Consider the following 112,522-nt stretch of genomic DNA (forward strand, 5'->3'; position numbering starts at 1 on the left):
ATCGGGTCGGTGCGGAAACCCTTGCGGATGTCACGGCGTTCGCGCATGACGCGCAGGACGGCCTCGCGTTCGGCGTCGTCGTAGGCGGGAGCGGCCTCGCCCGCGGCGGGCTCGGCCGGGACGGCGGCGACGGGCTCGGGCTGCGGCTCCGCCTCGGCGGCGACCGGCTCGGTCTCGGCCGGTACGGACTCCGGCGCCGGCTCCGGCTCCGGCTGCTGCTCCGGCTGCTGCTCCGGCTGCTGCTCCGGCTGCTGCTCCGGCTGCTGCTCCGGCTGCTGTACCTGCTCCGCCTGAACGGGCTCGGCGGCGGCCGGCTCGGGCGCGGGCTCGGCGGGAACGGGTCCGGCGGGTACGGGCTCGGCCTCGACGACCGGCTCGACCGCTGCGGGAGCGGCCTGCTCGGGTACGGGCTGCGGCTCGGGCTCCACGACGGGCTCCGGCTGCGGCTGGGCCTCCACGACGGGCTCGGGCTCCGGCGCCTGGGCCACCGTTTCGGCGGGGGCGGGCACAGCCTCCGGCTGCGGCTGCGGCTCGGGCTGGGGCTGCGGCTCGGGCTGGGGCTGGGGCTCCGCAGCGATGGCCTCGACCGCCACGGGGGCCGGTACGGGCTCCGGCTCGGCGGCGGCCTCGACGGCGACCGGCTCCGGCTGCGGCTCGGGGGCGGCCTCGGCGACCGGCTCCGGGGCGGGCACGGGCTCGGGCGCGGCCTCGGGAGCCGCAGCTGCCGGGGCGGCCTCCGCCACCGGCTCGGGGGCGAACACCGGTGCCGGGGCGGGCTCCGGCGTCCACGGCACGCCGGCCTGCGGGGGGATCTCGCCGAGCTGCGGCGCGGGGGCGGCGACGGCCTCCGTGCGCGGGACGTCAAGGTACTCGGGGCCCGTGGTCGGCGGCCCCGCCTGGTGGACCGGAACGGCCGCCGCGACGGGAGCGGCCGGAGCGGGCGCCGCTGCCGGACCGCGGTCCGCGAGGGACCGTACGACTCCGCCGTTGGCCTCGGGCATCGGCGGGCCCATGTGCAGCGGGCGCCGGACCGGCGCGGCCTGGGCGACGGCCGGGGCGGGGGCCGCGGGCTGGGGGAACCCCCGGACGGAGTCCGACGGAGGCACGACGAGTCCACCGAGGTCGAGCGCGCCGGAATCACGGCCGCCCGTCTCGTGGGCGTCGGCGCCGTAGGAGGGGTACTCGGGGTACGCGGCGGGCTCCGCGTACGCAACCGGCGCCTCGGGGTACGAAGGCTCGGCGCCGTACGGCGCGTCGGCGTACGGTGCGGGCTCGGCCGACGGGTTCTCGACCGGGAAGGCGGGGACCTGCGGGACGACCTGCGGGTCGCTCCACGCACCCTGGCCGCTCGGCATGAGCAGCAGTTCCTCGTCCTCGGGCTCGGCCGGGTCGTCCACGAGGTCCTGGAAGGCGTAGCCCGGGGGAAGCGGCGGCGGGAGCTGGACCGGAGCGGGAATGCCCTGCTGATCCACCATGCCCGCATTGTCCGGGTGACCCTCGCCCGGGACCTGGCCGGTGTCAGTCATGCGTACCCCTCGCCCATCGGTGTTGCCTCTTCGATCGCCCGGTCGCCCACAAGGCCGCCGCGCGGAGTTGCCGTGCGGGGTCGCCGTGCGGCACCAGCGCCTCACGTGCACCTGCGCGACAACCACTAAGCATTGTCGCGCCCGTTAGCCACCGCGGCGGCCATAACCGCCACGGTCCACTGTGGACTGCGCCACGTCGCGCGTCATCCAGTGCCGTGATGCCCGAATCGTCCTGGGCAGTACGACGATCGGCCAGCCTACCCCGGCTCTCGCCTCAGCGGGTCACGGGGCGTTCCGCTGCCAGGAGGAACACGACGGAACGCTCCTGTTCAGCCCAGGTGCGGGTGTCCAGGCCGACGGACTGGAGCAGCGCGCACTCCACCTCGTAACCGTGTTCGGTGAGTGTGCGGCCGATGGCCTCCGCCTCGTCGCGCGTGGAGGCGTGGCTGACGATCCGTTCGGGGCGGCGGTCGGCGACGGCCGCGACGACCTGGGCTCCCCCGCCGCCGACGCGTACGACGTCGGGTTCGGGCAGGTTCTCCAGTACGTGGGGGGCGCGCCCGGCGACGACCTGGAGCTGAACGCCCCGCTTGCGGGCGGCGGCAGTTACGCGTTCGCAGGCGCCCGGGTCGGCGTCCACGGCGATGACGGCGGCGCCGAGCGCGGCGGCGTCCACGGCGACGCCGCCGGAGCCGGCGCCGATGTCCCAGACGAGGTCGCCGGTACGGGGGCCGAGCCGGGCGAGCTGGGCGGCGCGCAGCTGGGCGGACTCCCCTTCTCCCGTGTCGGCCTGGGGCCTGGCCCAGCCGCGCCCGGCGGACTGGAACTGGGCCGGGCTCTGGCCGAGCAGCCAGGCCGGTTCGGCGGCCAGGGCCTGTCCGCCGCCGCCGATGACGATGACGACGTTCGGGTCGCGCCAGGTGTGGTCCGCGGCCCGGTCGGAGGTGAGGACGCTCACCTGCTCCTTGTCGGTACCGAGTTCCTCGCAGATGACGAAGGTGCGGTGGACTCCGTCGAGGAGCAGCGCGAGTTCGGCGGGGCCGGCGCCGGGCGAGGTGAGGACGGCGACCTTGCCGTGGGCGCGGATGACGTTGACGGCGCGGCGCAGGGTGCGGGGGTGGGCGACGACGACCTGGGCGTCGTCCCAGGGCATGCCGGCCCGGGCGAAGGCGGCGGCGACGGAGGAGACGGCCGGGACGACCTCGACCTCCAGGCCGTGCTCGGGAGCGCGCAGGGTGCGTACGACGCCGAAGAAGCCGGGGTCTCCGTCGGCGAAGACGACCGCGGTGCCGCGGTGGCCCGCGATGCGGCGGGCGGCGAGTCCGAGGCTGCCCAGGCGGATGCGTTCGGCCGCGGGCGGGACCTCGGGGAGGGCGAGGTGGTGGGCCGCGCCGGCCACGAGGGTGGCGGCGGAGAGCGCGGACCGGGCGGCCGCGGTCAGGGGCGAGCCGTCCCAGCCGATCACCGTGACCCGGTCGGCCATCGTCGTCAGTCTCCTGGAGTGGGGGAAGGCGCAGTTTTGTCGGGTTCGGGCACGGTGAGACTACCTGGTCATCGGTTCATTTCCAGTCGGCGCCGACGCGGTGGCCGGTCGCGTCGGCCTGCTGTCCGTAGGCGGTGTCCGCGGTGTAGGCGTCGTATCCCTCGCGGTAGTCACCGTAGTCGGCGTAGTCGCCGTACCCCTCCGCGTCGTCGAGGTCCTCGGGGACCAGGCTCCAGACGATGAGGTCGGTGCGGCTGTCGGTCCAGTCGCCGTCGGCCGTCTGCGTGCGCACTATCCACGCGTTGCGCAGGACGCCCTCGCTGATGCAGCCGATCTTCTGGGCCACCTGCTGGGAGGCGGTGTTGTCGGCGGGGGTGCGCAGTTCTAGGCGTTCGAAGCCCTGCTCGCGGAAGAGCCATTGGGCGACGGCGAGTACGGACTCGCTGGCGTAGCCCTCGCCGCGGGCCCAGGGGGCGGTGACGTAGCCGACCTCGGTGGAGCGGGTGCGCCAGTTGGTGCTCTGGAGGTGGATGACGCCGACGAGGCGGTGGGTGAGGAACTCGGTGACGGCGAGGACGAGGCCGCGGCCCTCGGTGCGTTCGGCGTGGGACTGCCGGGTGGCCCAGCCGTGCGCGTCGGCCTGGGTGTAGGGGTGCGGGACGGTCGTCCAGGCGGTGACGTTCTCGTCGTTCATCATTTCGGTGAGTGCGGTGACGTCCTCTTCCTCGAAGGGGCGCAGCACCAGCCGGTCCGTGCTGATGGTGACGTCCGGGAAGGTGGTAGTCATGCGCAGCTCCATGCCTGAGACCGTGGTGCGGGACCGTTTGTGCGGGTCGTAGGCCACAGCATGCAGCATCGACCGGGGGATGTGCAGGGCCGGGTTGCCCGTGAGCGGGCAGCGTTCGGCCCCGCGCGCCGACAGGGGCGTGCGGGGCCGAGATGCCTGACCGGAAGGTGTGGCCGGATCCGGCCGGTGGCTCAGGAGGCCGGGGCGCCGAAGGCCGCGACGACCGAGCCCTGGTACTTCTCCTCGATGAACTTCTTGACCTCGTCGGAGTTCAGGAGCTTGGCGAGCTTCTGGATCCGCGGGTCGTTCTGGTTGCCGTCCTTGACCGCGAGGAAGTTGGCGTACGGGTTGCCCTCGGCCTTCTCCAGGATCAGCGCGTCCTTGGCGGGCGACAGGTTGGCCTCGAGCGCGTAGTTGCCGTTGATGACGGCGGCGTCCACGTCGTTCAGGGCGCGCGGGACCGTGGCGGCCTCCAGCTCCTTGAACTCCAGGCCCTTCTTGTCGGTGATGTCGGACAGCTTGGCGCTGGTGCCGACACCCTCCTTGAGGGTGATCAGGTTGTTCGCGGCGAGCAGCTGGAGCGCGCGGCCCTCGTTGGTGGTGTCGTTGGGGACGGCGACGGTCTGGCCGGCCTTGATGTCGCCGATGGCCTTGGCCTTCTTGGAGTAGAGGCCGAGGGGCTCCAGGTGAACGTTGACGACGGGCACGATGGTCGTCTTGTTCTTCTTGTTGAAGTCGTCGAGGTACGGCTTGTGCTGGAAGTAGTTGCCGTCGACCTGGCCCTGCTGGGTGGCGGTGTTCGGCAGGACGTAGTCCGTGAACTCCTTGACCTCCAGCTTGAGGCCTTCCTTGGCGGCGAGGTTGTCCTTGACGAAGTTCAGGATGTCGGCGTGCGGGCTCGGGGAGGCCGCTATGACCAGGGGCTTGTTCTCGTCGGTCTTGCCGCCGTCGGCCTTGGTGGAGGACGGGTCCGAGGAGCTGCCGCAGGCGGTGAGGCCGAGGGCGAGCGCGGTGGCGGTGGCGGCGAGGGCGGTGAGCTTGACGTTCTTACGCACGAAGAGTGCCTTTCTTGCATTTACCGGGTGGTGGCCCAAGCACGACAAGTGCGGGCTTTCTTGAGGGGGGGGAGGTCTGGTGGGCCCGAGGGCTGTTCAGGCTGTCCTGCCGCGGCGGGCCAGGAGGCGGACCGCACCGTCGCCGAGGAGCTGGATCACCGTGACGATGGCGACCAGGACGACGACGGTGGCGACCATGAAGCCGGTCTCGAAGCGCTGGAAGCCGTAGGTGATGGCCTTGGATCCGAGGCCTTCGCCGCCGACCGCGCCGGCCATGGCGGAGTAGCCGACCAGGGTGATGACGGTGGTGGTGACTCCGGCGACGAGGGACGGCAGGGCCTGCGGGAGGAGCACCTTGCCGACGAGGGTGGGGATGCCGCCGCCCATGGACTCGACGGCCTCGATCAGGCCGTGGTCCACCTCGCGGACGGCGGTCTCGACGAGCCGGGCGAAGAAGGGGACGGCGCCGATGGCGAGCGGGACGATCATGGCGGTGGGGCCGATGAAGGTGCCCACGACCGCGGTGGTGACCGGGATCAGGAAGATGAGCAGGATGATGAACGGCAGCGAGCGGCCTATGTTCACGATCACGCCCAGGACCTTGTTGAGCGGCCGGTTCTGGAGGAGGCCGCCCTTGTCGGTGAGGACCAGCAGGATGCCGATGGGCAGTCCGCCCAGGACGGTCACCAGGGTCGACCACAGCACCATGTAGAGGGTGTCGTACGTGCCCTGGGTGAGCAGGGGCTGCATCTCGGACCAGGTCACTTGGCACCATCCTTGACCAGTGCGGCCAGTTCGTTCTCGATCGTGTCGGCGGCGTCCTCTTCCTCGACGACGTCCACCTGGAGGCCCTGCTCGCGCAGGAAGCCGACGGGCACGACGTTGTCCTCGTAGCGGCCCGGCAGTTCGATGCGCATGCGGCCGATCTGGCGGCCCGCGACGGTGTCCATCGCGGCGCCGAGGATCGAGATGTCGATGTTGTACGTGCGCGAGAGCTGCGAGATGACCGGCTGGGCGGCGGCGTCACCGTGGAAGGTGACGTCGACGACGGTGCGGTCGGGGCCGGTGGCGGCGCCGGTGACGGGGAAGAGTTCACCGGCGAGCTCGGAGCCGGGGGTGGCGAGCAGTTGGGCGACGGTGCCGGACTCGACGATCCGGCCTCGCTTCATCAGGGCGGCCGAGTCGCAGACGGACTTGACCACGTCCATCTCGTGCGTGATGAGCAGAACGGTGAGGCCGAGCTGCTGGTTGAGGTCGCGCAGCAGCTGGAGGATGGAGCGGGTGGTCTCGGGGTCCAGCGCGCTGGTGGCCTCGTCGGAGAGCAGCACCTTGGGGTCGCCGGCCAGGGCGCGGGCGATGCCGACGCGCTGCTTCTGACCGCCGGAGAGCTGGGTGGGGTAGGCCTTGGCCTTGTCGGCGAGGCCGACCAGGTCGAGGAGTTCCAGGGCCTTGCGGGAGCGCTCGCGGCCGGAGACGCCGAGGATCTCCAGGGGCAGCTCGATGTTGCCCTGGACGGTGCGCGAGGACAGCAGGTTGAAATGCTGGAAGACCATGCCGATACGGCTGCGGGCCTCGCGGAGCTCCTTGCCGGCGCGGCGGCCGCGGCCCGCCAGCGCGGTGAGGTCGACCCCGTCGACGCTCACGGTGCCGGTGGTGGGGCGCTCCAGCAGGTTCACGCAGCGGATCAGGGAGGACTTGCCGGCGCCGCTCTGGCCGATGACTCCGTAGACCTCGCCCTCGCGGACGTGGAGGTCCACGCCGTCCAGGGCGGTGACCTCGCGGCCACGGGACTGGTAGACCTTCGTGAGGCCCGATGTGGTGATCACAGGAATTCCGTCGCTGTCGAGTGCACGGCAAAGCGGTGCCGGGCACGGGGCAAAGATCTGGGGACGCGATACGGGTCGAAACCGGATGATTCAGCGGTCTCGGCGCGGCGCGGGGCAGGAGCGGTCCAAGGCGGTTGGACAGGCTCGGCCGGTCTCGCTTCGGGGCGCGAGGCGTGCGGAAGGGGCCCTCAGAAGGCGCGCATTCGACACATACAACGAGCACCGGGCGTCATCGTCGCCTCGGTCGCAAGGGTGCGGCAGCTCGTCGTGGTCATGGGCCCAAGTAAAGCAGACATGTCGCTTCACCGATCAACGCTGTCCGGATAGCGGACGGAATTCGCCCGCATACCGGACGGCAGCGGTCGGCCCGGCCGCCCCTCCCGAGGGCCGGATCACCGTGCCGACCTGCACGGACGCGTCCGGCAGCTCCCGTAGGGTCACGTCCGCGCCGAGTGCGGCGCAGGTGTGCACTGTGGTCAAGACCACGACGGTCGCGTACGGCCGTCGCGGCGAGCGGGGAGGGTGCGCGCATCGGGTCTTTCGGCCCGTAATACCCTCGCTGCATGCTCGACGCCCTGACGGTCGCCATAGGCGTGGCCGCACTCGCCCTCGCCGCCTGGTGCGGCCACGCCGCATGGCGGGACCAGCCGACCAAGGACTGGCACTTCATCGGCATGGCCGTGGTGACCGTGCTGGTCCTGGCCCAGCTGGTGATCGGCCTGGTCATGCTGGCCCGGGGCGAGAAGCCCGACGAGGGCACGGTGATCTTCGTGGCCTACCTGGTGGGCGCCTTCGCGGCGGTACCGGCCGCCGGGATGCTCTCGCTGACCGAGCGGACCAAGTGGGGCTCGGTGACGGTGGCCGCGGGCGCGGTCGTCCTCGCCGTCCTCGAAGTACGGCTCTACGACATCTGGGGAACCGCCGGTGCCTGACACGACGACCGCCATGCCCGCCGGACGCAAGCGGCTCGTCTCCGGGCCGGGGCTGCTCCTGGTGTGGCTGTACGGGGTGATGGTGGTGGGCGCGGTCTCGCGATCGGCCTACCAGATCTCCACCGAGTTCGACCGGGCGCCGCTGGCGTACTCGCTGTCCGCCGTGGCGGCGCTGGTCTACGCGTTCATCACGTACTCGCTGGTGCGCGGCGGGGAGGCGGCCCGCAGGGCGGCGCTCTGGTGCTGCGCCGCCGAGCTGGCCGGCGTCCTGACGGTGGGCACCTGGACCCTGGTGCGCCCCGATGCCTTCCCCGACGCGACCGTGTGGTCGGACTTCGGGATGGGCTACCTGTTCATCCCGGTGATCCTGCCGATCACCGGGATGCTCTGGCTGCGCAAGAAGGGCTGAAGGCCGAGGAGGGTCAGGCGCTGACCGCGAAGTCGGTGTCCTTGGCTTCCTTCTCCAGGATCACCAGCCGCACGCCGTCGGAGGCCGTGCGGCCGCCGACCTGGGTGTAGCCGGCCTTGCGGTAGAGCCGCAGGTTGGACTCGCTCTTGTGCCCGGTGTGCAGGCGGAAGCGGGTGGTGGCGGTGTCGCCCGCGAGTGCCTCCTCGACCGCGCGCAGCAGGCGCGCGCCGAGACCGTGGCCCTGCAGCCGGGGGTGCACGCACAGCTTGGCGATCTTCCCGGTGCCGTCCTCGTCGACGCTGCCGCGCACGGTGCCGACGACCTCGTCGCCGAGCCGGGCCACCAGCACGGTGTCCGTCGCCAGTTCACCCTTGAGGGAGTCCAGGGACTGGGTGAGCGGCTGGATGAGGTAGTTGCCGTAGAGCTCGGCCTCCCGCTGGAAGGCCAGGTACTGCAGCTTGAAGATCTGCTCAGCGTCCTCGGCAGCCGCCGCCGAAATGGTCACGCTCATGCCCATGTGCGCATGCCTCCCGCTCACCTGGTTGCCCGTTGGTCTACCGCTCCCTTCCCCAAAGGCCAGGAGCCGCAACCTCTGCAGCCAGCATTCTGCGCAGACATCCCAGGCAACGGGAACGGACGGGCCCCAAACTTCCTTGTGAGATACCCAACTCTCCTGCGATTTCACGGTAAGTGAGGTCCCTGGGCGAAAGAAGTGCCTTCATCAGCTCCGGGCAGCGTCCGGGCAATCGGGCGACCGCCGACCGGAGGGCCCGGTTCGCCTCACCGTGCAGGAGCGCGTCCTCCGGTTCGCCGGCCCCGTCCGCGGGGGTCGCGCCGTACGGGATCTCGCGCCGGGCGCGCCGCCGGGCGAGCCGGGCCTCGGCGCGCACCGCCCGGCGCAGCCAGCGCGCGCGGCCGTCGGGGTCCGGGTCGCGGGGGCCGCTCTCCAGCAGCCTGACCCAGACGGCTTGTTCCAGGTCGGCCGCGTCTTCTCCGGTGCCCGGGGCCTCCGCGGCGGCCTCCGCGGAGAGCAGCGGGCCGAGCTTCTCAAAGAGGTCAGCCTTCAGCAGGTCCATGCCGGGCGGGACGAGTGGGCCGGGCCCGGCGGTTTCCCCGCCGGGCCCGGCCCACTCGTTCGGGAAGGTCCGTTCAGCGGTTGACGGGGCGTCGGCCCGGGCGGAAGGCTTCCGCCGCGAGCAGCCCGGTGTCCGGGTTGTCCGTGAAGATGCCGTCGATGCCCTGTTCGAAGTACGTCCGGAAGGCGCCGAAGGCGTCCCCGTACGCGGCCGGATCCGTGCCCTTGCGGAAGTCGGCCGGCAGGAAGCTGTTCTCGTTGCGCGCGGTGTAGGGGTGCAGCACGAGCCCGTGGGCGTGGGCGTCCTTGACCAGGGTGGTCGGGGCACCGAGCTTGCCGGCCGCGTCGCGCGGGAGGATCAGGTCCATGGTCGGGCCGATGCCCTGGGCGAAGCCCGCGATCCAGCGCAGCCCCTCGGGCTTGACCAGGTCCGCGACCGTACGCGGGTCCTTGGCCTGTTCGAAGTCCCAGGGGCGGGTGCCCGCGGCGGAGAGCAGGACCACGCGGGGCGCCGAGACCAGCCGGGAGAGCCGCTGGATGCTGGAGGGCTCGAAGGACTGGAGGAACACGGCCGAATCGCGGCGGTCGCGGCCGTAGCGGCGCAGCAGTGTGGCGAGGGGCTCCTCCAGGCCGAGGCCCAGTGCCCGGAAGTAGCTGGGGTGCTTGGTCTCCACGTGCAGCCAGACCTGCCGGTCGCGCCGGCGGCTCTCCCGGTTGGCCCAGCGCAGGACCTCCTCGAAGGTGGGCACCGCCCACTGGCCGTCGTAGAGCGTGTTGCGCTGGCGGACGGCGGGGATACGTTCCTTCGCGCGCAGGGTCTTGAGCTCGGCGAGGGTGAAGTCCTCGGTGAACCAGCCGGTGACGGAAACGCCGTCCACGGACTTGGTGGTGCGCCGGGAGGCGAACTCGGGGTGGTCGGCGACGTCGGTGGTGCCGCCGATCTCGTTCTCGTGGCGGCACACCAGGTGCCCGTCCCGGGTCGGGACCAGGTCCTGCTCGATGACATCGGCGCCCAGGTCGAGGGCGAGCTGGTAGGAGCCGAGCGTGTGCTCCGGCCGGTAGCCGCTGGCCCCGCGGTGGCCGATCACCGTGGGGTAGGGGAGGTCCCGGTAGCCCCCGTCGCCGTGGCCGGCCTCCGAGGCCGCGGCGGTGCCCGCCGCCAGCCCGGTGATCCCGGTTCCGGCCGCCAGGACCGCGGCCCCCAGGACCGTGCGCCGCGCTGCCCCACCCTGTGTCATGACTGCCACTCCCCGTTACGAAAAGGCCCGGATCTGCGTGGCGATCGTAGGCAAAAGGGGATGTCGGCAGGGCCAGCGCGCAGGGAACATGGCGCAAACACAGGTCAACACTGCGTATCCATCTCGTGAACCCGATGTGCGATCAGAGCTGACCCGCGAGTATCGTCCTCACCTGCACTACCGCTCTGTGGTGGGTGCGAGAACCGCTTTTCGATGCCGGAGGGCCCACGTTGTTCCGTACGCGCCTCATCAAAGCCACTGTCGGACCGGTCATGCGCCTGATGTTCCGCACCCGTGTGGAGGGCATCGAGAACATTCCGGGCACCGGACCGGTGATTTTGGCGGGCAACCACCTCACCTTCATCGACTCCATGATCCTTCCGCTGGTGTGCGACCGCACGGTCCACTTCATCGGCAAGGACGAGTACGTGACGGGGAAGGGCATCAAGGGCCGCGCGATGGCCTGGTTCTTCACGGGCTCCGGCATGATCCCCGTCGACCGCGACGGGGCCAACGGCGGGGTCGCGGCCCTGATGACCGGGCGCCGGATCCTCGAAGAGGGCAAGATCTTCGGCATCTACCCGGAGGGCACCCGCTCCCCCGACGGCCGCCTCTACCGCGGCCGCACCGGCATCGCCCGGCTGACCCTGATGACCGGCGCCCCCGTGGTCCCGTTCGCGGTGATCGGCACCGACAAGCTCCAGCCCGGCGGCGCCGGGATGCCGCGCCCGGGCCGGGTCACCGTCCGCTTCGGCGAGCCGATGGAGTTCTCCCGCTACGAGGGCATGGACCGCGACCGGTACGTGCTGCGCGCGGTCACCGACTCGGTGATGGCCGAGGTCATGCGCCTCTCGGGCCAGGAGTACGTGGACATGTACGCCACCAAGGCCAAGGCTGCCTGAAGCCGTTTCACTGGCGCTGGAGTGACCGGCTGACGCCCGCCGCCGTCGTGGTGGCGAGGACCCAGCCGGTCACGATCAGCAGGTACGACAGCCACTGGTACCAGCCACTCGGCGCGAAGGCCGACTCCTGCCCGAAGCCGATGATCGGCAGCATCAGGTCGATCGTGTAGAAGACGGCGTTGAAGTCGGGCGCCTCCCCCGCCTTCAGCGGCCGGGGCGCGTGCAGCCCGTAGGCGATCGAGCCGACGAGCACGAGCGCCAGCAGCCAGCCGGCCGCGCGCAGCGGCCGGAAGCCGTAGCCGACCGTGACGTCCTGGAGCAGCCCCCAGACCCTGGCGTGCCGGGGCAGGGTGCGGCGGTGCCGGCGCAGCTTGGCGAGCTGCACGGTCCGGGCGGCCGCCTCGTCGCCGGCCGTACGGTAGGCCGCCGCGAGCTGCTCGTAGGCGTACCCGAGGTAGCCCGACTCCTCGCGCTCCAGGACGGGCAGCCGCTGCTCGGCGGGCAGGTGCGGGGCCAGGGTGCGGTAGCTGAGGCCGTCGATGCGGATCTGCGCGGGCCAGGTGTCGGGCGCTATGTGCAGCAGGTCGAACTGCGAGCGGCGCAGGCTCACGACGCCCTGGATGGTGTCGCAGGAGCTCAGCCACACCTCGCCGATCGCGCAGCTGGACGCGCGCAGGGCGACCCCGTCGGGGTTGGTGAACGCGGCGCGCCCGAGGTAGAGCTGGCCCGGAATGCGGGATCCCGTCAGGTTGAACGTGCCACGGGCCTCCAGCCGGTGACCCCGCACGTCGGTGCCGACGGTCAGGTTCTCGGCGTGCAGTGCGATGCCGCCGGGGGCCAGCAGGCGGGCGTCGTTGAGGTTGATCTGGCCGCCGACCGTGGTGCCGTTGATGCGGGTCTGGCCATGGACGGTGAGCTCCATGGCGATGACGTCGGTGCCGATGTCGGCGTGGCTGACCTGGAGCGGGGGCTCCTGGTCCGCCTCGCCGGTGCCGGAGCTCCCGATGACGGCCCTTCGGAGGAAGAGGCCTCCGGCTATCCGGGCTCCCGCGAGCCGGACCGGTCCGGTGATCCGGCAGCAGGACAGCCGCAGCGCGACGTCGACGCGGACGGTCGCGCCGCTCAGTCCGGGCAGCGTCGAGTCGTTCAGGGTCAGGGCGCGCAGCTGGGCCCCGTAGACGTTGGGTTTGCGCTCGAACCAGCACGCGCGCAGCCGGATCGGGTGCTCGACGACGGCGTACATGAGGTCGAGCTTGCCGGTGATCCTGGCGCCCCGGACGTTGAGTCCGGCGACCTGCCCCTCGGCCCGGTGCCGGCCCAGCAGCAGGGCGGTGAGCACCTCGGCGCGTACGGTCCGCTCGGGCCCCCATCCGGCACCGGCGGCGCCGTTCTCCTCCGGGTCGTCCCGGAAATCGACGCGCTCACCGCGCGGGAAGGCGTCCCATACGCGGCGTTCGGCCGGGGTCAGATCGTTGATCTCCATCGCCGGGATGGTGTCCCGGGGTCCGACGGACTGTCAACTCCGTTCGGGACAGCACCCCCTGGCGGGACGTCAGTGCTCGACGCCGCCCTGGAGCTTCTGGCCCCTGAGTAGGAACCAGGCAGCCGCGGCGGTGGCCAGCAGCACGGCCGCGCCGACGCCGGAGGCGAGCCGCAGCCCGTCCACGAAAGCGTCCTGGGCGGCGCCGACCATCACCTCGGCGGCGTGCGGATCCAGTGACGTGGCCGCGTCGACGGCCCCGCCGAGGGATTCGTGGGCGGCGTCGGCGACGGGTGCGGCGACGGAGTCCGGGGCGGTGAAGCCCTGGTAGACGCCGGTCACGATGGAGCCGAGCAGGGCGATGCCGAGGGCGGCGCCGAGTTCGTACGCCGTCTCGGAGACGGCGGAGGCCGAACCGGCCTGTTCCTTGGGCACGCTGGAGAGGATGACGTCGGCCGTGACGGTGAAGGAGAAGCCGGCGCCGAGGCCGACGACGAGCAGGGCCGCGCCGAGCAGCGGGTAGCCGGTCTCCTTGTGGATCACGGTGAGCACGCCGAGGGCCAGGCCGATGGCGGCGAGGCCGCCGGCGACGACGGACCGTACGGAGTGCCGGCGGGCGTACCGCCCGGCGACCAGACCGGTGACCACCGCACCGATGGCGGCGGGCAGTTCGGCCAGGCCCGCCTCCAGCGGGTCGCGGCCCTGTACGAGCTGGAGGAACTGGGAGAGGAAGAAGACCAGCCCGGAGAGGCCGAAGACGGTGAGCAGGTCGGCCAGGACCGCGCCGGAGAAGCCGCGGTGCTTGAAGAGCCGCATGTCGAGGAGCGGGGACGGCAGGGTGAACTGGCGGCGCACGAAGGCGTACAGGCACCCGGCGCCGATGACGGCGGCGGCCCAGACGCCCCAGGTCGCGCCGTGGGTGGCGACTTCCTTGACGGCGTACACGACGCCGATGACGCCTATGAGCGACAGGCCGACGCTGACCAGGTCCCAGGGTCCGGCGACCGGGTTCTTCGACTCGGGCAGCAGCTTGATGCCGACGAGGACCAGGACGATCATCACGGGCAGGTTGATGAGGAAGACCGAGCCCCACCAGAAGTGCTGGAGCAGGGCCCCGCCGACGACCGGGCCCACGGCGGCGCCGGCGGAGGCGGTGGCGCCCCAGATGCCGATGGCGAGGCTGCGCTCCTTGGGGTCGTGGAAGATGTTGCGGATCAGCGCGAGGGTGGACGGCATCAGGGTCGCGCCGGCCACGCCGAGCAGGGCCCGGGCGACGATCATCATCTCGGGGCTGGTCGCGTAGGCGCTCAGGACGGAGACGGCGCCGAAGGCCGTGGCACCGGCCAGCAGCAGCTTCTTGCGGCCGATGCGGTCGCCGAGGGAGCCCATGGAGACGAGCAGTCCGGCGATGACGAAGGAGTAGATGTCGCCGATCCACAGGAGCTGGGTGCCGGAGGGCTCCAGGTCCTCGGAGAGGGACGGGGTGGCGAGACCGAGTACGGTGGCGTCCACCGCGACCAGCAGCACGGCCAGCACGAGCACGGAGAGCGCCAGCCAGCGCCCGGGGCTCCTCCCCTCCACCCCCGTCTGCGCCTTGAGCTGTTCGGTACTGCTCATCACTCCACACTCCGTCGCGCGCCACCGAGCAGCAGCTCGATGATCATGTACTGAAAGTCCTTGGCCGCGACCCGGCCGTCCATGACGGCCCAGGCGCAGGTGCCGATGAGGCCGTAGAGGGCCTCGGTGAGCCAGGCGGGGCTCAGGTCGATCCGGACGTCACCCTCGGCCTGGCCGCGCCGGAAGAGCGCGCCGACGCGGGCGTCGAGGCGGGCCCATCCCTCGTTGACCTGGTCGCCTTCGAACAGCTGGTTCTCGGTGACGAGGAAGGCCAGCAGCTCGGCATTGGGCTCGGCCTCCGCCACGAGCCGGCGCAGCGCGTCGACCGCGCTCCCCTCGTCCAGGCGGGCGTTGTCGAAGGCGACCTCGAACTCCCGGATGCCGAGTTCTTCGAGGGCCCGTACGAGGGCGTCGCGCCCGGCGAAGTGCCGGTGGAGGGTCGCGCGCCCGATTCCGGCGGCGCGGGCGACCTCGTCCATCGTGGCGGTCGACTTGCGGGAAAGCAGGGCGGCCGCGTCGCGGAGCACCTGGTCACGATCCATGGCCATGAGACAAACATACCCCGAATGAGACGCCAGTGTCTCATTCTCGCGAAAAATAGGCTGCTTCATGGGCAGCCGGAAGGGAATCTGAGCCGATGAAGCCACTGCTGCTGATCGATGTCGACGGACCACTGAACCCCTACGCGGCCAAGCCCCAGCGCCGCCCCGAGGGGTACACCACCCACCGCATGCGACCGACGGGCTGGAGGGAGGCGGAGAGTGCGAAGCCGTTGCGGGTCTGGCTGAATCCCGCCCACGGCGCGGAGCTGCTCGCGCTGGCGGACGCGTACGAGCTGGTCTGGGCCACCACCTGGAAGGACGAGGCGAACGACTGGATAGGGCCCCACCTGGGCCTGCCGCGGCTCCCCTTCATCGACTGGCCGTCGATGCACGGCCGGGCGCCGCGCGGCACGTTCTGGAAGACGCAGTACGTCCTGGAGTACGCGGGCTCCCGGCCCTTCGCCTGGATCGACGACGACATCACGGCCATGGACCACGAGTACGTCGACCAGCTGCACCCGGCGCGGGCGCTGCTCATGCGGATCGACGAGCGGATCGGGCTGACCCGGGCGGACTTCGACAGGCTGGCGGACTGGGCGGCTTGAGCAACCGAGCGTGATTCGATCATGACTACCCGTGATCGAGGTGTTGATGCCTGCGCGTCAACGAGGCGGGTGAGGAAATAGCCCATCGAACGAATGCGCCTCGCGCGCGGCGCTCTGATCAATTGGGGTGACAGCCCCCGGAAGATCTTCCTCGGCGTCGCGGCGAGGAGGAACCTCATCAGCAGTGAGCCCTTTCCCGGGATGGGTTCACCCGTACCGAATCCGTCTTCGGCAGGGAGAGAACCATGAACGGGTCAAGGAAGCTGGCCGTAGGGATCACCGCGCTCGCACTCACCGTCGGGGGTGCGGTCGCCGTCTCGTCGGCCTCGGCCGAGCCGAGGGAGGCGGCGCGCGCCGCCGCGACCACCACCGCCTGGGCCAAGGTCGCCGCGAACGGACAAGTGCTGGGCGGGCAGGGCATCACCGGGATCAACAAGTTCGGCATCGGCCGCTACAACATCACGACTTCGTCCGGCCTCAACGGGTGCGCGCTCCTGGGCACGATCAACACCAACGGCGGGAACGACCCCGGGCCGGGCAGCTCGTCCATTCTGGTCGGCCAGGTGAACGGGAACACCCTCTTCATCCGCACCGCGACGCCGTCCGCGGGCGGCACCGCGGCCGTCGACAGCGACCGGCCGTTCTCGATCACCGTCGTCTGCTGATCCCCGCACACGCCGCAGGGTCGGTACGGGCCGTGCGGGCCCGTACCGCCCCTGCGGGCGCGTCGGCTACTGCTTGTGGATCGCCCAGGCGTGCTGGATGACCAGGTCCGCCTTCAGCTCGGTCAGCTGGACGGCGACCGCCGACGGGGCGGTGCCGCCGCGGCCGCTCCGCGACGCCAGCGCGCCCTTGACGTTCAGGACGGTCCGGACCTCGGGGGTCAGGTGCTCCGAGATCTTGGCGAACTGCTCGTCCGTCAGCTCGTCCAGCTCGATCCCGAGCACCTCGCACACCTTGACGCACTCGCCGGCCACCTCGTGCGCCACCCGGAACGGCACACCCTGCTTGACCAGCCACTCCGCGATGTCGGTGGCGAGCGAGAAGCCCGCCGGAGCCAGCTCTTCCATCCGCTCGCGGTTGACCGTCAGGGTGGCCATCATCCCGGTGAAGGCCGGCAGCAGGACCTCAAGGGTGTCGCAGGAGTCGAAGACGGGCTCCTTGTCCTCCTGGAGGTCCCGGTTGTACGCCAGCGGCAGCGCCTTGAGGGTGGCGAGCAGGCCGGTCAGGTTGCCGATGAGGCGTCCCGACTTGCCGCGCGCCAGCTCCGCGATGTCCGGGTTCTTCTTCTGCGGCATGATCGACGACCCGGTGGAGAAGGCGTCGTGCAGGGTCACGAAGGAGAACTCCTTCGTGTTCCAGATGATGATCTCCTCCGCGATCCGGGACAGGTTGATCCCGATCATCGCGGTGACGAAGGCGAACTCGGCGACGAAGTCGCGCGAGGCCGTGCCGTCGATCGAATTGCCGACCGACCCCCGCTCGAAGCCCAGGTCGGCGGCGACCGCCTCCGGGTCCAGGCCCAGCGAGGAGCCGGCAAGGGCCCCCGAACCGTACGGGGAGACCGCCGTGCGGGTGTCCCACTGCCGCAGCCGCTCCGCGTCCCGGGACAGGGACTGCACGTGGGCCAGTACGTGGTGCGCGAAGAGCACCGGCTGCGCGTGCTGGAGGTGGGTCCGGCCGGGCATCGCCACGTCCGCGTGGCTCTCGGCGAGGCCGACCAGCGCGTCCTGGAGGTCGGCGACCAGCCCGCCGATGATCCGGGCGTGGTCGCGCAGGTACATCCGGAAGAGGGTGGCCACCTGGTCGTTGCGGGACCGGCCGGCCCGCAGCTTGCCGCCGAGGTCGGGGCCGAGCCGCTCCAGCAGGCCGCGTTCCAGCGCGGTGTGCACGTCCTCGTCGGCCATGGTCCCGGTGAAGGACCCGCTCGCCACATCGGCTTCGAGCTGGTCGAGGCCGGCGATCATGCGTTCGAGCTCGTCGTGGGTGAGCAGGCCGGCCTTGTGCAGCACTCGGGCGTGCGCGCGGGAGCCCGCGATGTCGTACGGCGCGAGGCGCCAGTCGAAGTGGACCGACGCGGACAGCTTCGCGAGGGCCTCGGCCGGGCCGTCGGCAAAGCGGCCGCCCCAGAGCCGGACGTCACCGTTGTTGCTGCTCACAGCTACTGCTCCTCAAGACTGCATGGCTTCGGGTGTGCAACGGCCTCCCCGCCGCGGAGGTAACGGGGAGGCCGCATTCGCACTACGTGCTCGGCGCCGGTGACGACGGCGGGCCGCCGCACAGGGTCGCAGGCATAACTATGCAGTACTCCGTATGTTTCGTCAATCGAAGTCGCCACCGCACTCCTGACCAGCTCGTATATCGAGGGCGCCGCCCGTGGCGGCCGCCTACGATCAGCGGCAGACATCCGGGGAGGGCACATGTGGGACTTGCGACGGGACGCGGAGCGGGGGCGGGCCGCGGTGGCGATCCTGCTGAGAAGGGACCCCGATGTCGCCGTCCGCATGCTCTTCCGGAGCGGGCCGGAGGCCTGGACCGCCTTCGACAAGGACGTACGGCGTGACCGCTCCCGGCTCGGCGGGGCCCTGCCGAGCAATCGGATCGAGGCCCGCCTGTGCGACCCCGACGGACGGATCCGCGAGTCCGCGCTGAGCGCGTGGCGGCGCCCGCCGGCGCACCTCGTCGTGATCCGGTGCGCCGACTGGGTCCCGGCCGTGCGCAACCGCGCCCGGCGCGTGCTCGGCAGGATCGTGGCCCGCGACCCCGTCAGCACACTGGTCACGCTCGCCCCGCTGATCCTCCGCCTCGGCCGGCGCGAGCACGGCGCCTGGGCGGTGGAGCAGCTGGAGGCCGCCGTGAGCGGCCGGTACTCCTTGCTCGCCGCGTGGTGGCGCCCCGGGCGGGCATCGACGACGTGGAGCCTGAATTCGCTGACCAGCGAGCAGCGTGACTCCATCCTGAACCTCCTGTGCCTGCGGGCCGACCTGCCGGCCCGGCGGTTCGCCGCCCGGCTGACGTCGGAGGCCGGCCGGACCGGCGTACGGGAGCTCGCCGCGCGGGCCCGCGACGAGCGGGACCCGGTGACGAGCCGGATCTGGGTGGACGCCGCCCTGGCGGCCATGGCCGCCGACGGGCCGGACGGCGCGGCGATCGACGACCTCCTCGCCGGGCACTTTCCGCTGGTCCGGGCCGGCGGGGTCACCGCCCTGCGCCGGGCTGGCCGGGCGGCGGAGGCCGTGGACCACCTCGCCGACCGGTCCGGCACGGTCCGGGCGTGCGCCCGCTGGCTGGTCCGGCAGGGCGGCGACGACCCGTACGCCGTCACCCGCGCGCTGCTGGAGGACCCGGCCCGGGTGACCCCGAACGCCGTGACCGGCTTCGCCGAGTGCGCCGGGCCCGCGGACGCGCCGCTGCTGCGCGCGCTGCTGGAGCACCCCGCCGGTGCGGTGCGAGCCGCCGCAGTGGGCGGGCTGCGGCTGATGGACGCCACCGACCACGAGCTGCTGCGGCCGCTGTTGGACGACCCGTCGCCCGCCGTGGCCCGCGAGGTCTCCCTGAGCCTGCGCTCCGAGGCCGGGCGGCTGCCCGCCGACTGGCTGCTGGCCCGCACCGCTCCCGAGCAGCCGCTCCACACCCGCCGGGCCGCGTACCGGCTGCTGTACGCGCAGGGTGGTGTGGCGTGGCTGCGGGCCGCCGTGGAGCTGCAGGCGGTCACGGACCCGGGACTGCGGCACCTCGCCGCGCAGCACATACAAGGCCTGTGGCCCACGTACGGGCCGATGCGCCTGTCGGCCGGTGACCCGGAGGTCGGCGCCCTGCTGGACCGTTGCACGGGGCTGGCCAGCGGCTACGCCATCCGATGGATGCGCTCGCAGCTCGCAATTCCCCGTGCGGAATGCGGCATGAGCGGATACTGATCTTCATGGGAAAGCAATACGAACGCATAGACGGCCGGCTGCGCGCCTTCATCGAGGAGCAGCCGGTCTTCTTCACCGCGACCGCCCCGCTCGCGGGTGACGGGCACGTCAACCTGTCACCCAAGGGCCGCGCCGGCACCCTCGTCGTCATCGACGAGCAGACCCTCGCCTACCTGGACTTCGGCGGCAGCGGCGCCGAGACCATCGCGCACGTCCGCGAGAACGGCCGGATCACCCTGATGTGGTGCGCGTTCTCCGGCCCGCCCAACATCGTGCGCATACACGGCGAGGGCGAGGCGGTCTTCCGCGACGACCCCCGCTGGGGCGAACTGATCGCCCTGTTCGGCGAGGCCGACGGGCCGTCCGCCCGCGCGGTCATCGTCGTCCACGCCCGCCGGATCGCCGATGTGTGCGGGTACGCCGTCCCCTTGATGGAGTACCAGGGCGAGCGCACCCTCCACGCGGAGTACTTCGGCCGCAAGACGGACGAGGAGTTCGCCGAGTACTGCGAGAAGAAGGACTTCATCGGGACGAGCCTCGACGGCCTGCCTGCGCTGCCTCTGCCCCTTCCGCCCCGTACCGTCTGATATGTGCTGCGTACCGCTCTCGTCACCGGCGTAACGATCGTCACCGCCCTGCTCCCGCAGGGCATTGAGAACCATCCCCCGCTGCCCGCCCGTCTCGCCGACACCGGCGGCGGAAGCCAGCTGATCACGGCCGTCGCACCCGCTCCCGGCTCCACTACCGGTCGGCTGACCTGGTGGGACCGGCGGGCGGGGCGGTGGTACGAGGCCGGGAGCGCGGACGCCCGCTTCGGGGCGAACGGACTGACCGAGGGCGCGACCCGGACCCAGGGCACGAACACCACGCCGACGGGCCTGTACGAGCTCCCGTACGCCTTCGGGATCCGGCGCGCACCGGCCGGAACGGAGTACCGCTACCGGCGGGTGACGGACCGTTCGTGGTGGTGCCAGGACAACGCGTCCGCCAGCTACAACCGCTGGGTGGAGACGCTGCCCGCGGACTGCGCGCCGGGCGAGGCCGAGCACCTGGTGACGTACGAGAAGCAGTACGCGCACGCGCTGCTCATCGCCTTCAACTACGCCGAGCCCGTACGCGGCCGGGGCGCGGGAATCTTCCTGCACGTCAACGGCAAGGGCGCGACGGCCGGTTGCGTATCCGTACCGGAGAGGGCGATGCGGGAGATCCTGCGCTGGGCGAACCCGCGCCGCCACCCCCACATCGCGATCGGCACCTGGTCCGGGGCCCTGGACGTGACCCGGTACTAGCCGGGACGCGGGTCAGCCTTCCTTCTGGGCCAGGCGCAGGAGGTGGTCGGCCAGGGCCTGGCCGCCCGCCGGGTCACGGCTGATCAGCATCAGGGTGTCGTCGCCCGCGATCGTGCCGAGGATCTCCCGGAGTTCGGCCTGGTCGATCGCGGAGGCGAGGAACTGCGCCGCACCCGGCGGGGTGCGCAGGACCACGAGGTTCGCCGAAGCCTCCGCCGAGATCAGCAGCTCCCCGGAGAGGCGCCGCATGCGCTCCTCCTTCGCGGACTCGCCGAGCGGGGCCTGCGGGGTGCGGAAACCGCCCTCGCTGGGCACCGCGTAGATCAGCTCGCCGCCGGTGTTGCGGATCTTCACCGCGCCCAGCTCGTCGAGGTCGCGGGAGAGCGTCGCCTGGGTGACGCTCAGCCCGTCGTCGGCGAGCAGCTTGGCCAGCTGGCTCTGGGAGCGGACCGGCTGCCGGTTGAGGATGTCCACGATCCGGCGGTGGCGGGCGGTGCGGGTCTGCGGGACGGCCTGCCCGCCGTACTCGTTGTCCTGCGCCTGACTCATCGTCGTCTCATTCTCCGGATCCGTCCCCGTTGGCTGCGTCGAGGATGCCGGGCAGGTCCCGGAGGAACGCGTCCGCCTCGGCCTCGGAGAGTACGTACGGAGGCATGAGCCGTACGACGTCGGGGGCGGGCGCGTTGACCAGGTAGCCGGCGTCCTGAGCCGCCTGTTGCACCCGGGGTGCGAGGGGCTCGGTCAGCACGATACCCAGGAGAAGGCCCGCGCCGCGGACGTGGGAGACCAGCGGATGGGCGGAAGACTCGATTCCGGAGCGCAGCCGCTCGCCGCGCGCCTTGACCTGGTCGAGCAGGCCTTCGGTCGCGATGGTGTCGATGACGGCGAGGCCCGCGGCGCAGGCCACCGGGTTCCCGCCGAAGGTGGTGCCGTGCTGGCCGGGCCGGAGCAGGTCCGCGGCCGGGCCGAAGGCGACGACGGCGCCGATGGGCAGACCGCCGCCCAGCCCCTTGGCGAGGGTGACCAGGTCGGGCTCGACGCCCTCGTGGGCCTGGTGCTCGAACCACTGGCCGCACCGGCCGATGCCGGTCTGCACCTCGTCGAGGACGAGGAGGGTGCCGGTGGCGCGGGTGATCTCGCGGGCGGCCGTCAGGTAGCCGGCGGGGGGCACGACGACACCGTTCTCGCCCTGGACGGGCTCGATGACGACGAGCGCGGTCTGCTCGGTGACGGCGGCGCGCAGGGCCTCCACGTCGCCGTAGGGGACGTGCGTGACGTCACCGGGCAGCGGCAGGAAGGGGTCCTGCTTCGTCGGCTGGCCGGTGAGGGCGAGGGCGCCCATGGTCCGGCCGTGGAATCCGCCGGAGGTGGCGACCATGTGGGTCCGCCCGGTCAGCCTGCCGATCTTGAAGGCGGCTTCGACCGCCTCCGCGCCGGAGTTGCAGAAGAAGACCTTGCCGGGGCGGCCGAAGAGCTGGAGCAGCCGCTCGCCGAGCGCGATGACCGGCTCGGAGGCGTAGAGGTTGGAGACGTGGCCCAGCGTCGAGATCTGGCCGGTCACGGCCGCGACGATCGCCGGGTGGGCGTGGCCGAGGGCGTTGACCGCGATGCCGCCGACGAAGTCGGTGTACTGCTTGCCGTCCGCGTCCCAGACCTGGGCGCCCTCACCGCGTACGAGGGCCAGCGCCGGGGTGCCGTAGTTGTTGGTCAGCGCGCCCTGCCAACGGGCGCTGTACCGCTGGTTGCCGGTCTCCTGATGGCCGGTCTCCTGATCGCCGGTCACTGCGCTCCCCCTTGCTGCTCGTCGGGCACGACCATCGTGCCGATTCCCTCGTCCGTGAAGATTTCCAGCAGGATCGAGTGCTGGACCCGTCCGTCGATCACGCGGGCGGTGCTGACGCCGCCCCGGACGGCGTGCAGGCAGCCCTGCATCTTGGGCACCATGCCGCTGGACAGCTCGGGCAGCAGCTTCTCCAGCTCGCTGACGGTGAGCCTGCTGATGACCTCGTCGCTGTTGGGCCAGTCCGCGTAGAGGCCCTCGACGTCGGTGAGGACCATCAGCGTTTCGGCGCCGAGCGCGGCGGCCAGCGCCGCGGCGGCCGTGTCGGCGTTCACGTTGTACACGTGGTGGTCGTCGGCGCTGCGCGCGATGGAGGAGATGACCGGGATCCGGCCGTCCGCCAGCAGTGCCTCGATCGCGCCGGTGTCGATGGCGGTGATCTCGCCGACCCGCCCGATGTCGACGACCTCGCCGTCGATCTCCGGGCTGTGCTTGGTGGCGGTGATGGTGTGGGCGTCCTCGCCGGTCAGGCCTACGGCGAGCGGCCCGTGCTGGTTGAGCAGGCCGACCAGCTCGCGCTGGACCTGGCCCGCCAGGACCATCCGTACGACGTCCATGGCCTCGGGGGTCGTGACGCGCAGGCCCGCCTTGAATTCGCTGACCAGGCCCTGCTTGTCGAGCTGGGCGTTGATCTGGGGGCCGCCGCCGTGCACCACGACGGGCTTCAGGCCCGCCTGGCGCAGGAAGACCACGTCCTGGGCGAAGGCGGCCTTGAGGTCCTGGTCGATCATGGCGTTGCCGCCGAACTTGATGACGACGACCTTGCCGTTGTGCCGGGTGAGCCAGGGCAGGGCTTCGATGAGGATCTCCGCCTTGGGGAGAGCGGTGTGCTTCCTGGCGGTGCTCATGAGCTGTAGGCGCTGTTCTCGTGGACGTACTCGGCGGTCAGGTCGTTGGCCCAGATGACGGCGGATGCGCCGCCGGTGGACAGGTCGGCGGTGATGCGGACCTCCCGGTCCTTCATGCTGACCAGGTCGCGGTCCTCGCCGACCGAGCCGTTCTTGCAGACCCAGACGCCGTTGATCGCGACGTTCAGCCGGTCCGGGTCGAAGGCCGCCTTGGTGGTGCCGATGGCGGAGAGCACCCGGCCCCAGTTCGGGTCCTCGCCGTGGATGGCGCACTTGAGCAGGTTGTTCCGGGCGATGGACCGGCCGACCTCGACCGCGTCGTCCTCGTCGGCCGCGCCGATCACCTCGATGCGGATGTCCTTGCTGGCGCCTTCGGCGTCGCCGATCAGCTGGCGGGCGAGGTCGTCGCAGACGGTGCGTACGGCCTCGGCGAACTCCTCGTACGCGGGCACCTGGCCGGAGGCGCCGGAGGCGAGCAGCAGCACCGTGTCGTTGGTGGACATGCAGCCGTCGGAGTCGACCCGGTCGAAGGTGGTGCGGGTGGCGGAGCGCAGCGCCCGGTCGAGGGCGGGGCTGTCCACGTCGGCGTCGGTGGTGAGGACGACGAGCATGGTGGCCAGGCCCGGGGCGAGCATGCCCGCGCCCTTGGCCATGCCGCCGACGGTCCAGCCTCCCTGGGAGACGGTGGCCGTCTTGTGCACGGTGTCGGTGGTCTTGATGGCGATGGCCGCGGCCTCGCCGCCGTCCGCCGACAGGGCGGCCGCGGCGGTCTCGATGCCCGGGAGCAGCTTGTCCATGGGGAGCAGGACACCGATCAGGCCGGTGGACGCGACCGCGACCTCGCCGGCGTTGAAGTCCGCTCCGAGCGTCTCGGCGACCTTCTCGGCGGTGGCGTGGGTGTCCTGGAAGCCCTTGGGGCCGGTGCAGGCGTTGGCGCCGCCGGAGTTCAGGACGACCGCGCTCACCGTGGCGCCGCGCAGGACCTGCTCGGACCAGTGCACGGGCGCGGCCTTGACGCGGTTGGAGGTGAAGACGCCCGCGGCGGAGAGCCGCGGCCCGTGGTTGACCACGAGGGCGAGGTCCGGGTTGCCGTTCTCCTTGATCCCGGCGGCGATGCCGGCCGCGGTGAATCCCTGTGCTGCCGTGACGCTCACGGTGCCACTCCGATCGTGGAAAGCCCCAGGCTCTCGTGAAGCCCGAGGGCGATGTTCATGCTCTGTACCGCGCCGCCGGCGGTGCCCTTGGTCAGGTTGTCGATGGCGCTGATGGCGATGATGCGCTGCGCGGACTCGTCGTGGGCGACCTGCAGGTGAACGGCGTTGGATCCGTGGACGGACTTGGTGGACGGCCACTGGCCCTCGGGCAGCAGCCGTACGAAGGGCTCGTCGGCGTACGCCTTCTCGTAGGCGGCGCGCAGCGATTCGGCGGTGGTGCCGGGAAGGGCCTTGGCGGAGCAGGTGGCGAGGATGCCGCGGGCCATCGGCACGAGGGTCGGCGTGAACGACACGCTGACCTCGGTGCCCGCGAGCGGGGACAGGTTCTGCACCATCTCGGGGGTGTGCCGGTGGCCGCCGCCCACTCCGTACGGGGTGACGCTGCCCATGACCTCGGCGCCGAGCAGGTGGGTCTTGAGCGCCTTGCCCGCGCCCGAGGTGCCGGTGGCGGCGACGACGACGGCCTCCGGCCCGGCGAGCCGCGCCTGGTACGCGGGGAACAGCGCGAGGGAGACGGCGGTGGGGAAGCAGCCGGGGACGGCGATCCGCTTGGCGCCCTGTAGCGCGGCGCGCCCGCCGGGCAGCTCGGGGAGCCCGTAGGGCCAGGTCCCGGCGTGCGGGGCGCCGTAGAACCGGTCCCAGTCGGCCGAGCTCTTGAGCCGGTGGTCGGCGCCCATGTCGACGACGAGGACGTCCTCGCCGAGCTGGGCGGCGACGGCGGCGGACTGGCCGTGCGGGAGCGCGAGGAACACGACGTCGTGGCCCGCGAGGACCTCGGCGTCGGTCGCCTCCAGGGTCCGCCCCGCGAGCGGCACGAGGTGCGGCTGCAGGGAGCCGAGGAGCTGTCCGGCGTTGGAGTTGCCGGTCAGCGCGCCGATCTCCACCTCGGGGTGAGAGAGGAGCAGGCGCAGGAGTTCACCGCCCGCGTATCCACTCGCTCCGGCCACCGCTACACGTACCACCATCGGACCTCCTCATCGATGGCATGACTATACGTACCGACGCACTTTTATGCAAAGCTCGGATCACCCGGCCGGCCCGGGAAATGCGGTCACGGTTCCGGGAGGCCGTGGCGGCTTCCCCGAGGCAGGCTGTTCCCATGGGGTCACATCCTCGCGCGCGCGTTCGGCAAGGGGCGTCCTCTCGAACAGGAGCGGGCCGTCACGGCTCGGTCCTGTTCACACTGGCGAAGTGCGCGCCTTTCGCGATCGCGCTGGGCGTGCTGAGCGTCGAACTCTCGCCCGCACACGAACTGGTCACCGGCCCCATGCTCACCACGACGCCGGCGCTCGCCGCGCTGACGATGGGCCCGCTGGGCACGCTGTCCGCGGCAGCCCTCGCCGCGAGTGTGAACGCGACCTCCGCGACCTACAACCACTCGTGGGGAACCCAGACCCAGCTGATCATCGGCAACTTCCTGGCGATCATCTTGGTGTCCGTGGCCAGTGTCATGCTGAGCAAAGCGGTGCGCACCCGCAGGCAGAGCGAGCTCGAGCAGGTCCGCCGGATCGCGGTGGCGGCTCAGGAGGTCGTCCTGCGGCCCGTCCCCGAGCTCCTGGGCCCGGTACGGGCGGCCAGCCTGTGCCTCGCGGCCGGGACGGGGGCGCAGATAGGCGGCGATCTGTACGAGGCCGTGCAGACGCGCTACGGCGTCCGCCTGATCGTGGGGGACGTCCGGGGGAAGGGGCTGTCGGCCATCCGCGCGGTCGCGGTGGCATTGGGCGCGTTCCGGGAGGCCGTCCACTACGAGGACGAACTGCAGGAGGTCATGAACCATTGCTCGGCCGCGCTGCGGCGGGAGGCCGCCGTACCGGGTACCTACTCCCAGGCAGAACTTCCCGAAGTCCTCATGGAGGGATTCACCACCGCGCTCATCGCCCAGGTGCCGGAAGAGCCGGTGGTGCACCTGGTCAACCGCGGCCATCCGCCCGCCCTGGTGCTGCACCAGGGCAGGGTCCGGGCCCTGACGCCCGCCTCGCCACTGCCGCCGCTCGGTCTCGAAGACCTCGTCAGCGGTCCTCCGGCCAGGCCCGAGAGCTACCCGTTCCTGCCCGGTGACCGGCTGCTGCTCTACACCGACGGCGTGATCGAGGCCCGCGATCGTGACAACGGCTTCCTCCCCCTGCCGCAGACCATGGAGCAGATACCCGCCGGCACCTCCCCACAGGAGTTCCTGGACGAACTGCACGAGGCACTGGTCCGCCACACCGAGGGCCGCCTGACGGACGACGTGGCGATGATCCTCGTCGACCGGCTCGCGTGAAGTCCCCCCGCCCCCGTTCGTCAGCCGAGCGGGTGGCGGACCCAGACGTTCGGCTCCACGTAGACCGCGTAGCCCTGTTCCGGTTCGCAGCGGACCGGGGCGAGGGCGCCCGGGACGTGGACCGGGCCGGGCGTGTCGAAGGGCAGTCCCGTCCAGTCGCGCCACTGCGCGAGCGAGCCGGTGATCGTCATCGAGAGCGGGGCCACCGAGTCGATGACGCCGCCCGCGCGGACGTGGACGCGCAGCCAGGGGTCGTGGGGGAGCCCGTCTTCGCGGGTCCGGTACGCGTACTCGTGGATCGAGGTGTCCGGCTCGGCCGGTTTTCCGCTGGGGCGGACGGGGGCCACCGCCTCCGCGAAGCCTCGGGCACGCGCGTTCTCCCGCATCGCGGCCAGCATCATGCCGGACAGCCCCTCGCCCTGCCGGCCGGTGGCGATGCTGATCTCGATCGCGCTCACGGTGTCGGGTTCGACGCCACGTCGGCGGTCGGAGAAGGCCCACATCAGGATCCGGTCCCAGCCCTGCGCGGGCAGCACCCCGTCGCGGCCCGGTGCGTGCTGCGCGAAGGGCAGGCTGAAGCCGCGGGCGACCACCGCGTCGCCGTCCGTGGCTATCAGGACGTACTCCGGGAACTCGGCCACCATCCGCGGGTACAGCAGCCAGGCCAGTGAGTCGTGCTGGGCGAACTCGGGCCAGGAGTCCTTCATGTCCCAGAGCCGTGCCGCCAGTTCGGGCCGCTCCGCGATGGTGCTGATCATGATTCCGGTCATCGTCGCAGGTTAGGGAGGTGCCGTGGGGGGGTGCAATCGATTTACACGGGCGCCTGGAGGGAGAGGTGCCAGCGCCCCGACCAGCCCGTCAGGGTCATCGTGGACAGCGGCCGCACGTCCACGTTCCAGTAGGTCAGCGGTGGCGCCTTCAGCGCGTAGACGAGGGCCGCCCGGACCACGGAGGGCTCCGCCACCGCCACGATCCGGCCCCCGTCATCGGCCGGCCTGGTGTCCAGCCAGCCGCCGATCCGGGCGATGAAGGCGAGCAGCGACTCCCCGCCGTGCGGGGCGGCCCGCGGGTCGGTCAGCCAGAGGTCCACCGCCCCCGGTTCGTGCGCGGTCACTTCGGCGAGGGTCAGCCCCCGCCAGCGGCCCATGTCGCACTCGCGGAGCGCGGGCTGCGCGAGGGGCGCGAACCCCAGGGCCTCGCCGGTGGCCCGGCTGCGCGGGGTCGGCGAGCAGTAGCGCAGCTCGGCCGCGCCCAGCGGCACGAGCCCGTGGGCGGCGTACTCCAGCGACCGGCGGCCCGGGCCGTCCAGCGGCCGGTCGTCGTCGAAGCGCTCGGCGAGCAGCGAGGAACTGCGGGCTGCCGCGACGAGCGAAACCCGAACGTGCATGCGGTGATGGTGAGCCGCGCGGCGCACGGGGTCAAGCGTCTGAGCCGAGGCCTTGCGCCGGTCCGTGCGTCGACCCGTCCGCCGGCCTGCCCTTCAGCCGCCGGACCGCCTCCACCAGTTCGCCGGGGCCGGAGACCCCGGCGAAGCTGAGCCGTACGTACGGACCCGGCGGTTCCGCGCAGAAGTACGGGCGGCCGGGCGCGACCGCGACCCCGGCGCGCAGGGCCGCCGCCGTGAAGCCGGCGTCGTCCTCCCCGCCGGCCGGGCGTACCCACAACTGGTAGCCGCCCGAAGGCAGGTGCGGCAGTTCCAGCCCGGGCAGCTCCCGCCGCAGGGCCCCCGCGAGCACGTCCCGCCGGTGGCGCAGCTCGGCGGCCACGGTCCGCAGGTGGCGCGGCCAGGCGGGTGCGCCGACCAGCTCCAGGGCGGCTTCCTGAAGCGGCCGGGGTACGAAGAAGCTGTCCACGACCTGGATGGCGCGCAGCCGGTCCACGACCGGCCCCCGGGCCGCGAGGGCGCCCACCCGCAGGCTGGGCGAGGTGGCCTTGGTCAGGGACCGGACGTGCACCACCACCCCGTCCGCGTCCTCGGCGGCCAGTGTCGCGGGCAGCGGCCCGGCGTCCTCGTGGGCCAGGGCGCGCGCGTAGTCGTCCTCGACGACGAAGGCCCCGGCGGCCCGGGCGATCCGCAGCACCTCGCCCCGCCGCCCGGAGGCCAGCACCGTCCCGGTCGGGTTCTGGAACAGCGGCTGGCATACGAAGACCCGCGCCCCGGTCGCTTCGAAGGCGGCGGCGAGCAGCTCGGGCCGGACCCCGTCGGTGTCGACCGGAACCGGCACGGGCCGGCATCCGGAGGCGCGGGCGATGGCCAGCAGCCCGGGGTAGGTCGGGGACTCCACCAGGATCGGCGCCCCGGGCGGGGCGAGCGCCCGCAGGGCGGTGGACAGCGCGCTCTGCCCGCCCGCGGTGACCAGCACGTCGGCGGCGACGACCGATCCGCCGATCTCCCGGGCGAACCAGTCGCGCAGCTCGGGCAGCCCCTCGACGGGCGGCCGCCCCCACGCCCCGGGCCGCCGCCCGGCCCGGGCCAGCGCGGCCGCCATGGCCCGCTCGGGCTGGAGGGAGGGGTGCAGGTAGCCGCTGTTGAGCTCGATCACCCCGGGCGGCGGCGCGGCCAGCGTGGTCAGCACCCCGCTGGCGTCCACGGAACGCGGGACGACCTCCCCGGCCCCTTCCACGCTGAGGGCGACCTCCTGCCACGAGGTGTCCCCGGGCGCGGGGGCGGACGTACGCGGCCGGGCGCGGAAGACCCCGGCGCCGGGCCGGGTGACGACCAGGCCCTCGGCGGCGAGCTGGGCGAGGGCCCGGGAGACGGTGACGGGACTGACCCGGTAGTGCTCGACCAGGGCACGGCTCGACGGGAGCTTTCCACCTACTGAGTAGCGGTTGAGCTCGGACCGCAGAGAATCGGCCAGTTCCGCCACACTGCTACGCTCGTACATGACAGCACAGAATAGCGCTACCGCTCCGGTGACGATAGCGGTCGAGAGTGCCGAGGCCCATCAGCGTGAGAGCCACGCGCCCGGAGGCCGCGCGTCCGGCCGGCGCGGCACCGTCCTCGCCCTGCTCGGCGTGATCGCCTTCTCCCTGACCTTCCCCTCCACCGCCTGGGGCCTGGAGAGCTTCGGACCCTGGTCGCTGGTCGCCCTGCGCAGCGCCCTCGCGGCCGTCATCGCCGGAGCCTTCCTGCTGGCATGCCGGGTCCCGGTGCCCGCGCGCGAGCACTGGGCGGGGCTGGCCGTCGTCGCGGCCGGGGTGGTCGTCGGCTTCCCCCTGCTCACCACCCTCGCGCTGACGACCTCCACGACCTCGCACGCCGCCGTGGTGGTCGGACTGCTGCCGCTGACCACGGCCGCCCTGTCCGCGCTGCGCACCGGCGCCCGGCCCTCGCGCCGGTTCTGGGCCGCCGCCCTGGCCGGGGCCGCCGTGGTCATCGGCTTCACCGTGGCGCAGAGCGGCGGTTCGCTCTCGGCCGGCGACGCCTACCTGTTCGCCGCGCTGCTGGTGTGCGCCGCCGGGTACACCGAGGGCGGGCGCCTCGCCCGTACGCTGCCCGGCTGGCAGGTGGTCGGCTGGGCGCTGGTGCTGTGCCTGCCCCTCAGCCTCGCCGGCTCCGCGCTGGGGCTCGCGTACGAGCCGGTGCACCTGACCGGCCACGGGGTGGCCGGCCTGGTGTGGGCGGCGGCCGGCTCCACCTTCCTCGGCCTGTACGTCTGGTACCGGGGCATGGCCGAGATCGGCGCGCCGCGGGCCAGCCAGCTCCAGCTCGCCCAGCCGCTGCTGACCCTGGTCTGGTCGGTGGCGCTCCTCGGCGAGCGGCTGTCGCCCGCCGCTCCGGTGGCCGCCTGCGCGGTCCTCGTCTGCATCGCCGTGACCCAACGGGTCAAATAGGGCAGGAACGACCTAAACTGCTAGCACCGGATCGGACCGCCACCGAGGAGGTCAGTTATGCGCGCGACCGAGGGCGACCAGCTGGTGCAGCACGGCAGGATCGTCGGACAGCACGACAAGGTGGGCGAGATCACCCAGGTCCTGGGCGAAAACGGAACTCCCCCGTACCGGGTCCGCTTCCAGGACGGTCATGAGGCCCTGATGGCTCCCGGACCCGACTGCACGGTCCGCCACCCAGCAGAGTCCGAACACTGAATCAGCGCGGGGGCACCGCCGAACCGTAGTGGTCGGCGACCACCCGGGCCATGGCTCCGTTGGGGTCCGCGGCCACCTGCTTCGCCGAGAAGTAGGCGTGGCCGCGGACCTCCGGGTATCCGCGGGCGAACCGGACGTGCTTCGACAGCTCCGCCGGGTCGCGCCAGGCCACGGTGGGGCTGTCCGCGTCGCAGCGGTACAGCGCCTCCCCCACGTACAGCTGCACCTTCGTGCCCGCGACGGTCCGCGCCCACCAGGGGACGATGTCGGCGTAGTCGGCGGTCGGGTGCCCGATCTGCCAGTAGGCCTGCGGCACGACGTAGTCGATCCAGCCCTCGGTGACCCACTTGCGGGTGTCCGCGTACAGGTCGTCGTAGGTGCCGAGGCCCGCCCGCGTGGCCGAACCGCGCGGGTCGCGGTCGGAGTTGCGCCATACCGCGAAGGGGCTGGCGCCGAACCGGACCGCGGGCCGCAGCGCCCGCAGCCGCGCGGACATCTCGCTGACCAGGGTGTCGGTGTTGTGGCGGCGCCAGTCGGCGCGGGAGGGGAAGGCCGCCCCGTGTTCCTCGTAGGCCTCGTCGTCGTCGAAGTCCTCGCCCTCGACCGGGTAGGGGTAGAAGTAGTCGTCCCAGTGCACCCCGTCCACCGGGTAGCGGGTGACGGCGTCGAGCATGGCCTCCTGGACGAAGTGCCGCACCTCGGGCATGCCGGGGTTGTAGAAGAGCTTCCCGCCGTACTCGACGGTCCAGTCGGGATTGAGCCTGGCCGGGTGCTCGGGTGCCAGCAGGTCGAGGTCGGTGTGGTTGGCCACCCGGTACGGGTTGAACCAGGCGTGCAGCTCCAGTCCGCGGGCGTGCGCCTCGGTGACGGCCGTGCCCAGCGGGTCCCAGCCCGGATCCACCCCCTGCTCGCCCGTCAGCCACTGCGACCACGGCTCCAGCCGGGAGGGCCACAGCGCGTCGGCCGCCGGCCGGACCTGGAGGATCACCGCGTTCAGCCGGCGCTTCACGGCCGTGTCCAGGAGGCCGAGCAGCTCCGCCCGCTGCTCCCGGGCCGTGAGCCCGCTCTCGGAGGGCCAGTCCACGTTCGCCACGGAGGCGATCCACATCCCCCGGAACTCCGCGGCCGCCGCCGTGCGGGCCCGCGCGGGCGCCGCCGCCGTCGCGAGCCCCGCCCCGCCCGATACCGCCGAGGCCAGCGCCCCTGCGGCCCCCGCCAGCAGCCCCCGCCGCCCGATGTACGTCATGTGACGACTCCGTTCCGTTCCGTGACATCGCTCCGTGTCCGCCCAGCATGCCCGCCCCGGCCCGCCACCGCGGGCAAGGTCGGGGGTAACGTCGGGGGGCGTGGCGGGCGCCGGAACGCAGTTACCACTGCCAGGCCCGGGGGACCCGCGATGGATGAGCAGCGAAAGGCACGAAGTGACGGACCTCTCTACCCTCCCGACCGACATCACACGGGTCGGCGTAGTGGGCTGCGGCCAGATGGGCGCGGGCATCGCGGAGGTGTGCGCCCGCAGCGGTCTTGAGGTAAAGGTCGCCGAGACCACCGGCGAGGCCCTGGAGATCGGGCGCACCCGGCTGCACAGCTCCCTGACGAAGGCCGCCGAACGCGGCAAGATCAGCGAGGAGGAGCGGGACGCCACCCTGGCCCGCCTCACCTTCACCACCGACCTCGGCGAGTTCGCCGACCGCGACCTCGTCATCGAGGCCGTCGTCGAGAACGAGCAGGTCAAGACGGAGATCTTCCAGGTCCTCGACCAGGTGATCACCCGCCCGGACGCGATCCTCGCCTCCAACACCTCCTCGATCCCGCTGGTCAAGCTGGCCGTCGCGACCTCGCGGCCCGACCAGGTCATCGGCATCCACTTCTTCAACCCGGCCCCGGTCCAGAAGCTCGTCGAGCTGATCCCGGCGCTGACGACGGGCGAGGAGACCGTCAAGCGGGCCGAGGCCCTGGTGCGGGACGTGCTGGGCAAGCACGCGGTCCGCGCCCAGGACCGTTCCGGCTTCGTCGTCAACGCGCTCCTCGTCCCGTACCTGCTGTCCGCGATCCGGATGTTCGAGTCCGGCATCGCGAGCCGCGAGGACATCGACAACGGCATGGAACTGGGCTGCGCCCACCCGATGGGCCCGCTCAAGCTGTCCGACCTGATCGGCCTGGACACCATCGCCTCGATCGCCGACTCGATGTACGCGGAGTACAAGGAGCCTCTGTACGCCGCTCCCCCGCTGCTCCAGCGGATGGTCGACGCGGGCCGCCTGGGCCGCAAGTCGGGCGCGGGCTTCTACCCGTACGGCTGAGTACTACGGCCTGCCCAGCCTGAGGTGGTGCAGGAGCAGCAGCCCGGCCGCCATGTTGGCGGCCGGGATCTCCCCGCGCGCGATCATGTCCGGCACCAGTTTCAGCGGGACCCATTCGCGGCGTGAGGACTCGAAGTCGTCCTCGGGATGACCGGTGTACGTGGCCCCGTCCGCCCAGTAGAGGTGGTGGCGGGCGTCGGTCAGCCCGTTGGACGGCTCGACGGTCATCAGGTGGTGGAGCGGGCCGGGACGCCAGCCCGACTCCTCCTCCATCTCCCGCGCGGCCGCGGTCAGCGCGGACTCCCCGTCCTCGACCACCCCGGCGGGCAGCTCCCACCCCCAGCTGTCGGTGATGAAGCGGTGCCGCCACAGCAGCAGCACCTCGTTGGCCTCGTTGACGGCCGTGGCGACGGCGACCGGGCGCAGCCGGATCACGAAGTGGTCCAGGTGCCGGCCGTCGGGGAGTTCCACATCGGCGAGATTCACGTCGAACCAGCGGTTCTTGTACACAGTCTGCTCACTCAGGTTCGTCCACTGCACGGCTGTGCCACCTTCCGTTCGAATTGGTGGCAACATGGCAGCAGTTCGCGCCGTCACAGGGGAACGCGCAGCGCCCCGTCGATGAGCTGTGCCGTCTCCTCCGCGCCCGAACAACCGCTGGTCAGCAGCTGTTCGCGGACCGCCCGCAACCGGTCGCGCAGTCGCAGCGACTCCATCCCCTTGGCCCGCTCGGCCATTTCGGCCGCGGCCGCCACCGCCCGGTCCGCCTCTCCCTGGCGCAGCTGGATCTCGCACAGCATCGCCAGCCGGTGCACCCGGCCGCGGTCGTGCGCCGGGGTTCCGACGGCGGCGGTCGCCTGCTCGTGCGCGGCGGCGAGGTCCCCCAGCCCGAGCAGCGCCTCGGCGACCTGGACGTTGACGAGCCCCGGCTGTACGTAGCCGGTCTCGTCCGGTTCGGTGCCCGGCCTGATCCGCTCGGCCGCCGCCTCCGCATTCCGGATGCAGGCCAACGCGGCCCGGGTGTCGCCGAGTTGGGCGTACGCCTTGGCCTGCATGGCGTACAGGTCGGCAGCCAGCGCCGGGGTGGTGTGCCGACCGGCGGCACGCAGCGCGGCCTCGGCGAAGGCCACGGCCTGACGGTACTCGCGCAGGTGCAGGGACTGGTTGACGATCAGCGCGATGACGTACGCCCCGAGGCCGCGGTCCCCGCTCGCCTTGGCCAGGCGCAGGGCCTGGTGGAAGTAGCGCTGGGCGAGCCCGTGGGCGTCCGAGTCGTACGCGCAGATCCCCGCCACCGCCACGAGGGACCCGGTGGCCCGGTGCAGCCGCCGGCCGAGCGCATCGGGGTAGCTGCCGCGCAGCATGGGCGCGGTCTCGCTGCCGAGGAAGCGGACGATGCGGTCCCGGGTGGCCACCCCGCCGGCCCGCCGGTACATCAGCTCGTAGTGCGCGCGGGCGGCCCGCAGGATCTCGATGTGCTCGGGCCCGATCCGGTCCGGGCCCTCGCGGGAGACGTCGGCGTCCTCGGGCGGGTTCTCCCATTCCCAGACGGGTATGACGGCGGGCGTTCCGGTGACCGCCTCGGCGGTGAGCAGCTGGGGCCGGGCCTGCCCGTCGGAACGCCACAGGGCCGCCGCCCGGTCGACGAAGCCGCTGAGCGGGGAGGCGGTCGCGGAGGCGGCCTGACCGGGCACGCCGAGCCCGATGTCGTCCAGCCCGACGGGCCGCCTCAGCCGGCCGCCGAGCACCTCGCAGATCAGGTCGGGGACCTGGCCTCGGGGCCGCTGGCCCTTCAACCACCGGGCGACGGCGGTGTGTTCGTAGCGCAGGGCGAGTCCGCGGCTGCGGCCTGCCTGGTTCACGTACGCGGCGAGTCCGGCGTGGGACATTCCCGCCTCGGCGAGGAGGGCATCGAGCAGGACATTGGGCTGCATGGGCCGCTCCAAGGGCTCGTCGTTCTCAGGCTAGTGGGTGCGCGGTTCACACGGGGTGTGAACCGTGTACGCGCATAAATGCGATACGCACCCTGCCGCAGACGGGCCGTTCGGCGGTTCACTTAAGGGCCTCGCCAAGAGGCAGCTCGGGTCGTCGGCTCCCCCTCGTACAGTGCGACGACCCGTCACCGCGCCGCCCGTCCTGCTGTCTGCCCGACACTCCACGGCAGGCGGGCGGCGTCCCGGTTCCGCCGGCGCCCGGTTGGTCGCCGGGCCCCGGCGGAACCGGCACCACCCCACCGGCGCTCGAGGTCGGTCACCCGAACGGATGAGGGGCGCATCCGGTGGTCCGGATGCGCCCCTCGACAGGCCTCGCAGTGGGCGCTACGCGCCCCGGAGCACCGCCCCGGTCCGCTCGCCGGCCAGGGCCACGGCCGCGTCACGGGCCGCCGTGGACTCCTCCGCCGTCAGCGTGCGGTCCGCCGCACGGAAGCGCAGCGCGTACGCCAGGGACTTCTTGCCCTCACCGACCTGCTCACCGGTGAACACGTCGAACAGCCGCAGAGATTCGAGGAGTTCACCCGCGCCCTTGCGCAGGGCGGCCTCGACGGAAGCCGCCGGAACCGACGCGTCCACGATCAGCGCGACGTCCTGGGTCGCCACCGGGAAGGAGGAGATCCGGGGCGCCTGGAGGGCGTCGCCACCGGCCGCGGCGAGGCGGTCCAGGTCGAGTTCCATCGCGCTGGTGCGGGCCGGCAGGCCCATCGCCTTGACGACGCGCGGGTGCAGCTCACCGGCGTGGCCGATGACCGTCTCCACCCCGTTCAGGGTGACGACCAGCTCGGCGCAGCGGCCCGGGTGCCAGGGACCGTACTGGCCCTGGCGGACGACGAGCTCGGCGCCGGCCAGGCCGGCCAGCGAGCGCGCGGCCTGGACCGCGTCCGCCCAGTCGGCCGGGCGGCCCTTGCCCCACCAGCCGGCCTGCTCGCGCGCGCCGGCCAGCACGACCGCGGCGTACCGCGGCTGCGCGGGCAGGGCCGCGTTCAGGGTGGCGATCTCCTCGTCCGTGGGACGCCGGTCGACGGGCAGCCGTACGGCGACACCCGGCTGCGCGGCGGCCCGGAAGACCGAACCGGTCTCGAAGAGCGCGAGGTCGTGGCTGCCCCGGCTGTCGTTGCGGCGCAGCGCGCCCAGCAGACCCGGCAGCAGCGTGGTGCGCAGCGCCGGCTCCTCGTCGGAGATCGGGTTGACCAGCTTGACGACCTGGCGGGCGGCGTCGTGCGCCGGCAGCTGGAGCTGGTCGAAGACGCCCTCACCGATGAACGGGTAGCTCAGCGCCTCGACGTAGCCCGCGCCGGCCAGCGCGCGGCCGACCTGGCGGTGCAGCTGCTGCCGCGCGGTCAGACCGCGGCCGGAGGGCACCTGCGGAAGGGTCGACGGGAGGTTCCCGTAGCCCTCCAGCCGGATGACCTCTTCGGCGAGGTCGTTGGGCTCGGCGAGGTCGGGCCGCCACGAGGGGACGGTGATGACGAGCTCGTCCTGGCCGTAGACGTCGCAGCCGATCTCCTGGAGACGGCGTACGACGGTCTCGCGGCCGTAGTCCATGCCCGCGACCCGGTCCGGGTGGTCCGCGCTCATCGCGATGGTGCGCGGGGCGCCCGGGGCGAGGAACTCGGTCACGCCGGCCTCGGCGGTGCCGCCCGCGAGGAGCACGAGCAGGTCGACGGTCCGCTGCGCGGCCGCAGCGGCGGCGAGCGGGTCGACGCCCCGCTCGAAGCGCTTGGAGGCCTCCGAGGAGAGCTTCAGACGGCGGGCGGTGCGCGAGATCGACACGGAGTCGAAGTGCGCGGCCTCGATGACGACGTCCGTGGTCCCGGTGACGGCGCCCGTCTCGGGGTCGGTCACGGAGTCGGCGATCTCGGTGTTGGCGCCGCCCATGACACCGGCGAGGCCGATCGGCCCGCTGTTGTCGGTGATCACCAGGTCCTCGGCGTCGAGCGTGCGCTTGACCCCGTCGAGGGTGGTGAACTTCTCGCCCTGCTCGGCACGGCGGACACCGATGGTGCCCTCGATGCTGGAGCGGTCGTAGGCGTGCAGCGGCTGGCCGAGCTCCAGCATCACGTAGTTGGTGATGTCCACGGCGAGCGAGATCGGGCGCATGCCGGCCTTCTGGAGGCGGCGGGTGAGCCAGATCGGGGAGCGCGCGTCGGGGTCGAGGCCGGTCACCGTGCGGGCGGTGAAGCGGTCGCAGCCGGCCGGGTCGTCGACCTTGACCGGGTAGCCGTACGAGTTCGGCGCGGGCACGTCGAGCAGCGCCGGGTCGCGCAGCGGCAGGCCGTACGCGGTCGCCGCCTCGCGGGCGACACCGCGCATGGACATGCAGTAGCCGCGGTCCGGGGTGATGTCGATGTCGAGGACCTCGTCGACGAGCTGGAGCAGCTCGATCGCGTCGGTGCCGACCTCGTGCTCGGGCGGCAGCACGATGATGCCGTGCGTGCCGTCGTCGCCCATGCCCAGCTCGTCGCCGGAGCAGATCATGCCGTGCGAGGTGCGGCCGTACGTCTTGCGCGAGGCGATCGCGAAGTCGCCGGGCAGGACCGCGCCGGGCAGGACCACGACGACCTTGTCGCCGACGGAGAAGTTCCGGGCGCCGCAGACGATCTCCTGCGGCTCGCCGGTGCCGTTGGCCTGGCCGACGTCGACCGTGCAGAAGCGGATCGGCTTGCGGAAGCCCTCCAGCTCCTCGATGGTCAGCACCTGACCGACGACGAGCGGGCCCTTCAGGCCGCCGCCGAGCTGCTCGACGGTCTCGACCTCGAGGCCGGCGTCGACGAGCTTGTGGGCCACGTCACGGCCGGTCTCACCCGCGGGGAGGTCGACGTACTCCCGCAGCCAGGAAAGCGGGACGCGCATCAGATCTCACTCCCGAACGGCCGGGTGAAGCGAACGTCACCCTCGACCATGTCTCGCATGTCTTCTACGTTGTGACGGAACATCAGCATCCGCTCGATGCCGAACCCGAAGGCGAACCCGCTGTACTTCTCCGGGTCCACACCGCAGGCGATGAGCACCTTGGGGTTGACCATGCCGCAGCCGCCGAGCTCGATCCAGCCCTCGCTGGAGCAGGTACGGCACGGGCGGTCGGGGTTGCCCACCGACTCGCCGCGGCACACGTAGCACTGCATGTCCATCTCGGCGGACGGCTCGGTGAAGGGGAAGAAGTGCGGGCGCAGGCGCGTGGTGGTGCCCTCGCCGAACAGCTCCTGGACCATGTGGTCCATGGTGCCCTTGAGGTCGGCCATGGTCAGGCCCTCGTCCACGGCGAGCAGCTCGACCTGGTGGAAGACCGGGGTGTGCGTCGCGTCGAGCTCGTCGGTGCGGTACACCCGGCCCGGGCACACGATGTAGACGGGGGGCTTGCGCTCCAGCAGCGAGCGCGCCTGCACCGGGGAGGTGTGGGTGCGCAGCACGACGCCGGACTCGTCGCCCTCGGTGCCTTCCGGCCCCTGGACGAAGAAGGTGTCCTGCATCTGGCGCGCCGGGTGGTCGGGCGTGAAGTTGAGGGCGTCGAAGTTGAACCACTCCGCCTCGACCTCGGGCCCCTCGGCGACCTCGTACCCCATGGCCACGAAGATGTCCGCGATGCGGTCCATCAGCGTGGTCAGGGGGTGCCGGGCGCCGGCGGGAACGCGGTCGTAGGGCAGCGTGACGTCCACGGCCTCCTCGACCAGCACCCGCTCGTCGCGCTCGGCTTCGAGCTCGACCGTGCGGGCCCCGAAGGCCTTGTTCACGGCCCCGCGGGCCTGGCCCACGCGCTTGCCCGCCTCGGCCTTGGCCTGGGGGGGCAGGGCGCCGATCTCGCGGTTGGCGAGCGCCAGGGGCGAGCGGTCGCCCATGTGCGCGGTCTTCGCCTCACGCAGCGCGTCGAGGTCGCCGGCGGACGCGAAGGCGGCGAGCGCCTCGTCCCGCATGCGCTCGATCTCTTCCGGTTTCAGTGCCTCGACCTCGACAGGGTCGTACGACTTGTTCGGTGCCGACATCTCTTCCCGTACTTCCGATGGCTGGCTGGTGGATCCCCGCGCGGTGCGCTCGACCGACACGCTCGCCACGAGGACACAAAGGTGCCAAAGGACGAGTCTAAAGGCCGCTGGGGGTGAAGGAGGCCCGTGGGCCGCCTGGCGAGACGCTCCGCAGTGCTACTGCGTGAGGTACGCCGGGGCGCTCACGGGCAGGATAAATCGGAATTCGGCGCCGCCACCGGGGCCGCGGCCGACCGTGATGGTGCCGCCGTGCGCCTCCACGATGCCCTTGACGATGTAAAGGCCCAGGCCGGTGCCGCCGCGCTTGCTCCCCCGCCAGAAGCGGGTGAAGACGCGGCCCATCGACTCCTCGGGGATCCCGGGGCCTTCGTCGGTCACGGTGACGGCGGTTCCCTTCTCATGCGGCGACAGGTCGATGGTGACCGTTCCCTCGCCGTGGCGCACCGCATTTTCGAGGAGGTTGCCGAGGATCTGGTCGATCTTGTCCGGATCGGCCCACAGGTCGGGGAGCGGGCGGCTCACCCGTACGAGGAACCGCTCGGGGGCCTGGCCGTTCGCGGTGAGCGCCTGGACGTGGCGGCCGACGGCGGTGGCGATGTCGACCGGCTGGCGGCGCACCTCCAGGCGGCCGGAGTCGATGCGGGAGATGTCGAGGAGCTCGGCGATGAGGCGGGTGACGCGGTTGGCGTCGGCGTCGACGGTCTCCAGCATCAGCCGCTTCTGGTCGTCGGTGAACCGCTCCCACTTGGCGAGCAGGGTCGCGGTGAACCCCTTGACGGAGGTGAGCGGGGAGCGCAGCTCGTGGGCGACGGTGGCGATCAGCTCGGCGTGGCTGCGCTCGGTGCGGCGGCGGGCCTCGGTGCCGCGCAGGGTGACGACGAGGCGGCGCAGCGGGCCCGTGGGGTGGGTGCGGACGTACCGGGCGGAGACCAGCACCTCGCGCCCGCCGGGGAGCAGGAGGTTGCGCTCGGGCTGGCCGCGGCGGGTGGCGAGGCCGCCGTACGGATCGGTCAGCGCCCACCAGCGGCGGCCTTCGAGGTCCTCCAGCGGCAGCGCCCGGCCGATGGGCGCGCCGAGGGCCTGCCGGGGGTCGGTGGCGGTCATCCGGGCGGCGGCCCGGTTGAAGCAGATGACCCGCCCGGTGGCGTCGGCGACGACGAGCCCGTCGGGCAGCTCGTCGGGATCGATCCCGAACCCCTCGCCCGCGTACGCCGGGGCGGCCGTGGCGCCTTCGGACTGCGGGAACACACCGGTGCGGACCTTGGGGGCGTGGCCCCGCCCGCCCGACACCGCCTGCGGCGGTACCGCGGGCAGTCCGTCGCGCGCGTCCGCGTGGGGCGGGGCGGCGGGCTGCGTGGCCGCGGAGCCCTGCCCGTGCGCCCGGGCCTGCGGGAACCACGCCTCGGCCGCGTCAGCGGCCCCCGCGGCGCCGGGTGAGCTGTTCGTACCGACGGTCATGTCCCCGTACCCCACATCTCCGAGTAGCGCAGTGGGCCCCCCGGGCCGCCACATTACTAGCTGGGGGTCACGGAGCGGCACCCTCCGGGCGCCCGCTGTGCACGCGCGGAGGCATAGAGGCACACGGCGGCCGCCGTCGCGAGGTTCAGGCTCTCGGCCTTGCCGTGGATCGGGACCCGTACGACGGCGTCCGCGAGGGCCCGGGTCTCCTCCGGCAGACCCCACGCCTCGTTGCCGAAGACCCAGGCCGAGGGGGTTCCCATGGTGCCCGCGTCCAGCTCGGCGTCGAGGTCGTCCTCGCCCGCCCCGTCGGCCGCGAGGATCCGTACGCCCGCCGCCCGCAGGCCCTCGACGGCCTTCTCCACGGGGACGCCGACCGCCACGGGGAGGTGGAAGAGGGAGCCGACGGAGGCGCGTACGGACTTGGGGTTGTAGGGGTCCACGGAGGCGTCGGTCAGTACCACCGCGTCTGCGCCGGCGGCGTCCGCGCAGCGCAGCACCGTGCCGGCGTTGCCCGGGTCACGGACGTGCGCGAGGACGGCGACGAGCTTCGGCCGGGCCGCCAGGATGTCCTCGAAGGGCGAGTCCAGGAAGTGGCAGACGCCGACGAGGCCCTGCGGGGTGACGGTCTGCGACACCTCGGCGAGCACCTCGTCGGAGGCGTAGTGCACGCGGGCGCCCGCGCTCAGGGCCGCGTCGACGATCTCGGAGTGGCGCTCGGCGGCCTCGACGGTCGCGAACAGCTCGATCAGGGTCGACGCACCCTCCGGGCCGCGGTGCAGGGCGGCCTCGCGGACCGCCTGCGGGCCCTCGGCGATGAACCGGCGCTCCTTGGTGCGGAAGTTCCGCCGCGCCAGTCGCCTGGCGGCGGCCACCCGCGGGGATCGGGGGGAGATCAGCTCGGCGGGGGTGCGCATCGTCTCAGGGTTCTCTCTCGCGCGGGGCGCGGGGTCGCGGGGGGGGTGTGCCCCTCCGGTGCGGGGCGAACGCACACGGACCCGCAGGCAATCGCCTGCGGGTCCGTGGGTGCCGACTGCTTCACGCGGCCGGCAAAGCCTTACGCAGCAGCCTTGGGGGCGTTGACGTCGGCCGGGAGGGCCTTCTGCGCGACCTCGACCAGCGCGGCGAACGCGTTGGCGTCGTTGACGGCCAGCTCGGCGAGGATCTTGCGGTCCACCTCGATGTTGGCGGCCTTCAGACCCTGGATGAGGCGGTTGTACGTCATGCCGTTCTGGCGGGCAGCGGCGTTGATGCGCTGGATCCACAGCTGACGGAAGTCGCCCTTGCGCTTCTTGCGGTCGTTGAAGTTGTAGACCAGCGAGTGGGTGACCTGCTCCTTGGCCTTGCGGTACAGGCGCGAACGCTGACCGCGGTAGCCGGAGGCCGCCTCGAGGATTGCCCGGCGCTTCTTGTGGGCGTTTACTGCCCGCTTGACGCGTGCCACTTTTTAACTCCTTGTAGCGGGGCCGTGGGTGTCTTCACACGGCCCGAATTCGATGGGGTCCCGGTCTTGACGTCACCGCTCCCGGCAGGGGAGCGGAGGACGTCACTTGCCGAGAAGCTTCTTGATCTTCGCGGCGTCGCCGGGGGCCATCTCCGCGGTGCCGGTCAGGCGGCGGGTGACACGGGACGACTTGTGCTCGAGCAGGTGGCGCTTGCCGGCGCGCTCACGGAGCACCTTGCCGGAGCCGGTGATCTTGAAGCGCTTCTTGGAACCGCTGTGCGTCTTGTTCTTCGGCATAGCGCCGTTATCTCCTCGTCGGTGGCGCTCCCACCGGTCCGGTACCGGACCGGTTCGTGGGAGCGTCATGTTGTATCGGTGATCCGAGACGGGCTGCCCCGGAATCAGGCCTCGGTGTTCGGCTCCTGGGCGGGCGCCTCGTCGGCGACAGCCTCGGTGGCCTCGACCTCGGTGACTGCATCCTCGGCGGTCTCCTCGGAAGGAGCCTCGTCGGAAGGAGCCTCGTCGCCGGTGAGGGCGACACCCTGGCGCTCGGCCTTGCGGGCGGCCTGCGCCTCGCGGGCTTCGGCCATCGCCTCGGTCTTCTTCTTGTGCGGACCGAGGACCATGATCATGTTTCGGCCGTCCTGCTTCGGGTTCGACTCGATGAACCCGAGGTCCTCGACGTCCGAAGCGAGACGCTGCAGCAGTCGGTAGCCGAGTTCCGGCCGGGACTGCTCGCGACCACGGAACATGATCGTGATCTTGACCTTGTCGCCCTGCTTGAGGAACCGAACGACGTGACCCTTCTTGGTGTCATAGTCGTGCGGGTCGATCTTCGGCCGGAGCTTCATTTCCTTGATGACCGTGTGCGCCTGGTTCTTGCGCGCCTCACGGGCCTTCATGGCCGACTCGTACTTGAACTTGCCGTAGTCCATGAGCTTGCAGACCGGCGGGCGTGCGGACGCCGCGACCTCGACCAGGTCGAGGTCGTACTCCTGCGCGAGCTCAAGCGCCTTGGCAAGCGGCACGATGCCGACCTGCTCGCCGCTGGGACCGACAAGCCGTACCTCGGGAACGCGAATCCGGTCGTTGATGCGGGGCTCGGTGCTGATGGATCCTCCTCGGTAGCACCAGACGGCTGCCTGGCAGACAGCCGCTGACGTGTATTTCCGTCAGACCGACCGCAGCGGGGAGAATGAAAAAAGCCCCGCCGGGCACAGGCAGGGGCTCCAAAACGACCGGAGCACCGCCACGTGCGAACCGTGGGGCGCAGACTCGGGCAGCTTTCCATCGTCCGTACGGAACGATGGATGCCGCCTGACCGGTGACCCGCCTCCCGTGAGGGTGGTCGGGTGGGAGATCGGAGCCTCCACTTGTGGGCCGGGGACATACGTCTCCGGCCGGTCGTGACCCAATATAGCATTCCGCGCCAGGGCCGCTCACCCGGCGCTCCGGTCGGGGGCACCCGCCGACCGGCTTATCGTGTGAAGCATGACTGACGCGACCCTCCCCGCCGACCCCGCTGCCGACGCCGCCCCCGATTACGACGCCATGACCCGCGACATCGCGGACGTCCCCGCGGTCGAGGTGATCACCACGGTGGCCGTGCACCTGCTGAGCGCCGCGGCGGTCAACCTGGGCCTGGACAAGCCCGATTCCGAGCACAAGGACCTCGACGAGGCCCGCAAGCTGATCACGGCCCTGGCCGGCCTGGTCACCGCGAGCGCCACCGAGATCAGCTCCTTCCACGCCGCCCCGCTGCGCGACGGCCTGAAGTCGCTCCAGCTCGCCTTCCGCGAGGCCTCGATCGTCCCGGACGAGCCGGGCCAGGGGCCGGGCGAGAAGTACACCGGCCCGGTCTTCGGCTGATCGCGCCCCACCCCCGGCACCACGACGGCCGGTGCGCCCCCGCGAAGGGGCGCACCGGCCCTCTCACGTGCGGGCCTCGTCCGCGGATCCGGCCGTGGTCAGCGGCTGAACAACGCCTCGCCGGGCGGGGCCGGGGCGTCCGCGGGCAGCAGCGCCAGGTCCAGCCCGCGCACCAGCCGGCCCCGCAGCGTCGCGTCCGCCGCCAGGGCCTCGGCGACCCGGCGGGCCGCCGAAGCCGCCGCGGCCTGGCCGTCCGCGGCCGGCACGATCGCGAGGGTGCCGTCGGAGTCCGCGGAGCCCGGGCCCAGGTAGGCGCGCAGGACGGTCGGCTCCGCCGCCACGACGGCCCGTACGGCCTCGCGTACGGCCGGATCGGCGAGCGGGTCCGCGTCCGTGCGGCCCTCGGCCAGCGCGAGCAGCGCGGAGCCGGTCAGCTGGTAGGTGACCGGGCCGGCCAGGTCCAGCACCACGGTGTCGGCCTTCTCGTGCGCGGCGGCCGCCAGGGCCTGGTGCAGCGGGACCGCCACCGGCCGGGCAGCCGGGTCCCAGAGCGCGAGCGAGGCGATGGAGGTGAAGGCGGGCAGCGCCCGCCGGTCGCCCGCCCGCAGCGTCGGGACGGCCATGTCGCTGGTCTTCTCGCGCTTCAGGCCCGTCTCGGGGTCCGTCTCCACCTCGCCGAGGACGGCGACGACCGGGACCAGCAGGCGGGCGTCCTTCAGGGCCGCCAGCACCTGCGGTTCGTTCGACCGGTCCGCGGCCCACGCGGCCAGGGCCGCGCTCAGCCGGGGGTCGGCCGAGCCGTCGTCGTCGGAGAAGCCCGGGTCGGGAATGTTCTTGTTCGCCATGTTCGCCACAGTTACCCGACCCTACTGTGCCGTGAGCGGTGGACGGCCACGGGTGCCCCGCCGCGGGCGCCTGGCCAGTACGGCGGCCAGCGCGAGCAGCACCGCCCCGGCGGCCGCGGCCTCGGGGGCGCCCAGCCGGGCGTCCCGCTCGCGCGGGCGGGCCGGGTCGGGGCCGGGGCCGAAGTACGGGCGCCCGGCCGCGGCGGGCGCGGGGACCGGCGCCTGCGGCCTCATCGCCTCCGCGATCTGGAGGGCGGCGACGGGGTCCGCCATCCCGTGGCCGCGGGCGTCGTCGCGGCCGCCGGCCGGGCTGTCGGAGGCGGTGTCCTCCAGCAGCTTCTTGACCTGGGCCGGAGACAGGTCCGGGTGGGCGGCCTTGACGAGGGCCGCGGCGCCGGAGACGAAGGCGGCCGCGGCGCTGGTGCCCCAGCCCTCGTAGTACGAGCGGTCGGGGTCGGCGATGACGACGTCGACGCCGGGGGCGCTGACGGTGGCGTACCAGTTGCGGGTGGAGAACTTGGCCTTCCTGCCGCGGCGGTCGACGGCCGTGACGGCTATCACCCCCGGGTAGGCGGCCGGGTAGGAGACGCGGTCGCCGCTCTCGCCGCCGTTGCCCGCGGAGGCGACGACGATCACGCCCTTGGCGAGCGCGTACTGGACGGCCTCGTCCTCCCCCGCCTCGTGGTGGGCGGAGTCGCTGTCGTCGCCGAGGGACAGGTTGATCACGTCGGCGCCGTTGTCGGCGGCCCAGCGGATGCCGTCGGCGAGGGCGCCGCCCTTGCTGTCGCGGGCCTGGGCGCGGCCCGGGTCGCCCTCCTCCAGGATCACCCGGACCGGCAGGATCTTGGCCTGCGGGGCGATGCCGAGGACGCCTTGGCCGTGACCGGGGCCGTGACCGTGCCCGGCGATGATGCTCGCCATGGCGGTGCCGTGCCGGGCCCAGGACCGGTCGCCGCGGCCGGCGCCCATGCCGATGAGGTCGGTGCCGCCGAGGACCTGGCCTGCGAGGTCGGGGTGGGAGTCGTCCACGCCGGTGTCGAGGACGGCGACGGTGACGCCGTCGCCGCGGGTGGTGCCCCAGGCCTCTTCGGCGCGCAGGGCCAGGAGGCCCCACTGGCGGTCGCGGATGTTGTCGGCGGCGGCCGGGGAGGCGGTGGCCGCCGTGAGGACGGCGGCGAAGGCCAGGGTGGCGGCGGCGCGGGTGACGGCGGCCCGGACCCGTCGGGGCGTCATCGGGCCTCCGGGGCGGGGGTGGCGGGCGGGGCGGCGAGGAGGGCCAGCCCGTCTCCGATGCGGTCGGCGACGGCCTTGGCCTCGTGGCCGAGGCCTGACTGGGCGACGGCTCCCGTGGCGTCCTTCCTCATCACGTCCTCCGCCGGGCGGGGCGCGTCCAGGAGCCGGCCGTCGGCGAAGGCGGAGACCGTGTAGACGACGGCGGGGACCTGGCCCTGTACGGACGCGGTCCAGGCGGCGCGCTGGGTGTCGGCGAATCCGTACGCGGGCGGAGCGGTGAACCGGCCGGTCAGGGCCTTCATCGCGGGGGCGTCGGCGGGTGTGAAGACCACGCCGACGGTGACGAGGAAGCTGCGGGTGGCATCCGTGTAGGTGGCGCGCAGTACGCGGGTGCAGCCGGTGGCGGCCAGCAGGCGCTGCCAGTCGGGTGCGAGCGCGGCGGGGCAGTCGGCGTCCGGGGCGAGCGCGATGCGGGTCCAGGTGCGGTTCGAGCCGCCGGGACCGGCGGTGGGGCCGGAGAGGACGGGCGGGAAGAGGGCGTCCACGGGAGCGGACCGCCACAGGGACTCGGCCTTGCGGTAGGCGGCGCCGGCGGGCAAGGGGCGGTGCGCGGCGCGGTGTTCGAGCCAGGTGTCGGCTCCGGCGCCGCCGAGGAGGCCGATGCCGAGCAGGGCGCAGAGCGCGGCGGCCAGGACCCGTCCGGGGCGGCGGGTCGGTGCGGGCGAGGGCGGCTCGGCGGGGGTCGGGGGCGGATCGGGCTCGCCCAGGACCGCGGTCCGCGGTGTCGACGTGGTCATCCGGCGGCTCCGCCCCCCGTTCCGTACGGCTGCCTGCCCGTACTCTACGGGGTCGCCGGGCAGGGACCCGGCGGTCCCCCGCGGGGGCTCGGCGGGATACGGGGCCAAGGGGAGCCCCCGTGCCCTACCCATCGGTAGAGACGTCTGGCAAGCTCCCGCCATGAACTCCGCCGCCGCCGATCGCGCCCGGTACGACCGGGCGACCGCGCACCTGGACGCGCCGCTGGCCATCGTGGATCTCGACGCGTTCGACGCCAATGCCGACGACCTCGTGCGCAGGGCGGGCGGGAAGCCGGTGCGCGTCGCCAGCAAGTCCGTCCGCTGCCGTGCGCTCCTCGAACGGGTCCTGGCCCGGCCCGGGTTCGCCGGGATCATGTCGTACACGCTCGCCGAGTCGCTGTGGCTGGCCCGGTCCGGGTTCGAGGACGTGCTGCTCGCCTATCCGTCCGCCGACCGGGCCGCGTTCGCCGAGCTGGCCGCCGATCCCAAGCTGGCCGCCGCGGTCACCGTCATGGTGGACGATCTCGCGCAGCTCGACCTCATCGAGCGGTCGCGGGACGGTGGCGCCGAGGAGGTCCGGGTCTGTCTGGAGCTGGACACCGCCCTGCACCTGCTGGGCGGGAGGGTGCGGGTCGGGGCGCGGAGGTCACCTCTGCGGGAGCCCGGTGAGCTGGCCGAGCTGGCCCGTGCGGTCTCCGCCCGGCGCGGGTTCCGGGTGGTCGGGCTGATGGCGTACGAGGGGCACGTCGCCGGGGTCGGGGACGCGTTGGCGGGCCGACCGCTGCGGTCCCGCGCCATCCGGTTCATGCAGAGCGCGGCGCGCAGGGAGCTGGCGGCACGTCGGGCCGAGGTGGTGCGGGCCGTGCGCGCGGTGGTGCCCGGCCTGGAGTTCGTCAACGGGGGCGGGACCGGCAGCGTGCAGCAGACGGCCTCGGAGGACGCGGTGACGGAGATCGCCGCCGGTTCGGGGCTGTACGTGCCCCGGCTGTTCGACAACTACACCTCGTTCAGCGGGCGTCCGGCCGCGCTCTTCGCGCAGCCGGTCGTGCGCAGGCCCGGTGTGGGTGTGGTGACCGTGCTGGGCGGCGGGTATCCCGCCTCCGGTGCGCCCGGCGCGGACCGGCTGCCGGTCCCGTACCTGCCGGAGGGCCTGCGCTACGACCCGCAGGAGGGCGCGGGCGAGGTGCAGACCCCGCTGCTCGGCAGCCCGGCCGACGATCTGCTGATCGGCGACCGGGTGTGGTTCCGGCATGCGAAGGCGGGCGAACTGTGCGAGCGGTTCGACACCTTGCACCTGGTGGAGGGCGACCGGGTGACGGCCACCGCCCCGACGTACCGGGGCGAGGGCCGCACGTTCCTCTAGTAGACCGAGTCCGTCTGGTCCGGGATGACGCTCGTGTCACCCCGCAGGACCGGGCCCTTGGTGCCGTCGCGGTCGACGTACCCCGTCGTGGCGCACGGGTAGGGTCCGGTCTTCTGCTTCTTGGGCTCGATGAACATCGGGTTCACGATCCACCGGCCGTCGCTGTTGTCGTACGCCCGGCACATCAGCTCGTTCTTGTTGCGGTTCACGACGAGGCGCAGGGCGGTCGCGTCGCGCAGGAACGAGACGTCGGTGTCGGAGTCGCCCGCGGCGAACACCTGGCGGCGGGCGGCCGGCTGGACCTTCTCGGCCGCCGCGCCGCGCACGCCGAAGATCTCCTTGTTGATCCAGCAGCGCTTGCCGTCGATGTACGTGATCATCGTGTCGGCGCCGTCCCCGACGGATCCGCAGCCCTGGAGGTGGGGGGTGAACTTCCCGCCGTGCGTGGTGGTGTTGCGGATGCCGATGACGTGCTGCGCGTCGATGCCCACGCCCTCGGCCCACACCTCGACGACCGGCTGCGGCGAGGCCGAGCTGATCCAGACGTCGAAGCCGGCCTTCCGCAGGGCGGCGATCAGGTCCTTCTGCTGGTCGTAGTATCGGACCCAGCCGGTGGCGGTGCCGCTGCCGACCTGCTGCGTGGTGCCCATGGGCGCGGCGAGGTTCTCGGTGCGGGCGGCGGCGGCGAAGCCGCGGATCTCGCGGGCGGTCCAGCCCTGCATCAGCTGGGGGAGCCAGGCGTAGGCGGGTTCGGTCGTACGGCGGTCCCAGCCTCCGAAGGCGGCGGCGCCGGCCTTGGTCGCGGCGGTGCCGTAGACGGCGTTGATCTCGTCGGCGCAGCGGGTGCCTTCGGGTGTTCCGGTCGGCAGCGGGGCGCCGGGGCGGGCGAGCGTGCCGCAGGCGTCGGCCAGCGCGGTGGCGGCGGCGGGTGTGAGGTGGCGGCTGGTGGTGGACCAGTCCCCGCGGGCGGGCTGGCGGATCTTGCCGTTGCGCAGCAGCCAGAACATGGTGGCGTCGCCGACGTCGTTCTTGACGACGGTGTTGTCCCAGTCGAAGACGGCGACGGGCTTGGTCCGGCTCGGCCGGTACGGGTTGCAGCTGCCGTACCGGTCGATGAGCTGCTGGAGGCGGGCCTGGTTGTCCCCGTACCAGCCGGACCCGACGGCCGGCCGGGGGCAGGGGGTCTGGCCCGCCTGGGCCGGCGGTGCCAGGAGGAGTCCGGAGCCGGTGACCGCCATGAGGGCGAGGGGGGCCGCCCACTTTCTCTGCATGCTGCTCCTCGGGGTGAATGGGAAAGGGGACAGCCGGGCGCCTCGCGGCGCCCGGCTGGTGGGGCTGTGGACGGGGAGGGCCTACAGGGGGGTGACGTAGGCGCCCGAGATGCCGCCGTCGACGAGGAAGTCGGTGGCGTTGATGAAGGAGGAGTCGTCGCTGGCGAGGAAGGCGACGGCGGCGGCGATCTCGGTGGGCTCGGCGAAGCGGCCCAGCGGGATGTGCACGAGGCGGCGGGCGGCGCGCTCCGGGTCCTTGGCGAAGAGCTCCTGGAGGAGCGGGGTGTTGACCGGGCCCGGGCACAGGGCGTTGACGCGGATGCCCTCGCGGGCGAACTGGACGCCGAGTTCGCGGGACATGGCCAGCACGCCGCCCTTGGAGGCGGTGTAGGAGATCTGCGAGGTGGCGGCGCCCATGATGGCCACGAAGGAGGCGGTGTTGATGATCGAGCCGCGGCCCTGGCGCTGCATGTAGGGGAGGGCGGCCTTGCAGCAGAGGTAGACGGAGGTGAGGTTGACGTCCTGGACGCGCTTCCAGGCCTCCAGACCGGTGGTGAGGATGGAGTCGTCGTCCGGGGGCGAGATGCCCGCGTTGTTGAAGGCGATGTCGACGGAGCCGTAGGTGTCGAAGGCGGTCTTGAACAGGGCCTCGACCTCCTCGGGGCTGGTGACGTCGACCTTCACGAAGGTGCCGCCGACCTCCTCCGCCGCGGCCTTGCCGGCCGTCTCGTCGATGTCGCCGCAGACGATGTTGGCGCCCTCGGAGGCCAGGCGGCGGGCGGTGGCGAGGCCGATGCCGCTGCCGGCTCCGGTGATGACGGCGGTGCGGCCGACCAGCCGACGGCAGATGATCTCTTCAGTGGTCTGACTGGACATGGTTTTCAGGCCTCCGTGCTGATGAAGACGTTCTTGGTCTCGGTGAAAGCGGTGAGGGCGTCGGGTCCGAGCTCGCGGCCGAGGCCGGACTGCTTGTAGCCGCCGAAGGGGGTCCAGTAGCGGACGCTGCTGTGGGAGTTGACGGACAGGTTGCCGGCGGCGACGGCGCGCGAGACGCGCAGCGCGCGGCCGATGTCGCGGGTCCAGAGGGAGCCGGAGAGGCCGTACTCGGTCGCGTTGGCCAGGCGGACGGCGTCCTCCTCGTCCTCGAAGGGCAGGACGACGGCGACCGGGCCGAAGACCTCCTCGGCGGCCACGGGCGCCGTGGGGGCGACGTCCGTGACGAGGGTCGGCGGGTACCAGAAGCCGGGTCCGTCGGGGGCGGTGCCGCGGATCGCGGTGAGGTCGTCGGTGACGTAGGACCGTACGCGCTCCAGCTGCGGCCGGGAGATCAGCGGGCCCATCTGGGTCTTCTCGTCGGAGGGGTCGCCGACCACCACCGATTCGATGCCGGGGGCGACCAGCTCCAGGAAGCGGTCGTACGCGGAGCGCTGTACGAGGATCCGGGTGCGGGCGCAGCAGTCCTGGCCGGTGTTGTCGAGGAAGGCCATGGGGGCGGCGGCCGCGGCGGCTTCGAGGTCCGCGTCCGCGAAGACGATGTTCGGGCTCTTGCCTCCGAGTTCGAGGGTGACGCGCTTCACCCGGTCGGCGCACTTGGCCATGATCTGCTTGCCGACGCGGGTGGAGCCGGTAAAGACGATCTTCGCGACGCCGGGGTGCTCGACGAGCGCGTCGCCCGCGACCGCCCCGTGGCCGGGGAGCACCTGGAAGAGGTGTTCGGGGATCCCGGCTTCGAGGGCGAGTTCGGCGAGGCGCAGCGCGGTCAGCGGTGTGGTCTCGGCGGGCTTGAGGATGACGGCGTTGCCCGCGGCGAGGGCCGGTGCCAGGCCCCAGGCTGCGATCGGCATGGGGAAGTTCCAGGGGGCGATCACGCCGATGACGCCGAGGGGTTCGAGGAAGGTGACGTCGATGCCCCCGGCGACGGGGATCTGGCGGCCGGAGAGCCGTTCCACTCCCCCGGCTGCGAATTCGAGCAGGTCGCGGACGTTGCCCGCTTCCCAGCGGGCGTTGCCGACGGTGTGTCCGGCTTCGCGGACCTCCAGCTGGGCCAGTTCCTCGATGTGCCCGTCGACGACCGCGGCGAAGCGGCGCAGCAGTCTGGCGCGGTCGGCGGGTGCGGCCGCCGCCCAGCCGCGCTGGGCCGCGGCGGCTCGGGCGACGGCGGCGTCGACATCGTCCCGTGTGGCGGCCGGGACGATGGCGACGGTTTCCTCGGTGGCCGGATTCAGCACTCTCAGATCGAGTGGGGCCAGCGCATCGGACACGTGGTGCCTCTCAGACTTTCGGTGGATGGTTACAGGCGTTCGAAGGAGCGGCGCAGCTCCCAGTCCGTTACGGCGGAGTCGTAGGCGTCGAGTTCGACGCGGGCCATGTTCCGGTAGTGGGCGACCACCTCGGGGCCGAAGGCGGCCTTGGCGATCTCGCTGTTCTCCCAGAGCTCGGCGGCCTCGCGCAGGGTCGCGGGGACGTGCGCGTAGTCGGCGGTGTAGGCGTTCCCGCCGCAGGCCTCGGGCAGTTCCAGGCGGTTCTCGATGCCGTAGAGCCCGGCCGCGACCAGGCCGGCGACGGCGAGGTACGGGTTGACGTCACCGCCGGGGAGGCGGTTCTCGAAGCGCATGGAGCGGCCGTGGCCGACGACCCGCAGGGCGCAGGTCCGGTTGTCCACGCCCCAGGCGACGGCGGTCGGTGCGAAGGATCCCGGCCGGAAACGCTTGTACGAATTGATGTTCGGGGCGTAGAGAAGGGAGAAGTCGCGCAGTGCGGCGAGCTGGCCGGCCAGGAAGTGTCGCATCACCGGTGACATTCCGCCTGGTCCGTCCCCGGCCATCGCGTTGCGTCCGTCGGCGTCGCCCAGCGAGAGGTGGATATGGCAGGAGTTGCCCTCCCGTTCGTCGTACTTGGCCATGAAGGTGAGCGAGACGCCCTCCTGCGCGGCGATCTCCTTGGCCCCGGTCTTGTACACGGAGTGCTGGTCGCAGGTGGTGAGCGCCTCGTCGTAGCGGAAGGCGATCTCGTGCTGGCCGAGGTTGCACTCCCCCTTCGCCGACTCGACGATCAAGCCCGCGGCCTGCATCTCGTTGCGGATGCGGCGCAGCAGGGGTTCGATGCGCCCGGTCCCGAGGACGGAGTAGTCGATGTTGTACTGGTTGGCGGGGGTCAGGCCGCGGTAGCCCGCGTTCCAGGCCTGCTCGTAGGTGTCCTGGAAGACCATGAACTCCAGCTCGGTGCCGACCATCGCGGTGTAGCCGTGCTCGGCGAGGCGCTCCAGCTGGCGGCGCAGGATCTGCCGGGGCGCCGCGACGACCGGCGACCCGTCGTTCCAGGCCAGGTCGGCGAGGATGAAGGCGCTGCCGGGGTTCCAGGGGATGCGGCGCAGGGTGGCGGGGTCGGGGTGCATGGCGAAGTCGCCGTAGCCCCGGTCCCAGGAGGACATCTCGTATCCGTCGACGGTGTTCATGTCGGTGTCGACGGCGAGGAGGTAGTTGCAGCCCTCCGTGCCGTGCGCGAGGACCTCGTCGAGGAAGAACTGTGCGGCGAACCGCTTGCCCTGGAGGCGTCCCTGCATGTCGGGGAAGGCCAGGACGACTGTGTCGATCTCACCACTGGCGACCAGGGAGCGGAGCTCCTCGATCGCGAGCGGGGGCTTGCGGTCTACCACTGGAATCTCTCCTTCGGTGAGCCGAGTGGGCCTAAGGTATTGAATAGAACCATTGCTTGGGAAGGGGATGAGCCGAGATGACCGACACGGCGAGCGAGGGCGGCGCGATCGCGCGGCTGAATCCCGTACTGCGGCAGGTGCGGGCGGGCAACGGTTTCGAGGAGGCGCTCGAACAGATCCTCCAGGTGGTCCGGCTGGGCCTGGTGCCGGGCGGCGAACGGCTTCCGCCCGAGCGCGAGTTGGCCGAGCGGATGGGGATCAGCCGGGTCACGCTGCGCGAGGTGCTGAAGGTACTGCAGGACCAGGGGCTGGTGGAGGCGCGGCGCGGGCGGTACGGCGGAACGTTCGTGCTGCCCCGGCCCGACACCCCGGCGGGCATCGTCGAGGAGGAGCTGCGCCGACGGGTCGCCGGCGTGGACATCGAGGACGCCCTGCGGTTCCGCGAGGTCCTGGAGGTGGGGGCGGCCGGCCTGTGCGCCTCCCAGGGGCTCACCGAGGAGGGCACCGAGCGGCTGCTCGCCGCCCTGACCGCCACCCACGACGCCCCGCTCGCCGACTACCGCCGCCAGGACACGCTCTTCCACCTGACCCTCTGCGAACTGGCCGGCTCCGCCACCCTGACGGCCCAGTACGCGGCGGTCCGGGCCACGGTCAACGACCTGCTGGACTGCATCCCGCTCCTGGTGCGCAACCTGGAGCACTCGCAGCAGCAGCACACCTCACTGGTGGAGTCCGTGCTGGAGCGGGACGCGGCCGGGGCGCGCGAGACGATGCGCGAGCACTGCTGCGGCACGGCGGCGCTGCTGCGGGGCTTCCTGGCCTGAACATCGGGAGGGTTTCGTAACCTCCGTTTAACGCAGAGGTCTTGCGCACTCCACTGCAATCGGGCAAAGGTACGCCCCACAACCATTGCCCTGAGGCAGGAGCGCACGATGGCCGACGACATCGAGGCACGGCTGACAGCCGTGCCCGCACCCCCCACGTCCCCCGACGGCGGCGACACGTCCGCCGACTACCTGGAACGCCGCACGCTGCGCCGCGGCAGCGCCGGCTGGCTGCTGCTCACCGGCCTGGGCGTCGCGTACGTCGTCTCCGGGGACTTCTCCGGCTGGAACGTAGGCCTCGACAAGGGCGGCTTCGGCGGCCTCGCCATCGCCACCGTCCTCATGGGCGCGATGTACGCGTGCCTGGTCTTCTCCCTGGCGGAGCTGTCCACCATCCTGCCGACGGCGGGCGGGGGTTACGGCTTCGCCCGCCGCGCGCTGGGCCCCTGGGGCGGCTTCCTCACCGGTACCGCGATCCTCATCGAGTACATCCTGGCCCCGGCGGCGATCGTCATCTTCATCGGCGACTACGTCGAGTCCCTCGGCCTCTTCGGACTCACCTCCAGCTGGCCCGTCTACCTCGGCTGCTTCGTCGTCTTCATCGGGGTCCACCTCTGGGGCGTCGGCGAAGCCCTGCGCTTCAGCCTCGTCGTGACCGCCGTCGCCGTCGCCGCACTGCTGATCTTCGCGGTGGGCGCCTTCACCGAGTTCAGCGCCGACGGCCTGAACGACATCCCGGTCGACGCCAACGCCTTCGGCTCGAACTCCTGGCTGCCGCTGGGCGTGCTGGGCATCTGGGCCGCGTTCCCCTTCGGCATGTGGTTCTTCCTGGGTGTGGAAGGCGTACCGCTGGCGGCCGAAGAGGCCAAGGACCCGGTCCGCTCCATGCCGAAGGCCCTGTCCATCTCCATGGGCATCCTCGCCCTGCTGGCGCTGATCACCTTCTTCGCGGCGACGGGCGCGCAGGGCGCGGACGCCGTCAAGTCGGCGGGCAACCCGCTGGTCGTGGCGCTGGAGGGGGACGGCGGCCCGACCGCGCTCAGCCGCTTCGTCAACTACGCGGGCCTCGCCGGGCTGGTGGCCTCGTTCTTCTCGCTCATCTACGCGGGCTCGCGCCAGCTCTTCGCCCTCTCCCGGGCCGGCTACCTGCCCCGGTTCCTCTCCCTGACCTCGAAGCGCAAGGCCCCGTACCTGGGCCTGGTCATCCCCGGCGCGATCGGCTTCGCGCTCGCCGCCGCCACGGGCGACGGCGCGCGGATGCTGAACATCGCGGTGTTCGGCGCGACCATCTCCTACGCCCTGATGGCCCTCTCGCACATGGTGCTGCGCCGCCGGGAGCCGGGCCTGGAGCGCCCGTACCGCACCCCCGGCGGAATCCTGACCTCCTCGGTGGCCTTCGTACTCGCCCTGTCGGCCCTCGTCGCCACCTTCCTGGTGGACAAGGACGCGGCATTCATCGCCCTGGCCGTGTACGCCGTCGCCCTCGCCTACTTCGCGATCTACAGTCGGCACCACCTCGTGGCCTCGGCCCCGGAGGAGGAGTTCGCGGCCTTGGCGGAAGCCGAGGCCGAGCTGGCCCGCGACTGAAATCCTGACACCGGCTCAGACCCCGACCCCTGCCTTGCCCCTGGAGGTAAAGACCGTGCCACGGCCGCTCATCGGCATCACCACCTACGTGGAGGAATCCACCCGCTACCGCGTGTGGGACCTCGATACGGCGCTCGTACCCACCGGGTACTACGAACTCGTCCAGGCGGCGGGCGGTGCGGCCGTGCTGCTCCCGCCGGACGCAACAGGGGCGGCGGCGGAGGTGCTGAGCCGGCTGGACGGCCTGGTCGTCGCGGGCGGCCCGGACATGGACCCGGCCCGCTACGGCGCCGCCCGTGACTCCCGTACGGGTCCCCCCGCGACGGTCCGCGACGAGTGGGAACTGGCCCTGATCTCGGCCGCGCTGGAGGCGGACATGCCGCTGCTCGGCATCTGCCGGGGCATGCAGGCGCTGAACGTGGCCCTGGGCGGCAGCCTGGTCCAGCACATCGACGGTCACTTCGAGACGCCGGGCACCTTCTCCTGGCACTCCGTCCGCCCGGTCCCGGGCACCCGGTACGCGGCCCTGGTACCGGAGGAGGCGGAGGTCCCGACCTACCACCACCAGGCCGTCGAACGCCTGGGCAGCGGCCTGGTGGTCTCGGCGCACGCGGTCGACGGCACGGTGGAGGCGATCGAACTCCCGGACCCGGAGCGGTGGGTGCTGGGCGTCCAGTGGCACCCGGAGCGCGACAAGGACACCCGCGTTCTGGCGTCCCTGATCGAAGCCGCCACCGCCCGCGCGGCGGCCCCGGCGCACTGAGCACCGCGCAGGGCCGAACGGTGCGGCGCCGCTCCCGGGACACCCGGCAGCGGCGCCGCACCGTTCGGCTTCGCCGGGATCGACGCGCGGCCCGCCCCTGGGGCAATACGGCTAGGCCTTGCCGCGGGTCAGCGACAGCAGGTCACGGGCCGGGCCCGCCGGCCGGGAGCCCGCCGGCCAGACCGCCCGCAGGGCCCGCCCGAGGACGGCGCCCGAAACCGGCACCTCCACCAGCCTGCGCGCCGCCAGCTCGTCCACCACCGCCAGTTCCGAGAGCACGCACGGCCCCGCGCCGCTCAGCGCCGCCGCCTTCACGGCGGTGGTCGACGCCAGTTCCAGCAGCGGCGCCGCCAGCCCCCCGCTCCCCGCCAGCGCGGCGTCCAGCACCTGCCGCGTTCCCGACCCCCGCTCCCGCAGGATCAGCGGCGCGGACGCCAGCTCGGCCACCTCCACGCCCCGCGAACGCCGCGCCCACGGGTGGCCCGGCGCGACCGCCACCACGAGGCGGTCCTGCGCGATCACCGCCGAGTCGAGCCCCTCCGCAACCGTCAGCCCCTCCACGAAGCCGAGGTCCGCCTCGTGCACGAGGACCCGCTGCGCGACCAGCGCCGAGTTCCCGGCCTGCAGCGACACCGCCGTATCCGGCCGCTGCCCGCGCAGCGCGATCAGCCACCCCGGCATCAGGTACTCCGCGATGGTCATGCTGGCGGCCACCCGCAGCCGCGAGTCGCGCCGCCCGCGCAGCGCCTGCGCGCCCGCGTCGAAGGCCTCGGCCGCCTCCACCACGCGCCGGGCCCAGTCGGTGACCAGCGCGCCTTCCGCCGTCAGCGTCGAACCCCGCGGCGAGCGGTCCACCAGGGCCACCCCCAACCGCGCCTCCATCGCCCGGATCCGGCTGCTCGCCGCGGGCTGGGTGATTCCCAGCCGCCGGGCCGCGCCGCTCAGGCTGCCGACGCGCGCGACCGCGAGCAGCAGTTCCAACGCGCCCAGGTCCGGCACCCGGTGTGCCAGCGGCACCCGCTCCTCATCACCCATAACATCAGTTTATGGCCTCATAGGAAGACACCCTCTGCCGCCCGGTGCGCCGCGGCGGCACGCTGGGCCCATGGCCACCACCATCGTGCGACCCCGCACCACCTCCACCCCCGAGACCGCTCCCCGGGCCCACAAGGCCCTGCGGCACCTCGGCCCCAACTGGTACGCCTCCGTCATGGGCACGGCGATCGTCGCCAACGCCGGCGCGACCCTCCCGTACCAGCTCCCCGGCCAGCGCGTGGTCTGCCAGATCGTCTGGGCGCTGTCCGCCGTCCTCCTCGCCGTGCTGCTCACCGCGCGCGCCGGGCACTGGATCCACCACCGCGACCAGGCCCGCGCCCACCTCCTCGACCCCGCCGTCGCCCCGTTCTACGGCTGTCTCTCGATGGCGCTGCTGGCCGTCGGCGGCGGCACCCTGATCGTCGGCAAGGACCTCATCGGGACCGGCGCCGCCGTCGCCGCGGACGCCGTGCTGTTCACCGTCGGCACCGTGATCGGCCTGGTCATGGCGGTGGCGGTGCCCTACCTGATGGTGGTCCGCCACAAGGTCGAGGCGAAGCAGGCCACCCCCGTCTTGCTGCTTCCCCTGGTCGCCCCCATGGTCTCCGCCGCGGTCGGCCCGCTGCTGATACCCCACCTGCCAGCCGGACAGCCCCGCGAGGCCCTGCTGTTCGCCTGCTACGCCATGTTCGGCATCAGCCTGTTCGCCACCCTGCTGATGCTCCCCCTGGTCTTCGGCCGGCTGATCGTCGGCGGCCCGCTCCCCCTGGCCCTCACCCCGACCCTCTTCCTGGTCCTCGGCCCCCTCGGCCAGTCCACCACCGCCGTGAACCAGCTCGCCGACATGGCACCCCGGTCGGTCGGCGCCCCCTACGCCGGTGCGCTCGGCGCCTTCGCAGTCGTCTACGGGGTCCCGGTGACGGGCTTCGCCCTGCTGTGGCTGGCCCTGGCCACGGCCATGCTGATCAGGGCCGCCCGTAACGGCATGGGCTTCGCGATGACCTGGTGGGCCCTGACCTTCCCCGTCGGCACCTGTGTCACCGGCGCCGCCGGCCTGGCCCGCCACACCGGCCTGACCGCCTTCGCCTGGCTCGCCTCGGCGCTCTTCCTGGCCCTGCTGACCGCCTGGCTCCTGGCCGCCGCCCACACCCTGCGCGGCCTGGCCGCCGGCCGCCTCCTCGCCGGCTGAGCCGGTTCTCGGCGCAGGACGTACCGGTCAGCGCGCCGCGCGCAGGGCCCCGGCCAAGGCGGCCGGGGCCTCGGCCAGCGAAGGCCCGTACCAGGTGAGGTGACGGCCGCTGACCAGCGCGGCGGGCAGCCCCGGGAACGCCTCCGGGCCGTCATCGGCGGTGAAGCGGTACGGCTCGTCCGGGAGCACCACCAGATCGCAGCCGGCCGCGGCGAGCTCCTCCACCGGGATCCGCGGATACCGCTCCCCGTGCCCGGCGTAGACGTTGCGTACGCCGAGGCGTGCCAGCAGGTCACCCGCGAAGGTGTCCCGGCCCAGCACCATCCACGGCCGCCGCCACACGGGTACGAAGGCCTGGAGCGAGCCGACCGGCTCCACCCGCGCCCACGCGTCCTCCGCGTCGGAGAGCCACCCGGGCCTCGTCAGCCCCAGTGCCCCCACCAGTACCCGGTCCAGCTCACGCAGCGCCTGGGGCAGGTCCCGGATCTCGGTGACCAGCACCTCCACCCCGGCCGCCCGCAGGGCCGCCAGGTCCGGGGCCCGGTTCTCCTCCTCGTTGGCGATCACCAGGTCGGGGCGCAGCTCGACGATCCTGCGTACGTCGGGGTTCTTCGTCCCCCCGATCCGCACCGCGCCCCCCAGGTCTGCCGGGTGGGTGCACCAGTCCGTGACACCGGCCAGCAGCCCGGGCGCGCTCTCGGCCACCGCCTCGGTCAGCGACGGCACCAGCGAGACGACCCGCCGCACGCCGCTCAATGCCCGGGGGACGGCGGCTCGGACGTCGCGTGGATGTGCTCGCCCACCGCGACGACCAGGAGCCGGGTGTCCTCGGTGACGGCCCGCCAGCGGTGGCGCACGCCGCCCGACAGGAACAGGGCGTCGCCGCTCTCCAGCCGGTAGGCGCGTCCCTCCGCCTCCACCTGGCAGGCTCCGGCGACCACGTACATCAGCTCGTCGTTGCGGTGCTGGTACTCCCGCCCGGCGTCCTGGTCCCCGGTGAACTCCAGCGCGTGCAGCTGGTGGTGCCCGCGTACGAGGGGCCGCACGCCGGGGACCGGGGTGAGCCCGGATTCGTCGCCGGCCCGTACGAGGTCCACCGTGCGCGCGGTGTCGGAGGCGGCCAGCAGTTCGACGGCCGTGGTCTCCAGCGCGTCCGCGACCCGCTCCAGGGACCGCATGCTGGGCCGGGCCCGCTCGTTCTCTATCTGGCTCAGGAACGGGACCGACAGGCCGCTGCGCGCCGACACGGCGGCAAGGGTCAGGTGGAGCGCGCGACGCCGCTTGCGCACGGCCACGCCCACTCGGAGCGGTTCCTTGCCGTCCTTGTCCTTGCCCTTGTCGTCCTTGTCGTTCATTTCGGGGCTGCCCTCCCCTTGTCCGTTGCACATCGGTGTGCTGTAAGCACCTTACGCAGCAACCGCCTCCGGTTTCGCCCGCACGGCTCTTCCCGTACCGGCCCGCTCACTGTCCGTCGCGGCCCCCGCCGGACGTGTCGGCGCGTTGCGGCATCATCGTCTGCGTGACGACACGACGCCTGATGCTCCTGGACACCGCCTCCCTCTACTACCGCGCCTACTTCGGTGTGCCGGACTCCGTGAAGGCTCCGGACGGCACTCCGGTCAACGCCGTGCGCGGACTGCTCGACTTCATCGGACGGCTGGTCCAGGACCACCGCCCGGACGACCTGGTGGCCTGCATGGACGCCGACTGGCGACCGCACTGGCGGGTGGACCTGATCCCCTCCTACAAGGCCCACCGGGTCGCACAGGAGACCGCGAGCGGCCCGGACGTGGAGGAGACCCCGGACACCCTCGCCCCGCAGGTGCCGATCATCGAGACGGCGCTCGACGCCTTCGGCATCGCCCGCGTGGGCGTCGCCGGCTACGAGGCGGACGACGTGATCGGTACGCTCACCACCCGCGCGACGGGCCCGGTGGACATCGTCACCGGCGACCGGGACCTGTACCAGCTGGTGGACGACGCCAGGCAGCGCCGCGTGCTCTACCCCCTCAAGGGCGTGGGCTCGCTCCAGGTGACGGACGAGGCGTGGCTGCGCGAGAAGTACGGGGTGGACGGCCCGGGCTACGCGGACCTGGCGCTGCTGCGCGGTGACCCGAGCGACGGCCTGCCGGGCGTCCCCGGCATCGGCGAGAAGACCGCGGCGAAGCTCCTCGACGCCTACGGGAACCTCGCCGGGATCATCGCGGCGATCGACGACCCGAAGTCGAAGCTGACCCCCACCCAGCGCAAGCGCCTGGACGAGTCCCGTCCTTATCTGGCCGTGGCCCCGAAGGTGGTGCAGGTGGCCTCCGACGTCCCGCTGCCCCCGTTCGATCCGGCCCTTCCCGCGGTCCCGGCGCAGCCGGATCTGGTCGACGCGCTAACCCATCGGTGGGGTCTGGGCGGGGCAGTGTCCCGGCTGAGCACTGCGCTCCGCCCTTGAGGTGCTAACTTAGGTAAGGCTAAGTTTCTGGGGAGTCAGGGGAGACACCGTGGCAGAAGGACGCGCCCGCAGCGTCGGCACCGCCGTCGTCGTACGCACCGAGCGGCTGACACCGCACATGGTGCGCCTCGTGCTGGGCGGGGACGGCCTGGCCGGATTCGGCGCGGGTGAGTTCACCGACCACTACATCAAGATCCTCTTCCCCCCGGAGGGCGTCACCTACCCCGCGCCGTGGGACCTCGACCGGATCCGCGCCGACTTCCCCCGGGCACAGTGGCCGCGCCAGCGCGCGTACACCGTACGGGGCTGGGACCCGGCGCACCTGGAGCTGACCCTCGACTTCGTCGTCCACGGCGACGAGGGTGTGGCCGGCCCCTGGGCCGCACGGGCGCAGCCGGGTGAGCTCGTACGCTTCCTCGGCCCGGGCGGCGCCTACGCCCCGGACCCGGCGGCCGGCTGGCACCTGCTGGTGGGCGACGAGAGCGCGCTGCCGGCGATCGCCGCGGCGATGGAGCGGATGCCGGTGGGTGCGCGGGTCCACGCCTTCGTGGAGGTCGAGGGTCCGCAGGGCCAGCAGAAGGTCGCCACCCCGGACGGGGCCGTGCCGGTCTGGCTGCACCGCGGCGACCGCCCGATCGGCGAGGCCCTGGTGGAGGCGGTCACCTCCCTGGAGTTCCCGTCCACGGACGTGCACGCCTTCGTCCACGGCGAGGCGGGCTTCGTCAAGGACCTCCGCCGCCACCTCCGCCTGGAACGCGGCATCCCGCGCGAACGCCTGTCGATCTCGGGCTACTGGCGCCTGGGCGAGACCGACGAGGGCTGGCGCGCGATCAAGCGCGACTGGAACGCCGCGGTCGAGGCCGAACAGGACCACGCCGCCGCCGCGTAGGGGCCGGGCCGTACCGGGCGGACGCACCGGCCCGATCCGGCCTCGCCGGCGGCCGCACGGGCCCCCGCGCGCGGCCACCCTCCCGGCGGGACAATGAGCGCATGCCTACGCTCCGCGCAGCCGCGGCGGCGGCCGGGGCCGCGATCCTCCTGGCCGCCCCGGCGGGGGCGGCCGCCCCCAGTCCCCCGCCCGAGCCGAAGCCCTCGATCAGCGACGAGGCGGTCGACAAGGCCGTCGCCCGCCTCGACGGGACGGTCCGGGACATGATGCGCCGCACCGGAGTCCCCGGCGTCTCGGTGGCCGTCGTCCACGACGACGCGGTCGTCCACCTGAAGGGCTTCGGGCTCCGCGAGACCGGCAAAACGGCGAAGGTCGGCCCCGACACCGTTTTCCAGATCGCCTCCCTCTCCAAGCCCGTCTCCTCCACCGTCGTGGCCGGCACCCTCACCGCCCCCGGCCAGTGGGACCGCCGCACGGCCCTGCCCGGGTTCTCCCTCAAGGACCCCTGGGTCACCGGCCACGTCACGACCGCCGACCTGTTCTCCCACCGCAGCGGCCTGCCCGACCACGCCGGCGACCTGCTCGAAGACCTCGGCTACGACCAGGCGTACATCCTCGGCCACCTGCGCCTGGAACCCCTCGGCCCCTTCCGGGCGAGCTACGAGTACACCAACTTCGGCCTCACGGCCGCTGCCGAGGCCGTCGCCCGCGCCAAGGGCGTCAGCTGGCAGAAGCTCAGCGCGGACACCCTCTTCAAGCCCGCTGGCATGACGCACACGAGCACCGAGTTCACCGCCTTCACGAACGCCCCCGACCACGCCGCCACGCACGTCAAGAACGCGGACGGCACCTGGAGCCCCCGCTTCGTCCGCGACCCCGACGCCCAGGCCCCGGCGGGCGGGGTCAGCTCCACCGCCCGTGACATGTCCCGCTGGCTGCGCCTCCAGCTCGCCGGCGGCACCCTCGACGGGAAGCGGATCGTCCCGGCCGACACCCTGTCCCGCACGCACCTCCCCGAGATCGTCTCGCAGCCGCCCGCCACCCCCACCGGCCGCACGGGCTTCTACGGCCTCGGCTGGAACGTCTCCTACGACGACGCCGCCCGGCTGCGCCTGAGCCACTCCGGAGCCTTCGAGCTCGGCGCCAACACCAACGTGACCATGCTCCCCCTGGAGCGGCTCGGCATCGTCGTCCTCACCAACGGCGCCCCCGTCGGCCTGGCCGACGCCGTCGCCCTCGACTTCTTCGACTTCGCCGAGCACGGCAAGGTCACCACCGACTGGCTGGGCCTGGCCGGCGCGCTCTACGCGCAGGCGGACGCGGCGGGCCGCTCCCCCACCGACTACGCGCACCCGCCCGCCTCCGCGCGGCCCGCCAAGGACAGCGCCGCGTACACCGGTACCTACGACAACCCCTACTACGGCAGGCTCACCGTGACCGCGGACGACGAGGGCGCGCTCACGCTGGCCCTCGGCCCGAAACCCCTGCGCTTCCCGCTCGCGCACTACGACGGGGACACCTTCAGCTTCGAGACGGCGGGCGAGAACGCGGTCGGCCGCACCGGGGTGGCCTTCGCCGACGGCACGGTCCGCGTCGAGTACCTCGATGCCGACCACCTGGGCACCTTCACCCGGCAGTAGCCGCATAGCCTGTCCCCCGATGAGACGCCGAGCCCAGCCACCCCCTTCGCCGCTCCCCCAGCGCGCCGGCATCGACCCGGTCCGGCTGCGGCTGCCTCCCGACCCCGACGAGAAGTGGCCGGACCTCGGCGGCTACCTCGCCGGGCACTACGCGGGCGGCCCCGGCGCCGAGGTCATCGCCCGCCTGCTGCACGCCGGGCGCGTGCTGGGCCCCGGCGGGCGCGTCCTGCGCGCGTCGGACCCGTACGAGCCGGGCGCCTACCTGTGGTTCCACCGGGACCTCGCTGCGGAGCCGCAGGTGCCCTTCCCGGTCCCCGTCCTGTACCGCGACCCGCACCTCCTGGTCGTGGACAAGCCGCACTTCCTGGCGACCACGCCGCGCGGCAGCCACGTCACCCAGACCGCCCTGGCCAGGCTCCGCGAGGAGCTGGACCTGCCCGCCCTCAGCCCGGCGCACCGGCTGGACCGGCTGACCGCGGGACTGGTGATGTTCAGCATCCGGCCCGAGGACCGCGGGGCGTACCAGCTCCTCTTCCAGCAGCGCCGGGTGCACAAGGAGTACGAGGCCCTCGCGGCGCTCGACCCCTCGCTCGCGTTCCCGCGCACCGTCCGCAGCCGCATCGAGAAGACCCGCGGCGTCATCGCGGCGGCCGAGGTCCCCGGGGAGCCCAACGCGGAGAGCCTCGTCGAACTGACCGCGGCCCAGGGCGGGCTGGGCCGCTACCGGCTGACCCCGCACACCGGCCGGACCCACCAGCTGCGGGTGCACATGAACGCCCTGGGCCTGCCCATTCTGGGCGACCCGGTGTATCCGCAGGTCACCGACCCCGCTCCGGACGACTACCGGCGGCCACTGCAACTCCTGGCCCGGGTACTGGAGTTCACCGACCCGGTGACCGGGGCCACCCACCGCTTCGAGAGCGCCCGCACCCTCCAGGCCTGGCACGACCGGGACGGCTGGGAGGCCGGGACGGGCGGCTAAGCGGCCTCGGGGAAGTAGGGCACGTCCCCGAGGCCGCTCAGGCCTTCTCCCGGGGTGCGACGCCGACGCCCGCGATCCGCAGCGCGGCGTCGGCGGTGGCCTGCGCGAAGACCGGCACCGGCCGGCCCGGATCGGCGCGGTGGATCAGCATGACGCCCTCGATCAGCCCGAAGACCAGGTCGTTGCGGAGCGAGAGGGCCGCCCCGTCCCGGGCCAGTTCGGTGCCCACGCAGATCCCGGCCAGCAACATCCGGTAGGCGTCCTTGAGTTCACCGCGCATCCGGCGGAACTGCGCGAAACGCGCACCCCCCACCTCGGGCAGCAGATAGAGCGCCCCCAGGTTGTACGGGGCCCCGCACAACCGCAGCACGTCGAAGAGGCAGAGCTCCCACAGCCGCCGCGCGGCGGACCGCCCGGTATCGGCGAGCAGCCGCCGGGCCTGCGCCAGCGACGGCCCGACCGTGGACTCCAGCAGCTCGGCGAGGAGGTCCTCCTTGCCGCCGAAGTAGTGGTACATCGTGGCCTGGCGCATTCCGGCCCGCTCGGCCACCGCCCGCGTGGTGGTGGCCGCGTACCCCTGGACCGTGAACAATTCGGCCGCCGCGCAGAGGAGTTCCTCGCGCGGCGGCCGACCGCTCAGCGGCCTCAGCCGGTCGGCACGCGGCCGGCCGACCCGTGGCCGACCGACGCGTCTCGGCCCTTCGTCTGCTCCCCCGCTCATGGCTTGATCGTCCCACACAGCACGGGAATTCGATCATGGCAAGAGATCAGATCAGGCCAGCCCCACCCTCGGAGGAAGCCCCAAAAGCGCCTAGCCGACCGAGCTGTAGGCCACTACACCCCGCAACAGCGCGTCGACGGCCTTACGGGCATTTCGGGCCACCGTGCTCCCGCTCTCACCGGAGGACGAAGGAGCCGCCGCCGCGATCTGCCCCAGCACGTCGATGACCTGCTTGCACCAGCGCACGAAGTCACCGGCCGGCATCTCCGCCTCGCGCAGCACCTCGTCCAGGCTCTTGTCGGAGGCCCATTGGTACGCCGCCCACGCGAAGCCCAGGTCCGGCTCGCGCTGGCCCACGCCTTCGGCCTGGTTGATGCGGTGCTCCTCCTCCAGCGCGTCGAGCCGGCCCCAGAGGTGGACCATCTCGCCCAGCGCGGCCTTCGCCGCGCCGCCCGGCACCTTCGGCGCGACCGCGTCGTCGGACTGCCGCGCCTCGAAGACCAGCGCCGAGACGCAGGCCGCCAGTTCGGCCGGGCTCAGGCCCTCCCAGATGCCCGCGCGCAGGCACTCGGAGGCCAGCAGGTCCAGCTCCCCGTACAGCCGGGCGAGCCGCTTGCCGTGCACGGTGACCTCGTCCTCGCGCAGGTAGTCCAGCTCGGTGAGGAGCGCGTGGATCCGGTCGAAGGTACGGGCGATCGTGTTCGTCCGGCCCTCGATCCGCCGCTCCAGCTGCACCGTGTCCCGCTTGAGCCGGTGGTAGCGCTCCGCCCAGCGGGCGTGGTCCTCGCGCTCGTCGCAGCCGTGGCACGGGTGCGCCCGCAGCGCGGCCCGCAGCCGGGTGATCTCGCGGTCGTCGGCCGCTGCGGCCCGGCCGCGCGCCCGCCGCTCCGGCGTGATGTGCCCGGCCTTGCTCCGCAGCTGGGACGCCAGGTCCCGGCGGGACTGCGGCGAGCGCGCGTTGAAGGTCTTGGGGATCCGCATCCGGTCGATGGCCTCCACCGGGACCGGGAAGTCGATCGCGGCGAGCCGCTTGACCTGCCGCTCGGCGGTGAGCACCAGCGGGCGCGGGCCCTCCGCGTACTCGTACCCGCGGTGCCCGTTGACCCGCCCGGCCGGCACGCCCGGGTCCAGGACCAGCGCGAGCCCGGCGAACTTGCCCGTCGGCACGTGGATGATGTCGCCCGGCTTGAGCTTCTCCAGCGAACTGGCCGCCTGCACCCGCCGCTGGGCCGCGCCCTGCTTGGCCAGGTCCGTCTCGCGGTCCTTGAGGTCACGGCGCAGCTGCGCGTACTCCCCGAAGTCGCCCAGGTGGCAGGTCATGCCCTCCCGGTAGCCCTCCAGGCCCTCCTCGTTGCGCTGCACCTGCCGGGAGATCCCGACGACCGAGCGGTCGGCCTGGAACTGCGCGAAGGAGGTCTCCAGCAGCTCGCGCGAGCGGTGCCGCCCGAACTGGCTGACCAGGTTCACGGCCATGTTGTACGAGGGCTTGAAGCTGGAGCGCAGCGGATACGTACGGGTACCCGCGAGCCCGGCGAGCGCCGCCGGGTCCATGGCCCGCTGCCAGAGCACCACCGCGTGGCCCTCGACGTCGATGCCGCGCCGCCCGGCCCGGCCGGTCAGCTGCGTGTACTCGCCGGGGGTGATGTCGGCGTGCTGCTCGCCGTTCCACTTGACCAGCTTCTCCAGGATCACCGTGCGCGCGGGCATGTTGATGCCCAGCGCCAGGGTCTCGGTGGCGAAGACGGCCTTGACCAGGCCCCGTACGAAGAGCTCCTCGACGACCTCCTTGAAGGTGGGCAGCATGCCGGCGTGGTGCGCGGCGATGCCCCGCTCCAGGCCTTCGAGCCACTCGTAGTACCCGAGGACGTGGAGGTCCTCGGTGGGGATGGAGGCCGTCCGCTCCTCGACGATCTCGCGGACCCTGAGGCGGGCGGAGTCGTCGTTGAGCCGCAGGCCCGCATACAGGCACTGCTGGACGGCGGCCTCGCAACCGGCCCGGCTGAAGATGAAGTTGATCGCGGGCAGCAGCCCGTCGTTGTCGAGGCGGGCGATCACCTCGGGCCGGGACGGGGTCCAGATCCGGCCACGGGAGCGCCGCTCGCGCTCGCGGTCCGCCTCGCGGACCATCTTGCCGCGCCGCCGGTCCTTCGGACTGTACGTACGGCTGTTCTCCTCGCGCGCCATGCGCAGCAGGTCGGGATTGACCTCCCGGCGCGCGGAGCCGCGGCCGCCGTGGTCGGACTCCTCCTCGAACAGGTCGTAGATCTTCCGGCCGGCCATGACGTGCTGCCACAGCGGGACGGGCCGCTCCTCGGAGACGATCACCTCGGTGTCGCCCCGTACCGTGTCGAGCCAGTCGCCGAACTCCTCGGCGTTGGACACGGTGGCCGACAGGGAGACCAGGGTGACCGACTCGGGGAGGTGGATGATCACTTCCTCCCAGACGGCTCCGCGGAACCGGTCGGAGAGGTAGTGCACCTCGTCCATCACGACGTGGCCGAGGCCCCGCAGCGACTGCGAGCCCGCATACAGCATGTTGCGGAGCACCTCGGTGGTCATCACGACCACCGGCGCCTCGGAGTTGACGCTGTTGTCGCCGGTCAGCAGGCCCACCTTGTCGGCGCCGTAGCGCTTGACGAGATCGGCGTACTTCTGGTTCGACAGAGCCTTGATGGGCGTCGTGTAGAAGCACTTGCGACCCTGCTGGAGGGCCAGGTGCACGGCAAACTCGCCGACGATCGTCTTGCCCGAGCCGGTCGGGGCGGCCACGAGGACGCCCTTGCCCGCCTCCAGTGCCTTGCAGGCCTCGACCTGGTACGGATCCAGGTCGAATTCGTACATCTCGCGGAAGGGGGCCAGGGCACTGGCTTCTTCGGCGGCGCGGATCCGGGCAGCGGCGTACCGCTCGGCGGGTGAGAGTTCTTCGGTCATCTTGAGATCGAGCCTACCCGCCACCCCTGACAACAGTCGCGATCATTTAAACCGGCTGCGAGATGCGGGCTACCCCACGATCCGGACCGCCCCGGGAACGCACTCGGCGGTCACCGGCAGCGGCCCCAGCGGCTCCCCGTCGGCGTAGGCGGTGATCCCGGCCGCCTCCAGGGTGACCTTCCGTGCCCGGTGGACGGTCACCTTCGGGTGGCTGAGATGGGTCCCCTTGTAGACCTGCGGGAAGACCTTGAGCAGGGTGGCCCGGCTGCAGTCGCCGACCACCGTGATGTCGAAGAGCCCGTCGTCGGGGACGGCGTCCGCGCAGATGCGCATGCCGCCGCCGTAGGAGGATCCGTTGCCGACGGCCACCAGCGTGGCCTCGGTCTCGATCGCCGGGCCGTCGTCGAGGGTGATCCGGTACGGGAAGGGCCGGAAGGCCGCCAGCTCCGCGATCATCGCCAGGTCGTACTTGAAACGGCCCGCCGGCAGCCGCATCCGGTTGCCGCGGTCGTTGACCTTCGAATCGAAGCCGGAGCACAGCACGGTCCCGTACCAGCTGCCTCCCCCGGGCTCCGCGTGCGGGGACGTCCACACGCGCCCCAGGTCGATCTCCCGCAGCCGCCCTTCCTTGAGGGCCTCGGCGGCCAGGGCACCGGCCCGCGCGGGCTCCCGTACGGGCAGCCCCATCGCCCGCGCGAAGTCGTTCCCGGTGCCCACCGCGACCACCCCGAGCGGGACGAGCGTCCCCGCCAGGGCCTGGAGCGCCAGGGAGACCATGCCGTCGCCGCCCACCGCGATCACCGCGCCGGTGCCCTCGCGGACGGCGGCGCGCAGCCGGGCCAGCGCGTCCGGCCCGTCCGCACCGACGACGGTCCGGACCGAGAAGCCCGCGGCCCGCAAAGCGGAAGCGGCCGGCTGCGCGGCGTGCGCGCCCCGGCCGCGCCCCGCGGTGGGATTGACGAAGAGGGTGATCTCAGAGCTCACCCACCGGAATGTACCTGTCAGGTCGCGTCGTCGTAACCGTTGATCCGCTGACGTCCGCCGTCCGCCTGGCCGGGCAGTTCGGCGGGAGCCTGGACCGGCTCCATCGCGCCGATCGGCGCCGGGGTGAGGTCCAGGTCGGCGGCCTCGTCGTCGTCGAGGCCCGCGTCGGGGTCGTTGCGCTTGCGCCTGCGGTCGTTGACCAGGCAGATGCCCAGTGCGATGAAGTACAGCGCCACGATCGGGGCGGCCAGCGACAGCATGGTGAGCGGGTCACCGGTGGGCGTCGCGAACGCGGAGAAGATCGTGATGCCCAGCACCATGGCGCGCCACCAGCTCGCCAGCCGCTTCGCGGTGAGCACCCCGGTGAAGTTGAGGAGGATCAGCAACAGCGGCAGCTCGAACGCCAGGCCGAAGACGATGACCATGCGTGTGACCAGGTCGAGGTAGTCGTCGACCGGGAGCAGGTTGCGCGCGTTCTCGGGGGTGAATTCGAGGAGGATCGTCGCGGTCTGCGGAAGGATCTTGTACGCGAGTACCGCGCCGGCGGCGAACAGCGGAGCGCCGACCGCGACGAAGCTCGTCGCGTACTTCTTCTCGTGGCTGTGCAGGCCCGGGGCGGTGAACGCCCACAGCTGGTACAGCCACACCGGCGCGGAGAGCACCACACCGGCGGTGAGCGAGACCTTCAGGGCGATCGAGAACGGCGCGATCAGGCCGTTCACGGTCATGTCGGCACAGGGCCGGCCGTTGCGCTGCGAGACCACGCCGTCGGTGCAGCCGACGGAGTCCAGCATCGGCTTCAGCATGAAGTCGATGAGGTGCTTGTAGAAGAAGGCCGCCACGACGGTGATCACGATGATCGCCAGGACCGACTTCAGCAGACGGTTTCTCAGCTCACGCAGGTGCTCGACAAGAGGCATCCGCCCTTCGGCGTCCTTGTCCGCTTTCTCCTGCTTGCGGGCAGACTTGAGCAACCCACGTCCCTTGGCTCGTTGCAGATGACTGGCTTGTCCGGCTGGTGTCAGCCCTGGGTGGTGCGGTTCGCCTCGCTGACGGGCCGGGAGCTGGTCACGTCACCGGGCGCGGCCTGGATGGTGCGCGGGGCGACGGGCTGCTGCGGGGCCTGGTCGGCGACCGTGGCCGCGGTGGCCGCGTCCTCCGCCTCGCCGTCCTTCTTCATGGCCTTGGCCTCGCTCTTGAGGATGCGGGCCGACTTGCCGAGCGAACGGGCCATCTCGGGGAGCTTCTTGGCGCCGAACAGCAGCACGATCACAGCGATGATCAGAAGGATCTCAAGGGGCTTCAGATTGCCGATCATGTGTGTCTTCCTTCTCACCGAAACGGCTGGTTGTGGTGGCTCTGGTCGGCCCGGAGGGGATTTCCGGTGACCGCTCAGGCAAGGATCGTAACCCCCTGGGGTTAACGCCAGGCAATCCCCCGGGATACCCCCGCTTGCGCGCCGACCGGCTGTTCGCGCCCGGGCCGCACCGGTTCGTCCCGCTTTACGGTCGCACGCCGCGCCCTGCCCGGGCCAGATCGGCCGCGGCCCGCTCAAGATCCTCCGAGGCGGCGGTGATCCGGCGGCTGGCCAGCGCGACCTGCCCGGAGAGCCTGCGGACCTCCACGTAGACGCGTACCGCCGCCGCGGCGAGGACGGCGATCCCGAGGAAGCCCAGGGCAATTGCGAACATAGGCCACAGCATGGGAAGAGCCTAGGCCACCGCCCGGCTCACACGCTGCGCAGGGTGCTCACGCCTCCGCCGGTCAGCAGTTCCACGATGCGCTCGCCCGCCGGTTTGCGTACGGCCGCCCCGCACCGGGGGCAGGTGAAGGAGTAGAACGTGGTCCGCCGGCTGCCGCCGATGACCAGCCGCAGGGCGCCCGCGTCCAGCTCGAAGCGGGCCTGGCAGTCCGGACAGGCCGCCTTGAAGGCGACGGACCCGTGCGTAGGCGACATCGACCCCTGCTCCCCTCAGACCTGTTCCCCGTACCCCGCGAGTGCCTCCCGGGCCGCGCTGCGCGCACTGTCCGCCAGCTCCACGGGAGTGACGATCCGCCCCTCGCGCCCCAGCCGCAGCGCGAGCCGGCGGAGCGAGGCCGGGTCCGGGCTGCGCAGCGTGATCCGCAAGCCCCCCTCGGCCAGTTCCTCGGCCCTGTCGTGCGGGTAGTACTCGGCGACCCAGCGCCCGCCGGGACCCACCTCGACCACGACCTCCGGATCCTCGGCGGCCGGCTGGACCAGACCCTCGGACAGGTCGCGCGGCTCGATGGCGGGCGGCTCGGCCCGCTCGTCCAGCAGCCTGATCTCCGCCACCCGGTCCAGCCGGAAGGTGCGCCGCGCCTCGGAGAGGTGGCACCACCCCTCCATGTACGTGTGCCCCACCGCGAAGAGCCGGATCGGGTCGACCTTGCGCTCGGTGAGCTCGTCCCGCGCCGGCGAGTAGTAGCGCACCCACACCCGGCGGCGCTCCGCGATGGCCCGGTCGACGTCCGCGAAGACCCCGCCCTCGGACTCGAAGGTCACCGACAGCCGGGAGCTGGCCCCGGCGGCCTCGCCCGCCGCGGCCTCCAGCTTGGCGGTCGCCCGCAGCAGGGCGTCCCGGTCGCTCTCGCGCAGCCCGGGCAGGGTCGCCACCGCGCGGGCCGCGACGAGCAGCGCGGTCGCCTCGTCGGCGGCGAGCCGCAGCGGCTCCGCGGTGGACTCCCCCGAGGCGTCGGGGTTGCGCCACCAGATGCGCTCCCCGTCGGTGTCGATGTCGAGCAGGTCCCCGCCCCGGAAGCTGGTCCCGCACATGGGCAGCACGTCGAGGTCCGAGATCAGCTCGTCCTCGGTGATCCCGAAGGCGCGCGCGACGTCGGCGACGTGCGCGCCCGGGCGCTCACGCAGGTACGTGACCAGGGACAGCATCCGGCGGGTCTGGTCGATGGCGTTGGCAGCCATGCTGGTACGTCTCCCCCTCAGGGCGTTGCTACTGATGTTCCGGGCCGCTGATGTCCAGGGCCGCTGATCTCCGGGTCAGCCCTTGGCGACGGCGCGCAGCCGGTCCACCACGTCCGCCCGCAGGTCGGCCGGCTCCAGCACCACGACATCCGGGCCGAACTCCACCAGCCAGGCGTCCAGCCCGTGCCCGTACGGGATCTCCAGCTCGTCCCAGCCGTCGCCGCCCTCACGCACGGCGGTGGCCTTGGCCCGCAGCGGGTAGCCGGCGCCGGCCCGCAGCCGGATGCGCGCGGAGCGGTCCGCGCTCTCCCCGGCCCAGCTCGCCACGGTCTCCCGCACGGTCACCACGTCCGGCACCTCGGCGGTGTACTTGGCGGCGCGGGAGCGCACCTTGCCGGTGATCCGCGAGAGCCGGAACACCCGCTCCGCCCCGCGGTCCCGGTCGAAGCCGGCCAAGTACCAGTGGCCGCGCCAGCACTCCAGCGCCCACGGCTCCACCTGCCGGGTCTCGGGCCGGGCGGCCGTGGACTTGCGGTAGTCGAAGACCACCGGCCGGCGGTCCCGGCAGGCCAGCATCAGCGGCTCGAAGGCCGCCTCGTGGACCGGGATGCGCGGCTCGATGGCACTGTGCTGACCCTCGTACGGGTCACCCGCCTCCGGCATCCCGCCGGCGCGCAGCTTCTGCAGGGCGCCGCTGGCCGCGCCCGCGAGGCGGGCCTGCTGCCAGACCTTGGCGGCGAGCCCCAGCGCCGCGGCCTCCTCGGCGTCCAGGGAGACGGGCGGAAGCCGGTTGCTGTCCCGGCGGGCCAGATAGCCGGTTTCGCCCTCCAGGTTCTCCACCGTCTCGATGACCAGGCCGAGTTCACGCAGATCGTCCTTGTCCCGCTCGAACATGCGGTTGAAGGACTCGTCGTTGCCGGCTTCCAGGTAGGCCTCGATGGAACCGCGCAACTCGCGCTTGCTGAGCGGCCGGCGGGTCCCCAGCAGACACAGCGCCAGATTCATCAGCCGCTCGGCCTTGGCAATCGCCATCGACGCCGTTCCCCCGCTCTCGACACACACACTCGTGACCGTTGACCGTACCGCCCCGGCGGGCCCGGACAAAAGCGAGGGCCCCCGCCGGACGGCGGGGGCCCCTCCACTGATCGCGGATGCGCGGATCAGCCGACCTGCATCAGGTCGCAGACGAAGATCAGCGTCTCGCCCGGGGCGATCGCGCCGCCCGCGCCGCGGTCACCGTAGGCGAGGTCTGCGGGGATCACGAGCTTGCGGCGGCCGCCGACCTTCATGCCCTGGACACCCTGGTCCCAGCCGGCGATGACCTGGCCGACACCGAGCTGGAACTGGAGCGCGGAGCCACGGTTCCAGGAGGCGTCGAACTCCTCGCCGGTGGAGAAGGCCACGCCCACGTAGTGGACGGAGACCCGGTCGCCGGCCTTGGCCTCGGCACCGTCGCCCTCCCAGATGTCCTCCTTGACGAGGACCTTGGGGGCCTCGCCCTCGGGGAAGTCGATCTCGGGCTTGCTGAGCTCGTTGCTCACGGAACTGCTCCTCATAGGTACGAACTGGTCAACCGGAACAGTCTTACATCACCGCGAGGATGTCGAGGCTGAAGACCAGCGTCGAATCCGCCGGGATCGACCCCTGCGGCTTGTCACCGAAGGCCATGTCCGGCGGGATGACCAGCAGGATCCGGCTGCCGACCTTCTTGCCGAGCAGGCCTTCCTTCAGACCCTTGACCGAGAGCTGCTCCATCGGCCAGGTGACCGTCGTGTCGCTGGTGTACGTGCTCTCGAAGGTCTTGTCGTCCTTCCACGTCTTGCCGTGGAACTTGACGACGACGCTGTCGGTGTCCTTCACCGCTGCGCCGTCGGACTCCAGGATGTAGTTCGAGACCAGCTTGGCCGGCGCGGCCGTGTCCTTCGGGACGGTCACGGCGACTTCCTTGCCGTCCGTGTTCGTACCGACCTTCGGCAGGTCCTTGTTGTCCTGCGCGACCTCCTTGCCCGTGGCCGAGGCCGGGACGGAGGTGCCCTTGACGATGTCCACGACGAACACCAGCGTGGCGTTCGGCTTGATCTTGTCGCCCGAGCCCTGCTCGCCGTAGCCGAGCGCCGGCGGGATCACGAGCTCGACGCGGCTGCCGACCTTCTGGCCCTCCAGGCCCTGGTCCCAGCCCTTGATGACCATGCCCGCGCCGATGGTGACGTCGAAGGGCTTGCCCTTGCCGAAGCTGGCGTCGAACGGCTCCTTGCCGTCCCACACCTGGCCGAGGTAGTTGACCTGGGCGATGTCGCCCTTCTTCAGCGCCGGGCCATCGCCCTCGCTGACGGTCACCACCTTCAGCTCCTTCGGCGGCTCGCCCTTCCCCTTCGACAGGGTGGGCGTCTCCCCGAACTTGGCACCCTTGGTGATCGTGGGCGCCCCGTTCTTCATCTGGGCGGAGTCGGAGCCGCTGTCGTCGCCACAGGCCGCTGTCGACAGCAGCAGGAGGGGTACGACAAGCAGGCCGGCAAGTCGGCGCACGGGTTCCTCAGATCTCAGACGGCAAGGCGGTCGCCCGCCACTCTAAGCCGTGGGCAGGGCCCCGTACGAGATTCGTACGGGGCCCTGCCCAAGATCAGTGCGTTGTCACACTGCCCACATGCGTTACCGGTGACCTACCGGTGCCGCGCCGGCTCACATTCCGGCGATCAGCTTCTCCACCCGGTCGTCCACCGAACGGAACGGGTCCTTGCACAGCACGGTCCGCTGCGCCTGGTCGTTCAGCTTCAGGTGCACCCAGTCCACCGTGAAGTCCCGCCGCTGCTCCTGCGCCCGCCGGATGAAGTCGCCCCGCAGCCGCGCCCTCGTCGTCTGCGGAGGCACCGACTTGCCCTCGAAGATCTTGAGGTCGTTGCAGATCCGCGCCGCCTGCCCCTTGCGCTCCAGCAGGTAGTACAGCCCGCGCCGACGGTGGATGTCGTGGTAGGCGAGGTCTATCTGAGCCACCCGCGGATTCGACATGGTCATGTTGTGCTTGGCCCGGTACCGCTCGATCAGCTGGTACTTCATGACCCAGTCGATCTCGGTCCCGATCCGGTCCAGGTCCTCCGCCTCGATCGCGTCGAGGGTCCGGCCCCACAGCTCCAGCACCTGGTCCACCACACCGGTACGGATGCCCCGGCGCTCGGCGAAGTCCACCGCCTTGTCGTAGTACTCCCGCTGGATCTCCAGCGCCGAAGCCTCCCGGCCGCTCGCCAGACGCACCTTGCGCTGCCCCGTGATGTCGTGGCTGACCTCGCGGATCGCCCGGATCGGGTTCTCCAGGGTCAGGTCCCGCATCACCGTGCCCGCCTCGATCATGCGCAGCACCAGGTCGGTGGCCCCGACCTTGAGCAGCATGGTCGTCTCGGACATGTTCGAGTCGCCGACGATCACGTGCAGCCGACGGTAGCGCTCGGCGTCCGCGTGCGGCTCGTCCCGCGTGTTGATGATCGGCCGCGAGCGGGTCGTCGCGGAGCTGACGCCCTCCCAGATGTGCTCGGCCCGCTGGCTCACGCAGTAGACCGCACCCCGGGGGGTCTGGAGCACCTTGCCCGCACCGCAGATCAGCTGCCGCGTGACGAGGAAGGGAATGAGAATGTCCGCCAGGCGGGAGAATTCCCCGTGCCGGGCCACCAGGTAGTTCTCGTGGCAGCCGTACGAGTTGCCCGCCGAGTCGGTGTTGTTCTTGAAGAGATAGACGTCGCCCGCGATTCCCTCCTCGTGCAGGCGGCGTTCGGCGTCGACGAGCAGTCCTTCGAGAATGCGCTCGCCCGCCTTGTCGTGCGTGACCAGCTCGGTCACGTTGTCGCATTCGGGAGTTGCATATTCCGGATGCGAACCCACGTCGAGGTAGAGGCGGGCGCCGTTCCGCAGGAAGACATTGCTGCTGCGGCCCCATGACACAACACGGCGGAAGAGGTAGCGCGCCACTTCGTCAGGTGACAGTCGGCGCTGTCCCCTGAACGTGCACGTGACGCCGTACTCGTTCTCCAGCCCGAAAATGCGGCGGTCCATGACTGAACATTACGCCTTCTGCCCTCTTCTGAAACCGGGTTCGAGAGCGCCGTTTCGATCAGTTTCCGATCACCCGTCCGACAGCGGCTCCGCACACGCACCGATCGGCCCACCGACAGGTCCGCCGATCGGCCCACGCACCCCCCGCGATCAGCCCTCCGACCGGACCCCGGACGACACCTCACCCACCCCGCCCGACGACCCCTCAGCCGAACCCGCCACCGCGCGACTGCGGCCCGCAGTTGCCATCACCCGCTGAGTGACCGTCAGCACCAGCAGCGCCGCACCCCCGGCCGCACTCGCCACGCCGAAGCTCGCCGCCGTACCGCCCAGCTCCACCGCCGGCCCCGCGACCGCCGTACCGATCGCCGCACCCACCCCGAAGAACGTCACCAGCCAGGAGAACGCCTCCGTCACCGTGCCCGCCGGAGCATGCCGGTCCACGACGATGAACGCACACGCGAGCGCGGGCGCCAGGAACACCCCCGAGAGCGCCGTGAGCGCCGTCATCGCCACCGGCCCCGGCGTCAGCATCAACGGCAGGTAACAGACCGCCAGCAGCGCCACCAGCATCCGCAGCCGCCGTTCCGGCGCACCCGCCCACCGCCGGGCACCGTAGAACACCCCGCCGATCAGAGCGCCCAGCCCCAGCGCCGCCATCAGCCAGCCGTACACCGCCTGATTCCCGTGATCATCCGCGTACGCCACACCCGCCACCGTGATCGAACCCAGCGCCGTCCCCACGAAGAAGAACGCACCGAGCAGCGCCAGCAGACCCGGCGAACGCAGCGCGCCCAGCCAGTGCGCCTCACGCGGCGCCGACCGCCACCGCCGGGAGGGCTCGCTCACCACGACGGACAGCGCGCCCAGCACACCGATCGCGTTGAGCGCCAGCAGCGCCCCGGCCGGCGACCACAGCGCCACGAACAGCGTCACGAGCAGCGGACCCACCGTGAACATGACCTCCTGGGCCACCGCGTCCATCGCGTACGCGGCGTGCACCCGCTCCTCCTTGCCGCCCAGCACGCCCGGCCACAGCGCCCGCAGCCCGCCCTCCAGCGGCGGCGTGAACAGCCCCGCGACCACCACCGCGGCATACGCGGCGACCGCCGCCCCGGTACCGGACACCGCCAGCCACACCATGCCCAGCGCGGAGACCACCGCGGCCGGCAGCTGCACCCGGGGCTGCCCGTACACGTCCACCGCCCGGCCCAGCAACGGCTGGCCCACCGCGTTCGCCAGCCCGTACGCGGCGGCCAGCGCGCCCGCGAGGCTGTAGCTGCCGCCCTCCGCCCGCGTGAACAGCACGATCGCGATCGGCGCCGTGGCATTGGGCAGCCGACCTACGAGCGTGCCCACCAGCAGCCTCGCGGCGTGCCGGGTCCTGAGCAGCTCCGCGTATCCCGCGGCCATGTCCGCCCCCTTCTGCCCGGATCCAGCCGGGGTAATACGTATAACGCGACCCGTCATACGTACCATGGCGACAGTTGACAGGTCCACCCACCGGACCGCACCAGCCGCACCAACCCCCTCCGACCTCGCACTTCAAGGAGCCCCGTGTGACGAGACCCACCAGCCGCGACGTGGCCACCGCCGCAGGGGTCTCCCAGGCCACCGTCTCCCTCGTCCTCGGCGACAAATGGCGCGGCCGCGTCTCCGAACGCACCGCCACCCACGTCCGCGAGACCGCCACCCACCTCGGCTACCGGCCCAACCTCGCCGCCCGCAACCTCCGCCTCGGCACCACCCGCACCGCCCTCCTCGTCGTCCCCGCCCTCACCAACGAGTTCTTCGCCCGCGTCTACACCGGCGCCGCCCGCATCGCCGCGGAACACGACTTCGGCGTCGTCCTCTACCCCTCCCCCGACGGCACCGGCCCCGCCCGCGACCCCTTCGCCTCCGCCCGCGCCGCCCTCGACGGAGTCATCGCCTCCTCCATGGCCGCCGACGCACTCGACGCACTCGGCGGCGACGGCCTCCCCCTCGTCATGCTCGACAGCGACCCCACCGCCGGCAGCGCCGCCGCCCACGTCAACCTCGCCATCGCCGACGGCATGCGCCAGGTCACCGAACACCTCCTCGCCCTCGGCCACCACCGCATCCTCCACCTCGCCTCCGCCATCGACACCTGGACCTTCCAGGTCCGCGCCGAAGCCCTGGCCGCCCTCCTGGGGCCCGGAGCCGAGCTGCGCACCGTCCGGGCCCCCCTCAGCGTGGAAGGCGCCCGTACGGCCGCGGAAACCGCCCTGACGGCACCCGGAGCCCCACCCACCGCCGTCATCTGCGACGACGACATCCTCGCCGCCGGCGCCTGCAAGGCCGCCCGCCGCCTGGGCCTGCGCATCCCCGACGACCTCTCCGTCACCGGCTTCGACGACCTCGCCCTGGCCACCGCCGTCGAACCCGAACTCACCACCGTCCGCCTACCCGCCGAACGCGTCGGAGAACAGGGCATGACCGCCCTCCTCGCCGTCCTCGACAACACCCCCTGGACCGCCCCCGACCTCCCCGTCGAACTCGTCGTCCGCGCCTCCTCGGGCCCCGCCCCCACCCCCTGAACACGACGAAGCCCCGGCCCGCCCTCACGGGCAGACCGGGGCCACGCACCACTACCGGCCCTACTCGGCGTCGTCCTCCGGCGCCTCGTCGTTCGACACGGCATCCGCCTGAGCCGCCGCTGGCACATCCGCCTCCAGCAACCGCGCCAGCTGCCGGCCGCGGATCCGCTTGAACTTCCGCTGCTGGGCCCGCGTCCGGTCCAGGACCGCCACCTCCAGCCGCTCGGCCGGAATCGTCTTGTCCGCACTGTTCGCCTGGCTGGACAGCGCCTGCACCGCCAGCTTCAGCGCCTCCGACAGGGTCATCCCGTCCTGGTGCCGCTGATCCAGGAAGGTGCTGATCTGCTCCGCGTTGCCGCCGACCGCGACCGAGCCGTGCTCGTCCACGATCGACCCGTCGTGCGGCAGCCGGTAGATCTGGTCCCCGGCGGCCGTCGCACCGACCTCGGCGACGACCAGCTCCACCTCGTACGGCTTCTCACCGGCACTCGAGAAGATCGTGCCCAGCGTCTGCGCGTACACGTTCGCCAGCCCGCGGGCCGTCACGTCATCGCGGTCGTAGGTGTACCCCCGCAGATCCGCGTAGCGCACACCGCCGATCCGCAGGTTCTCGTACTCGTTGTACTTGCCGGCGGCCGCGAAGCCGATCCGGTCGTAGATCTCGCTGAACTTGTGCAGGGCACGCGACGGGTTCTCACCGACGAACACGATGCCGTCGGCGTACTGCAGCACGACAAGGCTGCGACCGCGGGCGATGCCCTTCCGGGCGTATTCCGCCCGGTCGGCCATGGCCTGCTGGGGTGACACATAGAACGGAGTCGACACCGGCTGTCCGTCCCTTTCTTCTGGGCTCCTGAGGGGCGACGGATGGTCAGAGCAGGGCGGCGCGCGGGCCGTCGGGCTGCTCCAGCCGACGATTGGTGACCGTACGGGCGAGTTCCTGCGACTCGTCGTCCGTCAGCCTGCGGAATCCCTCGTCCGTGATGACGGTGACGATCGGATAGATGTGGCGGTACAGGTCCGGCCCACCGGTCGCCGAGTCGTCGTCGGCGGCGTCGTACAGCGCCTGCACGACCAGTGTGGTGGCCTGCTCCTCCGTCAGATCGGGCCGGAAGAGCTTCTTCATCGATCCCCGGGCGAAGATCGAACCCGATCCGGTGGCGGCGTACCCGTGCTCCTCGGAGCGGCCGCCGGTCACGTCGTAGGAGAAGATCCGGCCCTTCTCCTTGGCCTCGTCGTACCCGGCGAAGAGCGGTACGACGGCCAGCCCCTGCATCGCCATGCCCAGATTGCTCCGGATCATGGTGGACAGACGGTTCGCCTTGCCCTCCAGGGAGAGGGTCGTGCCCTCCACCTTCTCGAAGTGCTCCAGCTCCAGCTGGAACAGCTTCACCATCTCCACGGCCAGACCGGCCGTACCGGCGATGCCCACCGCGGAGTACTCGTCGGCCGGGAACACCTTCTCGATGTCCCGCTGCGCGATCATGTTCCCCATGGTCGCCCGCCGGTCACCGGCGAGCACGACCCCGCCGGGGAAGGTGGCGGCGACGATGGTCGTCCCGTGCGGCGCCTCGACGACACCCTCCGGCAGCTTGCGGTTGCCGGGCAGCATCTCGGGCGAGTGCGCGCCCAGGAAGTCCATGAAGGACGACGACCCCGGCGTCAGGAAGGCTGCCGGTAGACGCCCTGTGCCACGATTGTTGGCTTCCACGCGTTTCCCTCCAGGTATGAGATGGCCCGCTGGATGGTGCCGGGATCGTCTCCCAACAGTCCGATAGCCGTATTGCAGTTGAAGCACAGTACGCCACGGACCCTACCCGTCTCGTGGCAGTGATCCACATGCGCAGCCGGAGCCTTTAGGCAGATGCAGCAGAGCCCGCCCTGAGCTGCGATCATTTCGTCATGTTGGGCTTCGGTGATGCCATAGACCCTCTTGAGGTGTCCGATCCGACCGTCGACGACACGGCACGACTTGCAACGCGTCGCCAAACCATCGACGGCTGACTCTCCCGCGGTCGGCCTGGGCTGCCTGCCCATTGCCTCCTCGCGCTTCCGGTGAGACTCGGCACCGCAATCACGGCAATGCCGTTGCAATCCGTCCAGATTCGCTCGCTTGGGAGCGAACTCCCGATGCGGCTTCTCCTCACCGCATCGGGTGCATCGCTTCGTTCGTCCCCACTCGACCGAGTCCACATGAACCTTCAAATCGAAGGCAAACTGACCCTACTGGCCACCCTTTTGAACGAAGGACCGCACGAAGTCCTCGGCATTTTCCTCGAGTACATCGTCAATCTCGTCAAGTACGGAGTCGACGTCGTCGGAGAGCTTTTCCTGGCGCTCCTTGAGGTCGGTCGATTCCTCGACCGCCGCCTCCTCGACCTCCTCGGTCGAGCGCGTCGCCTTCTGCTGTCCGCCGCCGGTGTCCTTGGTCGCCATGTCTACCTCACCCCGCTCGGTTCGCACGCTCATGTCGAGAGACCCCGGGATTCGGGATCTCTCAAGATCAGACCCTACGCAGGACCCTACTAGGAGGGTCCGACATTCGTCCCCGCACTTTCATAACGTCCGGTCTTTCCCATGATTCCCGGACCGGGGCCCTTTCAGGCCCCGAAAGCACCGCTCACCGCCCCGAAAGCACCCGCACCAGGTCCTCCGCCGTCCGGCAGCGGTCCAGGAGCTCCTTGACGTGGGCCCGCGTGCCCCGCAGCGGCTCCAGCGTCGGGACCCGCTGGAGCGAGTCGTGGCCGGGGAGGTCGAAGATCACCGAGTCCCAGGAGGCCGCGGCCACGTCGTCCGCGTACTGCTCCAGGCACCGGCCGCGGAAGTACGCCCGGGTGTCCTCCGGCGGCTTGCTCGCCGCCCGCTCCACCGCCGGCTCCTCCACCAGCGTCTGCATCTTGCCGCGGGCCACCAGGCGGTTGTACAGGCCCTTCTCCGGCCGTACGTCCGAGTACTGGAGGTCCACCAGGTGCAGTCGCGCCGCGTCCCAGCCCAGCCCGTCCCGGCGCCGGTAGCCCTCCAGGATCTCCCGCTTGGCGATCCAGTCCAGCTCCCCCGACAGGCTCATCGGGTCGCTCTCCAGCCGGCCCAGCACGTCCTCCCAGCGGGCCAGCACATCGGTTGTCTGCTCGTCCGCGTCGGAGCCGAAACGCTCCTCCACGTACTTCCTGGCGAGCTCGAAGTACTCCATCTGAAGTTGTACGGCGGTCAGTGTCCGGCCGCTGCGCAGCGTGATCAGGTGCTGCAGGTCCGGGTCGTGGGAGACCTGGTGCAGGGTGCGCACCGGCTGGTCGACGGCCAGGTCGACGTTGATGAACCCGTCCTCGATCATGGACAGGACCAGTGCCGTCGTGCCCAGCTTGAGGTACGTGGAGATCTCGGACAGGTTCGCGTCGCCGATGATCACGTGCAGTCGGCGGTACTTCTCGGCGTCCGAGTGGGGTTCGTCCCGGGTGTTGATGATGGGCCGCTTCAGGGTGGTCTCCAGGCCGACCTCGACCTCGAAGTAGTCCGCCCGCTGGCTGATCTGGAAGCCGTGCTCGCGGCCGTCCTGGCCGATGCCCACGCGGCCCGCGCCGGTGACGACCTGGCGCGAGACGAAGAAGGGGGTCAGGTGGCGCACGATGTCCGAGAAAGGGGTCTCCCGCTTCATCAGGTAGTTCTCGTGCGTGCCGTAGGAGGCGCCCTTGTTGTCGGTGTTGTTCTTGTAGAGGTGGATCGGCTGGGCGCCGGGGAGCTGGGCCGCCCGGACGGCCGCCTCGGCCATGATCCGCTCGCCGGCCTTGTCCCAGAGCACGGCGTCGAGCGGACTGGTGACCTCCGGCGAGCTGTACTCGGGGTGGGCGTGGTCGACGTAGAGCCGTGCGCCGTTCGTGAGGATGACGTTGGCGAGGCCGATGTCCTCGTCGGTCAGCTGGCTGTTGTCGGCGGCCTCGCGGGCGAGGTCGAAGCCGCGGGCGTCCCGCAGCGGATTCTCCTCCTCGAAGTCCCAGCGGGCGCGTCGCGCCCGGTGCATCGCCGCCGCGTAGGCGTTGACGATCTGGGACGAGGTGAGCATGGCATTGGCGTTCGGGTGCCCCGGGACGGAGATCCCGTACTCCGTCTCGATCCCCATTACTCGCCGTACGGTCATGCGGCCCTCCTTGCCCGGCGGCGCTCCCCTTCGGGAGCGGCGCTCAAGTACCGCTGGTGCTCCGGTGCGTGTGCCTGTGCGGTGCCCGTCCCCGCACTGCGCGTCCGGCGGTACGGAAGAGCCTAGAACCACTGCGCGCTCGTGGGGAGATCATTTCCGTCATTGAATCTGCCCTGTCACCGGCCGAAAAGCAGTCGGTATAAGGAGTCAGGGAGTCCGGTAAAGCAGTCGGCTGCGGATGCCCGGGGAGGGCATCCGCAGCCGCTCCGCTTCGTCAGAGGTACTGACCGGTGTTTGCCACCGTGTCGATGGAGCGTCCGGTGTCGGCGCCCTGCTTTCCGGTGACGAGGGTACGGATGAATACGATCCGCTCGCCCTTCTTTCCGGAGATTCGGGCCCAGTCGTCGGGGTTGGTGGTGTTGGGCAGGTCCTCGTTCTCCTTGAACTCGTCCACGCAGGCCTGGAGGAGGTGGGAGACGCGGAGGCCCTTCTGGTTGTGCTCGAGGAAGGCCTTGATCGCCATCTTCTTCGCACGGTCCACGATGTTCTGGATCATCGCGCCCGAGTTGAAGTCCTTGAAGTAGAGGACTTCCTTGTCGCCGTTGGCGTACGTGACCTCGAGGAAGCGGTTTTCCTCGGTTTCGGCGTACATCTGCTCGACGACGGTCTGGATCATGCTGTGGACGGTGCCGTCCGAGGATCCCTGGTGTTCGGACAGGTCGTCCGTGTGCAGGGGCAGCGAGGCCTTGAGGTACTTCGCGAAGATGTCCTTCGCGGCCTCGGCGTCCGGGCGCTCGATCTTGATCTTCACGTCGAGGCGGCCGGGCCGCAGGATGGCCGGGTCGATCATGTCCTCGCGGTTGGAGGCGCCGATGACGATGACGTTCTCCAGGCCTTCCACGCCGTCGATCTCGGCGAGCAGCTGGGGGACGATGGTGTTCTCCACGTCCGAGCTGACGCCGGATCCGCGGGTGCGGAAGAGGGACTCCATCTCGTCGAAGAAGACGATGACGGGGGTGCCCTCGCTGGCCTTCTCGCGGGCACGCTGGAAGACGAGGCGGATGTGCCGCTCGGTCTCGCCGACGTACTTGTTGAGGAGTTCGGGGCCCTTGATGTTCAGGAAGTAGGACTTTCCGGCGGGCTGGCCGGTGACCTCGGCGACCTTCTTGGCAAGGGAGTTGGCGACGGCCTTGGCGATGAGCGTCTTGCCGCAGCCGGGGGGGCCGTAGAGCAGGATGCCCTTCGGCGGGCGCAGTTCGTGTTCCTTGAACAGGTCCGGGTAGAGGTAGGGGAGCTCGACCGCGTCGCGGATCAGCTCGATCTGGTCGCCCAGGCCGCCGATCTTGTCGTAGTCGATGTCCGGGACCTCTTCGAGGACGAGTTCTTCGACCTCGCTCTTGGGGACGACCTCGTAGACGTAGCCGGAGCGGGGTTCGAGCAGGAGGGCGTCGCCGGGGCGGATGGTGATGTCCAGGAGCGGCTCGGCGAGCCTCACCACCCTCTCCTCGTCGGTGTGCCCGACGACCAGGGCGCGCTCGCCGTCCTCGAGGATCTCCTTGAGGGTGACGATGTCCCCGGCCCGCTCGAATTCCATGGCCTCGACCACGTTGAGGGCCTCGTTGAGCATGACCTCCTGGCCGCGCCGGAGGTCTTCCGGCTCGACGCTGGGGCTGACGTTCACGCGGAGCTTTCGGCCTCCGGTGAAGATGTCGACGGTGCCGTCCTCATTGGACTGCAGGAAGACGCCGAATCCGGCCGGCGGCTGTGCGAGCCGGTCGACTTCTTCCTTGAGGGCGACGATCTGGTCGCGGGCCTCACGGAGGGTATTCGCGAGTCGTTCGTTCTGTGCGGAGACGCCGGCAAGATTTGTCTGCAGCTCGACGATCCGCTCTTCGAGAATCCTCGTGTGTCGCGGAGAGTCGGCGAGCTTGCGTCGCAGGACGGCGATTTCCTGCTCGAGATAGGCAACCTGGCCGGCGGGGTCCTCAGACCCTCGCCCGGGCCGGATGCCGCGGTTGATGTCGTCGTCGTGGGCTGCCACGGTCCTCACCTCCTCCAAGGGGAGCTGGACGCTTCCTGACCCTACCTGGGCTGGTGGTGATTGAAACCCCTAGATCACAAAGACGGTAGAGGTGTGTCCGATCTTCACCCTTGCGTACTCCCTCACGCCAAGGAAATACCCACCCATCAACATCTGAAAGCGGCCGGTTGTAAGGTCGAAGTGTTCAACACCCGTCAGAGCTCGCGCGACTTGCTGCGAGTGGTGACCGGGATGGATCACTCAGCGCAGGGAACGGCAGGAGATATGAGCGTGCAGCAGGAGGCTCCCACGGCGGGCGTCGGCGGGGCCGGCGAGCCGCTTGAGGTCTGGATCGACCAGGACCTCTGCACCGGGGACGGGATCTGCGCGCAGTACGCGCCGGAGGTGTTCGAGCTGGACATCGATGGTCTGGCGTATGTGAAGAGCCCCGAGGACGAGCTGCTGCAGGCGGCGGGGGCGACCACTCCGGTTCCGCTGACGCTGCTCCAGGACGTGGTGGACTCGGCGAAGGAATGTCCGGGTGACTGCATCCACGTAAGGCGCGTTTCGGACGGGGTGGAAGTCTTCGGCCCCGACGCCGAGTGACGCTTCAAACACTCCTGGCGGTCGAGTCCGTCAGCTCCTGGCGGAATTTTCCGCCGCTCCAGCGCCACTTGGCGAGCTTCTTCACGTCCGGGCTGTAGCGCGGGATCGCCGGTGAAGAGTAGCCGAGGAGGGTGGCGGTGACGACTCCGTCGCTCACGGTGAGATCGGTGGCGGTCTGTCGCTGCGGGGTGTCGAGCAGGGTGGCGACGACGCGGGGGCGGGCGCCCTCGGCCCGGTCCTGGGTGAGTACGTAAATCGCGTGGGGCGGGGTGCCGGAGCCTGCGTCGCAGCGGACGGCGGCCACGGTCTCGGGGCGGCCGTCGCCGTCGAGGTCGCCCTGGGCGGTGGCGGTGACGGCCTGCGGGGCGCCTTTGCAGTCGAGGGGGTAGGTGACCGCCGCGGCGTCGGGGGCGGTGGCCTGCGGGCCGTTCGCGGCGGGGCCGGCGGTGTCCACGGGGGTTCCGGTGGCCGGCTGGACGAGTCCCGCGGTGGCTATGACGGCGGCCATGGCGGTGGCCGTGGCGAGCCAGTGGAGGGGTGTGGCGTGGCTGTGCGCCAGGGTTTCCACATTGGGCGCGAGCTCGGCGGGGCTGTGCGGCACGCGGGGTGTCTCCTGTGCGAAGGGTGACGGGGAGCCAGCATCGTGCCACACCTCACACTGAGGTGGAACGACCGGGTCCGGGGCGGCCGGATCGGAGGCGCCGACAGCGGGGCGGGGCTTGGCTGTTGTCGCGACAACGAAAAGGCGCTGTGGCGTAGTTCCCGGTTTGTCCGGGGAACTACGCCACAGCGCCTTCGTGTTGGGTGGGTCCGGCGGGTGGCTACGCGGAGCGGTCGCTGCCGGGGCCGTCGTAGTCCTCGCCGTAGGCGCCCTTGGAGGGGCGGCGGCGGCGCAGCGGGGGCTCGACGCCGTCCGCGAGGCGGCGGGCGGTGACGAGGAAGCCGGTGTGGCCGATCATCCGGTGGTCGGGGCGGACTGCCAGGCCCTCGACGTGCCAGTTACGGATCATCGATTCCCAGGGCTGCGGTTCGGCGTAGCAGCCGAACTCGCGGATGGATTCGACGGTCCGGGCGAGCTGGGTGGTGGTGGCCACGTAGCAGCAGAGGATGCCGCCGGGGACGAGGGCCTTGGAGACGGCCTCCAGGCATTCCCAGGGGGCGAGCATGTCGAGGATCACGCGGTCGACGTCGGTGTCGGACAGGTTGTCCTGGAGGTCGCCGACGGTCAGCTGCCACGCGGGGTGCGGGCCGCCGAAGTAGCGTTCGACGTTGGCGGTGGCGATCTCGGCGAAGTCCGCGCGGCGCTCGTAGCTGTGGAGCATGCCCTGGTCGCCGATGGCGCGCAGCAGGAAGCTGCTCAGGGAGCCGGATCCGACGCCTGCCTCGACGACGCGGGCGCCGGGGAAGATGTCGGCGAAGGCCAGGATCTGGCCTGCGTCCTTGGGGTAGACCACGGCGGCACCGCGGGGCATGGACAGGACATAGTCGGGGAGCAGGGGGCGCAGCGCGAGGTACGCGACGTTGCCCGTGGTGCGGACAACACTGCCCTCGGGAGCACCGATCAGCTCGTCGTGCGGGAAGGAACCCTTGTGGGTGTGGAAATTCTTCCCGGCTTCGAGCGTGAACGTGTAGTGGCGGCCCTTGGGGTCGGTGAGCTGAACCTGGTCCCCGACCTCGAAGGGCCCGCGTCGGCGGGCGGCACCGGTCGGTTCGGACATGTGACCAGTGTATTGGCTTCAGGACTGGGGCCGCGCCATGGCCTTCACGAAGGCTCTTTCGACGTCGAGGGTGGACAGCACCCCGTAGATCTCGCCGCCGGGTTCGAGGACGAGGTATTCGGTGGCGGGGTTGGTGCGGAGGTGGTCGAGGAGTTCTTCGCCGGTGAGGTCCGCTGAAACCTTCATGCCGTCGGTGAGGTCGCGGGCGAGGGTGCTGACGGCGACCCAGGGGCGGCGGTGTTCGGGGACGCCGACGATGGAGGCTTCGCGGACGATGGAGGTGGGGTCTCCGTGGCCGTCGACGATCACGATGGCGCGGGCGCCGGCTTCGGTGGCGCGGCGCAGGGCTTCGGAGAGGGGGGTGGTGTTCTCGACGGGGATGGCGCGCCGGGTGAGGGTGCGGGCCTTGAGTTCGGGGAGGTGTTCGCGCAGACGGGCCAGGCGCAGGCTGTTGCCGGCGCCGGTCCAGATGATCGCGGCGAGGATGGCGGCGAGCAGGGCGTCCATGACGGTGTCCATGCCGTCGATTTCGGTGCTGCGGTTGCCGACGGCTCCGGTGTGGGTGAGGAGCGGCAGGCCGAGGAGGACGGCGACGGCGAGGCCGCGGCCGATCCAGGCGGCGGCGATGGTGCCGGTCATGGGTTTGCCGGTGATGCCCCAGATGACGGCGCGGAGCATGCGGCCGCCGTCGAGGGGGAGGCCGGGGAGCAGGTTGAAGGCGGCGACGAGCAGGTTGGAGATCATCAGGCCGGCGAGGAGGACGCCGGGGACGGTGGCGGGGTCGACGGCCTGCATGCCGAGGTAGAAGGCTCCGGCGAGGAGGAGGGAGAGGAGGGGTCCGACGAAGGCGAGGACGAATTCGCGGCCGGGGGTCTCGGATTCCTTCTCGATCTCGGAGACGCCGCCGAAGAACTGGAGCTGGATGCGGCGCACGGGGAGTTTGAAGCGGAGAGCGGCGACGGTGTGGGCGAGTTCGTGGACGAGTACGGAGGCGTAGAAGGCGATGGCGAAGAAGAGGGAGACGAGGTAGCGGGCGGGGCCGAGGTCCGGGAGGACGCGGTCGAGCTGGTCGCCGAAGACCCAGGTGATGAGGGCGGCGACGAGGAACCAGCTGGGCGAGACGTAGACGGGTACGCCGAAGGGGCGGCCCATGAGGAGTCCGCCGCCCGGGCCGGAGCGCCGGTCTCCGCGCTCGCCGGTTTCGTCGGTGTCTGCCACGGCTTTCCTTCGTTCTGGGGGGTTTCCGGGGTGGGGGTCCGGGGGTTTGTGGTGCGTGCGTCGTAATGGTGGTGTAGCGGGGTGTGATGTACCGATCATGCAGTGCGAGGTGCCTTTGCGTCGATGGTATGCGCGTGCTGTCGGTCGCGGGTCGTAGGGTTTTACGCATGACGACGAGCCCCGGTGACGGTCCGGCTGACGTGGTGCCCAGTGCCGTGGCGCCTTCTTCCCTTTCCCCTTCTCGGGCGAGCGATTTCATGCAGTGCCCGTTGCTGTACCGGTTCCGGGTGATCGACAGGCTGCCGGAGAAGCCCAGTGCCGCGGCTACCCGCGGGACGCTGGTGCATGCGGTGCTGGAGCGGCTCTTCGATCATCCGGCCGAGGAGCGGACGGCGCCGCGGGCGAAGGCGTTGATCCCGGGGCAGTGGGACCGGTTGCTGGAGGCGAAGCCGGAGCTGACGGAGCTGTTCCCGGAGGGTGACGAGGGGGCGGGGCTGGCGCGGTGGCTGACGGAGGCCGAGGCGTTGGTGGAGCGGTGGTTCACGTTGGAGGACCCGACGCGGCTGGAGCCGGTGGAGCGGGAGTTCTTCGTGGAGACGGAGCTGGAGTCGGGGCTGCGGCTGCGCGGGATCATCGACCGGGTGGATGTCGCGCCGACGGGTGAGGTGCGGATCGTCGACTACAAGACGGGGAAGGCGCCGCGGCCGGAGTATGCCGAGGGTGCGCTGTTCCAGATGAAGTTCTACGCGCTGGTGGTGTGGCGGCTGAAGCAGGTGGTGCCGCGGCGGCTGCAGCTGGTGTATCTGGGCAGCGGGGACGTGCTGACGTACGACCCGGTGGTCGCGGATCTGGAGCGGGTGGAGCGCAAGCTGCTCGCGCTGTGGGAGGCGATCTCGGAGGCGACGGAGACGGGTGAGTGGCGGCCGCGGCCGACGAAGCTGTGCGGTTGGTGTGATCACCGGGCGGTGTGTCCGGAGTTCGGCGGGACTCCGCCGGTGTATCCGCTGTCGGTTCCGCCGCGGGGCGGGGCGGTCGGCCCGGCGGATTCCTGATCGTCGGGCCAGGGCAGAATGGGCGGGCCCGCCGAGACGTCCGATGAATACGAGGTAGTTCCGTGGCGATCCGCGTCCTACTGGTCGACGACCAGCCGCTGCTGCGCACCGGTTTCCGGATGATCCTGGAGGCGGAGGGGGATCTGGCGGTGGTCGGCGAGGCCGGGGACGGTCTGCAGGCGCTGGACCAGGTGCGTGCGCTGCAGCCGGACGTGGTGCTGATGGACATCCGGATGCCGCGGATGGACGGGGTGGAGGCCACGCGGCAGATCACGGGTCCGGGCCGGGACGGTCCGGCGAAGGTGCTCGTGCTGACGACGTTCGATCTGGACGAGTACGTGGTGGAGGCGCTGCGGGCGGGGGCGAGCGGTTTCCTGCTGAAGGATGCGCCGGCCAATGAGCTGGTGCAGGCGATCCGGGTGGTGGCGGCGGGTGAGGCGATGCTGGCGCCGAGCATCACGCGGCGGCTGCTGGACAAGTACGCGGGGCATCTGCCGTCGGGTGAGGACAGTGTGCCGGACGCGCTGGGGACGCTGACGGAGCGTGAGGTCGAGGTGTTGAAGCTGGTGGCCCGGGGTCTGTCGAACGCGGAGATCGCGGCGGACCTGTTCGTGAGCGAGACCACGGTGAAGACGCATGTGGGGCACGTGCTGACGAAGCTGGGTCTGCGGGACCGGGTCCAGGCCGCGGTGTACGCGTACGAGAGCGGGCTGGTGCGGCCGGGCGCCCAGTAGGGCGGCCCGAGGGGCGTACGGGAACGGGCCGGCAGCCGCGTGACGCGGTTGCCGGCCCGTTGCCGTACGGGGTGGGTCAGCCCTTGCTGATCTCCCAGAAGCGGAAGACGGTCGAGGCGTCGAGGGACCACTGCAAGCCGGTCACGTTGGTGCGGGAGACGGCGTACTGCTTGCCCTGCCAGAGCGGGAGGATCGGGATGTCCTCGGCGACGATCTCCTGGAGCCGGTTGTAGTCCGGGTTGGCCGCGGTGCGGTCGGACTTCGCGGAGGTCGACGGGATGATCGTCCCGGTGATCTCCTTGTTGTCGTAGTTGTTGCTCAGGACGCTGTCCGGGCCGAAGAACGGCTGGGTGAAGTTGTCGGCGTCCGGGTAGTCCGGGACCCAGCCCTTCACGTAGACGCCGTACTTGCCGTCCTGGATGTCCTTCTCGTACTGGTCGTACTCGACGGACTTCATCTCGGCCTCGAAGAGGCCGCTGTCGTTGAGCTGCTTGGCGATGACCTGGAACTGCTGGTCGGTGGAGGGGCCGTAGCGGGACGGGGTGGAGTACAGGGTGATCTTGACCTTGCCGTTGATGCCGGCGGCCTTGAGGACGGCCTTGGCCTTCTCCACCTGCGGGCTGCCGCCGTAGCGGTCGAAGAAGGGGGTGGTGTGTCCGGCGATGCCGGCGGGCACGATCGAGTAGAGCGGGGTGGCGGTGCCCGCGTACACGTCCTTGACGAGGGCTTCGCGGTCCACGAGGTAGGCGATGGCCTTGCGGACGGGGAGCTTGCCGGCGACGGGGTCGCTCATGTTGAAGACCATGTGCTCGACCTCGGCGCCGGTGCCCTGGACGACGTCGACCTTGTTGTCGCCGGTCTTGACGGCGGCGAGGGCGGCGATGTCCTTGGCGGCCAGGCCGCGGAAGGCGAAGTCGACGTCGCCGCTTTCGAGGACGGTCTTGAGGGCGGTCTGGTCGCCGTTGAAGAACTTCAGGGTCACACCGGTGTTCTTGGCCTTGGCCTTGCCGGTGTAGGAGTCGTTGACCGAGAAGCTGGCGCTCTTGTCGTTGAAGGCGTCCAGCTTGTAGACGCCGGAGCCGACGGCCTTGTTGTCGGTGCGGAGCTTGTCGGCCGGGTACTCGGCGTGGTCGACGATGGCGCCCGCACCCGAGGCGATCTTGCTCGGGAAGGTCGCGTCGGACGTCTTGAGGCGGAAGACGACGGTCTTGTCGTCGGGCGCGTCGATGCCGGCGATCGACGCGAGCATCACGGCCGGGCCGTTCTCGTCGTTGATCTTCAGCGTGCGCTCGAAGGAGTACTTGACGTCCTTCGAGGTCAGGCTGTGGCCGTTGCTGAACTTCAGGCCGGCGCGCAGGGTGCACTTGTACACCTTGCTGTCGCCGCCCTCGAAGTTGCAGGCCTGGGCGGCGTCGGGCTCCGGCGTCGTGCCGCCCTTGGGGAAGCTCAGCAGCGACTGGAAGACGTTGTTGAAGAGCAGCCAGGAGCCGGGGTCGTAGCCCGACGCGGGGTCGGTGGACTTCACCTTGTCGGATATGCCCATGACCACGCCCTTGCCGTTGCCGGCTTCGGAGCTGCCATCGGTCGATCCGCAACCGCTGAGCAGCGCGGCGGCGGTGGCTGCGCCGAGCGGGGCTGCCAGCCACTGGTTACGTCGATTCACGCGAACGTCCTTCACAGTCGAACTGTTTCGTTGCTCCGGCCCGCGACACCCGCTGCCGGTCTTTGCCTTGCTCAGCCGCTTACGCCGCGGCCGAGCTCCCACAACTGGAGGTCGGAGATGGCGTTGACCGACCACTCCACTCCGGTGATCCCGTCGCGTGCGGCGACGTACTGCTTGCCCTGCCACAGGGGCAGGACGGGCACGTCCTCGGCGACGATGTCCTGCATCTCCGTGATCGCGGGGACGGCGACGTTGCGGTCGACGGCGCGCCGGGATTCGGGGAGGAGCCTGGTGCGCACCGCGCTGTTGGAGTACGGCGTGCCCAAGAAGTTGTCCTGCTCCAGGAACGGGGCGAGGAAGTTTTCGGCGTCCGGGTAGTCGGGGAACCAGCCGAGCCCGTAGGCGGCGTGGTCGCCCTGCTTCTGGGCGGGGCGGAAGTCGGCCCAGTCGGTGCCCTGGACGGTGATGTCGAACAGCTGGGTGGAGTTGAGCTGGGCCTTGAGGGCCTCGAACTCGGCCGCCGTGCCGTCGCCGTAGTGGTCGTTGGTGTAGTGCAGCGTCAGCTTGACCGGGGTCTTGATGCCGGCGTCCTTCAGCAGGGAGGCGGCCTTGGCGGTGTTGGCCTCGCCGTACTTGCTGTAGAAGGAGTTGACGTGGCCGGTCACGGCGCTGGGGACCAGGGAGTAGAGCGGCTGCGCGGACTTGCCGTAGACCTTGGAGATGAGGGCGTTACGGTCGACGGCGGCGGCGAGGGCCTGGCGGACTGCCTTGTCCTTGACGACCGGGGCCTCGGTGTTGAAGCCGAGGTAGCGGATCTCCAGGCCGGGCATCGGGACGAGCTTGACGCCCTTGGGGGGCTTGGCGGCGAACTCGGTGATCTGGGCGGGCGACAGGGTGCGGGAGACCATGTGGATCCTCCCGTCGGTGAGCGCCTTGCCCATGGCCGCGGAGTCGGGGAACGTGCGCAGCTCGACCTTGTCGTTCTGGAGCTTGAGGTCGCCCTTGTAGCGCGGGTTCTTGCTGAACACCGCCCGGACGAGCTGGTTGTTCTTGACCTCGGCCTTCATCGTGTACGGGCCGGAGCCGTCGATGTCGAAGCCGTCGCGGAGCTTCTTGGCGCCGTAGTTCTTCTCGCTGACGATGCCGGCGGCGGGGGTGGAGAGCTTGTACGGGAAGGTCGCGTCGGGGGTCTTCAGGTGGAAGACGACGGTGTCGGCGCCCTTGACCTCGACGTTGTCGAGGTTGGCGAGCAGCGCGGACGGGCCGTTCTCGTCCTTGATGGCGCGGACGCGGTCGATGGAGAACTTGACGTCCTTGGCGGTGAGCGGGTCGCCGCTCGCGAACGTGAGCCCGGGGCGCAGGGTGCAGCGGTAGCTCTCGTTGCCGGTGTCGGTGAAGCGGCAGTCGGAGGCCGCTTCGGGGACGGGCTGGCCGCCGCCGCGCGGGGTGTGCATCAGGGTCTGGACGGTCTGGCGCAGGACGTTCCAGGCTCCGGCGTCGTACGCGTAGGCCGGGTCGAACGGGGCGGGGGCGTATTCGGCTGCTTCGAACCGGTCGGTGGTCCCGACGACGATCGCTCCGGATCCCGCTCCTCCGCCGCTGGCGCTGCCGCATGCGGCGAGCGTGGGCGTGAGCAGTCCGGCCGCGGCCGTCAGCACCATGGTCTTGCGGTTCATGCTGGAAGTACTCCCTGTAACCGGCACTTGCTCAAAGCGGCGAAAAGGGCACTTCGCGACGGTCGCCCGTTCAGGGCGGAACGATCGGGCCGGTGTAGTGACGATCGGTCCACGCGGTCCCGGCACAGGGGTGTGTGCCGGTGACGGCTGAGGTGCGGCGCGGTGCCCGGTTCGACACTAGTGGTCCGGGACGGGATGGCTGGAACTGGCCTGACTTGGGGCGTATTCGCACTGTGATGGGAGCGGACTGGCTGTCCATGCGGAGGCCACCCCGGATTCGGTCAGTAGCTGATCAATCCGGACACAAGGGAAGGCATAGGAGGCCTGGAACAGGTGTATCGGGCACTTGACGGGTGACCAACGTCACCCGGGACGACCGCCCCGGAGGGGATGGAATTTCAGCCTCCGGGGCCTCCGGCGGAAGATCCTCTCGCCGGACCTTCATCCTGCGGCCGTTCCGTTCGGTACAGAGCGTGTGCAGGGCGTACCGGTGCGTGCTTCCGGGCGCGGGAGCTCAGTTCAGCGGGCTGATGAGCGACCGCAGGAACGGCAGGTCCACGTCCTCCAGCGAGCGCACGATCGTCCGGCCGGGGGCGGGCTCGATGCGCCCGACGGAGGGGACGGCCACGACCCGGCAGCCGGCGGCCTCCGCGGCGGCGACGCCGGTGGCGGTGTCCTCGATGACGGCGCACCGGGCGGGGTGCGCGCCGAGGGTGCTCGCGGCGAGCAGGTACGGGTCGGGGTGCGGCTTGGTGCGGGCGACCTCGTCCCCGGCGACCGTCATCGTGAAGCGGTCACGGCCGAGGGTGAGCAGGACCTGGTCGATGACACGGCGGTGCGAGGCGGAGACGAGGGCGGTGGGCACGTTGTGCCGGGCCAGCTCGCTCAGCAGCCGCTCGGCGCCGGGCATGAGGGGGACCTGGTCGGCGATGCGGGCCTCGAAGCGCTCGTTGAGGAGCACGCTGAGCTCGGCGAGGCCGATGGCGGCGCCGGTCGCCTCGATCAGGAAGGCAGCGCTGCGGCTCATGGGGCCGCCGACGACCACGTCCCGCCAGGACTCTTCCAGCCGGTGCCCGAGCTCGCGGAAGATCTCGGCCTCGATCTCCCACCAGAATCCCTCGGTGTCGACGAGGGTGCCGTCCATGTCCAGCAACACCGCCTGCAGGGCGTGCCCGTCGGCCGCACGGACCACGGGGACGGGAACGGTGCTGGTCATGAGCACGCCTTTCTCAGGGGACGAGAAGGCCGGTCACCTCCGCCCGCGGGAACGTGCCCTCGGGAACAGGTGACCGGCCTGTATGGGACCGACCAGTGTACGCCGGTCCGCCTCAGCGTGCGTTGAAATACTTCGCTTCGGGGTGGTGAATCACGATGGCGTCGGTGGACTGCTCGGGGTGGAGCTGGAACTCCTCCGAGAGGTGGACGCCGATCCGCTCCGGCTGGAGGAGGTCGGCGATCTTGGCGCGGTCCTCCAGGTCGGGGCAGGCCCCGTAGCCGAGGGAGAAGCGGGCCCCGCGGTACTTGAGGTCGAACATGTCCTCGACCTTGTCCGGGTCCTCGCCGCCGAAGCCGAGTTCGGCGCGGACGCGGGCGTGCCAGTACTCGGCCATGGCCTCGGCGAGCTGGACGGACAGGCCGTGCAGCTCCAGGTACTCGCGGTAGGAGTCCGACTCGAAGAGCTTGGCGGTGGCCTCGCCGATCTTCGAGCCGACGGTGACGACCTGGAGGCCGACGACGTCGGTCTCGCCGGATTCCTCGGGGCGGAAGAAGTCGGCGAGGCACAGGCGGCGGCCGCGACGCTGACGCGGGAAGGTGAAGCGGGTCCGCTCGTTGCCCTCGTCGTCGAGGATGATCAGGTCCTCGCCCTTGGAGACGCAGGGGAAGTAGCCGTAGACGACCGCCGCTTCCAGCAGGTTCTCCGTGTGCAGCTTGTCCAGGAGGCCGCGCAGGCGCGGACGACCCTCGCTCTCGACGAGCTCCTCGTACGTGGCCCCGCCGGCGCGGGCCTGCTTGAGGCCCCACTGGCCCTTGAACAGGGCGCCCTCGTCCAGCCAGGAGGCGTAGTCCTTGAGCGGGATGCCCTTGACCACGCGGGTGCCCCAGAACGGCGGGGCAGGGACCGGGTTGTCGACGGCCACGTCCGAGCGGCCGCCCGGCTCCTCCTGCTCCTCGACCTGCAGGACGGGGGTGTCCCTCTTGGCGACCCGGCGCTGCTTGAGCTCGGGGAGGGTGGCGCCGGGGACACCGCGCTTCACGGCGATGAGGGCGTCCATCAGGCGCAGGCCTTCGAAGGCGTCGCGGGCGTAGCGGACTTCGCCCTCGTAGATCTCGTGGAGGTCCTGTTCGACGTAGGCGCGGGTCAGCGCGGCGCCGCCGAGGATCACCGGGTAGTCGGCGGCCAGCTTGCGCTGGTTCAGCTCCTGAAGGTTCTCCTTCATGATGACCGTCGACTTCACCAGGAGCCCGGACATCCCGATCACGTCGGCCTTGTGCTCGGCCGCGGCCTCCAGGATCGCCGAGACCGGCTGCTTGATGCCGATGTTGACGACGTTGTAGCCGTTGTTGGTCAGGATGATGTCGACGAGGTTCTTGCCGATGTCGTGGACGTCACCGCGGACGGTGGCCAGCACGATCGTGCCCTTGCCGTCGTCATCGGTCTTCTCCATGTGCGGCTCCAGGTAGGCCACCGCGGTCTTCATGACCTCCGCGGACTGGAGCACGAAGGGCAGCTGCATCTGGCCGGAGCCGAAGAGCTCGCCGACGACCTTCATCCCCTCCAGGAGGGTGTCGTTGACGATGTCCAGGGCGGGACGGGTCCGCAGGGCCTCGTCGAGGTCGGCCTCCAGGCCGTTCTTCTCGCCGTCGATGATGCGCCGCTGCAGACGCTCGTCCAGCGGCAGCGCGAGGAGCTCCTCCGCCCGCCCGTCCTTCAACGACTTCATGTTGACGCCCTCGAAGAGGGCCATCAGCTTCTGCAGGGGGTCGTAGCCCTCGGCCCGCCGGTCGTAGATGAGATCCAGAGCGACCGTGACCTGCTCCTCCTCGAAGCGGGCGATCGGCAGGATCTTCGACGCGTGGACGATCGCCGAGTCCAGGCCGGCCTTGACGCACTCGTCCAGGAACACCGAGTTCAGCAGCACCCGCGCGGCCGGGTTCAGGCCGAAGGAGATGTTCGAGAGGCCCAGCGTCGTCTGCACGTCCGGATGCCGGCGCTTCAGCTCGCGGATCGCCTCGATCGTCGCGATGCCGTCCTTACGAGACTCCTCCTGTCCGGTGCAGATCGTGAAGGTCAGGGTGTCGATGAGGATGTCCGATTCCCGGATCCCCCAGTTCCCCGTCAGATCGTCGATCAGCCGCTCGGCGATGGCGACCTTGTGCTCGGCGGTACGGGCCTGGCCCTCCTCATCGATGGTCAGCGCGATCAGCGCCGCGCCGTGCTCCTGCGCCAGCCGGGTGACCTTCGCGAACCGGGACTCGGGACCGTCACCGTCCTCGTAGTTCACGGAGTTGATGACCGCCCGGCCGCCCAGCTTCTCCAGGCCCGCCCGGATGACGGGAACCTCCGTCGAGTCCAGCACGATCGGCAGCGTCGAAGCCGTCGCGAACCGCCCGGCCAGCTCCTCCATGTCCGCGACGCCGTCACGGCCCACGTAGTCCACGCACAGGTCGAGCATGTGCGCACCCTCACGGATCTGGTCCCGCGCCATCTCCACACAGTCGTCCCAACGGGCCTCCAGCATCGCCTCACGGAACTTCTTCGACCCGTTCGCGTTCGTCCGCTCCCCGATCGCCATGTACGAGGTGTCCTGCCGGAACGGCACCGTCTGGTACAGCGAAGCCGCACCCGGCTCCGGCTGCGGCTTCCGCCCGGTGACAGCCGCACCCCGCACCCGCTCCACCACCTGCCGCAAGTGCTCCGGCGTCGTACCGCAGCAGCCACCCACCAGCGACAGCCCGTACTCACGGACGAAGGTCTCCTGCGCGTCAGCGAGCTCGGGGGCGGTCAGCGGGTAGTGCGCGCCGTCCTTGGTCAGGACGGGCAGCCCGGCGTTCGGCATGCAGGAGAGCGGGATACGGGCGTTGCGCGCCAGATAGCGCAGGTGCTCGCTCATCTCCGCGGGGCCCGTGGCGCAGTTCAGGCCGATCATGTCGATGCCCAGCGGCTCCAGCGCCGTCAGCGCCGCACCGATCTCCGAACCCAGCAGCATCGTGCCGGTCGTCTCCACGGTCACCGAACAGATCAGCGGGACGGTGACACCGAGCGCCTCCATGGCGCGGCGGGCGCCGATGATGGAGGACTTGGTCTGCAGGAGGTCCTGGGTGGTTTCCACGAGCAGCGCGTCGGCGCCGCCGGAGAGCAGGCCCTCGGCGTTGATCTGGTAGGCGTCGCGGATCTTCGCGTAGGTGATGTGGCCGAGGGTGGGCAGCTTGGTGCCCGGGCCCATCGAGCCGAGGACCCAGCGCTGCTGCCCGGTGGAGGCGGTGAACTCGTCGGCGACCTCACGGGCGATGCGGGCACCGGACTCCGACAGCTCGTGCACCCGCTCCGCGATGTCGTACTCGGCGAGCGCCGCGAAGTTCGCGCCGAAGGTGTTGGTCTCGACGCAGTCCACGCCCACCGAGAAGTACGCCTCGTGCACGGTGCGCACGATGTCGGGGCGGGTGACGTTGAGGACCTCGTTGCAGCCCTCCAGCTGCTGGAAGTCCTCCATCGTGGGGTCCTGCGCCTGGAGCATCGTCCCCATGGCTCCGTCGGCGACGACCACCCGGGTGGCCAGCGCCTGTCGGAGGGCATCGGCCCGGGTCTGGGTGTCTGCGGGCGGGTTCGGCAACGAGGCCATGGTTGAGCTCCCTGGGATGCGACGGCTGTCGGCTTTGCACCCCCGCTGTGTCAGGGGCGCACGCGGCCAGAGTAACCGCGTGGCCCCGGACCCGGTGAGGCTGTCCCACGTGGCGGACTGCATTCTGTGCGCGGGGGGTCCGCACGGGTTACACCCTTCCGCGGCACCCCGGAGAACGCCCAGGCATGCACGAGGTCGGCATCGGCCGATAGTGTTCAGCATTGTCGAACTACGTCAGCAGGAGGCTGCGCCATGGCACGGAACATCCAGTCGCTCGAACGAGCCGCTGCGATGCTGCGACTCCTGGCGGGCGGGGAGCGCCGTCTGGGTCTCTCGGACGTGGCCTCCTCCCTCGGCCTGGCCAAGGGCACCGCGCACGGGATCCTGCGCACCCTGCAGGCCGAGGGGTTCGTGGAGCAGGACCCCGCGTCCGGCCGCTACCAGCTGGGCGCGGAGCTGCTGCGCCTGGGCAACAGCTACCTGGACGTGCACGAGCTGCGCGCCCGCGCCCTGGTCTGGACGGACGACCTGGCCCGGGCGAGCGGCGAGAGCGTGTACGTGGGGGTGCTGCACCAGAGCGGGGTGCTGATCATGCACCACGTGTTCCGGCCCGACGACAGCCGTCAGGTGCTGGAGGTCGGGGCCATGCAGCCGCTGCACTCCACGGCCCTGGGCAAGGTGCTGTCGGCATACGACCCCGTCGCGCACACCCAGGTGCTGGAGGTGGAGCGGGAGGCGTTCACCCCCCGTACGGTCATCGACGGCGCTGGCTTCGAGGAGATCCTGGACCTGACCCGGGCACGCGGCTGGGCCTCCGACGTCGAGGAGACCTGGGAGGGCATCGCGTCGGTGGCCGCGCCCATCCACGACCGGCGCAGGATGCCCGTCGGCGCGGTGGCCGTCGCGGGGGCCGTGGAGCGCGTCTGCGGGGAGTCCGGGGAGCCCAGGGCGTCCCTGGTGGCCTCCGTACGGGACTGCGCGAGGTCGGTTTCACGCGACCTCGGAGCGGGCCGGTTCTGAGCTTGACCTGACCCGATCAATCCACCCAACGGCCACCACCTGTGGCATTTGGGTGGATTTTGTCGTTTTCTGATCATCCGTTGGCTTGATTTGGCCGATCGTGTCGAGTGGTAACGATCCGGTTCTTTGACCTGGTCGACCCTTGACGCGTTATTGGCCAAGGCGGAAAACTGCCGTTCATCGGTCGGCATTGTCGAACACCTACCGGCAATACGCGTTAGGGTGTGGCAAGGCCAAGGACCGGTGAAGCACTCACCGAGTGCGCGGACCGCCGGACGGGACCCGGTGTCCGCCCACCCCTGCAAGGCAAAGGAGTCGCGGGTGTCCACCTCCGACATCTTCATCGGCGAGACCATCGGTACCGCCCTGCTCACGCTGCTCGGCGGTGGCGTCTGCGCCGCCGTCACGCTCAAGAGCTCCAAGGCACGCAACGCGGGCTGGCTCGCGATCACCTTCGGCTGGGGTTTCGCCGTTCTGATCGCCGCCTACGTGTCCGCCCCGCTCTCCGGTGCGCACCTCAACCCGGCGGTCACCGTCGGCCTGGCCATCAAGAACGGCGACTGGAGCGACACTCCGGTCTACTTCGCCGGACAGCTCCTCGGCGCCATGCTCGGCGCGGTGCTGATGTGGATCACGTACTACGGCCAGTTCCGGGTGCACCTCTCGGACCCGGAGCACATCCGTGACGCCAAGCTCGGCCCGGAGGACCCGCACCCGCACGACCAGGCCGGTCCGGTGCTCGGCGTCTTCTCCACCGGCCCCGAGATCCGCAACGTCGTCCAGAACCTCACGACCGAGATCATCGGCACCTTCGTCCTGGTCCTGGCGATCCTGACCCAGGGACTCCAGGACGGCGGCAAGGGCCTCGGCGTCATCGGCGTCCTGATCACCTCCTTCGTCGTCGTCGGCATCGGCCTCTCGCTCGGCGGGCCGACCGGCTACGCCATCAACCCGGTCCGCGACCTCGGTCCGCGCATCGTGCACGCCCTGCTCCCGCTGCCGCACAAGGGCGGCTCGGACTGGGGGTACTCCTGGATCCCGGTCGTCGGCCCGCTCGTCGGTGCCGCCATAGCCGGTGGTCTGTACAACATCGCGTTCGCCTGATCAGTTTCGGCCCGCGCTCGTAAGATCCGCACCGCATCCTGATTCCGCCTACTCATAGACCTGCCAGGAGCAGCCACATGACCAGCAGCACCGGCCCCTTCATCGCCGCGATCGACCAGGGCACCACCTCCTCCCGCTGCATCGTCTTCGACCGCGACGGCCGCATCGTCGCCGTCGACCAGAAGGAGCACGAGCAGATCTTCCCGAAGCCGGGCTGGGTCGAGCACGACGCCACCGAGATCTGGACCAACGTCCAGGAGGTCGTCGCCGGCGCCATCGCCAAGGCCGAGATCACCGCGGCCGACGTCAAGGCCGTCGGTATCACCAACCAGCGCGAGACCACCGTCCTGTGGGACAGGAACACCGGCGAGCCGGTGCACAACGCGCTGGTCTGGCAGGACACCCGCACCGACGCCCTGTGCAAGGAGCTCGGCCGCAACGTCGGCCAGGACCGCTTCCGCCGCGAGACCGGCCTGCCGCTGGCGAGCTACTTCGCGGGCCCGAAGGTCCGCTGGCTGCTCGACAACGTCGAGGGTCTGCGTGAGCGCGCCGAGGCCGGCGACATCCTCTTCGGCACCATGGACTCGTGGGTCATCTGGAACCTCACGGGCGGCACCCAGGGCGGCGTGCACGTCACCGACGTCACCAACGCCTCGCGCACCATGCTGATGAACCTGCACACCCGGGCCTGGGACGAGAAGATCGCCGAGTCCATGGGCGTCCCGCTCAACGTCCTCCCGGAGATCAAGTCCTCCGCCGAGGTCTACGGCCACGTCAAGGACGGCGTCCTCGCCGGCGTTCCGGTCGCCTCGGCGCTCGGTGACCAGCAGGCCGCGCTGTTCGGCCAGACGTGTTTCGCCGAGGGCGAGGCGAAGTCCACGTACGGCACCGGAACGTTCATGCTGATGAACACCGGCGACAAGATCATCAACTCCTACAGCGGCCTGCTGACCACGGTCGGCTACCAGATCGGCGACCAGAAGCCGGTCTACGCGCTGGAGGGCTCCATCGCCGTCACCGGCTCGCTCGTCCAGTGGATGCGCGACCAGATGGGCCTGATCAAGTCCGCGGCCGAGATCGAGACCCTTGCCTCCTCGGTCGAGGACAACGGCGGCGCCTACTTCGTGCCCGCCTTCTCCGGCCTGTTCGCCCCGTACTGGCGCTCCGACGCCCGCGGTGTGATCGCCGGCCTCACCCGGTACGTCACCAAGGCGCACATCGCCCGTGCCGTCCTGGAGGCCACCGCCTGGCAGACCCGTGAGATCACCGACGCCATGACCAAGGACTCGGGCGTCGAGCTCGCCGCCCTCAAGGTCGACGGCGGCATGACCTCCAACAACCTGCTGATGCAGACGCTCTCGGACTTCCTGGACGCCCCCGTGGTGCGCCCGATGGTCGCCGAGACCACCTGCCTCGGCGCCGCCTACGCCGCCGGCCTGGCCGTCGGCTTCTGGCCCGACACCGACGCCCTGCGCGCCAACTGGCGCCGCGCGGCGGAGTGGACCCCGCGGATGCCCGCCGAGCAGCGGGACCGCGAGTACAAGAGCTGGCTCAAGGCCGTCGAGCGGTCCATGGGCTGGGTCGACGACGAAGACGCCAGCTGACCTCACTCAGCTGACGCTATCGACGAGGAGCTAAGAGAGATATGAGCAGCCTGCAGAGCGTGACCGCACTGGGCACGCACCCGACCGCCGGTTCGAACGCGAGCCGCGCCGAGACCCGTGAGCAGCTGGCGAAGGCCACGTACGACCTGCTGGTCATCGGCGGTGGAATCCTGGGCACCTCGGTGGCCTGGCACGCCGCGCAGTCGGGTCTGCGGGTCGCCATGGTGGACGCCGGCGACTTCGCCGGCGCCACCTCCTCCGCCTCCTCCAAGCTCGTCCACGGCGGCCTGCGCTACCTGCAGACCGGCGCGGTCAAGCTGGTGGCCGAGAACCACCACGAGCGCCGGGTGCTGGCCAAGGACGTGGCCCCGCACCTGGTCAACCCGCTCACCTTCTACCTGCCGGTCTACAAGGGCGGTCCGGTGGGTGCGGCCAAGCTGGGCGCGGGCGTCTTCGCCTACTCCGCCCTCTCGGCCTTCGGCGACGGCATGGGCAAGGTCATCTCCCCTGCCCGTGCCGCCGCCGACAACCCCGGCCTGAAGACGGACAACCTCAAGGCCGTCGCGGTCTACTACGACCACCAGATGAACGACTCCCGGGTCGCCGTCATGACGGTCCGCGCGGCCGTCGAGTCGGGCGCGGTCGTCCTCAACCACGCCGAGGTCACCGGCCTGCGCATGACGCGCGGCCGGGTGAGCGGTGCCGAGCTCAAGGACCGCCTCGACGGCACCGAGTTCGGTGTCGACGCGCGCGTCGTGCTCAACGCCACCGGCCCGTGGGTGGACCACCTGCGGCGCATGGAAGACAAGCACTCGATGCCGTCGATCCGCCTCTCCAAGGGCGCCCACATCGTCATGAAGCGCAAGTCGCCGTGGAAGGCCGCCATGGCCACCCCGATCGACAAGTACCGCATCACCTTCGCCCTTCCGTGGGAGGACCAGCTCCTCCTCGGTACCACCGACGAGGTGTACGAGGGCGACCCGGCGGACGTGCGCGCCACCGAGTCCGACATCCAGCAGATCCTGGACGAGGCGGCCTTCTCCGTGAAGGACGCGGACCTGGACCGCTCGCTGATGACGTACGCCTTCGCGGGTCTGCGCGTGCTGCCCGGCGGCCCCGGCGGCGTCGAGAAGGCCAAGCGCGAGACGGTCGTCTCCGAGGGCGCCGGCGGCATGCTGTCGGTGGCCGGCGGCAAGTGGACGACGTACCGCCACATCGGCCGCGTGGTCATGGACAAGCTGGCGAAGCTCCCGGGCAGCCCGCTGACCGATGACATGGAGCCGGTGAAGTCGCTGGTGCGCCGGATCGCGCTGCCCGGTGTCGCCAACCCGAACGCCGTCGCGCACCGCCTGCTGGTGGACCGCGAGCCCGGCACGCGGATGGACCCGCTGACCGCGCGCCACCTGGCCTCGCACTACGGCTCGCTCGCCTTCGACATCGCGCGGATAGCCAACGAGGACCCGGCGCTGGCCGAGCGCATCCACCCGGACGGTCCGGAGATCTGGGCGCAGGTCGCCTACGCCCGTGACAACGAGTGGGCCGAGACGGTCGACGACGTGCTGCGCCGCCGCACGACGGTGACGGTCCGCGGTCTGGACGACGAGGCCGTACGGGCCCGGGTCCAGGAGATGCTGAGCCGCAAGGCATAGCGCTCACGCAGGTGGGGAAGAGGGGCGGTTCCGAGGGGAACCGCCCCTCTGTCGTGGGCTGTGGCCGACGTCCCTTCAAGGCTTAGGCTGACCCGTGTACGCAAGGGAACTTCGGAAGGAGACCTGGGTGATCGAGCTTGAGGGCGTGCCCGAGCTGATCGACCCGGTCATGGTGGCCGCGTTCGAGGGCTGGAACGACGCGGGTGACGCGGCCTCCGGTGCGGTCGCACACCTGGACCGGGAGTGGAAGGGCGAGGTGTTCGCGGCGCTCGACGCCGAGGACTACTACGACTTCCAGGTCAACCGGCCGACGGTGTGGCTGGACAACGGGGTACGGAAGATCACCTGGCCGACGACGCGGCTGTCCGTGGTCCGGATCGGCGGCGCCAAGCCGCGGGACCTGGTGCTGGTGCGCGGGATCGAACCGTCCATGCGGTGGCGGTCGTTCTGCAACGAGATCCTCGGCTTCGCGCACGAGCTCGGCGTCGAGATGGTGGTCGTCCTCGGTGCGCTGCTCGGGGACACGCCGCACACCCGGCCGGTGCCGGTGAGCGGGGTCACCTCGGACGCGGACCTGGCGCGGACGATGGACCTGGAGGAGACCAAGTACGAGGGCCCGACCGGGATCGTGGGCGTGCTCCAGGAGGCCTGTACGCACGCGGGCGTCCCGGCGGTGTCGCTGTGGGCGGCGGTGCCGCACTACGTGTCGCAGCCGCCGAACCCGAAGGCGACGCTGGCGCTGCTGAACCGGCTGGAGGATCTGATCGACATCCGGATCCCGCTGGGCGAACTCCCGGAGGACGCACGGGCGTGGCAGCTGGGCGTGGACCAACTGGCCGCCGAGGACAGCGAGGTGGCGGAGTACGTCCAGACGCTGGAGGAGGCCCGGGACACCGCCGATCTGCCGGAGGCGTCGGGCGACGCCATCGCGCGGGAGTTCGAGCGGTACTTGCGGCGCCGTGATCCCGCGGCGGGCCCGGCGGCGGAGCCGGGTGACGGCTCGTACCTGCGGGACACGTCGAGCGGTCTGACGCGTCCGCCGAAGCGGAAGGACTCCGCTGCCGAGGAGCCGCCGGCGGCTCCGCCGGAGCCGGGAGATCCCGGGGACGACGCCCCGGAGGCTCAGGGCCCCCCGGAGGCCCCGGAGGCACCTGAGCCCCCGCAGGCCTAGTCGTGGCCTAGTCGGCCGGAGGGCGGGGCGGGGTGCGGGGCCGCTGCGCGGAGCTGCTCCCCGCCCCGCCCTTTCTCCGTTTCCCGGGGCTCCGCCCCTGACCCCGTACGGGCGCTGCGCGCCCGTCGCCTCAAACGCCGGCGGGGCTGGATCCTCCAGCCCCGCCGGCGTTTGAGGTGCGGGGTTACAGGGCCACGCCCAGGAGGGCGTCGACCGTGCGGGAGACCAGGCCGGGGGCCGACTCGTCGTCGCCGTCGGAGGCGTTCTGCGCGTCCACCCAGCGGTCCACCGCCGCCAGCGCGGCAGGGGCGTCCAGGTCGTTCGACAGGGCCTCGCGGACCTCCTCGACCAGGGCGTCCGCCGGCAGCCCGTCCGGCCGCGACACGGCCGCGCGCCAGCGCTCCAGGCGGGCCACCGCGTCCGCGAGCACCGCGTCCGTCCACTCCCAGTCGGCGCGGTAGTGGTGCGACAGCAGGGCCAGGCGGATCGCCGCCGGGTCGACCCCGGCCCGCCGCAGCGCCGAGACGAAGACGAGGTTGCCCTTCGATTTCGACATCTTCTCGCCGTGCAGGGCGACCATGCCCGCGTGTACGTACGCCTTGGCCATCGGGAACTCGCCGGTCAGCGCCTGCGCGTGCGAGGCGCCCATCTCGTGGTGCGGGAACGCCAGGTCGGAGCCGCCGCCCTGGATGTCGAAGCCCATGCCCAGGTGGTCGAGGGCGATCGCCACGCACTCGATGTGCCAGCCCGGCCGGCCGCGGCCCAGCGAGCCGCCGTCCCAGCTCGGCTCGCCCGGACGCGCGGCCATCCACAGCATCGGGTCCAGCGGGTTCTTCTTGCCGGGCCGGTCGGGGTCGCCGCCCCGCTCCGCCGAGAGCAGCCGCATCGCGGCGGCGTCGAGGTTCGAGACCGCGCCGAAGTGCGGGTCGGCCTCGACCGAGAAGTAGACGTCGCCCTCCAGCTCGTAGGCCGCGCCCGCGTCCCGCAGCCGCTCGACCAGCGGCACGATGCCGGGTATGGCCTCGACGGCTCCGATGTAGTGCTGCGGCGGCAGCATGCGCAGGGCGGTCATGTCCTCACGGAAGAGGGCCGTCTCGCGTTCGGCGAGCTCGGTCCAGTCGTGTCCGTCGCGCAGCGCCCGCTCCAGGAGCGGGTCGTCCACGTCCGTGACGTTCTGGACGTAGTGGACCTGCCGCTTGGTGTCGAGCCACACGCGCTGTACGAGGTCGAACGCGTTGTAGGTCGCCGCGTGACCGATGTGGGTCGCGTCGTACGGGGTGATGCCGCAGACGTAGATACGGGCGACGGGACCGGGGGCGAGGGTGATCGTCCCCTGGGTCGCGGTGTCGTGGATCTTGAGGTCGCGGCCCTTGCCAGGAAGGGCGGGGACCTCGGAAGCGGGCCAGGCATGCATGCGTCGAGCCTAACCGGACGGATGTTCCGGAAACGAACCGGACCCGCACTGTTGTCTTGATCGGCACTCTTGCGGTCTGGCCGGATCTGTGCGTGCGGCGTGTGGCCTGTTCACACCGGCGGCCAGGGGATCGACGGCCACTGCCCGGACGGCTCCGGATGGATCCCGGTGCGCAGCAGCTCCGCCACCCGGCCCCGTACGGCGGCCAGCTCGACCGCGGTGATCAGTTCGGCCAGCCGGGTGGCGAGCGGGGCTCCTTCGGCCAGCTCGGCGGCCAGCGAGGCAAGTATCTCGCGTGCCTCGTCCGTCAGCGGCTCCCCGGCCCAGCCCCACAGGAGGGTGCGCAGTTTGTCCTCAGCGTGGAAGGTCACGCCGTGGTCGATGCCGTAGAGGCGGCCGTCGGGTGCGGGCAGCAGGTGGCCGCCCTTGCGGTCGCCGTTGTTGATCACTGCGTCGAGGACGGCGAGCCGGCGCAGCCGCGGGTCGTCGGCGTGCACCAGCAGGGCGGTGCGGCCTTCGCCGATGTCGGCGAGGGCGACGGCCTTCCAGCCCTCCGCCGCCTCCTCGCCCTGGACGAGCCCGAGCAGCTCGGCGCCGGGCGCCTCACCCTCCGGGGTCTCGATCCACCGCTGGACCATGCCCTCGCCGTACGGCCCGTCGCGGAGCACGGTGGCGGGCACCAGGCCCCAGCCGGTGGCCTCGGAGACCAGGTAGGCGGCGACCTCGCGCTGGGCGAGGTTCCCGTCGGGGAAGTCCCAGAGCGGGCGCTCGCCCTTGACCGGCTTGTACACGCAGTCGGCGCTCACGCCCTCGTACGTGACGGTGCACAGCAGGACGGCGTTGGACGCCTCCCTGATCCGGCCGACGACGGTCAGCTCGCCCTTGGCGAGCAGCTCCTCGATCTCCCCCGTGGCGGTCACACCTGGCGCCGGTAGCCGTTCTGGCGCGGGCAGACGTGCCCCTCCGGGTCCAGTGGCAGACTGCACAGCGGGCACGGCGGGCGGCCCGCGTTGACCACGTCCAGGGCCCGCTTGGCGAAGGCCCGGGCCTGGGCGCCGGTGAGGCGGACCCGCAGCATCGGCGGGCCGTTCTCCTCGTCCTGGAGCAGCCGCTCCTCCGCCTCGGCGAGATCCTCGTCCGACTCGGCTTCGAGTTCCACGAGGGCCTGCGCCTCGACGATCATGCGCTGCTCCTCGCCGTCCCAGGCCAGCGCCATGGTGCCGACGCGGAACTCCTCGTCGACGGGGACGTCCAGCGGCGCGGTGTCGGCGGCCTCGGCGGGGGCGACGGCCGGGACCGGGGCGTTGCCGCCGGTGCGCCGTACGACCTCGTCCAGCAGCTCGTCCATGCGCTCCGCCAGCGCCGCGACCTGGGTCTTCTCCAGGGAGACGCTGGTGACGCGGGGGCCGGATGAGGCCTGCAGGAAGAACGTACGGCGTCCCGGCAGACCGACCGTGCCGGCCACGAAGCGGTCCGGGGGGTCGTAGAGGAACACCTGACGGGGCACGTCCGTCTCCAAGTCTCGGCGCAGGGCAAAGCTGCGCGTGTGCGGGCCCATCCACCCTACTGCGCCGTTCGATCACGCCGCGCCCGCGCCGCCTCCCACGACCGCGTTCCCGCCGTCTTCCACTGCTTTGTCCGGCGTCTCGGAGCGCGGCACGAGCGCGCCGAAGTCCCCGGTGTCGCCCAGCCGGAACACGAACGGCCGCGTGGGCGTGTAGCGGACGGCGGTCACGGAGCAGGGGTCGACGTGGATGCGCTGGAAGAGGTCCAGGTGCATGCCCAGGGCGTCGGCGACAAGGGACTTGATGATGTCGCCGTGGGAGCACATCAGGAAGACGGCGTCGCTCCCGTGCTCCTCCTCGATCCGCGTGTTCCAGTCCCGTACGGCCTCCACGGCGCGCGCCTGCATGGCGCGCATGGACTCGCCGCCGGGGAAGGCGGCCGCGGACGGGTGCTGCTGGACGATCTTCATCAGGGGCTCTTCGGCGAGTTCGGAGAGTTTGCGGCCCGACCAGTCGCCGTAGTGGCACTCGCCGATCCGCTCGTCGGTGTGCACCTCCAGGTCCGGCCGGGCGGCCAGCAGCGGTGCGAGCGTCTCCCGGCAGCGCTGGAGCGGGCTGGTGACGGCCGCGGCGAGCGGTACGCCCACGAGCCTCCCGGGCAGCGCGGCGGCCTGCTCGGCGCCGCGCTCGTCGAGGGCCACTCCCGGGGTCCATCCGGCGAGCAGTCCAGCGGTGTTGGCGGTGGACCGCCCGTGTCGTACGAGGATCAGCGTGGCCATGGCGCCAGCCTATGCTCTGGCGCCCAGGTGCGGGCGGGCCGCGGGCAGGGGAGAATGCCCCGCGTGATTGTGGACTGTGCGATTTACCGGGACGGCCGCCGCACCGAAGGGCCCGAGGACTTCTCGGACGCCCTGGACGAGGCGCGGGCGGCCGGTGACGCCTTCCTCTGGGTCGGCATGCACGAGCCGTCGGAGAAGGAATTCGAGTACGTCCGGAGCGAGTTCGGTCTGCACGCGCTGGCGGTGGAGGACGCGCTGACCGCGCACCAGCGCCCGAAGCTGGAGGTGTACGACGATTCGCTGTTCGTCGTCCTCAAACCGGTGATGTACGACGACGACACCGACACGGTGACCGCCGGCGAGCTGATGGTCTTCATCGGCGACTCCTTCGTGGTCACCGTCCGGCACGGCGAGGGGGCCCCGCTGACGGCCGTACGGCGCCGGCTGGAGCAGGAGCCCGACGTACTGCGGCACGGCCCCACGGCGGTGCTGTACGCGGTCTCCGACGCGGTGGTGGACCACTACATCGAGGTGGCGGCTGAGCTGCAGGCGGACCTGGAGGAGCTGGAGGCCGACGTCTTCGCCCCGAACGCCTCCGACACCAAGAACACCGCCTCCAGGATCTACGGCTTCAAGCGGCAGGTGCTGGAGTTCCGCCGGTCGACGAGCCCGCTGCTGCAGCCGATGAACCGGCTCGCCTTCGGGAACGTGCCCTTCGTCCACGACCACTCCCAGCCGTTCTTCCGCGACGTGGCCGACCACCTGACCAAGGCGAACGAGTACATCGAGGGCCTGGACCGGCTGCTGTCGGACGCCCTCGCCGCGCACCTGGCGCAGATGGGAGTCCGGCAGAACGACGACATGCGCAAGATCTCGGCCTGGGCGGCGATGGCGGCCGTCCCCACGATGGTGGCGGGGATCTACGGGATGAACTTCGACGTGATGCCGGAGCTGCGGCACGCCTGGGGCTATCCGGCGGTGATCGTGGTCATGGCGGGCGCGTGTCTGGGCCTGCACCGCTTGTTCAAGCGCCGGGGCTGGCTCTAAGCGGCCTCGGGGAAGTAGGGCTACGCGAACTCGGGCGAGGTGAGCGGCGCTCCGCCCAGGGCGTCGCGCCGCTCGGGCATGGCGAGGCTGACCATCCGGTGCCAGCGGCTGAACCGCTCGTACGCGTACATCCCGTGGATGCCCGCGGCGAGCACGGCCGCCTTCGGCGCGGGCCAGCGCAGCAGTCGGCCCATGTGGTCCATGACGGCGAGGCTCACGTCCCGGTAGACGGCGATCTCGACGAGCGCGCTCTCCCGCAGCACCCCCTGGATGGTGCGGCCGTGTCCCGCCCGGACCAGGCGCAGCAACTCCTCGTGGCAGTAGGCGAGGTGGTTGTCCTCGTCGCGGCTGATCATGCGGATGGCCTTGCCGAGCTCGGGGTGGTCGCCGAAGTTCCTGACCAGCATGTCCATCTGGTCGGCGGCGCGCTGTTCGGTGACCCGGCTGTGCGCGAGGTAGACGACGATGTCGTGCTCGGTCAGCGGCTCCTCGCGGCGCAGCTTCTCGTGCGCGAGACCGATCCCGCGCCGCTCCAGCAGCATCGTGTAGTCGGTCTCGGGCGGTACGGGAACGGGCGGCAGCCCGCGCTTGCGGAGCAGCGCGTTGAAGATCCGCCCGTGCTTGTCCTCGTCGGCGCCGTGCCGGGTGATCTTGGGTGCCAGCCCGCGCATCGAGTCGGGCACGAGAGCCGCGATCCGGGCGTTCTCCCAGCCTCCCTGCGACTCCCCGCTGGCGGCGATGGAGCAGAACAGCTGGAAGGCGTCGTCGTTGTCGACGATCTCCTGGAACAGGCTGCGGGCAGAGAGCATGCAACGAGTCAAACTCCGGTTACCGGGGCGGGCAACCGATGGGTCGCGCTACTCGTCCGAATGAACGAACCAGGGGGATGGCCCACGGCGCGTAACCCGGGGGCCGCCCGGCGCGTTGTTGGCTGTGTCGGCCGTGGCGGGGAAGACCCCCCGAGCCCCCACCACGGCCGCAGACCTTCTTTCCCGGCCCTCAGCCCTCAGCCCCGAGCCCCGGGGGTCAGGCGAGGCCGGCCAGCTCCATGGCCTCAGTGCCGGCCCGCAGGGCGGCGATCCTCTCGTCCAGGGTGAATCCGGCCGGGGCCAGCGTGAGGGTGGTGACGCCGGCCTCCGCGTAGGCCCGCATCCCGTCCGCGATCCGCGCGACCGGGCCGAGCAGGGTGGTCGAGTCGATCAGCGAGTGCGGGACCGCCGCGGCGGCGCCGGTCTTGTCGCCCGCCAGGTACTTGTCCTGGACCTCGGCGGCTTCCTTCTCGTAGCCCATGCGCTGGGCCAGCTGGTTGTAGAAGTTCTGCTTCCGGCTGCCCATGCCGCCCACGTACAGGGCGGTGTACGGGCGGAACATGTCGGCGAGCGCGTTCACGTCATCGCCGAGGGCCAGCGGCACGGTCGGGCAGACGTCGAAGCCCTCCATGGTCAGCCCGGCCTTCTCGCGGCCCGCCCGGATGTGGGTGAGCGCGGTCGCCTCCAGGTGCTCGGCGGCCGGGAAGATCAGCAGCGCGCCGTCGGCGATCTCGCCGGTCTGCTCCAGGTTCTTGGGCCCGATGGCGGCGATGTAGAGCGGGATGTGCTCGCGCTCGGGGTGCACGGTCAGCTTCAGCGGCTTGCCCGGGCCGCCGGGCAGCGGCAGGGTCCAGTGCTCGCCCTCGTACGAGAGGCGCTCGCGGCTCATCGCCTTGCGGACGATCTCCACGTACTCCCGGGTCCGCGCGAGCGGCTTGTCGAACTTGACGCCGTACCAGCCCTCGGAGACCTGCGGGCCGGAGACGCCGAGGCCGAGCCGGAAGCGGCCCTTGGTGAGCGAGTCGAGGGTGGCCGCGGTCATGGCCGTCATGGCGGGCTGACGGGCCGGGATCTGCAGGATCGCCGAGCCGACGTCGATCCGCTCGGTCTGGGCGGCGACCCAGGCGAGGACGGTCGGGGCGTCGGATCCGTAGGCCTCGGCCGCCCAGCAGACGTCGTAGCCGAGGCGGTCGGCCTCCTGCGCGACGGCGAGGTTGTCGGCGTCCATGCCCGCACCCCAGTAGCCGAGATTGATGCCGAGCCGCATGTGTCGTCCCCTTACCGAATTTACCGATCAGTAACGTGCGTGTCCGGGGACTGTAGCGCGCCCGGAGCCCATCCGTCAGCGCCCCAGTAGTCTCAGCGCTCATGGAGCAGAGGCATCTCGGCCGCACCGGACTGCGCGTCTCCCGGATCGGCCTCGGCACCCTGACCTGGGGCCGCGACACCGGCGAGGAAGCCGCCGCCGAGCAGGTGAAGACGTTCTGGGAGGCGGGCGGCACGCTCGTCGACACGGCCGACGTGTACGGCGGCGGGGAGGCGGAGTACCTCCTCGGGCAGTTGGTGGGCGGGCTGGTCCCGCGCCGGGACCTGGTGATCGCGACCAAGGCGGGCAGCGTGCCGGATCCGGACCGGCGCTTCGACGGCTCGCGCGGGCACCTGCTGGCCGCGCTCGACGCCTCGCTGGACCGGCTGGGCACCGATTACGTCGACCTCTGGCAGGTGCACGCCTTCGACCCGGCGACCCCGCTGGAGGAGACCCTGCAGGCGCTGGACCTCGCCGTGAGCAGCGGCCGCGCCCGGTACGCCGGGGTGGCGGGCTTCTGCGGCTGGCAGCTGGCGAAGGCGGCCACCTGGCAGCTCGCGGTCCCGGGGGTACGGACCCGGCTGGCCTCGACGCAGATGGAGTACTCGCTGCTCCAGCGGGGCGTGGAGCGGGAGGTGCTGCCGGCCGCGCTGGACCTGGGCATCGGACTCCTCCCCTCCTCCCCGCTGGGGCGCGGGGTCCTGACGGGGAAGTACCGGGGCGGCGTCCCTGCGGACTCCCGGGGCGCCTCGCAGACCCTGGCCGCCCTGGTGG

The 112,522-nt window shown here is 71.5% G+C and carries 106 protein-coding genes (2 of these 106 only partly in view); 33 read left to right on the forward strand and 73 right to left on the reverse strand.

From position 1 onward, the window contains the following. From cobT to OG737_RS04220, 6 genes are all read right to left on the reverse strand, one after another. A protein-coding gene (gene cobT / locus OG737_RS04195; protein ID WP_405921198.1) for a nicotinate-nucleotide--dimethylbenzimidazole phosphoribosyltransferase crosses the window boundary here: on the reverse strand, positions 1-1,526 show its beginning. The gene continues 1,633 nt to the left of window position 1, outside the view; 1,526 of the gene's 3,159 nt are visible here — the first part of the coding sequence; the start codon lies at positions 1,524-1,526; the stop codon falls past the left edge of the window. A gap of 274 nt (positions 1,527-1,800) precedes the next feature. Beyond that, a complete protein-coding gene (gene cbiE / locus OG737_RS04200; protein WP_328924777.1) occupies positions 1,801-3,009 on the reverse strand; it encodes a precorrin-6y C5,15-methyltransferase (decarboxylating) subunit CbiE in 1,209 nt (402 codons plus the stop codon). 76 nt (positions 3,010-3,085) lie between these two features. Then, positions 3,086-3,796: a GNAT family N-acetyltransferase gene (locus OG737_RS04205; protein WP_405921199.1), complete on the reverse strand. Its 711-nt coding sequence runs from the start codon at positions 3,794-3,796 to the stop codon at positions 3,086-3,088. Positions 3,797-3,987: 191 nt separating this feature from the next. Continuing rightward, complete coding sequence (locus OG737_RS04210; RefSeq protein ID WP_405921200.1) at positions 3,988-4,851, reverse strand: MetQ/NlpA family ABC transporter substrate-binding protein; 864 nt, start codon at positions 4,849-4,851, stop codon at positions 3,988-3,990. A 96-nt stretch (positions 4,852-4,947) separates the two neighbouring features. Further along, a complete protein-coding gene (locus OG737_RS04215) occupies positions 4,948-5,616 on the reverse strand; it encodes a methionine ABC transporter permease (RefSeq protein ID WP_328924780.1) in 669 nt (222 codons plus the stop codon). Continuing rightward, entirely contained in the window at positions 5,613-6,677 is a 1,065-nt protein-coding gene (locus OG737_RS04220) for an ATP-binding cassette domain-containing protein (protein WP_328924781.1), read from the reverse strand. Before OG737_RS04220 ends, OG737_RS04215 begins: the two co-directional genes overlap by 4 nt. Positions 6,678-7,240: 563 nt before the next feature. On the opposite strand from OG737_RS04220, the gene OG737_RS04225 reads away from it, so the two are divergent. Together OG737_RS04225 and OG737_RS04230 are read left to right on the forward strand one after the other, a co-directional pair. Then, positions 7,241-7,609, forward strand: coding sequence for a hypothetical protein (locus OG737_RS04225; protein ID WP_328924782.1), 369 nt, complete (start codon positions 7,241-7,243; stop codon positions 7,607-7,609). Positions 7,610-7,622: 13 nt separating this feature from the next. Next, the gene (locus OG737_RS04230; RefSeq protein ID WP_328930202.1) at positions 7,623-8,018 is read left to right on the forward strand and encodes a hypothetical protein; all 396 of its coding nucleotides are present in this window, start codon (positions 7,623-7,625) and stop codon (positions 8,016-8,018) included. 13 nt (positions 8,019-8,031) lie between these two features. Here OG737_RS04230 and OG737_RS04235 read toward each other — a convergent pair whose 3' ends face one another. From OG737_RS04235 to OG737_RS04245, 3 genes are all read right to left on the reverse strand, one after another. Continuing rightward, the gene (locus OG737_RS04235; protein WP_328924783.1) at positions 8,032-8,535 is read right to left on the reverse strand and encodes a GNAT family N-acetyltransferase; all 504 of its coding nucleotides are present in this window, start codon (positions 8,533-8,535) and stop codon (positions 8,032-8,034) included. Between the two features lie 37 nt (positions 8,536-8,572). Further along, complete coding sequence (locus tag OG737_RS04240) at positions 8,573-9,094, reverse strand: sigma-70 family RNA polymerase sigma factor (RefSeq protein ID WP_328924784.1); 522 nt, start codon at positions 9,092-9,094, stop codon at positions 8,573-8,575. 73 nt (positions 9,095-9,167) lie between these two features. Continuing rightward, on the reverse strand, positions 9,168-10,331 hold the full coding sequence (locus tag OG737_RS04245; RefSeq protein WP_405680235.1) for a glycerophosphodiester phosphodiesterase: 1,164 nt from the start codon (positions 10,329-10,331) through the stop codon (positions 9,168-9,170). Between the two features lie 272 nt (positions 10,332-10,603). On the opposite strand from OG737_RS04245, the gene OG737_RS04250 reads away from it, so the two are divergent. Next, a complete protein-coding gene (locus OG737_RS04250) occupies positions 10,604-11,233 on the forward strand; it encodes a lysophospholipid acyltransferase family protein (protein WP_328924786.1) in 630 nt (209 codons plus the stop codon). Between the two features lie 7 nt (positions 11,234-11,240). On the opposite strand, the gene OG737_RS04255 is transcribed toward OG737_RS04250, so the two are convergent. From OG737_RS04255 to OG737_RS04265, 3 genes are all read right to left on the reverse strand, one after another. Then, a complete protein-coding gene (locus OG737_RS04255; RefSeq protein WP_328924787.1) occupies positions 11,241-12,716 on the reverse strand; it encodes a membrane-associated oxidoreductase in 1,476 nt (491 codons plus the stop codon). 69 nt (positions 12,717-12,785) lie between these two features. Continuing rightward, a complete protein-coding gene (locus tag OG737_RS04260) occupies positions 12,786-14,330 on the reverse strand; it encodes an MFS transporter (RefSeq protein ID WP_328924788.1) in 1,545 nt (514 codons plus the stop codon). Beyond that, positions 14,330-14,878 (reverse strand): TetR/AcrR family transcriptional regulator, encoded by a 549-nt coding sequence (locus OG737_RS04265; protein WP_405921201.1) that lies wholly within the window; start codon positions 14,876-14,878, stop codon positions 14,330-14,332. Before OG737_RS04265 ends, OG737_RS04260 begins: the two co-directional genes overlap by 1 nt. 89 nt (positions 14,879-14,967) lie before the next feature. Here OG737_RS04265 and OG737_RS04270 point away from each other — a divergent pair, with 89 nt between their 5' ends. Then, positions 14,968-15,477, forward strand: coding sequence for an HAD domain-containing protein (locus OG737_RS04270; RefSeq protein WP_405921202.1), 510 nt, complete (start codon positions 14,968-14,970; stop codon positions 15,475-15,477). A gap of 245 nt (positions 15,478-15,722) precedes the next feature. Beyond that, positions 15,723-16,142, forward strand: coding sequence for a hypothetical protein (locus OG737_RS04275; protein WP_328924791.1), 420 nt, complete (start codon positions 15,723-15,725; stop codon positions 16,140-16,142). Between the two features lie 66 nt (positions 16,143-16,208). Here the strand turns inward: OG737_RS04275 and argH are convergent, their stop codons facing one another. Beyond that, positions 16,209-17,636 carry an argininosuccinate lyase gene (argH, locus tag OG737_RS04280; RefSeq protein WP_405921203.1) on the reverse strand — a complete coding sequence of 476 codons (1,428 nt, stop codon included), beginning with the start codon at positions 17,634-17,636 and terminating at the stop codon, positions 16,209-16,211. 261 nt (positions 17,637-17,897) lie between these two features. On the opposite strand from argH, the gene OG737_RS04285 reads away from it, so the two are divergent. The 3 genes from OG737_RS04285 to OG737_RS04295 are packed head-to-tail and all read left to right on the forward strand — an operon-like array spanning position 17,898 to position 20,683. After that, a complete protein-coding gene (locus OG737_RS04285; protein ID WP_405921204.1) occupies positions 17,898-19,394 on the forward strand; it encodes a hypothetical protein in 1,497 nt (498 codons plus the stop codon). Between the two features lie 5 nt (positions 19,395-19,399). After that, on the forward strand, positions 19,400-19,981 hold the full coding sequence (locus OG737_RS04290; RefSeq protein ID WP_328924794.1) for a pyridoxamine 5'-phosphate oxidase family protein: 582 nt from the start codon (positions 19,400-19,402) through the stop codon (positions 19,979-19,981). A gap of 6 nt (positions 19,982-19,987) precedes the next feature. Further along, positions 19,988-20,683, forward strand: coding sequence for a L,D-transpeptidase (locus OG737_RS04295; RefSeq protein WP_405681449.1), 696 nt, complete (start codon positions 19,988-19,990; stop codon positions 20,681-20,683). 12 nt (positions 20,684-20,695) lie between these two features. On the opposite strand, the gene OG737_RS04300 is transcribed toward OG737_RS04295, so the two are convergent. From OG737_RS04300 to argC, 5 genes are read right to left on the reverse strand one after another with little or no spacing between them, the layout of a single operon-like run. Further along, the gene (locus OG737_RS04300; protein WP_328924795.1) at positions 20,696-21,232 is read right to left on the reverse strand and encodes an arginine repressor; all 537 of its coding nucleotides are present in this window, start codon (positions 21,230-21,232) and stop codon (positions 20,696-20,698) included. Positions 21,233-21,239: 7 nt separating this feature from the next. Beyond that, positions 21,240-22,466 (reverse strand): acetylornithine transaminase, encoded by a 1,227-nt coding sequence (locus OG737_RS04305; protein WP_328924796.1) that lies wholly within the window; start codon positions 22,464-22,466, stop codon positions 21,240-21,242. Then, positions 22,463-23,371, reverse strand: coding sequence for an acetylglutamate kinase (gene argB / locus OG737_RS04310; protein ID WP_328924797.1), 909 nt, complete (start codon positions 23,369-23,371; stop codon positions 22,463-22,465). Before argB ends, OG737_RS04305 begins: the two co-directional genes overlap by 4 nt. Then, complete coding sequence (gene argJ / locus OG737_RS04315; protein WP_328924798.1) at positions 23,368-24,525, reverse strand: bifunctional glutamate N-acetyltransferase/amino-acid acetyltransferase ArgJ; 1,158 nt, start codon at positions 24,523-24,525, stop codon at positions 23,368-23,370. Before argJ ends, argB begins: the two co-directional genes overlap by 4 nt. Then, complete coding sequence (argC, locus tag OG737_RS04320; RefSeq protein WP_328924799.1) at positions 24,522-25,550, reverse strand: N-acetyl-gamma-glutamyl-phosphate reductase; 1,029 nt, start codon at positions 25,548-25,550, stop codon at positions 24,522-24,524. The genes argJ and argC overlap by 4 nt, the downstream gene beginning before the upstream one ends. A 254-nt stretch (positions 25,551-25,804) precedes the next feature. Here argC and OG737_RS04325 point away from each other — a divergent pair, with 254 nt between their 5' ends. Continuing rightward, on the forward strand, positions 25,805-26,848 hold the full coding sequence (locus tag OG737_RS04325) for a PP2C family protein-serine/threonine phosphatase (RefSeq protein ID WP_328924800.1): 1,044 nt from the start codon (positions 25,805-25,807) through the stop codon (positions 26,846-26,848). 20 nt (positions 26,849-26,868) lie between these two features. Here OG737_RS04325 and OG737_RS04330 read toward each other — a convergent pair whose 3' ends face one another. Genes OG737_RS04330 through OG737_RS04340 form a run of 3 tightly spaced genes read right to left on the reverse strand, consistent with a single transcriptional unit; the run spans position 26,869 to position 29,736 of the window. After that, the gene (locus tag OG737_RS04330) at positions 26,869-27,618 is read right to left on the reverse strand and encodes an N-acetyltransferase (protein WP_328924801.1); all 750 of its coding nucleotides are present in this window, start codon (positions 27,616-27,618) and stop codon (positions 26,869-26,871) included. 41 nt (positions 27,619-27,659) lie between these two features. Next, a complete protein-coding gene (locus OG737_RS04335) occupies positions 27,660-28,235 on the reverse strand; it encodes a histidine phosphatase family protein (protein WP_328924802.1) in 576 nt (191 codons plus the stop codon). A gap of 31 nt (positions 28,236-28,266) precedes the next feature. Further along, positions 28,267-29,736, reverse strand: coding sequence for a PLP-dependent aminotransferase family protein (locus OG737_RS04340; protein WP_328924803.1), 1,470 nt, complete (start codon positions 29,734-29,736; stop codon positions 28,267-28,269). On the opposite strand from OG737_RS04340, the gene OG737_RS04345 reads away from it, so the two are divergent. Further along, a complete protein-coding gene (locus tag OG737_RS04345; RefSeq protein WP_405921205.1) occupies positions 29,735-30,685 on the forward strand; it encodes a DMT family transporter in 951 nt (316 codons plus the stop codon). The genes OG737_RS04340 and OG737_RS04345 overlap by 2 nt on opposite strands. A gap of 57 nt (positions 30,686-30,742) precedes the next feature. Further along, a complete protein-coding gene (locus tag OG737_RS04350; RefSeq protein ID WP_328924805.1) occupies positions 30,743-30,940 on the forward strand; it encodes a DUF1918 domain-containing protein in 198 nt (65 codons plus the stop codon). Between the two features lies 1 nt (position 30,941). Here OG737_RS04350 and OG737_RS04355 read toward each other — a convergent pair whose 3' ends face one another. Further along, positions 30,942-32,186, reverse strand: coding sequence for a family 10 glycosylhydrolase (locus OG737_RS04355; protein WP_328924806.1), 1,245 nt, complete (start codon positions 32,184-32,186; stop codon positions 30,942-30,944). 154 nt (positions 32,187-32,340) lie between these two features. Here OG737_RS04355 and OG737_RS04360 point away from each other — a divergent pair, with 154 nt between their 5' ends. Further along, on the forward strand, positions 32,341-33,243 hold the full coding sequence (locus OG737_RS04360; protein ID WP_328924807.1) for a 3-hydroxybutyryl-CoA dehydrogenase: 903 nt from the start codon (positions 32,341-32,343) through the stop codon (positions 33,241-33,243). Positions 33,244-33,246: 3 nt separating this feature from the next. Here OG737_RS04360 and OG737_RS04365 read toward each other — a convergent pair whose 3' ends face one another. The 9 genes from OG737_RS04365 to infC form a co-directional block, all read right to left on the reverse strand. Then, the gene (locus OG737_RS04365) at positions 33,247-33,783 is read right to left on the reverse strand and encodes an NUDIX hydrolase (RefSeq protein WP_328924808.1); all 537 of its coding nucleotides are present in this window, start codon (positions 33,781-33,783) and stop codon (positions 33,247-33,249) included. Between the two features lie 53 nt (positions 33,784-33,836). Beyond that, on the reverse strand, positions 33,837-35,177 hold the full coding sequence (locus OG737_RS04370) for a transcriptional regulator (protein WP_328924809.1): 1,341 nt from the start codon (positions 35,175-35,177) through the stop codon (positions 33,837-33,839). Positions 35,178-35,561: 384 nt separating this feature from the next. Further along, positions 35,562-38,090 carry a phenylalanine--tRNA ligase subunit beta gene (gene pheT / locus OG737_RS04375; protein ID WP_328924810.1) on the reverse strand — a complete coding sequence of 843 codons (2,529 nt, stop codon included), beginning with the start codon at positions 38,088-38,090 and terminating at the stop codon, positions 35,562-35,564. Continuing rightward, positions 38,090-39,217, reverse strand: coding sequence for a phenylalanine--tRNA ligase subunit alpha (gene pheS / locus OG737_RS04380; RefSeq protein WP_328924811.1), 1,128 nt, complete (start codon positions 39,215-39,217; stop codon positions 38,090-38,092). Before pheS ends, pheT begins: the two co-directional genes overlap by 1 nt. A 156-nt stretch (positions 39,218-39,373) precedes the next feature. Then, positions 39,374-40,675: an ATP-binding protein gene (locus OG737_RS04385; RefSeq protein WP_328924812.1), complete on the reverse strand. Its 1,302-nt coding sequence runs from the start codon at positions 40,673-40,675 to the stop codon at positions 39,374-39,376. 56 nt (positions 40,676-40,731) lie between these two features. Then, entirely contained in the window at positions 40,732-41,592 is an 861-nt protein-coding gene (locus tag OG737_RS04390) for an RNA methyltransferase (protein WP_328924813.1), read from the reverse strand. 140 nt (positions 41,593-41,732) lie between these two features. After that, positions 41,733-42,119: a 50S ribosomal protein L20 gene (gene rplT, locus OG737_RS04395; protein ID WP_007263143.1), complete on the reverse strand. Its 387-nt coding sequence runs from the start codon at positions 42,117-42,119 to the stop codon at positions 41,733-41,735. Positions 42,120-42,221: 102 nt separating this feature from the next. Further along, positions 42,222-42,416: a 50S ribosomal protein L35 gene (rpmI, locus tag OG737_RS04400; protein WP_030387121.1), complete on the reverse strand. Its 195-nt coding sequence runs from the start codon at positions 42,414-42,416 to the stop codon at positions 42,222-42,224. A 104-nt stretch (positions 42,417-42,520) separates the two neighbouring features. After that, the gene (infC, locus tag OG737_RS04405; protein WP_328930204.1) at positions 42,521-43,231 is read right to left on the reverse strand and encodes a translation initiation factor IF-3; all 711 of its coding nucleotides are present in this window, start codon (positions 43,229-43,231) and stop codon (positions 42,521-42,523) included. Positions 43,232-43,610: 379 nt separating this feature from the next. Between infC and OG737_RS04410 the strand changes: the two genes are divergently transcribed. Beyond that, positions 43,611-43,988 (forward strand): DUF1844 domain-containing protein, encoded by a 378-nt coding sequence (locus OG737_RS04410; protein WP_328924814.1) that lies wholly within the window; start codon positions 43,611-43,613, stop codon positions 43,986-43,988. A 98-nt stretch (positions 43,989-44,086) separates the two neighbouring features. Here OG737_RS04410 and OG737_RS04415 read toward each other — a convergent pair whose 3' ends face one another. From OG737_RS04415 to OG737_RS04425, 3 genes are read right to left on the reverse strand one after another with little or no spacing between them, the layout of a single operon-like run. Beyond that, the gene (locus tag OG737_RS04415; protein ID WP_328924815.1) at positions 44,087-44,833 is read right to left on the reverse strand and encodes an SseB family protein; all 747 of its coding nucleotides are present in this window, start codon (positions 44,831-44,833) and stop codon (positions 44,087-44,089) included. A gap of 21 nt (positions 44,834-44,854) precedes the next feature. Then, positions 44,855-46,066, reverse strand: coding sequence for a type VII secretion-associated serine protease mycosin (gene mycP, locus OG737_RS04420; protein WP_328924816.1), 1,212 nt, complete (start codon positions 46,064-46,066; stop codon positions 44,855-44,857). Continuing rightward, complete coding sequence (locus OG737_RS04425) at positions 46,063-46,863, reverse strand: hypothetical protein (RefSeq protein WP_328924817.1); 801 nt, start codon at positions 46,861-46,863, stop codon at positions 46,063-46,065. Before OG737_RS04425 ends, mycP begins: the two co-directional genes overlap by 4 nt. 160 nt (positions 46,864-47,023) lie before the next feature. Between OG737_RS04425 and OG737_RS04430 the strand changes: the two genes are divergently transcribed. After that, a complete protein-coding gene (locus OG737_RS04430) occupies positions 47,024-48,226 on the forward strand; it encodes an amino acid deaminase/aldolase (protein ID WP_328924818.1) in 1,203 nt (400 codons plus the stop codon). Here OG737_RS04430 and OG737_RS04435 read toward each other — a convergent pair. The 4 genes from OG737_RS04435 to OG737_RS04450 all read right to left on the reverse strand — a co-directional run bounded on the left by OG737_RS04435 (position 48,223) and on the right by OG737_RS04450 (position 53,152). Beyond that, on the reverse strand, positions 48,223-49,497 hold the full coding sequence (locus OG737_RS04435; RefSeq protein ID WP_328924819.1) for a haloacid dehalogenase-like hydrolase: 1,275 nt from the start codon (positions 49,495-49,497) through the stop codon (positions 48,223-48,225). The two genes, OG737_RS04430 and OG737_RS04435, sit on opposite strands and share 4 nt — an antisense overlap. 81 nt (positions 49,498-49,578) lie before the next feature. Then, positions 49,579-50,373 (reverse strand): 3-oxoacyl-ACP reductase, encoded by a 795-nt coding sequence (locus OG737_RS04440; RefSeq protein ID WP_328924820.1) that lies wholly within the window; start codon positions 50,371-50,373, stop codon positions 49,579-49,581. Between the two features lie 5 nt (positions 50,374-50,378). Further along, positions 50,379-51,758: an aldehyde dehydrogenase family protein gene (locus OG737_RS04445; RefSeq protein ID WP_328924821.1), complete on the reverse strand. Its 1,380-nt coding sequence runs from the start codon at positions 51,756-51,758 to the stop codon at positions 50,379-50,381. 29 nt (positions 51,759-51,787) lie between these two features. Then, on the reverse strand, positions 51,788-53,152 hold the full coding sequence (locus OG737_RS04450) for a glutamine synthetase family protein (RefSeq protein ID WP_328924822.1): 1,365 nt from the start codon (positions 53,150-53,152) through the stop codon (positions 51,788-51,790). A gap of 77 nt (positions 53,153-53,229) precedes the next feature. Here OG737_RS04450 and OG737_RS04455 point away from each other — a divergent pair, with 77 nt between their 5' ends. The 3 genes from OG737_RS04455 to OG737_RS04465 all read left to right on the forward strand — a co-directional run bounded on the left by OG737_RS04455 (position 53,230) and on the right by OG737_RS04465 (position 56,326). Continuing rightward, the gene (locus OG737_RS04455; protein WP_328924823.1) at positions 53,230-53,976 is read left to right on the forward strand and encodes an FCD domain-containing protein; all 747 of its coding nucleotides are present in this window, start codon (positions 53,230-53,232) and stop codon (positions 53,974-53,976) included. A gap of 108 nt (positions 53,977-54,084) precedes the next feature. Continuing rightward, entirely contained in the window at positions 54,085-55,563 is a 1,479-nt protein-coding gene (gene eat / locus OG737_RS04460; RefSeq protein WP_328924824.1) for an ethanolamine permease, read from the forward strand. Positions 55,564-55,618: 55 nt separating this feature from the next. Further along, a complete protein-coding gene (locus tag OG737_RS04465) occupies positions 55,619-56,326 on the forward strand; it encodes a gamma-glutamyl-gamma-aminobutyrate hydrolase family protein (protein ID WP_328924825.1) in 708 nt (235 codons plus the stop codon). Positions 56,327-56,437: 111 nt separating this feature from the next. On the opposite strand, the gene OG737_RS04470 is transcribed toward OG737_RS04465, so the two are convergent. Next, complete coding sequence (locus tag OG737_RS04470) at positions 56,438-57,361, reverse strand: LysR family transcriptional regulator (protein WP_328924826.1); 924 nt, start codon at positions 57,359-57,361, stop codon at positions 56,438-56,440. Positions 57,362-57,431: 70 nt separating this feature from the next. Between OG737_RS04470 and OG737_RS04475 the strand changes: the two genes are divergently transcribed. After that, entirely contained in the window at positions 57,432-58,550 is a 1,119-nt protein-coding gene (locus OG737_RS04475; RefSeq protein WP_328924827.1) for a TDT family transporter, read from the forward strand. 27 nt (positions 58,551-58,577) lie between these two features. Here the strand turns inward: OG737_RS04475 and OG737_RS04480 are convergent, their stop codons facing one another. Together OG737_RS04480 and OG737_RS04485 are read right to left on the reverse strand one after the other, a co-directional pair. Next, positions 58,578-59,297 carry a helical backbone metal receptor gene (locus OG737_RS04480; RefSeq protein ID WP_328924828.1) on the reverse strand — a complete coding sequence of 240 codons (720 nt, stop codon included), beginning with the start codon at positions 59,295-59,297 and terminating at the stop codon, positions 58,578-58,580. Positions 59,298-59,302: 5 nt separating this feature from the next. Further along, positions 59,303-59,905 (reverse strand): XRE family transcriptional regulator, encoded by a 603-nt coding sequence (locus OG737_RS04485; RefSeq protein WP_328924829.1) that lies wholly within the window; start codon positions 59,903-59,905, stop codon positions 59,303-59,305. A gap of 182 nt (positions 59,906-60,087) precedes the next feature. On the opposite strand from OG737_RS04485, the gene OG737_RS04490 reads away from it, so the two are divergent. The 4 genes from OG737_RS04490 (at position 60,088) to OG737_RS04505 (ending at position 64,504) form a co-directional block, all read left to right on the forward strand. Then, positions 60,088-60,993, forward strand: a complete 906-nt coding sequence (locus OG737_RS04490; protein WP_328930205.1) for a 5'-3' exonuclease — start codon at positions 60,088-60,090, stop codon at positions 60,991-60,993. Positions 60,994-61,042: 49 nt separating this feature from the next. Continuing rightward, entirely contained in the window at positions 61,043-61,882 is an 840-nt protein-coding gene (locus OG737_RS04495; protein ID WP_405921206.1) for a siderophore-interacting protein, read from the forward strand. Between the two features lie 101 nt (positions 61,883-61,983). After that, positions 61,984-63,522, forward strand: a complete 1,539-nt coding sequence (locus OG737_RS04500; RefSeq protein WP_405921207.1) for a serine hydrolase — start codon at positions 61,984-61,986, stop codon at positions 63,520-63,522. Between the two features lie 19 nt (positions 63,523-63,541). Continuing rightward, positions 63,542-64,504, forward strand: a complete 963-nt coding sequence (locus OG737_RS04505; protein ID WP_405680221.1) for a pseudouridine synthase — start codon at positions 63,542-63,544, stop codon at positions 64,502-64,504. A 37-nt stretch (positions 64,505-64,541) separates the two neighbouring features. Here OG737_RS04505 and OG737_RS04510 read toward each other — a convergent pair whose 3' ends face one another. The 13 genes from OG737_RS04510 to OG737_RS04570 all read right to left on the reverse strand — a co-directional run bounded on the left by OG737_RS04510 (position 64,542) and on the right by OG737_RS04570 (position 77,535). Next, positions 64,542-65,225 (reverse strand): helix-turn-helix domain-containing protein, encoded by a 684-nt coding sequence (locus OG737_RS04510; protein ID WP_328924833.1) that lies wholly within the window; start codon positions 65,223-65,225, stop codon positions 64,542-64,544. Positions 65,226-65,315: 90 nt separating this feature from the next. After that, positions 65,316-68,156, reverse strand: a complete 2,841-nt coding sequence (locus OG737_RS04515) for a DEAD/DEAH box helicase (RefSeq protein WP_328924834.1) — start codon at positions 68,154-68,156, stop codon at positions 65,316-65,318. Between the two features lie 69 nt (positions 68,157-68,225). Continuing rightward, complete coding sequence (locus OG737_RS04520; protein ID WP_328924835.1) at positions 68,226-69,140, reverse strand: diacylglycerol kinase; 915 nt, start codon at positions 69,138-69,140, stop codon at positions 68,226-68,228. A gap of 17 nt (positions 69,141-69,157) precedes the next feature. Beyond that, positions 69,158-70,114: a twin-arginine translocase subunit TatC gene (gene tatC, locus OG737_RS04525; protein ID WP_328924836.1), complete on the reverse strand. Its 957-nt coding sequence runs from the start codon at positions 70,112-70,114 to the stop codon at positions 69,158-69,160. Positions 70,115-70,161: 47 nt separating this feature from the next. Then, the gene (gene tatA / locus OG737_RS04530; protein WP_328924837.1) at positions 70,162-70,458 is read right to left on the reverse strand and encodes a Sec-independent protein translocase subunit TatA; all 297 of its coding nucleotides are present in this window, start codon (positions 70,456-70,458) and stop codon (positions 70,162-70,164) included. 184 nt (positions 70,459-70,642) lie between these two features. Beyond that, positions 70,643-70,843 (reverse strand): hypothetical protein, encoded by a 201-nt coding sequence (locus OG737_RS04535; protein WP_328924838.1) that lies wholly within the window; start codon positions 70,841-70,843, stop codon positions 70,643-70,645. Between the two features lie 26 nt (positions 70,844-70,869). Beyond that, positions 70,870-71,097 carry a hypothetical protein gene (locus tag OG737_RS04540; RefSeq protein WP_328924839.1) on the reverse strand — a complete coding sequence of 76 codons (228 nt, stop codon included), beginning with the start codon at positions 71,095-71,097 and terminating at the stop codon, positions 70,870-70,872. Positions 71,098-71,112: 15 nt separating this feature from the next. Beyond that, complete coding sequence (locus OG737_RS04545; protein WP_328924840.1) at positions 71,113-72,081, reverse strand: WYL domain-containing protein; 969 nt, start codon at positions 72,079-72,081, stop codon at positions 71,113-71,115. Between the two features lie 75 nt (positions 72,082-72,156). Beyond that, on the reverse strand, positions 72,157-73,113 hold the full coding sequence (locus tag OG737_RS04550; RefSeq protein ID WP_328924841.1) for a WYL domain-containing protein: 957 nt from the start codon (positions 73,111-73,113) through the stop codon (positions 72,157-72,159). 128 nt (positions 73,114-73,241) lie between these two features. Next, complete coding sequence (locus OG737_RS04555) at positions 73,242-73,637, reverse strand: FKBP-type peptidyl-prolyl cis-trans isomerase (RefSeq protein WP_328924842.1); 396 nt, start codon at positions 73,635-73,637, stop codon at positions 73,242-73,244. A 28-nt stretch (positions 73,638-73,665) separates the two neighbouring features. Further along, entirely contained in the window at positions 73,666-74,607 is a 942-nt protein-coding gene (locus OG737_RS04560) for an FKBP-type peptidyl-prolyl cis-trans isomerase (RefSeq protein WP_328924843.1), read from the reverse strand. Between the two features lie 153 nt (positions 74,608-74,760). Next, positions 74,761-76,122, reverse strand: coding sequence for a Pup--protein ligase (pafA, locus tag OG737_RS04565; RefSeq protein WP_073920416.1), 1,362 nt, complete (start codon positions 76,120-76,122; stop codon positions 74,761-74,763). Positions 76,123-76,272: 150 nt separating this feature from the next. Further along, positions 76,273-77,535 (reverse strand): MFS transporter, encoded by a 1,263-nt coding sequence (locus OG737_RS04570; protein WP_405921208.1) that lies wholly within the window; start codon positions 77,533-77,535, stop codon positions 76,273-76,275. Between the two features lie 146 nt (positions 77,536-77,681). Between OG737_RS04570 and OG737_RS04575 the strand changes: the two genes are divergently transcribed. Beyond that, complete coding sequence (locus OG737_RS04575) at positions 77,682-78,680, forward strand: LacI family DNA-binding transcriptional regulator (protein ID WP_405921209.1); 999 nt, start codon at positions 77,682-77,684, stop codon at positions 78,678-78,680. A 60-nt stretch (positions 78,681-78,740) separates the two neighbouring features. On the opposite strand, the gene prcA is transcribed toward OG737_RS04575, so the two are convergent. From prcA to arc, 6 genes are all read right to left on the reverse strand, one after another. Further along, the gene (prcA, locus tag OG737_RS04580) at positions 78,741-79,505 is read right to left on the reverse strand and encodes a proteasome subunit alpha (RefSeq protein WP_328924846.1); all 765 of its coding nucleotides are present in this window, start codon (positions 79,503-79,505) and stop codon (positions 78,741-78,743) included. A 46-nt stretch (positions 79,506-79,551) separates the two neighbouring features. Further along, positions 79,552-80,391: a proteasome subunit beta gene (gene prcB, locus OG737_RS04585; protein WP_134074766.1), complete on the reverse strand. Its 840-nt coding sequence runs from the start codon at positions 80,389-80,391 to the stop codon at positions 79,552-79,554. Next, entirely contained in the window at positions 80,343-80,717 is a 375-nt protein-coding gene (locus OG737_RS04590; protein WP_405921210.1) for an endonuclease VII domain-containing protein, read from the reverse strand. Before OG737_RS04590 ends, prcB begins: the two co-directional genes overlap by 49 nt. A gap of 186 nt (positions 80,718-80,903) precedes the next feature. Beyond that, on the reverse strand, positions 80,904-81,116 hold the full coding sequence (locus OG737_RS04595) for a ubiquitin-like protein Pup (RefSeq protein WP_030016348.1): 213 nt from the start codon (positions 81,114-81,116) through the stop codon (positions 80,904-80,906). 184 nt (positions 81,117-81,300) lie between these two features. After that, positions 81,301-82,812 carry a depupylase/deamidase Dop gene (gene dop / locus OG737_RS04600; RefSeq protein ID WP_328924848.1) on the reverse strand — a complete coding sequence of 504 codons (1,512 nt, stop codon included), beginning with the start codon at positions 82,810-82,812 and terminating at the stop codon, positions 81,301-81,303. Between the two features lie 274 nt (positions 82,813-83,086). Next, entirely contained in the window at positions 83,087-84,853 is a 1,767-nt protein-coding gene (arc, locus tag OG737_RS04605) for a proteasome ATPase (protein WP_328924849.1), read from the reverse strand. A gap of 264 nt (positions 84,854-85,117) precedes the next feature. Between arc and OG737_RS04610 the strand changes: the two genes are divergently transcribed. After that, entirely contained in the window at positions 85,118-85,438 is a 321-nt protein-coding gene (locus OG737_RS04610) for a ferredoxin (protein ID WP_328924850.1), read from the forward strand. A gap of 4 nt (positions 85,439-85,442) precedes the next feature. Here the strand turns inward: OG737_RS04610 and OG737_RS04615 are convergent, their stop codons facing one another. The 3 genes from OG737_RS04615 to OG737_RS04625 all read right to left on the reverse strand — a co-directional run bounded on the left by OG737_RS04615 (position 85,443) and on the right by OG737_RS04625 (position 88,374). Then, complete coding sequence (locus tag OG737_RS04615) at positions 85,443-86,039, reverse strand: hypothetical protein (protein ID WP_405680211.1); 597 nt, start codon at positions 86,037-86,039, stop codon at positions 85,443-85,445. Positions 86,040-86,259: 220 nt separating this feature from the next. After that, positions 86,260-87,156, reverse strand: coding sequence for a tRNA (adenine-N1)-methyltransferase (locus OG737_RS04620; protein WP_150520350.1), 897 nt, complete (start codon positions 87,154-87,156; stop codon positions 86,260-86,262). A gap of 18 nt (positions 87,157-87,174) precedes the next feature. Beyond that, positions 87,175-88,374 (reverse strand): site-2 protease family protein, encoded by a 1,200-nt coding sequence (locus OG737_RS04625; RefSeq protein WP_328924851.1) that lies wholly within the window; start codon positions 88,372-88,374, stop codon positions 87,175-87,177. Between the two features lie 167 nt (positions 88,375-88,541). Here OG737_RS04625 and OG737_RS04630 point away from each other — a divergent pair, with 167 nt between their 5' ends. Then, the gene (locus tag OG737_RS04630) at positions 88,542-89,426 is read left to right on the forward strand and encodes a RecB family exonuclease (protein ID WP_328924852.1); all 885 of its coding nucleotides are present in this window, start codon (positions 88,542-88,544) and stop codon (positions 89,424-89,426) included. 62 nt (positions 89,427-89,488) lie between these two features. After that, positions 89,489-90,160 carry a response regulator transcription factor gene (locus tag OG737_RS04635; RefSeq protein WP_328924853.1) on the forward strand — a complete coding sequence of 224 codons (672 nt, stop codon included), beginning with the start codon at positions 89,489-89,491 and terminating at the stop codon, positions 90,158-90,160. A 76-nt stretch (positions 90,161-90,236) separates the two neighbouring features. Here the strand turns inward: OG737_RS04635 and OG737_RS04640 are convergent, their stop codons facing one another. From OG737_RS04640 to metH, 4 genes are all read right to left on the reverse strand, one after another. After that, on the reverse strand, positions 90,237-91,823 hold the full coding sequence (locus OG737_RS04640; RefSeq protein WP_328924854.1) for an ABC transporter substrate-binding protein: 1,587 nt from the start codon (positions 91,821-91,823) through the stop codon (positions 90,237-90,239). Between the two features lie 71 nt (positions 91,824-91,894). Beyond that, the gene (locus tag OG737_RS04645) at positions 91,895-93,499 is read right to left on the reverse strand and encodes an ABC transporter substrate-binding protein (RefSeq protein WP_328924855.1); all 1,605 of its coding nucleotides are present in this window, start codon (positions 93,497-93,499) and stop codon (positions 91,895-91,897) included. A 514-nt stretch (positions 93,500-94,013) separates the two neighbouring features. After that, positions 94,014-94,715, reverse strand: a complete 702-nt coding sequence (locus OG737_RS04650; RefSeq protein WP_328924856.1) for an HAD family phosphatase — start codon at positions 94,713-94,715, stop codon at positions 94,014-94,016. A 112-nt stretch (positions 94,716-94,827) separates the two neighbouring features. Next, a complete protein-coding gene (gene metH, locus OG737_RS04655; RefSeq protein ID WP_405921211.1) occupies positions 94,828-98,340 on the reverse strand; it encodes a methionine synthase in 3,513 nt (1,170 codons plus the stop codon). A 252-nt stretch (positions 98,341-98,592) separates the two neighbouring features. Here metH and OG737_RS04660 point away from each other — a divergent pair, with 252 nt between their 5' ends. The 5 genes from OG737_RS04660 (at position 98,593) to OG737_RS04680 (ending at position 104,888) form a co-directional block, all read left to right on the forward strand. After that, positions 98,593-99,360 (forward strand): IclR family transcriptional regulator, encoded by a 768-nt coding sequence (locus OG737_RS04660; RefSeq protein WP_328924858.1) that lies wholly within the window; start codon positions 98,593-98,595, stop codon positions 99,358-99,360. Between the two features lie 321 nt (positions 99,361-99,681). Then, positions 99,682-100,464 carry an MIP/aquaporin family protein gene (locus OG737_RS04665; RefSeq protein WP_328924859.1) on the forward strand — a complete coding sequence of 261 codons (783 nt, stop codon included), beginning with the start codon at positions 99,682-99,684 and terminating at the stop codon, positions 100,462-100,464. A gap of 77 nt (positions 100,465-100,541) precedes the next feature. Next, positions 100,542-102,068, forward strand: coding sequence for a glycerol kinase GlpK (glpK, locus tag OG737_RS04670; RefSeq protein WP_328924860.1), 1,527 nt, complete (start codon positions 100,542-100,544; stop codon positions 102,066-102,068). A gap of 41 nt (positions 102,069-102,109) precedes the next feature. Further along, entirely contained in the window at positions 102,110-103,717 is a 1,608-nt protein-coding gene (locus tag OG737_RS04675) for a glycerol-3-phosphate dehydrogenase/oxidase (RefSeq protein WP_328924861.1), read from the forward strand. Positions 103,718-103,844: 127 nt separating this feature from the next. Further along, positions 103,845-104,888: a PAC2 family protein gene (locus OG737_RS04680; RefSeq protein WP_405680205.1), complete on the forward strand. Its 1,044-nt coding sequence runs from the start codon at positions 103,845-103,847 to the stop codon at positions 104,886-104,888. 184 nt (positions 104,889-105,072) lie between these two features. Here OG737_RS04680 and mshC read toward each other — a convergent pair whose 3' ends face one another. The 4 genes from mshC to OG737_RS04700 form a co-directional block, all read right to left on the reverse strand. Further along, a complete protein-coding gene (gene mshC, locus OG737_RS04685; RefSeq protein WP_328924863.1) occupies positions 105,073-106,302 on the reverse strand; it encodes a cysteine--1-D-myo-inosityl 2-amino-2-deoxy-alpha-D-glucopyranoside ligase in 1,230 nt (409 codons plus the stop codon). 110 nt (positions 106,303-106,412) lie between these two features. Further along, positions 106,413-107,255 carry an SCO1664 family protein gene (locus OG737_RS04690; RefSeq protein ID WP_405922394.1) on the reverse strand — a complete coding sequence of 281 codons (843 nt, stop codon included), beginning with the start codon at positions 107,253-107,255 and terminating at the stop codon, positions 106,413-106,415. Next, positions 107,219-107,809, reverse strand: coding sequence for a DUF3090 domain-containing protein (locus OG737_RS04695; RefSeq protein WP_362398553.1), 591 nt, complete (start codon positions 107,807-107,809; stop codon positions 107,219-107,221). The genes OG737_RS04690 and OG737_RS04695 overlap by 37 nt, the downstream gene beginning before the upstream one ends. Positions 107,810-107,881: 72 nt before the next feature. Beyond that, complete coding sequence (locus OG737_RS04700; RefSeq protein WP_328924865.1) at positions 107,882-108,586, reverse strand: histidine phosphatase family protein; 705 nt, start codon at positions 108,584-108,586, stop codon at positions 107,882-107,884. A gap of 54 nt (positions 108,587-108,640) precedes the next feature. Here OG737_RS04700 and OG737_RS04705 point away from each other — a divergent pair, with 54 nt between their 5' ends. Then, positions 108,641-109,633 (forward strand): magnesium and cobalt transport protein CorA, encoded by a 993-nt coding sequence (locus OG737_RS04705; protein ID WP_328924866.1) that lies wholly within the window; start codon positions 108,641-108,643, stop codon positions 109,631-109,633. Between the two features lie 20 nt (positions 109,634-109,653). Here OG737_RS04705 and OG737_RS04710 read toward each other — a convergent pair whose 3' ends face one another. Next, positions 109,654-110,442 carry a ferritin-like domain-containing protein gene (locus OG737_RS04710; RefSeq protein ID WP_405921212.1) on the reverse strand — a complete coding sequence of 263 codons (789 nt, stop codon included), beginning with the start codon at positions 110,440-110,442 and terminating at the stop codon, positions 109,654-109,656. Between the two features lie 217 nt (positions 110,443-110,659). Continuing rightward, on the reverse strand, positions 110,660-111,709 hold the full coding sequence (locus OG737_RS04715; RefSeq protein ID WP_328924868.1) for an LLM class F420-dependent oxidoreductase: 1,050 nt from the start codon (positions 111,707-111,709) through the stop codon (positions 110,660-110,662). A 101-nt stretch (positions 111,710-111,810) separates the two neighbouring features. On the opposite strand from OG737_RS04715, the gene OG737_RS04720 reads away from it, so the two are divergent. Beyond that, positions 111,811-112,522: the 5' portion of an aldo/keto reductase gene (locus OG737_RS04720; protein ID WP_405680201.1), read on the forward strand. 272 nt of this gene lie beyond the right edge of the window; only the first 712 of its 984 coding nucleotides appear in the window; the start codon lies at positions 111,811-111,813; its stop codon lies beyond the right edge, outside the window.

Source organism: Streptomyces sp. NBC_00122 (genome assembly GCF_045160845.1).
Classification (GTDB): Bacteria; Actinomycetota; Actinomycetes; order Streptomycetales; family Streptomycetaceae; genus Streptomyces.

What these genes read in the sequence shown, in the direction of transcription:
- cbiE (WP_328924777.1), bottom strand. Translation starts at nt 3,009, where the DNA reads ATGGCCGACCGGGTCACGGTGATCGGCTGGGACGGCTCGCCCCTGACC.
- OG737_RS04205 (WP_405921199.1), bottom strand. Translation starts at nt 3,796, where the DNA reads ATGACTACCACCTTCCCGGACGTCACCATCAGCACGGACCGGCTGGTG.
- OG737_RS04225 (WP_328924782.1), top strand. Translation starts at nt 7,241, where the DNA reads ATGCTCGACGCCCTGACGGTCGCCATAGGCGTGGCCGCACTCGCCCTC.
- OG737_RS04230 (WP_328930202.1), top strand. Translation starts at nt 7,623, where the DNA reads ATGCCCGCCGGACGCAAGCGGCTCGTCTCCGGGCCGGGGCTGCTCCTG.
- OG737_RS04235 (WP_328924783.1), bottom strand. Translation starts at nt 8,535, where the DNA reads ATGGGCATGAGCGTGACCATTTCGGCGGCGGCTGCCGAGGACGCTGAG.
- OG737_RS04240 (WP_328924784.1), bottom strand. Translation starts at nt 9,094, where the DNA reads ATGGACCTGCTGAAGGCTGACCTCTTTGAGAAGCTCGGCCCGCTGCTC.
- OG737_RS04245 (WP_405680235.1), bottom strand. Translation starts at nt 10,331, where the DNA reads ATGACACAGGGTGGGGCAGCGCGGCGCACGGTCCTGGGGGCCGCGGTC.
- OG737_RS04250 (WP_328924786.1), top strand. Translation starts at nt 10,604, where the DNA reads ATGCGCCTGATGTTCCGCACCCGTGTGGAGGGCATCGAGAACATTCCG.
- OG737_RS04255 (WP_328924787.1), bottom strand. Translation starts at nt 12,716, where the DNA reads ATGGAGATCAACGATCTGACCCCGGCCGAACGCCGCGTATGGGACGCC.
- OG737_RS04260 (WP_328924788.1), bottom strand. Translation starts at nt 14,330, where the DNA reads ATGAGCAGTACCGAACAGCTCAAGGCGCAGACGGGGGTGGAGGGGAGG.
- OG737_RS04265 (WP_405921201.1), bottom strand. Translation starts at nt 14,878, where the DNA reads ATGGCCATGGATCGTGACCAGGTGCTCCGCGACGCGGCCGCCCTGCTT.
- OG737_RS04270 (WP_405921202.1), top strand. Translation starts at nt 14,968, where the DNA reads ATGAAGCCACTGCTGCTGATCGATGTCGACGGACCACTGAACCCCTAC.
- OG737_RS04275 (WP_328924791.1), top strand. Translation starts at nt 15,723, where the DNA reads ATGAACGGGTCAAGGAAGCTGGCCGTAGGGATCACCGCGCTCGCACTC.
- OG737_RS04285 (WP_405921204.1), top strand. Translation starts at nt 17,898, where the DNA reads ATGTGGGACTTGCGACGGGACGCGGAGCGGGGGCGGGCCGCGGTGGCG.
- OG737_RS04290 (WP_328924794.1), top strand. Translation starts at nt 19,400, where the DNA reads ATGGGAAAGCAATACGAACGCATAGACGGCCGGCTGCGCGCCTTCATC.
- OG737_RS04300 (WP_328924795.1), bottom strand. Translation starts at nt 21,232, where the DNA reads ATGAGTCAGGCGCAGGACAACGAGTACGGCGGGCAGGCCGTCCCGCAG.
- argB (WP_328924797.1), bottom strand. Translation starts at nt 23,371, where the DNA reads ATGAGCACCGCCAGGAAGCACACCGCTCTCCCCAAGGCGGAGATCCTC.
- argC (WP_328924799.1), bottom strand. Translation starts at nt 25,550, where the DNA reads ATGGTGGTACGTGTAGCGGTGGCCGGAGCGAGTGGATACGCGGGCGGT.
- OG737_RS04330 (WP_328924801.1), bottom strand. Translation starts at nt 27,618, where the DNA reads ATGACCGGAATCATGATCAGCACCATCGCGGAGCGGCCCGAACTGGCG.
- OG737_RS04335 (WP_328924802.1), bottom strand. Translation starts at nt 28,235, where the DNA reads ATGCACGTTCGGGTTTCGCTCGTCGCGGCAGCCCGCAGTTCCTCGCTG.
- OG737_RS04345 (WP_405921205.1), top strand. Translation starts at nt 29,735, where the DNA reads ATGACAGCACAGAATAGCGCTACCGCTCCGGTGACGATAGCGGTCGAG.
- OG737_RS04340 (WP_328924803.1), bottom strand. Translation starts at nt 29,736, where the DNA reads ATGTACGAGCGTAGCAGTGTGGCGGAACTGGCCGATTCTCTGCGGTCC.
- OG737_RS04350 (WP_328924805.1), top strand. Translation starts at nt 30,743, where the DNA reads ATGCGCGCGACCGAGGGCGACCAGCTGGTGCAGCACGGCAGGATCGTC.
- OG737_RS04355 (WP_328924806.1), bottom strand. Translation starts at nt 32,186, where the DNA reads ATGACGTACATCGGGCGGCGGGGGCTGCTGGCGGGGGCCGCAGGGGCG.
- OG737_RS04360 (WP_328924807.1), top strand. Translation starts at nt 32,341, where the DNA reads ATGAGCAGCGAAAGGCACGAAGTGACGGACCTCTCTACCCTCCCGACC.
- OG737_RS04370 (WP_328924809.1), bottom strand. Translation starts at nt 35,177, where the DNA reads ATGCAGCCCAATGTCCTGCTCGATGCCCTCCTCGCCGAGGCGGGAATG.
- pheT (WP_328924810.1), bottom strand. Translation starts at nt 38,090, where the DNA reads ATGCGCGTCCCGCTTTCCTGGCTGCGGGAGTACGTCGACCTCCCCGCG.
- pheS (WP_328924811.1), bottom strand. Translation starts at nt 39,217, where the DNA reads ATGTCGGCACCGAACAAGTCGTACGACCCTGTCGAGGTCGAGGCACTG.
- OG737_RS04385 (WP_328924812.1), bottom strand. Translation starts at nt 40,675, where the DNA reads ATGACCGTCGGTACGAACAGCTCACCCGGCGCCGCGGGGGCCGCTGAC.
- OG737_RS04390 (WP_328924813.1), bottom strand. Translation starts at nt 41,592, where the DNA reads ATGCGCACCCCCGCCGAGCTGATCTCCCCCCGATCCCCGCGGGTGGCC.
- rpmI (WP_030387121.1), bottom strand. Translation starts at nt 42,416, where the DNA reads ATGCCGAAGAACAAGACGCACAGCGGTTCCAAGAAGCGCTTCAAGATC.
- OG737_RS04410 (WP_328924814.1), top strand. Translation starts at nt 43,611, where the DNA reads ATGACTGACGCGACCCTCCCCGCCGACCCCGCTGCCGACGCCGCCCCC.
- OG737_RS04415 (WP_328924815.1), bottom strand. Translation starts at nt 44,833, where the DNA reads ATGGCGAACAAGAACATTCCCGACCCGGGCTTCTCCGACGACGACGGC.
- mycP (WP_328924816.1), bottom strand. Translation starts at nt 46,066, where the DNA reads ATGACGCCCCGACGGGTCCGGGCCGCCGTCACCCGCGCCGCCGCCACC.
- OG737_RS04425 (WP_328924817.1), bottom strand. Translation starts at nt 46,863, where the DNA reads ATGACCACGTCGACACCGCGGACCGCGGTCCTGGGCGAGCCCGATCCG.
- OG737_RS04430 (WP_328924818.1), top strand. Translation starts at nt 47,024, where the DNA reads ATGAACTCCGCCGCCGCCGATCGCGCCCGGTACGACCGGGCGACCGCG.
- OG737_RS04435 (WP_328924819.1), bottom strand. Translation starts at nt 49,497, where the DNA reads ATGCAGAGAAAGTGGGCGGCCCCCCTCGCCCTCATGGCGGTCACCGGC.
- OG737_RS04440 (WP_328924820.1), bottom strand. Translation starts at nt 50,373, where the DNA reads ATGTCCAGTCAGACCACTGAAGAGATCATCTGCCGTCGGCTGGTCGGC.
- OG737_RS04455 (WP_328924823.1), top strand. Translation starts at nt 53,230, where the DNA reads ATGACCGACACGGCGAGCGAGGGCGGCGCGATCGCGCGGCTGAATCCC.
- eat (WP_328924824.1), top strand. Translation starts at nt 54,085, where the DNA reads ATGGCCGACGACATCGAGGCACGGCTGACAGCCGTGCCCGCACCCCCC.
- OG737_RS04470 (WP_328924826.1), bottom strand. Translation starts at nt 57,361, where the DNA reads ATGGGTGATGAGGAGCGGGTGCCGCTGGCACACCGGGTGCCGGACCTG.
- OG737_RS04475 (WP_328924827.1), top strand. Translation starts at nt 57,432, where the DNA reads ATGGCCACCACCATCGTGCGACCCCGCACCACCTCCACCCCCGAGACC.
- OG737_RS04485 (WP_328924829.1), bottom strand. Translation starts at nt 59,905, where the DNA reads ATGAACGACAAGGACGACAAGGGCAAGGACAAGGACGGCAAGGAACCG.
- OG737_RS04490 (WP_328930205.1), top strand. Translation starts at nt 60,088, where the DNA reads ATGCTCCTGGACACCGCCTCCCTCTACTACCGCGCCTACTTCGGTGTG.
- OG737_RS04500 (WP_405921207.1), top strand. Translation starts at nt 61,984, where the DNA reads ATGCCTACGCTCCGCGCAGCCGCGGCGGCGGCCGGGGCCGCGATCCTC.
- OG737_RS04505 (WP_405680221.1), top strand. Translation starts at nt 63,542, where the DNA reads ATGAGACGCCGAGCCCAGCCACCCCCTTCGCCGCTCCCCCAGCGCGCC.
- OG737_RS04510 (WP_328924833.1), bottom strand. Translation starts at nt 65,225, where the DNA reads ATGAGCGGGGGAGCAGACGAAGGGCCGAGACGCGTCGGTCGGCCACGG.
- OG737_RS04515 (WP_328924834.1), bottom strand. Translation starts at nt 68,156, where the DNA reads ATGACCGAAGAACTCTCACCCGCCGAGCGGTACGCCGCTGCCCGGATC.
- tatA (WP_328924837.1), bottom strand. Translation starts at nt 70,458, where the DNA reads ATGATCGGCAATCTGAAGCCCCTTGAGATCCTTCTGATCATCGCTGTG.
- OG737_RS04535 (WP_328924838.1), bottom strand. Translation starts at nt 70,843, where the DNA reads ATGCTGTGGCCTATGTTCGCAATTGCCCTGGGCTTCCTCGGGATCGCC.
- OG737_RS04540 (WP_328924839.1), bottom strand. Translation starts at nt 71,097, where the DNA reads ATGTCGCCTACGCACGGGTCCGTCGCCTTCAAGGCGGCCTGTCCGGAC.
- OG737_RS04545 (WP_328924840.1), bottom strand. Translation starts at nt 72,081, where the DNA reads ATGGCTGCCAACGCCATCGACCAGACCCGCCGGATGCTGTCCCTGGTC.
- OG737_RS04550 (WP_328924841.1), bottom strand. Translation starts at nt 73,113, where the DNA reads ATGGCGATTGCCAAGGCCGAGCGGCTGATGAATCTGGCGCTGTGTCTG.
- OG737_RS04555 (WP_328924842.1), bottom strand. Translation starts at nt 73,637, where the DNA reads ATGAGGAGCAGTTCCGTGAGCAACGAGCTCAGCAAGCCCGAGATCGAC.
- pafA (WP_073920416.1), bottom strand. Translation starts at nt 76,122, where the DNA reads ATGGACCGCCGCATTTTCGGGCTGGAGAACGAGTACGGCGTCACGTGC.
- OG737_RS04570 (WP_405921208.1), bottom strand. Translation starts at nt 77,535, where the DNA reads ATGGCCGCGGGATACGCGGAGCTGCTCAGGACCCGGCACGCCGCGAGG.
- OG737_RS04590 (WP_405921210.1), bottom strand. Translation starts at nt 80,717, where the DNA reads ATGGGCAGGCAGCCCAGGCCGACCGCGGGAGAGTCAGCCGTCGATGGT.
- OG737_RS04595 (WP_030016348.1), bottom strand. Translation starts at nt 81,116, where the DNA reads ATGGCGACCAAGGACACCGGCGGCGGACAGCAGAAGGCGACGCGCTCG.
- dop (WP_328924848.1), bottom strand. Translation starts at nt 82,812, where the DNA reads ATGACCGTACGGCGAGTAATGGGGATCGAGACGGAGTACGGGATCTCC.
- OG737_RS04610 (WP_328924850.1), top strand. Translation starts at nt 85,118, where the DNA reads ATGAGCGTGCAGCAGGAGGCTCCCACGGCGGGCGTCGGCGGGGCCGGC.
- OG737_RS04620 (WP_150520350.1), bottom strand. Translation starts at nt 87,156, where the DNA reads ATGTCCGAACCGACCGGTGCCGCCCGCCGACGCGGGCCCTTCGAGGTC.
- OG737_RS04630 (WP_328924852.1), top strand. Translation starts at nt 88,542, where the DNA reads ATGACGACGAGCCCCGGTGACGGTCCGGCTGACGTGGTGCCCAGTGCC.
- OG737_RS04645 (WP_328924855.1), bottom strand. Translation starts at nt 93,499, where the DNA reads ATGAACCGCAAGACCATGGTGCTGACGGCCGCGGCCGGACTGCTCACG.
- OG737_RS04650 (WP_328924856.1), bottom strand. Translation starts at nt 94,715, where the DNA reads ATGACCAGCACCGTTCCCGTCCCCGTGGTCCGTGCGGCCGACGGGCAC.
- metH (WP_405921211.1), bottom strand. Translation starts at nt 98,340, where the DNA reads ATGGCCTCGTTGCCGAACCCGCCCGCAGACACCCAGACCCGGGCCGAT.
- OG737_RS04660 (WP_328924858.1), top strand. Translation starts at nt 98,593, where the DNA reads ATGGCACGGAACATCCAGTCGCTCGAACGAGCCGCTGCGATGCTGCGA.
- glpK (WP_328924860.1), top strand. Translation starts at nt 100,542, where the DNA reads ATGACCAGCAGCACCGGCCCCTTCATCGCCGCGATCGACCAGGGCACC.
- OG737_RS04675 (WP_328924861.1), top strand. Translation starts at nt 102,110, where the DNA reads ATGAGCAGCCTGCAGAGCGTGACCGCACTGGGCACGCACCCGACCGCC.
- mshC (WP_328924863.1), bottom strand. Translation starts at nt 106,302, where the DNA reads ATGCATGCCTGGCCCGCTTCCGAGGTCCCCGCCCTTCCTGGCAAGGGC.
- OG737_RS04700 (WP_328924865.1), bottom strand. Translation starts at nt 108,586, where the DNA reads ATGGCCACGCTGATCCTCGTACGACACGGGCGGTCCACCGCCAACACC.
- OG737_RS04705 (WP_328924866.1), top strand. Translation starts at nt 108,641, where the DNA reads ATGCCCCGCGTGATTGTGGACTGTGCGATTTACCGGGACGGCCGCCGC.
- OG737_RS04710 (WP_405921212.1), bottom strand. Translation starts at nt 110,442, where the DNA reads ATGCTCTCTGCCCGCAGCCTGTTCCAGGAGATCGTCGACAACGACGAC.
- OG737_RS04715 (WP_328924868.1), bottom strand. Translation starts at nt 111,709, where the DNA reads ATGCGGCTCGGCATCAATCTCGGCTACTGGGGTGCGGGCATGGACGCC.